Below are 115,343 nucleotides of genomic sequence, written 5' to 3'. Positions count from 1 at the left end.
GCGCAAGTCTTTCAGTCGCATTGCGCAGGCTGCCACACGGTACGCGGTACCTCAGCCGACGGTACGCAGGCGCCCAATCTCACTCATCTCGATTCGCGACGGCTGATTGCAGCGGGAGCGTTGACGAACACGCCTGAGCATCAACTCGACTGGATTCGTCACGCGCAGCAGATCAAGCCCGATTCGCTGATGCCAGACATCGTGCTGACGACGAACGAGACGGTGGCGCTAACCGCCTATCTCGCGACGCTGCATTGACTCCTCCGATCATGTGACACTCGTGCGACACACCTGCCGATGACCGACACCACGACACCTCCTTCTTCTCAGGCGCGGTTGCGATTGGACCGGCCCCTGGAGTGGGGCGAAATACCACGCGACAGCACAGCCGAAAAGCAGTTGCGCGAGCTATGGGAAACGCCGGCCGGCTGGCGCGGTTGGCTCTCGACGGTCGATCACAAACGCATCGGTCTGCGCTATCTGGTCACGGCATTTATCTTCCTGATCGCGGGCGGCGTCGAGGCGTTGATCATGCGCGTGCAACTCGCACAACCAAACGCCACGCTGCTGACGCCCGAGCAGTACAACCAGCTGTTCACGATGCATGGCGTGACGATGATCTTCCTGTATGCGTTACCTGTGTTGTCGGGTTTCTCGAACTATCTCTGGCCGCTGATACTCGGTGCGCGCGACATGGCGTTCCCGCGTCTGAACGCCTTCTCGTACTGGATCTTTCTGTTTGCCGCGATTTTTCTCTATGCCAGTTTTCCGCTCGGCGAAGCGCCGAACGCCGGCTGGTTCAACTATGTTCCGTTGTCGAGCCTTCAATACGACACCGGGCCGAATATCGACGTATACGCGCTCGGCATGGTCCTGCTGGGTATTTCGACGACCGTCGGCGCGGTCAACTTTGTCGTGACGTTGTTGCGCATGCGCGCACCCGGCATGTCGCTCGACCGCGTCCCGGTGCTCGTTTGGGGCACGATGACCGCGTCCTGCGGCAATCTCGTCGCGGTGCCGTCCGTGAGTCTCGCGTTTCTGATGCTGTGGATGGACCGTCGCCTCGGCACGCATTTCTTCGACGTGTTGAATGGTGGCCGCGCGTTGATGTGGCAACACCTGTTCTGGATTTTTGCGCATCCATGGGTTTATGTCGTCGTGTTGCCCGCAATGGGCATCGTTTCCGACGCACTTCCGGTGTTTTGCCGCAGGCCGTTGGTCGGCTATGGACCGGTTGCATTGTCGACGGTCGCGACGATGCTGATCGGCTTCGTCGTGTGGATCCATCACATGTTCGCGACAGGTTTGCCTGCGCTTGCGCTGTCGCTGTTCGGCGCCGCCAGCATGGCGATTTCCATACCGAGCGCCATCGCGACGTTCGCGTGGATCGCAACGATCTGGTGCGGGCGCCCCGTATTCCGCGTGCCGTTCTATTACTTCGCGGGCTTCGTGCTGCTGTTCGTGATCGGCGGCGTGTCGGGCGTAATGACCGCTGCTGTGCCGTTCGACTGGCAACTGACCGATACGTATTTCGTCGTCGCGCATCTGCACTACGTGTTGCTTGGCATCAACGTGTTCCCGGTCATCGGCGGCGTGTACTTCTGGTTTCCAAAGTTCACGGGACGCATGATGAGCGAGCGGATCGGCAAGCTCGCTTTCTGGGTAATGTTCACAGGTTTCAACGTGGCGTTCTTTCCCATGCACATCGCGGGACTGCTCGGCATGCCGCGCCGCATCTACACGTATGCACCCGATATGGGCTGGAGCACGGTGAACCTGATTACGTCCGCGGGCTCGTTCGTGCTTGCTATAGGTATCCTGATCTTCCTGTGCGATCTGCTGTACAGCGCGCGGCATGGCGCCTCGGCGGGCTCTAACCCTTGGGACGCCGGCACGCTCGAATGGTCGACGACGTCACCGCCTCCTCCGTACAACTTCGCTGTCGTGCCAACTATCGCGAGCCGGCATCCGTTGTGGGAAGGACGAGGCGAACAGGAGGGGCAGCATGAGGCGCGATCGTCGCTGCAGGAGGGCCTCGTACTCGATCAGGGTAGGGAGGCCCTCGGAACGACGATCATGGAGGCGGAACCAGATGTGATCCTGAAGATGCCGGAAGACACCTGTACCCCCTTTGTATTGAGCGCGTTCGCGACGCTGTTTTTCGCGGGACTCGCGTTGCTCGAATGGTGGTTCGCGGCCTCCATGCTGGTCGGCTGTGCGGTGTCGATCATTGTCTGGCTATGGCCCGAACGCAGCCTGATCCAGCGCGAACCGCAGCATGTGCAGGACGCCGGGAGCTGACATGAGCGACGCGTCGCGAGGCGAGATTTATAGCGGTCCGGCGCGCCTGCCGGTGGGCAGTGCAGGGCAGCGCTCGGGCGGCTGGTTCGGCTGCCTCGCGTTGATCGTCACGGAAGGCTCATTGTTTGGATATCTGATCTTTTCATATCTGTATCTGGCATCGCAAAGCGGCAACATGTGGCCGCCGGAAGGCCTGCCGAAACTGGGACTCGGCGGAGCCAACACGGCGATCCTGCTGTCGAGCAGTGTTTTCGTCTGGTTATGCGAACGCTGCGTAAAGCGGCGGCGCATTCACTGGGCCGTGATATCGATGAGCATCGCACTGGTGCTCGGCGTGACCTTCGTCGGCATTCAACTCAAGGAGTGGCGCAATCATCCGTATGGCCCGACCACGCATCTGTACGGATCGCTGTACTTCACGATAACGGGTTTTCACATGGCGCATGTGATCGTCGGTCTGGTGGTGCTGGCGCTGCTGCTGTTGTGGACTGCACTCGGCTACTTTGACGAGAAACGCTGCCTCGCGCTGGCGATTGGCGGACTGTACTGGCACTTCGTCGATCTCGTCTGGCTTTTCATTTTCACCACGCTCTATCTGTCGCCTTATCTGTTGAGGGGGCGAGCATGAGCGGCACTCCGACCCCGGCACGTCGCAACGGCGGCGATCACGGACATCGCACGGAAAACGCCGACCTCGACGAGGCGCCGCGCTTTCATGTGTGGCGGCTGATGATTGCCACGCTCGCGACGCCACTTGCATGGTTTGCGCAAATGCTCATCGGAGAAGTGCTGACCGCGCAGTCTTGCGCGCTTTCCGATGCGAATCATCCGATGGCGCCGCCGTGGTGGGTAATGACTGCGTTAATTGGGTGGAGTACCGTTTGTTTCGTTGTCGGCGTCGCGGGGATTGTAGTCGCATGGAGAACGGTTACCTTTACACGCGCGCAATTGCAACAGCCATTGCGGGGTCGCGCGCGCCGGGTTGCCGAACTCGAAGCGTTTCTCGCGCGGGTCGGCATACTGTGCAGTGCGATTTTCATGTTCGGACTGGTCGTCACCTCGATCGCGGTGGCGATGGTGTCGCGGTGTGGGCCATGGTGATGACAATGAACCAGCGAATGAATTTCGCCATTGGCATCGCTGCCATTGTAGGTGTGATGTTCGTTACAGCCGGTGAAATCCCGCGCCGTGCGAATGCTGCCCCTAATGCTAATGCGCAAACACCAGGTGTCCCTCCCGGTAGCGAGCAGACTGTGCTGATCGCCAAAGGCGAGTATCTCGCGAAAGCAGCCGATTGCGCGGGCTGCCATACGGCACCGCCGGGCGGACCGTCGGGCAAAGAACCATTGCACCCGTCAGCGCCACTCGCGGGTGGCCTCGCGATCAATTCGCCGTTCGGCACGATCTGGTCGTCGAACATTACTCCGGATCCCGTTGCGGGCATCGGACGCTACAGTTACGACGATTTCCAACGGGCCGTGCGAGAGGGCGTGGCACCCGGCAACCGGCGACTCTATCCGGCGATGCCTTATCCATCGTTCGCGAAAATCAGCGACGACGATATGCACGCGCTCTACGCGTATTTCATGCACGGCGTCGCGCCCGTCGCGCAGGTGCCGCCGCGTACGGCGTTGCCGTTTCCATTCAATCAACGCTGGGTGCTGGGCCTGTGGAGCCTGACGTTTGCGCCTGACCGCAGGTTCGTACCGGAGCCGGGGCGCAGCGCGCAATGGAATCGGGGTGCTTATCTCGTGCAATCACTCGGGCACTGTGGAGCGTGTCATACGCCGCGCGGGCCCGCTTATGAGGAACGCGGTTACAGCGAGCATTCGCGCCTGTACCTGACAGGCGGCGAAAACGATCACTGGTTCGCGCCGAATCTGACCGCCGATAACGCGTCGGGCCTTGGCCGCTTTTCAGAGGACGAGATCGCCGCATTCCTGAAGCGCGGACATGGCAGCGGACTGGTGACGTTCGGCAGCATGGTCCAGGTCGTCGAGGACAGCACCCAGTATCTGTCCGACGATGATTTGCAGGCGATAGCACGCTATCTGAAGAGTCTGCCTGCGCGTGAGCCGTCCGGACACTACGGCGATGGACGCACCGCGACGCAGATGGTGCGTGCTATTGCTTCGGGAGAAATCGAGCTGCCTGGCGCCGGCATTTATCGGGGATTCTGCGCCCGCTGCCACCACGCGGACGGATCCGGCGAAGCGTTGAGGTATCCGCGTCTCGCGGGCAATCCAGCGGTGTTGAGCGCGAATACCGACTCGCTCGTCAGGCTGCTGGTCGAGGGCGGCGAAGCACCGCATACGGAATCCGGCCCGCAGCCGAAGAAAATGCCGTCTTTCGCGGGCGATCTGACCGATGCCGAAATCGCGCACGTGCTGACGTTTGTACGCAACTCATGGGGCAACACGGCCGCACCTGTCACGACTCGCGATGTGGCTAGTGTCAGGCGGTCACTAGGCAAATAGAAACGGGAAGCACGGATTTCCTGTTCGGATTTTTGCGGGTCTGGCGCTTGCTTCGTGATGGATCACGGAACTGTACGGCGATGGACAGGGGAGAAACGGCGATCAAATCGCACCACTCCCTTGACCTGACTTTTCAGCGGAGGAAGAGAATGGACCTGCAAAACAGGACTGCGCTCGTCACCGGCGCGGGCTCCGGCATTGGCAAGGCGAGCGCGTTGCATCTCGCGGCTGCGGGTGCCCAGGTGATCGTGCACGCGCACAAAGACGACGAAACGAGGGCGACCGTCGACGAAATCGTCCAGCGTGGTGGTACGGCGTTCGGCTTCACCGCCGACATACGCGACGAACTCGGATTCGGGCAGGAACTCGATCGCGCGTTTTCTCAGGCCGGCGCATTGGACATCGTCATCGCGAACGCGGGCATCAATGGCGTCTGGGCGCCGATCGACGAACTGAAGCCGGCCGAGTGGGACAACACGATCAACACAAATCTGCGTGGCGCTTATCTGACGCTGCATCTAACCGTACCGCATTTGAAGCGGGCCGGCGGTGGGTCAATCGTCATCATTTCGTCGATCAACGGCACGCGAATGTTCAGCCATGGCGGTGCTTCCGCTTATTCGACGACCAAGGCGGGACTGCTGGCGCTCGGCCAGATGACTGCGCTTGAACTCGCGAAGCACCGGATTCGCGTGAACATAATCTGTCCCGGCAAGATCGACACCGAAATCAACGCGAACACGCAAGCGCGATCGAGCGATGAGGCGTCGGAGCCGGCCGATTATCCGCAAGGGAAGATCCCGCTCACCGATGGCAAGGCCGGCAGCGGCGACGATATCGCCGAGATGGTGGTGTTTCTCGCGTCCGATCGTGCGCGGTTTATTACCGGCACGCCGGTTTGGATCGATGGTGGGCAGTCGTTGCTTGTTGGCTAGCGGGGATGCGATGGCGTTTTCGGCGTGGAAACATCGGAAGTCGATGTGTGGAGCGCTGTCGAGACGGCTATCGTTGCGCCTGACTCGCAGACGGCAGGATGGTGCCCGAATGAAGTTTCTCAGTGATCTCCGATACCGCGTGGCTCGCCGTGAACAGAAACTGTTTGACGCCTTGATTTGATGGGCATGCCGCTTGCGCATATGAAGTCCTCTCAAATCATTCGGAGTAGATCATGAACACATTGGACCCCCTAGGTGGCGCGTCGGGTAGCGGTGCAGGGATTGTTGGCGGCGGCACGGGCGACGGTCCTGGCCCTGACGTAATGACCGCTGCGACGCTCGATGGCACCAAGGTGATGTCGTCGGACGGCGAGGACATCGGCAAGATTTCGGACATCATGCTCGATGTGCGCAGCGGCCGGATTGCGTATGCAGTACTTTCGGAAGGAGGTTTTCTCGGCATGGGAACCACGCTGCATGCCATACCGTGGAGCGCGTTGACGTTGGACACCGACCAGAAATGCTTTCACGTCAGCATCTCGGCCCAGCAAATCAAGAACGACCCCGGCTTTGACAAGGACCACTGGCCGTCAATGGCAGACACCACGTGGGCCACGACCGTACACCAGTACTACAACCGGGACCCCTACTGGTCGGCTTCAAGAACGCTGGACGACCCACGCTCGCTCGACATTGAGTAGCCGCTTCTCGCAAGGCCAGGCCTGCACTCCCATTCCGTCATGGTGTCGTTCAGGGAAGCAGCTATGGAAGGAGTCAGGAAGATTGCGGTCTGTTCAGCGGCACAAGTCGGGTTACCAGTAGTGCATTCGCGCAGGACGCAGTCAGTGCCGGTGGAGGAGCGGGCACGGGAGGACAAGGAGGCGGTGCCGGTCTGAGCACGCCCAAGGTTGGTGGAACGCACGCACTGCTTCAGCGGAGTGCCGGTGATGGGCGGGTAATCCGCACGGTTCGGGACACGGCTATGAACGGCTGGTCATTGAAGGCCGGTGATTTCTAAGCTCTAGAAGACCGTCGAAATCATCTTCCGAGTATCTTCATCAGGGTGCGTGCGTTTCGCTGACCCTGATCTTCGCGGCAGTTATTGAATATGACGTGCGTCTTAGCCGTCCGTCTGGAGACATCGCGGATTGGCCCGGATATCTGTGCGAGCTCGTTATCGCTGTAATCGTAGTCAAAGCGTCCCGCGGCAGTCGGCGCACCGGTTGCGTTCCACTTTTCCGCGTCGCGTCCGTGCAGCCGTACAAATGCGAGTTCAGGATTGGTCACTTGCCACAAGGTGTGTGCACGGTTCGTCACCGTCTCCGGAGCATCGATAATGACGTGGACCAGCTTACGCCGCCGCAGCAACTCCAGTGTGTCGAAGGCGTGCCTGTCATTGAGCCACGATTCGTTGCGAAACTCCACCGCGACAGTGTATTCCTGCATCCGGTCCGCACACTCTTCGACATGAGCGTTTCCTTTGGGACCGCACATCAACCACGGAGCAAACTGGAAAAGGACGGCGCCGAGTTTGCCGGCGTTCCGTAGCGGTTCAAGCGCTTCGCGGTAACTCCGCCAGAGTTCATCGAGAACTTCGGCCGGAACGTCGCGGTAGTAGAGGTTCTTTTTGCCCGTCTCCGGAATGGCCATCGCGATGTCCTTCGGCAGAGACTCGCGCACGGTCTGATGGCCTGTCAGCAGCCGAAACGCCTTGATGTCGAACGTGAAGTCGGCAGGAGTGCGGTCTACCCACAACGCCGAGTTCGCTGCTGAAGGCATTCCGTAGTAGCTTGAATCAACCTCGACCAGTGGGAACTGCGACGCATAGAACCGTAGCCGTGCTTCGGCGGTTCTACAATCAGCCGGATAGAATCGCTTGCACGCGATGAGCGTTTTGTCGGTCCAGCCAGCGGACCCGCAGAGTATCTTCACAGCGCCTCTTCCGCCAGCTTCGCGTCCGTAATGACGCGATTGGTCGATGAGTCCCACTCCCATGTGCCGATGCTTCCCGCCGCATCAAACGCCAGGTGGAGGCGGTCTTTACTGTCCAGAGGGCGATTTTCGCTTGCGCGGATATCAGTCACGTCGCGAAAAATTCCGGTGTCTGGGACACCTTTCTCGACGTCCTCACGAGTATAAATCAGCTTGAGAATCTGACAGGTCGCTTCGGCTTTGTCATAACCCGGCAATGACTGCCGGCCCAACGTCTGTCGTTGCAAATGGTTCAGCTCACGAGCGGGCTTTAGCAAAGTCTGCCGTCCTGGCTGACGTCGGGTACAACCATCAGAGCTGGCTCTGGCAGGATCCTCGTCGGACAGTAAAGTTTGCCGATCGAGTAGGAGCACCGCTTCACATCGGTCAGTCCTGGTTCAAGCCTGGTGCGCTTGCGATTTGTCGTCGATGTCCCGCGATACGCGTCCAGACTAATCTTCTTCCCACGGTATGGTTGTTGCGCCGGATGAGTAACCGCTCGGGACGCTCCTCATGCCAACCATTCTCCTGGTGGACAACGAACCAGACATTCTGGCCGCTTTAAGCGCAGCTTTAGAGTGGCGGGGATACTGCGTGTTTTTGTCGGAAGACGGCAAGTCGGCGCTGGAAAAGGCCGGCAGAATGATGCCGGACCTCATAGTCACTGATTGCACCATGCCGGGGATGGACGGCATTGAGTTGTGCCGTCGTCTTAAGTTATACCCGGCTCTTACCACGATACCGGTAATTATGGTTTCGGCTCATACGCAACTTCAACGGACACCGGCCCTCTGGAACGCATTCTTTCTCAAGCCTATCGACCTTGACGCGTTCGAATCCACGGTAGCGTTGTTGCTCCTGTCGCGGCCTTTGCGTGAAATGCTTCGTCCCGTGTGTTCCGACCGGGCGATGTCGCGGTGGCAGCCGGTCTCTTCCGGACTGATATCTTGAAGTGAGCTCGAGGTAGCCTCGCGGCGGCCGGCTTGCGTTGCCGTTAAACCAGGCCGCCCAACTGTCCACCTCTTCGATTCGCGAGCAGATATTGCAGCTTCTCCAAAGACAGCGGCTTGGTCAGGTGATAGTCGAAGCCAGCTGCTAACGCTCTTGATTTATCAGATTCGGCGGCATATCCAGTCAACGCCACCAACATAATGCCATTCAGGCTGTGGTCGGAGCGAACAGCGCGCGCAACATCGAAGCCATCAACGTCTGGCATACCCACATCAATGATTGCGACCTCCGGCCGGGCCTCCGCGACAAGCCGAATTGCGTCGCCTCCATTGCTTGCAGTGGTCACATCGTGCCCTTCGAGTTCCAGCAACATGCCTAACGCCATCAGAGCGTCCGGATTGTCATCGACCAGAAGAAGTCGTACGGAGCCGCAAACCGAACTCTCGGCCGACTGCTCGTGCCGGACCTGTGCCGACGGCCTGCGAAGGATTGGCAACCATAGAGTGACGAGCGTGCCTGTGCCGGCACCTTCACTTTGAAGAGCTATGGTCCCCTCGTGAAGTTCGACCATCCGTTTCGCAACGGCGAGGCCAATTCCGAGTCCGCCTTCAGCCCGGGCGTGCCCTCGGGCCGATTGCGCAAAAAGTTCGAAGACGTGCGGCTGCACCCCCTTGTCAATTCCAATTCCGTTATCTTTGACGGTGATGATGACCGCGCCGTCCAGGGCAGGTCCAGCGTTGGCATCTAGATCAACGGTCATTTCGATTACCCCGCCCACCGGCGTATACTTCGCGGCGTTCGACAGGATGTTGCCGAGAACCTGACTCAGTCGAATGTGGTCCGCGCGAACCGGGACGGGCGCATCGAGGCCATTTATTTTCAGGGTGTGCCGCCGGGACTCAAAGTGGTGCTTGACCGTTGTGATGGCGTCGAAAGCAATCTCGTTGAGGGATGTGTCGCTATGCCTGATTGCAAGTTTCCCGTGCTTCAATCGTGCCGCGTCGAGCAGGTCGTCGACGAGCGTGCGCAAATGCCTTACCTGTCGTTGGGCCACCGTCAATACCTCGACAGCCTTCGCATTATCAGCGCATAGGCGTACGGCGGCACCAATAGCGCTGTCAATCGGTGCCATCGGATTGCGCAGTTCATGCCCGAGCATGGCGATGAACTCATTGTGCCGTTGGTCGCTTGCAATTCCGCTGTCGCGCGCGTCCACGACGGCGGCTTCCCACAACACGGTCAGTGCCTGGCTACCGCTTCGTCGTATAACCCGTTTCGCTCGCGCGTGCTCTTTGTCGCACCGGGCTGCTCCCGCAGCAGCCGGATGGCGTGGTTGCGGTCATATCCGGTCAGCGCCACGAACTCGTCGAGAATTCTGATCCGGTCACCGAGTGCCGCGCTTCCATACCGCAATTGCAGTGCTGCGACCAACTCCTTGCGTGTCGTCATGCTGATTTGCCTTGTCACCCCGTGTCGCTCCCGCCGGACAATCCGGCGGGTAGCAAACTACGTGAGGCAAAAGGTCAGCAGCGAGCTGCAATTCTGATGAGTCAATGCGCGACGAGGGCAAAAAAAGGCGTTCTAATCATATATGAGTATATGATCATGTATGATGTGATCAGCAGATAATCGATCGATGCGGTGCCTCGTCGTGCGTTGGCGCATTTCCCAACAAGGAATTGCGCACGTCCGCGCGTCTGCTTGCGCACCTATACTTTCCGGCGGCCCCATTCCCCATCAGATGTCTGACAGTCCTTACAAAGAGGAGTACGTATGGAAAAACGGTCCCCCGCCGCAGCTGACCCAGCTAAAACGGCAGACCTGCACCGGATCGTGCAGCGAGCTATTCGCAGCGCCGCTACCGCGCCGACGCCTGACGGCGCTATCGATCTGCTCGGCGAAGCGCTGCTTGAACTGGAACGCCTCGTCGCGCAAACGAACGCACCCATGCATTGAGTGTATCGGCTCGGGTCTTGCCCGAGACCGCACGTGATCACGCAACAAAAGACGCAACCATGACTGCCTATCATCGCCAATCGTTGTTCTGGGGCGCTGTCGCCTTGTCGGCCGGCGTGCTGCTGTGGGGCCTTCGCTCCGTACTGACACCTTTTCTGCTCGGTGCGATGATCGCGTACGTTTTGCAGCCGGGTGTGGAGTGGCTGGTACGTCGGCGAGCGCCGCGGGGTCTTGCCACGCTGATCATGATCTCGCTTTTCGTGGCGCAGATCGCGTTGCTGATTCTGCTGGTATTCGTGGTCATTCAGATGGAAGGCCCCGAGCTGGCCGGACAGATCCCTTCGCTCGCCTCAAAACTCGAAACCGCCGTCAGGCCGTGGCTTGCTTCCGTGGGGATTGACTACTGGCCGGATTCGGCGAGTCTGCGCGCCGCAGTGGCCACTCGCCTGATGGCAAGCGAACACGACGCTGTCCTTGCCGTCTGGCAATATCTGCGCACAGGCAGCAGTGCGATGATTGGCGTCGCGGGAAATCTCGTGATGGTGCCACTCGTGCTGTTTTATTTGCTGTATGACAGGCCCGAAGCCCTGGCGCGGATCGAGAGCTTTGTGCCACGGCGCTGGCTCGCACGAACGCGGGATTTCGTCGCCGGAGTCGACCACATGATGTCGCAGTATTTGCGAGGGCAACTCGCCGTTATTGCGGTGCTGGCCGTTTTCTATCCCGCCGCGCTGACGATCGCCGGATTGCGTATCGCGCTGCCTGTTGGTGTCCTTACCGCGCTGGCTGTCGTGATTCCGTACATCGGATTTGCGACCGCGCTGGCGTCCGCGCTTTTCGCCGCGCTTCTGCAATTCGGAGACTGGTACGGCGTGGGAGCAGTGGCGCTCGTGTACGGAATCGGGCAGATCCTCGAAAGCGTCGTTCTCACACCCAGACTCGTCGGCGAGCGTATCGGTCTGCATCCGCTTGCGGTGATCTTTTCTTTGCTGGCTTTCGGGAAGGTGTTCGGATTTTTCGGCGTTCTGCTTGCATTGCCGGCCAGCGCGGCCTGCGCGTCGGCGCTGCGGGAGCTGCGTCGTCACTATCTGACCACCGCGCTCTACCGGGACTGACCAGGCCGGCGTGGCCCGGTGGACGGCATGTCGCGGTTGCTCTTCACACAGTTCCGGGGCCGGCAGGCATTGGACGGCGGGCGATCTTCTCCGCCTCGATGCGCTTGAGGCCAAACGCCTGCAATACGACCGCCGCGATATTCCCGGCGAACCGTTCCTCCCGGGATCGGAGGTTTTTCCGCGACTGCACGATCCGCTTCGAAGACGACGAGAAATGAAGCTGGGCCGCGAGTCCGGCGAGGACGGTGCCGATCACCGAGACGACACATATCAGTTCGTCCGCGACCATGAAGCGTCTTTGCGCAATGCCGCTGCGCGTGTCGCGTAACAGGCGCTGTCCCAGTCCACCGCTGAGCGCACGCGCGGATAGCCCCTCGCGGATCAATAGCTGTCCCCACACCGGCTCCCGACAGGCGAGTAACAGCGTATGACGTACGGACACGGCGATCACTTCGGCCGGGTCGGACAGGCCGTCGATAAGGCCATCGAGCGTATCCGCGAATTGCTCGAACAGCCATTCGACGAGTGCCGTGAAGAGCCCTTCCTTCGAGTCGAAGTGATTGTAGAACGACCCGAATCCCACGTCGGCGAGGTCGGTGATTTCGTTGATCGTGACGCCGTCCATTCCCTTTTTCGCGATCAGTCCGAACGCGGCATCAAGCAAACGCACGCGCGTTTCGTGCTTGCGCCGGACGAGCCGAGGCGACCGCGCTGTGATGGACTCGGGGGGCGAATTCGGTCCCTTGACTGTCTGCCGACGACCCGTGCGCGGACTGCGGACATCTGCCATGTTGTCTCTCTGGTTACTGTTTGTTGTGATTTTAGGTATCTTTGTCATGGTTGACAAGAATATCAAATATGGGTTTAATGTCACCCGAGCGCCTGAGATGACGGAAATCGCGTAGCCATCAGGGCTCAAGCAGCGGGTCGATACAACGATCAGAGCTTTGAGGCGCTGGGTTCAATCGGCGCCTTGCTCCGGCGATCAGCGCTGAAGGGTGCGCACGCATCAGCCTGCGCGCCGCTCGCGTGCCGCTGATCGCAACACCGCCCGCGTGGCTGGCCTCGGTCAGCGTGAAATCAATTTCCATCTGAACTCATCGGCTTCCTTGTGAACATCGTGAAACACTCCGGTCCTGACGCACCGATACGGGCGTGCTCCCTGTTGCTTTCCTGCGCCCGGTCGATACACCGGGCTCCCGCCGTCATCGCGGCGTGCACCGCAATCCTTCTTTGCGGATGTCACCACGACAAAGCCGCCGTGCCGGAGGCCAGGCCCGTAGTCGCGCGTGCCGTTCACGCGGATGGGCGTATCGCGGGTGACTCGTTGCCGGCGCAGGTCCAGGCGCGTTACTCCACGCCTCTTTCGTTCCGCGTGGGAGGCAAACTCATCGAGCGGCGGGTGCGGATCGGCGACATGGTGAAAGCAGGGCAGACGGTCGCGCTGCTCGATCCGACCGATCTGCAAAACAACCTCGTCAACGCGCGCGCCCAGCTCGATGCCGCCGAACATCGCCTCGTCTTCGCGAAGCAGCAGCTCGATCGGGACGAGGCGCAGGCACACGCCAACCTGATATCGACCGCACAGCTGGAGCAAACCCAGGACGCCTACGCTTCCGCGCTCGCGCAGCGCACTTCCGCTCTCGCGCAGATGGCACTTGCGACGGATCACCTGCGCTATGCGACGCTGGTGGCCGACCATGACGGCGTGATTACCTCGGAAGATGCCAATACCGGGCAGAACGTTCAGGCAACTCAAGCGGTGTATCACCTCGACTGGACGGGCGACGTCGATATCGCTTGCGACGCGCCCGAAGCAACGGTGAATGCGCTGGCAGCCGGCAACAAGGCGCACGTCACGCTGCCCGCGCTGCCTGGCAAGACCTTTGATGCATCGGTGCGTGAGGTGTCCGCCGCCGCCGATCCGGAAAGCCGCACCTGGCGCGTCAAGCTGACGCTAACTTCGCCAGGCCCGGAGGTGCGTCTCGGCATGAGCGCGAACGTGACGTTCGATGCCGCTGGCAACGCCGGCACTGCACAGCCCTATACGCTGCCCGTGACGGCGCTCTTTCACCGCGGCGAGCAACCTGCGGTATGGGTGGCGCGCACCGGTAGCGACACCCTCGAACTGCGTCCGGTCACCATCGGGCGATACGACGAACGCACCGTGTCGGTCAGCTCGGGCCTGCACGATGGCGACCGGGTCGTGCTGCAAGGCGTGCATGCAGTCAGCGCCGGCGAGCACGTCCAGGTCGTGCCTCCGCTGCATCCGGAGGACTTTCCGTCATGAACGCGCGCGACAATCAAAACGTGCGCGACGACGTGCGCGCGAAAGCGGGCGACGGCTCAAGCGCTGAAGGAACCGGTTTCAATCTGTCCGCGTGGGCGTTGCGACACCAGCAATTAGTGATCTTCCTGATCGGGCTCGCCACGCTGTTCGGCGTGTTCGGCTACACCCACCTTGCGCAATCGGAAGATCCGCCTTTCACGTTCCGCACAATGGTCATCAAGACCTACTGGCCGGGCGCAACGGCCCGCGAAGTGCAGGAGCAGATCACCGACCGGATCGGCCGCCAGTTGCAGGCAGCGCCGTATGTCGACAATATCAAGAGTTACTCGCGCCCCGGCGAGTCGATGATCTTCTTCGCCATGAAGGACTCGGCGCCGGTCAAGGAGGTGCCCGAGACCTGGTATCAGGTGCGCAAGAAGGTCGGCGACATCCAGGCGACGCTTCCCAGGGGAACGGTCGGGCCGTTCTTCAACGACGAGTTCGGCGACGTCTATACGAACATCTACGCGCTCGAAGGCGACGGCTTTTCGCCCGCGCAGCTGCACGATTACGCGGACAAACTGCGCACCGTCCTGTTGCGGGTGCCCGGTGTCGCGAAGGTCGACTACTTCGGCGATCCCGATCAGCACATCTTCGTCGAGATTTCGAACGCGCAACTGACGCGGCTGGCGATCACGCCGCAGCAACTCGCTCAGGCGATCGACGCGCAGAACGCCGTTGCGCCTGTCGGTACCATCACGACGGCGGACGACCGCGTGTTCGTGCGGCCAAGCGGCGCATTCAAGGACGAACAGACGCTCGCCGACGTGCTGATCACCGTGAACAAGCGCTCGTTTCGCCTCGGCGACATTGCGACGATCAAGCGCGGCTATGACGATCCGCCAGTCACGCAGATGCGCGTGGACAACGGCGCGGTGCTCGGCATCGGCGTGACCATGCAAAAGGGCGGCGACGTGATCGACCTCGGCAGGGCGCTCGACGCAAAGACGGCAGAACTTCAGGCGTCGCTGCCGGCTGGTCTGAAGCTCGCGGGTGTGTCGAGCATGCCGCACGCGGTGAAGCATTCGGTCGATGACTTCGTGGAGGCGGTCGGCGAAGCGGTGGCCATCGTGCTGGTCGTGAGTCTCATCTCGCTCGGCCTGCGCACCGGGATGGTGGTGGTGATCACCATTCCGATCGTGCTCGCGGTGACGGCGCTGTGCATGCATGTGTTCGGTATCGGTCTGGACAAGGTATCGCTCGGCACGCTGGTGCTCGCGCTGGGGCTGCTGGTCGACGACGCGATCATCGCCGTCGAGATGATGGCGGTGAAGCTCGAACAGGGCTGGAGCCGCATGCGCGCGGCGGCCTTCGCCTATTCGAGCACGGCTTTTCCGATGCTGACCGGTACGCTGGTGACGGTTTCGGGCTTTCTGCCGATCGCTCTTGCCAAATCGAGCACCGGTGAGTACACACGTTCGATCTTTGAAGTGTCGGCCATCGCGCTGATCGTTTCGTGGTTCGCCGCGGTCGTACTGGTGCCGTTGCTGGGCTTTCACCTGCTGCCCGAGCACAAACGCCACGCGAGCGGTGAACACGGCCACGAGCACGATGTGTACAACACCGGCTTCTACCGGCGTCTGTCGGGCTGGGTCAGCGGGTGTATCGACCGCCGCTGGGCCGTGCTCGGTATCACGGTCGTGCTGTTCGCGATCGCGATGGCGGCGTTCACGCGCGTGCCACAGCAGTTCTTCCCGAACTCCGAACGGCCGGAACTGCTGGTCGATCTGAGGTTGCCGGAGGGCGCATCGTTTGAAGCGACGTTGCGTGAAGCGAAGCGCCTCGAAAAGGTGCTGAATGGCAAGCCGGAAATCGCGCATTTCGTCGACTTCGTGGGCACCGGCGCGCCGCGCTTCTACCTGCCGCTCGACCAGCAGCTCCAGCAGCCGAACTTCGCGCAGTTCGTGATTACCGCGAAAGACGTCGAGACACGCGAAGAGTTGATGCAGTGGCTCGACACGAAACTGGAGAAGGATTTTTCCGGGGTTCGCACGCGCGTCGCACGTCTCGAGAACGGACCGCCGGTCGGCTTCCCGATCAAGTTTCGCGTCAGCGGCGACGATATCGCGACCGTGCGCTCGATTGCGGACAAGGTCGCCGAAAAGACCCGCGCCGACGCGCGCACGCGCAACGTCCAGTTCGACTGGGACGAGCCCGCTGAACGTTCGATCTCGTTCGAAATCGACCAAAACCGCGCGCGGCAGCTTGGCGTCACGTCGGAGGACGTCTCCAGTTTCCTCGCGATGACGCTGTCCGGCTTCACCGTCACGCAGTATCGCGAGCGCGACAAGCTGATCAACGTCGACCTGCGCGCGCCGAAGAGCGAGCGCGTCGATCCCGCGAAGCTCACGAGCCTTGCGATGCCGACGCCGAACGGCCCGGTGCCGCTTGGTGCGCTTGGACACGTGCGCGATACCCTGGAGTATGGCGTGATCTGGGAACGTGACCGGCAGCCCACCATCACGGTGCAGGCCGACGTGCGCGGCGACGCGCAGGGCATCGACGTCACGCGCGACATCGACCGTGCGCTCACCGCGGAACGCGCCCAGCTGCCGGTCGGCTTTCGGATCGACGTGGGCGGCGCAGTGGAAGAGAGCGTGAAAGGCCAGACGTCGATCAACGCGGAAATGCCGTTGATGGTCATCGCGGTGCTGCTGCTGCTGATGATCCAGCTGAAGAACTTCGCGCGCACCTTCATCGTCGTGCTGACCGCGCCTCTGGGCCTGATCGGCGTGGTGAGCGCGCTGCTGCTGTTCGGCAAGCCGTTCGGCTTCGTCGCGTTGCTGGGCGTGATCGCGATGTTCGGCATCATCATGCGCAACTCCGTGATTCTCGTCGACCAGATCGATCAGGACATCGCGGCGGGGCACCCTCGCTTCGACGCGATTATAGGCGCGACGGTGCGACGTTTCAGGCCGATCATGCTGACGGCCGCCGCCGCCGTTCTCGCACTGATACCGCTGCTTCGCTCGGGCTTTTTCGGCCCGATGGCGACCGCGCTGATGGGCGGCATCACCGTCGCCACGCTGTTGACGGTGTTCTTTCTGCCGGCGCTCTACGCGACCTGCTTCAGGGTCCGGCGTGACGAGTCCGGGACGACGCAACCGCTCGTCGCCGAGCATACGGAGGTGTGATCATGAACGTTCCATTCAAGACTTCCGTGCTGGCGTTGGCCGCCGTGCTGACCGTCACGGCGTGCTCGTTCGGCCCGGGCGGTGAACCGCCGGCGATGCCGTCGCCGCAACATTACGGCGCACAGGCGCAGCCGTCCAAAACCGTGACGGCCGACGGCGTTGCACAGACATTCGATGTCGGCGCAACGGGGGCGCCGCAATGGTGGCGCCTGTACCGATCCGACGCGCTCGATGCACTGGTCGACGAGGGCCTGCGCAACAGCCCGACCCTCGCGGCAACCCAGCGCACGCTCGCGGCCGCGCAGGAGCAACTGCGCGCGCAGGTCGGCGCTTCGACGCTGCCGTCAATCGATGGCAGCGTGCAGGTCGAGCGCGCCCGCACTGCCGTCGTGCCGGGGCTCGGACCGCAGCAGGTGCAATACAACTTCTTCGCCGGCCAGATATTCACGCATTACACGTTCGACCTGTTCGGCGAGACGCGTTACATGAACTCGGCAAGCGCCGCGCGCGTGCACGTGCAGGCATTCGAACTAGAGGCGTCGCGTCGCGCGCTTACCGCCAACATCGTTGCGAGCGTGATCAATGTCGCGGCTCTCGACCGGCAGATCGCCCTTACCGAGCGGCTCGTCGAAGTGTCCAACGCTGTTGCGAGCGAGGATGAGCAGCGGTTCGCGCTCGGGTCGGTGTCGCGCGCCCAGATGCTTGAATCGAAACAGGACGCGGCGTCGATCGCGGCGACGCTGCCCGCACTGCGGCAGCAACGCACGTGCGCGGTCCATGCGCTGGCCGTGCTGATCGGCCGCACGCCTGATAACGCGCCGGGCGTGCCGGATCTCGATAGTCTCGCGCTGCCCGCGCACGTGCCTGTTGCGGTGCCGTCGGACCTGTTGCGTTCGCGCCCGGACATTCAGGCAGCCGACGCCGCCGTCAAGGCCGCCGCTGCCGACGTGGGCGCCGCGACGGCGCAGCTTTTCCCGAGCCTGTCGCTCACCGCCTCGATGGGCCGCGGCGGCTTCAGCTGGCCGACGGTATTCTCCGGCGCGGGCGCCCTGTGGGCGCTTGGCGCCGGGCTGTCGCAGCCGATCTTTCATGGCGGTGCGCTGTTCGCGCAGCGTCGCGCGTCGATCGATGCGTACGACGCCGCCGTGCTGCACTACAAGTCGACCGTGCTCTCCGCGTTCCAGGATGTCGCGAACTCGCTGGCCGCGCTGGATAACGATGCGCAAACGCTCGCGTCGGCGGCCGTGGCCGCGGACGCTGCGCACGCCGGGTTCGACGATGCCGCATCGCGCCATCGCATGGGTTCGCTGCCGTCGACGGCAACCCACGCCAGCGAGTCGCGCTATCTCAACGCGCAGCTCGGCGCCGTGCGCGCGGCGGGGCAGCGCATGAGCGACACCGCGGCGTTGTTCCAGGCGATGGGGGAGCTACCCACGGCCCAGCAGACGGCAGCGTCGACGCAATGATCGCGCGCGTATGACGAGCATGGACTATCGCAGACTGATTGCCTGCCACGAATGCGATCTGCTGTTTCGCAAGCCTGCGGACGTCGGAGCGCGCGTCGCGAGCTGCACGCGATGCGCAGCGAAGCTGACCGCATTGGCGGGTGCTGGCGGTTCCCTCGACCACATCTGCGCTGTAACGCTCGCGGCGTTGATCACGTTCTGCATCGCGCAGGCGTTCCCGGTGATCGAGCTGCATGCCAACGGCATGAACTCCGAAGCGACGCTCATCGGCGCCGTGCGCTCGCTCTGGTCAGGCAATATGCGCGCGGTCGCGGCGATGGTGTTCTGTGCATCGATACTCTTTCCGCTGATCGAGCTGAGTGCCTTCCTGTATCTGCTGGTGCCGCTTCGCATCGGCAGGCTGCCGCCCCGTTTCAACCGGGCGTTGCGCGTCGTGCAACTGGTGCGTCCGTGGTGCATGGTCGAGGTATTCATGCTCGGCGTGCTGGTGACGATCGTGAAGATGGTCAGCATCGCCGACGTGATCGCAGGGCCAGGCCTTTTTGCAATGGCGGGGTTGACCGGGATGATGGCCGTCGTTGCTTCATTCGATCCCGGCCGGCTGTGGGCGGTCCATGAGCGGCTCACGTCTGACCGGACGACGGGCATTCGCTGGTCCAGGGTCGGAGACCGACGTGAGCGCTTAATGCGGCCGCAGCCAGCGCGCGAATGGACGAGTTCGTCGGCGTCGACCGCACGGCATGCTGGACTGGTCTGCTGCCATGCTTGCGGTCTGGTTCAGGCGCACGCGGAAGGCCGGACGCGCCAGCGCTGCTGGCGATGCGGGCACCCCCGACATCAACGCCGTCCGGACAGCCTGACGCGAACCACCAGTCTGCTGCTCGCCGCCGTGTTCACGTATATCCCGGCCAATCTGCTGCCGATCATGCATGCGTCGTCGCTCGGCCGCTCCGAGGACGACACGATCCTGGGCGGCGTCGCGTACTTCTGGACCTCGGGCGACTGGCCGCTCGCCGTCGTGGTGTTTGTCGCGAGCGTTCTCGTACCGATGCTCAAGCTGGCAGTTCTCACGCTTCTCACGCTGTCGGCCCGTCGCGAGTCGGCCTGGCGGCCTCGCGAATGCACCGCGCTCTATCGTCTGGTCGAGCGTATCGGCCCCTGGTCGATGCTCGATGTGTTCGTCGTCACACTGACGGTCACGCTGGTGCATTTCGGCTCTTTTGCGGTCATCACGGCGGGACCGGCCGCGCTCGCTTTTGCGGCGGTGGTGATTCTCACGATGCTCGCGTCGCATCAGTTCGATCCACGGCTCATCTGGGACAACGTCGATGCGGGCAAACGGCGCGCGCCAACCAATCGACGAAACGCACGTTGACCGCAGCGCTGCCTCTCAACAAACCGGACTCTCTGAAACAGCTCCCGAACGATGCATCTTCCCAATCTGACCAGCCCCGAACTTCGGCCGCACAAACGCCGGCTGCCCTCCCTGATATGGTTAGTACCGCTGATCTGCGCATTGATCGGCATTGCGCTCGTGGCGAAATCGGTCGCCGAAAAAGGGCCCGTCATCACCGTCACCTTCGATAACGCGGAAGGCATGGAGGCGGGCAAGACCAAGGTCAAGTACAAGGACGTGGACATCGGCTCGGTGCAAGCCATCACGCTGTCGAAGGATCTGCGACGAGTGATCGTGAGCATCCAGCTCGGCAAGAACGCCGCGAAGTTCGCGACGCAAGGCACACGGTTCTGGGTCGTGCGTCCGCGTGTCGGAGCAAACGGGATTTCGGGCCTCGGAACCTTGCTATCAGGCGCCTACATCGGCGCGGATATCGGGCGCTCGACCGGCACGCAAAGCGACTTTGTCGGACTGGAAAACCCGCCCATTGTCACGACGGGGCAACGGGGACATCAGTACACGCTGCGCGGCGAATCGCTCGGCTCGATCGATATCGGCGCCCCGGTTTTCTACCATCGTATCCAGGCAGGGCAGGTGGTCGGCTTTTCGCTCGACCCTCACGGCGACGGCGTGATCGTCAATGTGTTCGTCAATGCTCCGTTCGATCAGTATGTCGGGACCCATACGCGATGGTGGCATGCAAGCGGCGTCGATCTGCGTCTCGATTCGAACGGTCTGAAGCTCAATACGCAGTCTCTCGCGACCGTCGTGGTCGGCGGGCTGGCGTTTCAGACACCTGTCGGTCAGGACGGCGGACCGCCGGCGGCCGACAAGGCCGAGTTCCGGCTCGCGGCCGACGAGCAGGACGCGATGCGCGAGCCTGACGGCCAGCCTCTCAATGTGGTGATGCGATTCGACCAGTCGCTCAGGGGACTGTCCGTCGGCGCGCCGGTGGACCTTCGCGGGATCGTGCTGGGGCAGGTGACCGGCATCGGTATCGAATACAGCGAAACGCAGAAGAGCTTCAGCATGAAAGTGTCGATGGCGCTTTATCCCGACCGCCTGAGCCGACGCTCCAGCGACGCGCTGCCCGACCCCAACACGCCGGGCGGTCACGAGTTGCTTCAGCACCTCGTCACGGAGGGGCTGCGCGGACAGTTGCGCACTGGCAGCCTGCTGACCGGCCAGCTTTATGTGGCGCTGGATATGTTCCCGAAAGCGCCTCGCGCGAGCGTCGATGTGAGCCGCAATCCGATCGAACTGCCGACCGTGCCGAATACGCTCGACGAGCTGCAGGTGCAGGTCGCGGACATCGCCCGAAAGCTGAACCAGGTTCCGTTCGACAAGATCGGCGCCAACCTGAACGGCGCGCTCGAAAACGCCAACAAGCTGTTCGGTCATATGGACACGGAGGTCGTGCCGCAAGCGCGCGACACGCTGGCGGCCGCACAAAAGACCTTCAGCACCGCCGAAACGACGCTGCACCAGGCCGCTCCAATGCAGTCCGACATTCAGGATGCGATGCAGGAATTGACACGTACCTTGCAGTCGCTCAATGCACTCGCTGATTACCTCGAGCGCCATCCGCAAGCGCTGCTGTTCGGCAAGAAAGGAGACCAGCCATGATCCGGATCTCACGCTTGCCGCTACGTGCGCTGCCGCGCACAGTGGCCGTCGCGGGCCTTGTGCTTCTGACGGCGTGCGCTTCGCCGTCAGCGCGCTTCTATACGCTCGCAACCGATGCACCGGCGACGTTCGCGAGCAGTAGCGCAACCGCTGCCTGGCGCATCGACGTGCGGCCTGTGAAAGTGCCTGCCGCCGTCGCGAGAAGTCAGCTTGTCGTGCAGGTCGACGCGGAGCAGGTAAAAGTGCTGGAGGACGACCGATGGGCTTCGTCGCTTGCGGACGAGATACGCTCCGCGCTCATTGCCGGCGTCAGCCGGCAGGCCGACACCGGCGGGCGCGGCGCGTCGGCGAAGGGCACGGACATTCCCGTCTATCAGATCGCCGCGGAGGTCGAGCGTTTCGAATCGTGGCCTCGCTCCCATGTGCTGATCGACGTTGTGTGGAGCGTGCGCAAGTCAGATGGCGGCGGTGCACTGACCTGCCACAGCGTGTTAAGCGAACCTGTGTCGGACGGATATCAGGCGATCGTCGACGGGCACCGGCGCGCGATCGCCATCATCGCCGCCCAAATCGCCCAGGCGGTCCGGACTCTCGCCGCGAACCCGGCGGACGCCCCGTTCAGCGCTGCGCGCGTGTCGCGCAGCAGCGCACCGGGCGCGTTGTCCTGTCCCGATGTCACCCGATCAACGGACGCCGGGTTCGTTGCCCGGCAGGCGCCGAGAGAAGCTTTGCCGGACGTCGTCGAGTGACGGTCGATGCGGGTCGCCGTTCGGCGCCCCTGTGCGCCGGACGCGGCGCGCACGCGCTTGTCGTCACTATTCGTCCACTGTTTCCTCGACGCTGGGCAGCGGACGCGCCGCGACCTTTTCCGCTTCCGCGCGCTTGAGCCCAAGTGTCTGCAGCAACATGGCCGCCGTACGCTCAGGAAGGTGCCCGCCGTCGAAGCCGAGTTCTTCGAGGAGGCCCGCTGCGGCTGCGCCCGGCACGACGTAGTTCAGTTCGGCCGCGATCGCCGACAGTACCGTGCCGCCCACCGCCAGAAATCCAATCAAAGGGTCGGCGACGACGAATCGCTTTGCGTCGATACCGTTACCGATGTCGCGCAGCAGCCGCTGACCTAGCCCGCGACTCAACGTGCCCGCGGAGAAACCTTCGCGAATCAGGAATCGTCCCCAGACCGGGTCATGTCGCGCACGCAGGATGGTGTGACGAACCGACACCGCCACGACCTCCGCGGGGTCCGAAATGCCGCCCGCGAGGCGATCGAGCATGTCCGCGAATTCCTCGAACACATTGTCGACGAGCGTCGAATAGATCGCCTCCTTCGACTCGAAGTGATTGTAGAAGGAGCCGAAGCCGACATCTGCGGCCTCGGTGATTTCGTTGATCGCGACGCCTTCCATGCCCCTCTCGGCCATCAGCCTCAGCGCGGCATCGAGCAGACGGACGCGGGTTTCACGTTTGCGGCGCGCACCGCGCGGCTCCCGTTCGTCGGCGACGGGGGCCGGCGAGGGCGCCGCGGGCGGCGAGTTTTTTAAGGTCCGGCGATTGGTCGTGGTCGTCATCATCGAGTCACATGTGGTGTTTTACACAGTATAGATTCAAACCTCTGCATTGACAAAACGATCAGCGATGAGTTTAATGTCATTAACGGCGCCGAACGCCAGTCTAACGAAACAGATGGAGAGACTATGGAGACGACCACCGAAAACGGTGCCGCACCGGAACTGTCGACTGAACAGCCGGCGCGTCATCCCAATCCGACGGCGAAGGCGACGGCATTGGCCTATCTGATGTTCGATCGGTTCGACCTCGGAAAAGCCGAGCGTTTCCTCAACGACTTCGGGCTGCAGACGGTCTCGCGTGACGAAGCGTTGTTACTCCTGCGCGGCACGGGCGCTTCGCACTTTTGCTATGTCGTTCGCCGGGCGCCGAAATCGCGGTTCGTGGGGTTCGGCTTGCAGGTCGGCAGTTGGCTCGAGCTGGTCGCGCTGCAAAAACTGCCGGGCGCGGCGGAGGTCGAGCGTTCGTCGTTGCCGGGCGGCGGCTTCGTGGTGAGGCTGACCGATCCTTCAGGTTTTCGTGTCGATGCGCTCTGGGGCCAGACACCGGCATCGAGCTTGCCTCACCGGCTGCCGTTGCCCTTCAACTCCGTCGATGCCACGGTCCGCGTCAACGGGACCCAGCGACCGCCCGGCCACGCGCCGGAGATCGTCCGCCTCGGGCATGTGGTGCTCGAACTCGCCGACTATCAGAAAACCTGCGCGTGGTACACGCAGCACTTCGGCTTCATTCCGAGCGACGTACAGGTGCTTCCCGACGGCTCTCCCGCTGTCGCCTTCATGCGCCTCGACCTGGGTGGCGAGCCCGCCGACCATCACACGCTTGCGCTCGCTCAGGGATTTGTCGCGAAATACAGCCACAGCGCTTATGAGCTCATCGACGCAGACGCGGTCGGCATGGGGCAGCGCATTCTCCGCGATAGCGGCTGGACCCACGCCTGGGGAATCGGCCGGCATATTCTCGGCAGTCAGATCTTCGACTACTGGCTGGACCCGTGGGGCGACAAGCACGAACACTACTGCGACGGCGACCTGTTCACTGCGGACGCGCCGACCGGAATCCATGCGGTGAGCCGCGACGCGATGGCGCAGTGGGGACCGACGATGCCGCGCAGCTTCACGAAGCCAAAATTGACCCCTGTGAGCATCGCCGGACTGGTCCGCAACCTGCGCCGCAGCCCCGACCTCACGCTGGCCAAGCTGAGGACACTCGCCAGAATTTTCGCCTGAAGCAACACATGTTCATCGAATCCGGAGATTAGAAATGCCAGTTCACGTTCTGCATTACCTGCATGATGGTCACGCCCAGTGGGGCGTTGTTGCGAATGGCGCAATCACGCCGGTACCTGGCGAGTTCAGATCGACCGCCGCATTCATCGAGGCGAACCCGGTCGAACGGCTGCTGTTGCTTGACGGGCCGACGATTCCCGAGTCGCAGGTGCAATGGCTGTCGCCCGTGACCGCGAATCAGCAGTTCATCTGCCAGGGAGCGAACTATCGCCAGCATATGATCGAATCCGGCATGGACCCGGATGCGAAGAAGTTCAACATGATCTTCACGAAGGCGACGAGTTGCATCGTTGCGGCCGACTCGCCGCTCGTGAAGCCGGAAGAGGTGCGGTTCCTCGATTACGAAATTGAACTCGGTCTTGTCCTCAAACGGGACATCACCTCCCGCGTTACTGTGACGGACGAGAACCTGCACGAGTTTGTCGCGGGCGCGGTGATCGTGAATGATTACTCGGCGCGCGACATACAGATTCCGCAGATGCAGTTCTACAAGGGCAAGAGTTATCGGACATTCGGCCCTGTAGGCCCGTATCTGTGTCTGCTGCAGAAGGAAGAAATTGCGAAGCTGGGTGAGCTCGTACTGACGCTGACGGTCAATGGAACCGTCCGGCAGAACGACACTACTGCGGGCCTCGTCTTTGGTCCCGCGGAGACGCTGACCGAGCTCTCAGGCGTACAGGATCTTCACACAGGCGACCTGCTCGCGACCGGCACGCCGGCCGGTTGTGCGTTAATCATTCCGTCGCCCGACAAGCAGCGGGCCGCCGCTCAGTTGCCTGAAGCGGAAAAGTGGCGTCTGTTCCTGAATCTGCAGGCCGAGCGGACCAAGTATCTGCAGGTCGGGGACCTCGTGGAGGCGAGCATCATCAGCTACGACCGCTCGATCAATCTGGGCGTGCAGCAGAACCGCGTGGTCGCAGAGGCACCATGAAAGGCGTCGCGAACATCCAGGACGTCCGTGCTATGGAAGCGCACGGACAACCCGCGGATCTGCCCACGAACACGTACGAGATGATCTGCCGCGGCGCGGCCATCGATCCATCGGCACCCGCTCTATCGTTCTTCGCGACAGTCGACGACTACTACGCGAATCCCGAGTGCTGGACATATGCCGAGCTGCTGCGCGACATCACTCGCACCGCGAACATGTTTTCGCGGCTCGGTGTACAGCGTGGCTCTGTCGTCGCGTACGTGCTGCCCAATCTGCCAGAAACACATTTTGTGATCTGGGGTGCAGAGGCCGTCGGAATTGTCTGCGCAATCAACCCGCTGCTCGAAGCCGCGGCGATCGGCGAGCTGCTCAACGCGTCAGGTGCAACCGTGCTTGTTACGCTCGCGCCATTTCCGGGCACCGACCTCTGGCAAAAAGTCAATTCGATCCTCGACGACATTCCGTCGCTCAAACACGTCGTGCTCGTCGATCTCGCCGAACATGTGACGGGGGAACGGCGAGCGACGGCTTTTAACCGTCAACGCGTCGAATGCCCGAGGCCGCTCGATGGCGGTGACGTGCCACGCGACATTCCAGCGCGCCTCGTCGTCCACGACTTCAACGCGGCAATCGCATACGAATCCAGCACCTCGCTCACCGCCAGGTACCAGATGAAAGCCGACGACGTGTCCTCCTTCTTTTGCACAGGCGGCACGACCGGTCTGCCGAAGATCGCAATGCGCCGGCACGGCAACGAGGTGGCAAATGCATGGAGCGCGGGCCAGTTTTTCGGCGACAGCGTGGGACCCGGGAAGACGATGTTTTGCGGATTGCCGCTTTTTCACGTCAATGCAGCGATGGTGACGGGATTGCTGCCGTTTTCGCGCGGCGCTCATGTCGTGCTCGGTACGCCGCAGGGATATCGCGCAGAGCGCGTTGTCGCGCGCTTCTGGCAGATCGTGGAACGCTATCGTGTCAATTTCTTCAGCGGCGTGCCGACGCTTTACGGGTCGCTACTGGACGTGCCGATCGGTGGCTGCGACGTCAGCTCGCTCGAATATGCGCTCTGCGGCGCCGCGCCGATGCCCGCGGAGTTGCTGCGTAGTTTTCAGGCTCGCACCGGAATCCGGATTCTCGAGGGCTACGGCCTCACGGAAGGCACCTGCATCAGCAGCGCCAACCCGCCGCTTGGCGAACGGCGGCCCGGTTCCATCGGCCTGCCTCTGCCCGGTCAGGCGATGAAGGCCGTGGTCGTCGACGAAAACGGACGGTACCTGCGTGACTGCGCTGTGAACGAACCGGGCCAACTGGTGATTTCCGGTCCCAACGTGTTCAGCGGCTATGCGAGGCCGGAACAGAATTGCGGGATCTGGATGGAACTGGGTGACGGCGGCCGCTGGCTCAATACCGGAGACATCGGCCGTTGCGACGCCGACGGTTATTTCTGGCTCACCGGCCGGAAGAAGGAGCTGATTATCCGTGGCGGACACAACATCGACCCTGCGGCAATCGAGGAACCACTTCACCGCCATCCCGCAGTCCAGATTGCCGCAGCCGTGGGTCGACCCGATATGCACGCGGGTGAATTGCCGGTCGCCTATGTCCAGCTAAAACCAGGCACCACCGCAACCGAAGCGGAACTCGTGGAGTTCCTGCGTCACGAGATCAACGAGCGTGCCGCGTGTCCAAAGGGAATACGGATCGTGGATGCGATGCCACTCACGGGCGTCGGCAAGATATTCAAGCCGGCGCTGAGACGGCGCGAAACGGAAGACGCGCTTAAGACGGCACTCGTCGCGGCCGGCGTCGAGGATGCAACCGTTAGCATCATTGAAGACAGCTCGCGCGGGATTTCACTGCACGTCGACCTTCCGGACCCTGCGCTGGAAGCATTGGTGACTTCCGCGCTCGGACGCTTTCCGTTCGCATTTTCGGTCTCGGCTGCCGCGAAGCCACCGAACAATCTTGATAGTCAGGAGGCGACCGAGGTGCCTGGGAGGCCAAGGTAACAGGAGCAAAGACATTCGCGGAAACGTGGGTCACGTGCAAGTGGCCGGTACCGTACCCGAGACGCCGGTGGCATGAGTCAAGAGCTCAAAACGATTTTGATGGGAAAGAGAATGTGTACTACCTCGGAAAGATCCTTGCGTTCGCTTGTTGAAAAATGGCTCGGTCCAACTTCTGCGGCGCCGGTTCGGGTTACGCGATTCGCTCATGCGGGCTCGAATCGGAAACACCATGTGCGTATCGAACTGATGCTACCGACAGGCCCGGTTGGACTGTTTTTCTTCCGGCACCGCGACGGTGCGTGGTGTGTGTTCCCGCCCGAGGCTGAACGCCTTGCGATGCGCGCTTACTAGCGGGCATGGCGATTGAGGGCAAGCTGCATCAGTAGCTATACGGGACGGAGAGACGACGGGTAGCTGGACGGACCAGCGGGTACGGTGCAGAGGGAACCCCAAAGATCACTCGAAAGCGTTTTTTACAAAACGAGTTTGCAACGAGGTAATGGTGGTCGAAATATCGGTACAGTCATTTACTTACTTAGTATGACTACGTAATAGGCCGTACCGTTGATCTTCATAGCCGGACGAAGACTATGGAGAACGACACAACCCCCCGGGGCAGAGTGCGGATTGGTTTCACGGCATGCACCCGGTTCATAAAAACGTCCAGACACCGAGACAGGAGACGACACGTGAAGAATTACAGGCGAATAATCAGCACCGCCGGTATGGCGGCTTGCATCTGCCCGGCTGCGCATATCGACAATGCCCATGCGCAGTCTGCCGGAAGCATAACGCTGTCGACAGGATGGCTTCACGTTGCGCCACAGGGCGACGCAACACCGCTAACCGTGGAAAGCATTGGCGGCGTAGCGGTGAATCAGCAGCTATCTGGTAGCGGAGCGCATGCGAGCTCAACGGATACGGTGGGAATTACCACCGAGTACTACGTCACGGACAACATTGGTGTCGCCATGCTTTTTGGACTACCGATAAAGGTGAATCTGGTTGGCGACGGGACGCTACAGAAGTATGGCAACCTCGGCACGACAAGGCCGATGCCGCCTGCCATCGAACTTCGATACCACCTGTTTTCAGCCGAATCGAAATTCCGTCCGTTCATAGGGCTCGGCGTGAACTATACGTGGTTCACCCAGGTTCGGACGACCAATAGCCAGTTTGTCACTGATAGCCTCGGTCCAGGCGGCTCGGCACACGCGTCACTCAGTTCATCGTGGAATCCAGTATTCGAGGCCGGAGCAAATTACGCGATTACAAAACACTGGTCGGTCGGAGCCTCTCTCGGCTACGTTCCGGTGAAGACCCACCTGACGTTATACGGGCAGACCGCAACCGGAACGCAGATCGTTTCCAAGTCGACGCTCCGGCTCAATCCGCTTAACGTCTTCCTGAACGTCGCCTATACGTTCTAGGGCGTACGGGTCGTCGATGTGCCAATCGAGGGGTTTGAACGCTCATCAAAGACACTGAAGTTATTTTTTTACCACCCGGACCTGATCGTGGGCCGCGACCTCACGGTCGATTACACATATTGCGACACACGCTGCTGCAAAGGGGCCCGGCGATTCCGGGTCTCTGACACACAGCCGACATGACCACGCTCGTCCGGGCTGCTCGCACGCTCGGGGAAGCCTTCAGTCATGCCGTCATGTCACCGCTTGAGCAGCAAAGCTTCCCTTTGGATCGGATAATGAAACGACAGGTCCTCAAGACTATTCTTTTTGCCTTGCCCAAGGTGATTGACCTGACGGCACGCCGCTTTCCCGCCTATCGTGATCGCCTGAAGGAGCGCGACCTCGTGGCCTGGATCGGACTCATGGATGAAAGCATCGGTCGCGTCATCACGTTCAGGAACGGGCGCGTCCGGTCGCGCGCCGGCAGGCATCGGCGGCCCGACGTGCGCATGGCCTTCAAGGACGTGGGCACCGCCCTGAAGTTCCTGTCGCCCAGGCCGGATCAGGGCGAAATCATCCACGCCGCGAAGAACTTCAAGGTGGTCACCGAGGGCGAGGACGAACTGCTGGTCTGGCTATTGCAAACCCTGAGCATGATGCAGACCGTCGGCCTGCCGATGGGCACGCCCATGCGCGACGGCACCCGCCGCTACACCACCTGCACCAACGGCGGGCCTCTGTTCGTCTATGTCAAGGACGACCGTGTGGTGCGGGTGACCCCCATCGATCTGGACAGCACGGATGCGCCTAGCTGGGTGATCGAGGCACGCGGACGCCGCTTCAGCCCGCCACGGCGTGGCCTGGTCGCGCCCCACGCCTTGACGCTCAAGTCACTGGTCTACTCCGACAAGCGCATCCTTCATCCCATGAAGCGGGTCGATTTCGACCCTGACGGCGAACGCAATCCCCAGAACCGCGGCAAATCAGGCTACGTGCGTATCAGCTGGGACGAGGCGCTGGACATTGTCGCGAAGGAAATCAACCGGCAGAAGCGCGTTCACGGTCCCGGTTCCATCACCTTCCCCATGTCGTCCCATCACCAGTGGGGCAATGTGGGCTACTACCTCAGCGCGCTGACGCGCTTTGCCAACCTGATCGGCTTCACCCGGGTCGCCGCCAATCCGGACAGCTGGGAAGGCTGGTACTGGGGCGCCATGCATCATTTCGGCAACTCGATGCGCATCGGCGTGCCATCCGGCTATGGCGGCGTCGAGGATTGCCTCAAGGAAGCGGAGATGATCGTCTTCTGGTCCTGCGATCCCGAGAGCACCAACGGGGCCTATGCGGGCTTCGAGGGAACGCCGCGGCGCCTGTGGGCCAAGGAACTCGGCATCGAGTTCGTTCATATCGACCCGCACTGCAATCCCACTGCCCAGTTGCTGGGCGGGCGCTGGATTCCCGTCCGACCGCAAACTGACGCTGCGCTTGCGACCGCCATCATGTACGTGTGGGCCGTGGAGGACTTGTACGACAAGGATTACGTTGCCACCCGCACGACCGGGTTCGACGACTGGAAGGCCTATCTTCTGGGCGAAACCGACGGGGTTCCCAGGACGCCCGAGTGGCAGGAGAGCGAGACCGGGGTGCCTGCCAGGGACGTCCGTGCGCTTGCGCGCCTGTGGGGAAACAGGAAGGTGCATCTGGCCGTCGGGATGACCGGTGCGGGATTCGGTGGTGCGGGCCGTGGCGCGACGGGAGCCCAATGGGCGCGATGCATGATCATGATGATGGCGATGCAGGGCTGGGGTAAGCCGGGGGTCAATTTCGGCTGCCTTGAAGTCGGTGTTCCCCACGACCTCCATTTCTATTTCCCCGGCTACGCGGACGGCGGCATTTCCGGCGACCTGGCGTGGACCGCCAATGCGGTCAACAATTACCAGCGTATGCCGCACATCCTGACCATGAATCCCGTCAGGCAGATGGTCCCGCGGCAGCAACTTCCCGACGCCATCATCAACGGCCATGCCACGGGCTACCTCTGGGACGGCATGTCGCAGGAAGCCCAGTTCGCGCCGTACAGCTACCCGATGCCCGGGTATTCGCCGATCCACATGATCTATCGCTACGGCGGGTCCGCATTCAGCACGGTGACAAATTCCGGGCGCTGGGCCGACGCCTACCGGCACCCCAGCATCGAGTGCGTGGTCAACCAGTCGATCTGGATGGAGGGCGAGGCCCAGTTTGCCGACCTCATCCTGCCTGCGTGCACTGCGCTGGAGCGCTGGGACATCGGCGAATGGTCGAACTCCGGTGGCTATGCGCACCATGGATTCAGCACGGTCAATCATCGTATGATGACGCTCCAGCACAAGTGCATCGAGCCTTTGGGCGAGTCCCGCTCGGACTACGACATCTTCACCGCCATCCTGACCCGGCTGGGCCTGGGCGGGGTGTTCACCGAGGGATGCAGCGAACTGGACTGGGTCAAGCGGGTCTTTGACTCTTCGGATCTGCCCGATCACATTTCGTGGCGCGAGTTCTGTCGCAAGGGCTATTTCGTCGTGCCGCCAGAGAAGCCCGAGTTGCGCCACCCTGTGGACATGCGCTGGTTCGCGGAAGGCCGGCGGAAAGACCTTCACGAACCGCATCCACTGCCGTCCCAGTTCGCAGAAAAATTCGGCATGGGCCTGCAGACGCCGAGCGGCAAGTTGGAGTTCGTGCCCGAGTTGCTGAAGCGGCATACCGCGGACAATCCCGATCGGCCGGCGCTCAACCGATATATCCCCTCGTGGGAGGGGCTGCGCTCGGACCTCGCTCAGCGTTATCCGCTGCAATTGATTGCCACTCACAGCCGTTACAGCTTCCACACCCATAGCGACGGCAAGAATTCCGCGGTTAACAGCATCGAGGACCATCGCGCGCTGATCGGCGGGCACCGCTTCTGGCTACTGAGGCTGAGTAGGGCAGACGCAACCATTCGAGGCATTGCCCATCGCGACCTCGTCAAGGTTTACAACGACCGGGGCGCAGTGATCTGCGCGGCCGACGTCTCGCCGCTTGTCAACGCGGGAGTCGTCAAGTCGTACGAGGCGAGCGCCGAATTCAAACTGATCGAGATCGACGGCGAGCGCGTCGAAATCGGCGGCTGCATGAATATGCTGACTCCCGACCGTTCTCAAACCGCCGGCACGAGCAGCATGAGCCCCAACTCCTGCCTTGTGCAGGTCGAAAAGTGGCGAGGTGCCGAGGCGTTCATGCTCGGCCGCGCAGCGTGAGGAACATGGAATGAGCAAGTGGAATCTGGTTATCAAGGTCGGACGTTGCGAGAACTGTCAGAACTGCGTCATTGCCGCGCGGGACGAGCACGTCGGCAACGACTTCCCCGGTTATGCCGCACCCGCCGCGGCCAATGCCGGCAGTCCCGTGCGCATCCTGCGCCGTGTTCAGGGCGACGCCCATATGGTCGAGACCACCTATCTGCCGGTGATGTGCAACCACTGCGATGAAGCGCCGTGCATGCGGGTGGGCGGTGATGCCATTCGCAAGCGCGCCGACGGCATCGTCATCATCGATCCGGACAAGGCGCGGGGCCGGAAGGATATCGTGAAGTCCTGCCCGTACAAGGCGATCGTCTGGAACGAAGAATTGCAACTGCCGCAGACCTGGATCTTCGATGCCCACCTGCTCGACCAGGGGTGGCCCCAGCCGCGTTGCCAGCAATCGTGCCCCACTGAAGTGTTCGAGACGCTCAGGCTCGATGACGCAGCGATGGCCGAGAAGGCCCGGCGGGAGGGACTCAAGGTATTGCGGCCCAACCTGGGTACAAAGCCGCGCGTGTGGTACAGCGGCCTCGAGCGCTGGGAAACCTGCTTCATTGGCGGAAGCGTCAGCACCCGGATGGGAGACGTGGTCGAGTGCGTCACCGATGCGGTCGTCGTGCTGTACGTCGGCAATCAGAAGATGGCCGAAACTGTTTCAGACGGCTTTGGCGATTTCCGGTTCGCCGGTCTCGCGAAGGGAAGCGGGCTCTACCGGGTCCAAATCCGTCATGCCCACGGCAACGCCTGGCGCAAATGCGAACTGGGCGAAAGCGTTTATCTGGGCGAAGTCAGGCTTGTCCACTCGACGAACGACGTCGAGGTCGCGCCATCATGAGCACTGCAACGAAGCTGCTTTGCCTGAGACCAGCGGACCCCATCCGACTGGAGACCCGAAGGACCGCGATGCCACGACCCGGAAAAGGCGAGGTTCTGGTCCGGGTCGACGCCACTTCAGTCAATCCCATCGACGTCAAGCGCGCCAGGGGGTACGGCCAGCGTCTGCTGAGCCACAAGGGGGCAGGAAAGTTTCCTCTGGTCCTCGGCAACGACTTTGCCGGAGAGATCGTTTCCGTCGGCGCCCGTGTCGGCCAGTGTGGACCGGGCGACAGGGTCATGGGGTTGGTGCCTACTGGCAGGAAAGGCAGTGCGCATGCCACGCACCTGACGGTGGACGCTCGCCTGGCGCGGCCGGCGGTCGATGGTCTTGCCTCCACGGCACTGGCGGCTTTTCCCTATACTTTTACCACGCTCTGGCTGGCGCTGCGCGGCGCTGGGATCAATGAAGGCAATGCAAAAGGCCAGAAGGTGCTGGTACACGGTGCATCGGGGGGGCTCGGCCAGTTGGCGCTTCAGATCCTTGCGGCCTTGGGGGCTTCAGTCACCGCCATCTGCAGCACGGCAAATATCGAACTCTGCCGGAATCTCGGCGCGACAGCAGTATGGGACAGAACCCGCTGCCACCTGGAGGAACTGCCCGATCATTTCGATGCCGGCCTGAATTTCGGCGCCTGGGAAGATGAGGCAACCCTTCTTGGCCGCCTCCGGCAGGGAGCCCTGGGATACGCTACGACCGTTCATCCCCTGCTGGGACACATCGACCGTTGCGGTCTTCTGTCGGGAGCCTGGCGTTCACGCCAGGACTGGCGGTTTATGCAATCGCTGGCCAGCGCAACGGGCGCCCGCTACCGCTGGATCGTGTTCCAACCGGACGAAGGCGCTCTCGACATGCTGTACCAGTTCCTCGCGAGGGGCGCGCTGAGACTGTCCGTCGGCGTCTCGGTGCCTTTTGCCAGTGCAGACCTGGCGTTCGAGCACGCCGCCCGGCACAGGAAAGGGCGCGCGATCCTGCTTCCTACCGGGGCTCTATCAAGTTGACGGGCGCAGACTACCTGTGGCTAAAGCGTAGTTATCCTTTTCAAATAGCCATCTCGACTCCGGAAGGGACAGTCCAGCTATGCCATATGGCAAGCTTTCTTTAGCCAGAGCGTGATGACATGCCACATTCATCCGCGTCTGGAGCCGCCACCCGATCCGAAGGCACGGCCGCCAGATGTGCGGCTGTCGCGACCCATCGCACGCAGGCGTTACTCTCATACTTCGGCCCCATCCGGTTGTTCTCGGCGCGGTTGGTCACGCGTGCGGCCGCTTTGACAACACGTGCTTTACCTGAGCCGAGCTCGGGGATAGCCTTTGCCGCCGGATCACTGCACAGCTGGTCGGTAACGATCCGGCGCGGCGCCGGGTTTGAACCCCCGCACCCGCCGGAACAAGCGCGTTGCCGCAGCGTTGCCGCGCCGCTCTTGCACCGGCACGTCGAGTTCGGCGTCATGCTCGTTGGTCCCACGCTCCATGAGATAGTCCCGGTGATGCCCGCCTTGCGTCACGCCGATGACGGCAGTCTCCACCAGCTTGAGCTTTTATCCCGATGTCGACCACGCCGACGACCGGCGCATTGAATGGCGTGCGTACGCACGGCGTGACGAAGCTGCACAGTGGTACGAATCCGCTCCACACGCATCTGAACCTCGGCTACACACATTCTCAAGATGGCTGCGGGCTACGTTCCGCGGGAGTTTGGCTGGACCGCAGATGGGAAGGGCGCCCCCCACATGGACGGGACAGGACAGAGCGAGGCTCGCGCCGCGCCCGACCGGGCCGGGCCGGCAGGAACTTGGTCGGCTGGATGCGCGTCGGTCTGATATTCCATGGCGATACGCAACGCGAAGCACCAGCGACTGGCTTCTTTTGCGGCACTCGGCTGCGGACGTCCGCTTCGACTCGCGCCCGTTTTGATGTCTGTGATGGGTGCGTCGGGGATAAGACGCTTCCAAGTCAGGTCATTCCGCTGTTCGGTATGACGGTTCCGCCGTCTGCGTTCACGTCAATGGAGATTTTATTGAGAATATTGACATAACGATCAATATTGAGTTTAATGTCACTATGAAGGCGTAACCGATCTCACAGTGGAGGGCGGTGTGATGGACGCAGCCACGCGGCTGGCGCGTAGTCGGGAAATTGCGGGGAACATCATGCAGGTACAGCAACAGCGAGCACGTGTGCGCGCTGGAGTCACGCGAGAACCGATCGGGCAGAGCCCTCGATATAGGGTCATTCGCAGCCATGGCATCAGGCCGTTCGTCGCTTTACTCACTCCCCGGTGCACCTGGCGCGAGGCCGTTGAACTCACTCAGCGGTTCGTCCGCTTAGGGGACACTCGCCTTGCGCCCGCGGTGCGGGCTTCACTCGACTCATTGAGGAGCGCTGGTAGACGTCACCTCGAGCCGGTGCGCCAGGTGAGTTCGTGGACATCGTCGAACGACGGCATTCTTTCGTCTTCGAATGTCCGGGACCGCCTCAAGTTCGGTGGGCTGGTGGAGTTCGTCGAGGCAACCTGGTGAACGCAACGCTTCTATCAGCAATGGCGGCACTGTTCGGCGCATCGATCGCTGGCCTGACATCCGTTGTCACGCAACGAACGCAGGCCAAGGCAGAGTGGCTTGCGCACGATCGCGTCCGCCGGCAGGACCTTTATAACGAGTTCATTGAGGAGGCGTCGCATTGCTATGTCCACGCACTTCAGCACGATGAGCCGGACCTTGCTGCTCTCGTCAGTCTGTTCGCGAAGATAAGCCGTATACGTGTCCAATCCTCGACAGAGGTTGCGCGAGAAGCCGATCAGGTTGGCCGGAAGATTGCGGATACGTACCACGCCCCGAAAAGGACGTTCCTTCAACTGCGCGAGATGCTCGCCGACGGTTCGATCGACATCCTCGGCCGGTTCAGCGACATTTGCCGCGCCGAATTTGATTTGCTGCGGGCGCAGCAGTTCCAGTGAAGAATCGACCCCCAGGCCTGCGGGAACTGCCGGGTTGGGGCGTGTCATTGTCAAATCCTTTGTGCAATGAATATGGTGCAAGCCGCCGTCTGACACGTGCGTGCGTGTGATGCCGGCGCAGATAGCGATCTGATCGGTACGGTATGCCATGAAACGGGAACGCCTGACACACGCACAGCGCAGGGAGCAAACGCGAGAGCGCCTGCTCGGCGCTGCGCGGAAGATTTTCCTCAAAAAGGGATTGGCCGCAAGCGTCGAGGACATCGCCGAGGCCGCCGGCTACACGCGGGGCGCGTTCTACTCGAACTTCCACGGTAAGCCGGACCTGCTGCTTGAGTTGCTTCGCCGGGACCACGATAGCGTCCTGGCGAAGCTGCAGGCGATCATGGTAAAGGGCGGCACGCCCGCGGAAACGAAGGCGCGCGCGATCGCGTACTACAGCCGGGATTCTGGTGATCAAGACCTTTTTCTGCTTTGGGTCGAAGCAAAACTACTCGCCTGTCGAGACGCCTGGTTTCAGGAGCGCTTTAACGCATTCCGGCATGAAAAGCTCGAGCAGATCAGCGCGTACGTCAGCAGGTTGTCGGAGCGCGACGGCAGGCCATTGGCCCTGCAACCGGACGCGCTCGCGCTCGGCCTGGTGAGCCTGTGCGATGGCGTGCAGCTTTCCAGAATGTGCGATCCGGAGACGGCGAGTGACGACGTGACGCGAACCGTGCTTGCAGGATTTTTTTCGTACGTATTGTGGCCACAACCGGAACAAATGCAGCAAGCCGATCATCACGCGGGCGTCGACGATATCCGTGACAAGCGTCCTGCGCGATGAAACTGAAAGCAACTGCCCAGGATAACGCGCTGTTCCGTGCTCAGCCTGTCGATCGTCAGAACGCGGCGCCCCGACATAGCCCCTCGGTTTCGTGCGGTCGGCGCCAGAAGTTGTGTATGTCAAGCTGTCAAAGGAGATAACCATGTTTTACGACCACACGAATTTCCGGATTATCGATCACCGAAGCGGTACGAGTGATCGGAGCGACGCGGGTTTGGCGTCGAACCATGTCGTCGGGGCGAACATTCCCACTCCGGCAAGGACCTGGGCATGGGCGCACCACAGCGACTCATACGACTGGATGGACTGGCATAGTCCGTTTCCTGCGACAGGCGCGTCGGAGTGAAACGCGGTATGGCGACGCTACAGCTATCGTGGAATGAAGCAACCGCCGACTCCTTTCGCAAGCTATCCACGCGTCAGTCGGAGCCGTTGCTCCAACGCCTGAAGTGTATGCGTTGATCATTAATGATTGGATCATCAATGACATTGATCTGCGTCAATACAGGTCCATGCCTCGCGAGTATCTTGCAAGAGTTGCATGCGTATCGGTGCGCGCGCACGGTCGAGCCCGCGAGCAGACATCGGGGCGGCCGCTGGCGCGGCCTCAATCAATGTCGGAAGGAGGATGGTGTCATGGATGCAGCCACGCAATTGGCCCGCAGTCAGGAAATTTCCGGGAAGATCACGCACGTGCTGGAAAAGCGCACGCAGAACGCTCTGGAGCAATACGGGAAACGGTTGCGCGCAGCCGTCGACGGCGACGCCAGCCGCGATCACAACCTGTTCGCAGCGCAACTCAATCCCCTGAGCGCATGGCATTACGCCGTCGACGTCGCGCAGCGCTCGCTCCTGTTCTGGGACACGATGCGCGAGCGCGGCACGCAATACGTCGAACGCACTGCGCAGGAACTCAAGCCCGCGCTCCATTTCGATTATGACGTCGTGCTCGACGCCAGGCATTTCGTGCGCCCTGTCAATTATGCGCTGCTGTACATCAAGCCGCCCGAAGGCGTGATCGTCGACGAAAAAAAACGGCCCTATCTGATCATCGATCCGCGCGCGGGTCACGGCCCGGGCATTGGCGGCTTCAAGGACGATTCACAGGTCGGCGTCGCATTGCGTGCGGGCCATCCCGTGTACTTTGTCGTGTTCTTCCAGAACCCCGAACCTGGCCAGACACTGCTCGACGTATGTGCCGCCGAACAGGAGTTCGTCAGGAAAGTGCGCTCGCTGCATCCCGATAGTCCGAAGCCGGCGATCATCGGCAACTGCCAGGGCGGCTGGGCCGCGATGATGCTGGCGAGTTCGTCGGCGGAAGACACTGGCCCCATCGTCATCAACGGCGCGCCCATGTCGTACTGGAGCGGCGCCTGGAGCGAAGGCGCAGGCGACAATCCGATGCGCTATGCAGGCGGGATACTGGGCGGCACGTGGCTCGCGTCGTTTTCTTCCGATCTCGGCAACGGCAAGTTCGACGGCGCATTTCTCGTGCAGAACTTCGAGTACCTGAACCCGGCCAACACATTGTGGGACAAGTACTACCGCGTGTACGACAACATCGACACGGAGCCGCCACGCTTCCTCGAGTTCGAGCGCTGGTGGGGCGGCTACTACCTGATGAACCGCGAAGAGATCGAATGGATCACGCGCAATCTGTTCATCGGTAACAGGCTCTGGTCGGGCGAAGTGCGCGGCGTGTCAGGTAAGGCGTTCGATCTGCGGGATATCCGCTCGCCGATCATCCTGTTCGCCTCGATGGGTGACAACATCACGCCGCCGCAGCAGGCGTTCAACTGGGTGGCCGACCTCTATGGCAGCACCGAGGAAATCAAGGCGCGCGGCCAGGTCATCATAGGACTGATGGACGAGGATGCAGGACATCTTGGCGTTTTTGTGTCTGGCAAGGTGGCGAAGAAGGAGCATGCGCAGATCGTCAACGTGCTCGAGGCAATCGAGACGCTCGCGCCGGGACTCTACGCGATGCTGATCGACGAGGTGAACGGCGCCGACGGGAAGGTCGTATACGAAGTGACATTTGTTGAACATCGTCTTGAGGAGATCGCGCAGCGTTTCAACCGGTTCAGGCGCGAGGACGAAAAGCCCTTCGAGGCCGTCGCCGAGCTTTCCGAATTCAACCAGCGCGCTTATGAACTGCTCGTGCAGCCCTACGTGCAGCGGACGTCGAACGAGACCACTGCGCGGTTCTTGCGCGATTTTCATCCGCTACGTTTCCAGCGCTGGGCATTCTCGGACTTGAATCCGTGGCTTGCCTGGCTGCGCCCGGCGGCCAACGCAGCCAAAGCCAACCGGCAGCATGCCGACGATATCGGGCCTTGGCGCGAGCTCGAACATCGCGGCTCGGAGATCATCAGCGCCTCGCTCGACTACTACAGGGCGATGCGCGATGCCAGCGCCGAGTCGTTGTTCTTCAGCGTCTACACCAACCCCTTCCTGCTCCATTTCGCGGACCGGCATCGCGATCGCGAGGCCACCGCATCCATGGTTACTAACCCGCGCGAACTGCCTTTCGTGAAGGAGGCGCTCGCATCGATCGGACAGGGCGGCTACGACGAAGCGGTCGCGCGCGCAGCTTTCCTGCTTGGGCGCAGTGGGGAGCCATTGCCGCTTGCGCGGCTTGCGACACAACATGAACTGGTGGAAGCCTACGCCGGGTATCTGCCCAGCATGCCACCCGATCAGTGGCGGCGCATTCGCGGCGAACAGGAGCTCATCGCGACTTATGAGCCGCAGCAGGCCATCGCGACGCTTCCGGCGCTGCTCGTCAAACCCAAAGACCGCAAGCGTCTGCTGACGTTGCTTGACAGCCTGCTAGCCGATCCGCGCGTGCAAAGCGTGACGCCGACCGCACAGCAATGGGAGGCGTTGCAACGCATTCGCGCAGTGCTCGGCGCGCCGCCCGCAACGCGGCCTGTTGCGGTGCTTGAGCATACGCCGTCATGAGCGCGACCATCTTCTTTGTAATGGAACCATCGATGGAACCCAAACACGCGAAGTATCACCGGCTCATTGCCCATTGCCAAACGCTGGCGCCGATGCCCACGGCCGTCGCCCATCCATGCGACAGGAGCTCGCTGGAAAGCGCAGTGGAAGCGGCGCGGAAAGGTCTGATCGTGCCGATCCTCGTCGGGCCGCGCGCGCGCATCGAATCGATTGCCGCGGAGTGCGAGCTTCCAATTATTGGTTATCAGATCGTCGACGCGCCGTTCAGTGAGGCTTCGGCAGCCGCGGCCGCGCAACTGGTGCGCGAGGGCAAGGCCGAAGCGCTGATGAAAGGCAGCCTTCACACCGACGAGCTGATGGCCGCGGTAGTCCGGCGCGATGCGGGGTTGCGCACTGGTCGGCGCGTCAGCCACTGCTTCGTCATGGACGTGCCCGCGCACGCGGACCCGCTGATCGTAACCGACGCCGCCGTGAACATCGCACCGACGCTGGAGGACAAGGCAGACATCCTGCAGAACGCGGTCGACCTGGCGCACGCGCTCCAGTTTCCGGAGGTACGCGTGGCGATCCTTTCGGCAATGGAGACGGTTAACCCGAAAGTGCCCTCGACCATCGAAGCCGCCGCGCTTTGCAAGATGGTGGACCGGCGCCAGATCAGGGGTGCACTCGTCGACGGCCCGCTCGCGCTCGATAACGCCATCAACCCCGATGCCGCGCGCATCAAGCAGATCAATTCGCCTGTGGCCGGGCGGGCCAATGTTCTCATGGTGCCGGACCTCGAAGCGGGCAACATGCTTGCCAAGAGCCTGTCGTTTCTCGCGGGCGCCGACGCGGCAGGCATCGTGCTTGGCGCGCGCGTGCCGATCATCCTGACGAGCCGTGCGGATTCGCTCATTACGCGGCTCGCGTCGTGCGCGGTGGCGGCGCTCGTCGCCACCGCGCGGCGCGAAGCCGCAAAGATTGTCGGGTGACCCCATGGCAGATGTGATTCTGGTTCTGAATGCAGGCTCGTCGAGCATCAAGTTCTCCGCATTCGAAGAGCAGGGCGACGCGCTCGAAGTGGTCGCGCATGGCCAGGTCGACGGCCTGTACACGGCCACCGCGCGGTTCGAAGCCGTCGACCGCCACGGCGAGCACCACGCGAGAGAATGGAGCGACGGCGACGAGCGGGATCATCGCGAAGGACTTGAGCAAATTGGCGCGTTCCTGAGCGAGCACCGCGAAGGGCATAAGCTTGTCGCGGTCGGCCATCGCGTCGTGCACGGCGGGCGGCGCTTCAGCGGACCGGTGCGAGTCACGCTGGCGGTCGCGGACGAGCTTGAGAAGCTTACGCCGCTCGCGCCGCTGCATCAGCCGCACAACCTGAAGCCCATACGCATCCTCGAAGAACTGCAGCCGGATGTGCCCCAGGTGGCGTGCTTCGACACGGCTTTTCATCGCACGCAACCCGAGGTGGCCCAGGCGTTCGCGCTCCCCGCGTCGATCACCGGCCAGGGCGTGCGCCGCTACGGCTTTCATGGGCTGTCCTACGAGTACATCGCGAGTGTGTTGCCCGATGTCGCGCCGAAGGCGGCAAGCGGACGCACCGTCGTCGCGCACCTTGGCAACGGCGCGAGCATGTGTGCCCTTGTAGCGGGCAGGAGCGTAGCGAGCACGATGGGCTTCACCGCCGTGGACGGACTGCCTATGGGCACGCGCTGCGGCAACCTGGACCCGGGCGTGGTGCTTTACCTGATGGAAGAGCTCGGGATGGACGCGCGTGCAGTTGAGGATCTGCTCTATCGCCAATCGGGGCTGCTTGGCGTATCCGGCGTATCGAGCGATATGAGGGCGCTGCTCGCGAGCGATGATCCTCGCGCCCGTTTCGCAATCGAGCTCTACGTGTACCGCATATCGCGCGAGCTCGGCTCGCTTGCCGCGGCCATGGGCGGCGTCGATGCCCTGGTTTTCACTGCTGGAATCGGCGAGCATGCGGCGGCGATTCGCGAGGGCGTGGTGCGCCGCGCGGCGTGGCTTGGCGCAGAGCTCGACGCCGAAGCGAACGGCAAGGGCGGGCCCCTCATCTCCGCAGCGGCGAGTCGGGTACCGGTGTGGGTCATACCGACCAACGAAGAACTGATGATAGCGCGCCATACGCGCGAAGCCGTCGAATGAAGGAGAAACATCATGTCGCCTGAACGCGCCGAGGCAGCACGTCCGGTACTTGCCAATATGAAAGCGCTGATCACCGGCGTCGCCAACGAACACTCGATTGCATATGGTTGTGCGAAGGCGTTTCGCGAACTCGGCGCGGACCTGGCCATTACCTACGCCACGGAAAAAACAAAGCCGCATGTCGAGCCGTTGGCGAGTGAGCTGGAAGCACAGCTGTTCCTGCCGCTCGACGTCGGCAACGCGGCGCAGCTTGAGGCTGTATTCGAGGAGATCCGGCAGCGCTGGGGACGGCTCGACATCCTGCTTCACTCCATCGCGTGGGCACCGAAAGACGACCTGCAAGGCGGGCTGCTGCAGTGCTCGGGCGAGGGCTTTGCACGCGCGATGGACATTTCGTGTCATTCGTTCGTGCGCATGGCGGCGCTTGCCGCGCCGCTCATGGACCAGGGCGGCACGCTGCTCACGATGAGCTATTACGGTGCCAACAAGGTCGTGCCGAACTATAGCGTGATGGGGCCAGTGAAGGCCGCGCTCGAAGCCTGCGCGCGCTACCTCGCCTATGAGCTCGGACCAAAGGGCATTCGCGTACATGCGGTTTCGCCGGGTCCGCTCAAGACGCGGGCGGCCTCCGGCCTCAAGGACTTCGACCTGCTCCTCAACGAGGCGGCCGCGCGCGCCGCTCGGCGAGCTGGTTGACATCATGGACGTCGGCTACACCTGCGCGTTTCTCGCCACGCCCTACGCGCGGCGGGTTTCCGGCGAAACGCTGTATGTCGACGGCGGCGTCAACATCATGGCCTGATTTGGCTTCTGAGAGGAAACACCATGGCTGAGCTTTTACTGGGTAATGTCGATGAAAGCGTCGCGGACGAGGAAATCAGTGAGTTCCTGCAGAGGTACGGATTCCCGTCGTTCGATTCGATCGAGCGCGTGCCCGAGGGAATCGGACGACCCCTCGCGCTGCTCAGGTTCAACAATCTCTCTTCAGAGGCACTAAACCTGCTCCAGTCGAGGATCCACAACATGTTCTGGAAGGACCACACGATCAGTGCGCAGATCCTGCGGGATAGGGAGCATTGAGTCGGGAAGAGGCGCCCATGAGCATTCTGGCCAGGCTATTTCATCGCGAGGGTACATCGGAAGCGTGCCCGGGATTCCGCACAGTTGAGTGAGGCCATCGAGCGCATTGCAAAACTGACTCCGCCGTTGCGGCTCGCCCAGCGCTGTCATGAGCGCCTCGCGGCGGCGGTCAGGACTTCGCTCGACTATGTCGGGGCATTGGTAGACGACATGCCGCCGGCGCGCGAGGCGAGCGCATCCGCCTGGACGACGGACCCGTATATTCAGGCCTTTTTCGCAACGCCGGAAGACGTGCCGCGTGTCTTGAGTCATTCGACTGAACTGCGTACTCATTTCGATGTCAACCCCGTGGCAAACGAGGCCTTCGCCGTGCTCGGTGTGGCGATGACCGAACGGCGGACATTCGGCGTCGCGCAACATGGATCGACCGTGGTGCGCCGACGTACAGCGAACCACCGCGAGCTTCAGCAATCACCGGGCACGGGTGTGCGCCAACACGGAGCACACGCTTCGAGAGGAGATCGTGTGCCGTGTCGTGGATCAGCTCGTGCTCGTGGCCCTCGAACGAATAGGTGCGGACCTGTCGCGACGCGGTGAGCTCGAGCAGGAGCGCGCGCTGCTCAAGACGCGCCTGGCACTTCTGCAGCGTCAGGGCAGCGGGATGAGCGCCGTATTGGGTGCGGAGCCATTGTCCGGTCTCGTGGATGTGGCGCGCCTGCATGCGCAGATGATAAAAAACGACGCGGAGATGGCGCGTCTGGGACTCGCGACCGAGGCGATCGACCGCCGGCTGAACATCATCGCTGATGTGCTCAATTCGCCCGCGGATCACCTGCATGTACTCAAGAGGGAACTGCGGCTCGATCGCATGAATGTGATCGCGGAAAACGGGTACGCCCGCGAGGGCACAACGATCGAATTGAGGCTCGCGAGCGTCCCAGAAACAGCGGGTGCCATGCGGGCGTTTGCGCTGGTGAAATTTGCCCGCTCCAATCTACTGCCGGCGCCGTGCACGGTCGATGAGGAGAGAAAGTTCTTGATCTGACGACGCCACGAACACTTGCGGCGCCCACGTTCGGCATAGAACGGCTGTCGGCGCGTTGCTGGTGCATCCGGATGTTTTGGCGTCCGATGGTTTGCCCCCCAACTGGTTAGCGTATCAGCATTCGGCAACGCAACTGGCTGGGCGAATCAGGGAACTCGAATCGCATCAGTCGTCTATTGGCTACTGACTGGAAAAATCACCGCAGACTCACGACAGACTTCCCGAGACTATCCATGCATAACGAATACTTTCACATCAGCAGCGAATCCGGCATCGCACATCTCCAGCTTAACCGCTCCGACCGGCTCAATACGATGGGCCCGGCCTTCTTCACCGGGTTGCGTGACACCGTGCTTGCGCTCGATGACGTGGGCGGCACCCGTGCCCTCGTCATCAGTTCCACCGGAAAGCATTTTTCGGCCGGCATGGCGCTCGACGTGTTCACCGGCACGACGGATGGGTTTGACAACAGCAGTCCAAGGGCCCGATCGGGCTTCCAGCACGCGTTGACGAATCTGATGGATTGCCTGGATACGCTCGATCAGCTCCGGTTTCCCGTCATCTGCGCAATTCAGGGCGGCTGCATCGGCGCGGGCCTCGATCTCGCCGTCGCCTGCGACATTCGCACTTGCACGACCGATGCATTCTTCGCCCTACAGGAAACCCAGATCGGCATGACGGCTGACCTCGGTGTGCTCCAGCGCCTGCCGAAGATCATTCCCGCCGGCGTGGCTCGCCAGATGGCCTACACCAGTGAGCGGTTGAGCGCCGAGCGTGCATTGGCAGTCGGCCTGGTGAATGCGGTGTTGCCCGATGCCGAGGCGCTGCTCCGACACGCGATGGAACTGGCCCGAACCATCGCGTCAAAGTCACCGTTGGCTGTTGCCGGGTGCAAGGCTGCGATCAACTTCGCGCGCGATCATAGTACGTCCGAATCTTTGCGACATATGGCGTTGCTGCAGAGCGCCATCTTCGATACCCAGGATATTGCCGAGGCAATTTCGGCCTGGCATGGAAAACGACAGGGACGCTTCGACGCGCTACCGCCGCTGACAACCCGCAAGACGGACGCCGCATGAGCGGGAGCCGCCGTAGGCCAGTCGCGCGTGCGCTGATGCGCCGCCGTCCCGCTCCGGAGATCACGACCTGACGAGGCAATCGATGCCCTGTTCCATTGAATCGACCATCCGCGACTTGCCCGGCATCGAGCGCGGCTATGGCAGAACTGCCGCGCATTTATGCCCGGAGAGGTGATTTCCTCAGGGTCGCAGCACGGTGTTCTGCGGCGCTGCAATGTGCGCACCGACCGTCTGCAGCATGTCTGGACCTCCCGCGCAGGACGGCTTTCGAGGTCGCCGCGGAACTGCGAGCGCAGCTCGGCCAGACCATTTAGCGAGGCGAGCAGAGTCTCCACCTGGCGCACCGTGCGAACAACGTCCGTAAGCGCGACTGAGCGCACCGACCATTGCCTTCGAGCTGACGATGGGCATCGACGATCAGCGCGTCCAGGTCGCGCCGTGTAGTGGACGCTTCGTCCTGCACCCGACGTACCGCCTCGTCCGTCACGCACGCCACTGCCAATGGTAAAGAAGAGCCGAGGTACATCTACCCGATCTCGTCGGCAAACCTGAGCACCGTGGTTGCAGGCCTCTTGTAGCAGCCTTTACTTGCTCCGGAGAATTCGGGAGGCACGGTTCAGTCGACCAGGCTCGCGATGTATAGGTCTGGGCGTCGTGAAGCGTTTGATTTATATCAATCAATTCAATTCGGTCATGTGACAACCTGCAAACCAAACCAGCGGAATGTGAGAGAGAAAGCAGCGCTCGCTGGGTACATGCCGGCGTTTGGCAGGCTCGTGGCGCCCGTCTCATACGATGTAATCGGGTTGATCTGGTTCTACGTCGCTGTCGCCGGTCGCTTGGGGACGACGCGATTGCGATAGGGTGCGCAGATGCGCGGGATAGGCGCATTTTCAGGAGAGAAGCAATGTACGACACTCCGAAAGAAGCGAAGAACGGCGATTCGAAGCCCAGGGGCAAGCTCGGCAACAACACGTACCTGAAGGAGCTGCGCCGGCTCCACGGCGAATTGGTCAAGATGCAGGAATGGGTCGTGCATAGCGGCGCGAAGATCTGCATCGTGTTCGAGGGGCGCGACGGCGCGGGCAAGGGCGGCACAATCAAGGCGATCACCGAGCGGGTTAGCCCGCGCATTTTCCGGGTGATCGCGCTGCCCGCGCCCACCGACCGCGAAAAGAGCCAGATGTACATACAACGCTATGTTCCGCACCTGCCGGCGGCCGGCGAGGTGGTGATTTTCGACCGCAGCTGGTACAACCGCGCGGGCGTTGAGCGCGTGATGGGGTTCTGCACAGAGCGCGAAGTGCAGGAGTTCCTGTTTGCGACGCCGCTCGTCGAGCGGGCCGTCATTGATTCGGGTGTTATCCTGGTCAAGTACTGGCTGGAGGTGAGCCCCGAGGAGCAGACCCGGCGCCTCGAAGCCCGCATTCACGATGAGCGCAAGGTCTGGAAGCTCTCGCCGATGGACCTCGAATCATTTCGGCGCTGGTACGACTATTCGAAGGCGCGTGACGAAATGTTCGCGAAGACTGACACCGAATTTTCACCATGGTACGTCGTACGCTCGGACGACAAAAAGCGTGCCCGGCTGGACATCATCAGCCACCTGCTTAGCAAGGTGCCTTACGAGAGCGTGCCGCGAGAACACGTGAAATTGCCGCAGCGGCAGAACCCGGGAGACTACCGCGAACCGGACTATCCGTACAGGTTCGTGCCCGTCGCCGCGCATGCCAGCGAGGAACACACCCGAAAATCGCCTGCGAAGCCAAAGGCCAAATCTGACCGCTAGACCTCTCCTCACCGGTCGGCTCGCCCCATGGGTTCGCAAGCGGACCCATGGGCCTGGCAAGGAAATGCGGGAGCATTTGTTCCGCCGTGTCGCACTCCGGCGTGCCTAAGACAATCTGAGCAATGCCGCATGGCATACGGCGCGGAACGGGGATAGCCAAACACCGGTTGAAAATGCCGATGACGCGCGCTCGGATGCGCTCCATGACGCGTCTACGCGCGGGACCAGGGTCCAGTTGCGCTTGTGCGGGAATGACATGATGTAATCGAGAACGTAGGACGGGGTGGAGAGTGTGCTTCCACCGAGCAATTCGAACTGCGATTCGAAGAACGGATTCGAGGAACGATCGGGATGTACCGGATCGAAGAACCCCGGCTTGGCGGGCTGCGTATCAAGGAATGGCGGCGCCGCGCGCACCTGGCGGTTGCCCTGCTGTTTATGGTGCTGCTGGGATCGACGCTGGGGATTGGGTTGCTCGACCATTCTGATGCGCCGTTGACCACAAAAATGTTTACGGCCTTCTGGGATGCGGTCAATCTTGTCACGACCTTGGGCGATTTTTCGGACTTCAATCCGGACCAGAAGGTATTCATGCTCGTCGCCATACTTGCAACGGTGGTAGTTGCCGGTTATGCGTTGCGCCAGTTGACCGGGATGCTGTCGGGCGACGACGTGATGGTTTTCTGGGAGAACAGGGCAATGGAGCACAAGCTGGAAACGCTGACCAACCATGTCGCGGTCTGCCCGTTTGGTTCGGTCGGCCACCTGGTCGCCGCCCGTCTGCGAGATACGGGAGCGACCGTGCTCGTGCTGGAAACCGACGTAAAGCAGGCCGAAAAAGCGTCCGGACTGGGATACATGGTCATCCTGGGAGATCAGAATTCGTTCGACGACGTACTCGAGCGTGCCAAGCTGAGTACCGCGAGTGCACTGTTCGTGACCGGCCCCGATCCGAACAGCAATCTGGAGATCACGCTGGTGGCGCACATGCTCAACCCGGGGCTCCAGATCGTGGTGTCAGGTGAAAGTGATCTGCGCAGAATGTTGCTCCAAAGGGCTGGCGCGTCGACCGTCATCGACCGGAACGACATCGTTGCGCAGGCCATGGTCGGGCAGACCAATGCGCAGCGGCCGAAACGGACATGAAGCAGGTGCTCGACAAGCGCGATCTGAGGGTGGTCCGCCGCCTGTCCTGGCGCGGTCACGCTCCACCGGCTGGCCTCATGGCGGGTAACGTACGGCATGGGCGCCCGACTGGTCGCGGTGACGTTTTGGACCTGCTCACTGCCCGTCAGGAAGGAAGTTTCACACAGGAGGCGACCTTACGAGTGGACACGCTGTGCAGCCGGTTGGCGGAGGCGAGCAGGCCGGATGTGGGCCCCTTCCGGGCGTCACAGACTATCTTTCGGGTGCGGAGCCTCGCAACGCGTGCAAGAATCTTCGTAAGAAGTGTCCGCGCAACCTGCGCGGTAGCTGTCAGCCACCTCGCAACGGTCTGGACCCGGTCCATCTTGCTGGGAGTTGACGAGTGGCGACTGCCGAACCTGATTTCCGTTGCGTCAAAGGCACATGGTCCAGTATCCCCTCACGCGCTCCGGGGGACCCTCCGGGATCGGCGGATATCCCGGCAAGAGCGCCGTCTTCGACGAGGCCATCGCTACCTTTACGTTCGCATGCTCCGACCAGACCGAAGCGGAACATGCGGCGCGCAAGCGCGCGAGCCCCAACGCAAGACGGAGGTCCGTTATCGGCGAGTCGGGATGAAGTGTAGTGTAAGAGGCTGCGCAGGCTACATGCCCGCTTGAAGAGGGCAACGCTCCCTCTGTCGACGATGCCACCGTCTCCTCCGGCGCCAGATTCGCAGACGCATCCGGTATCAGTGGAACGACCTGCGCACACCGTCTGGGGATTTGATGACAATAGGGAGTCCGCGTGATTATGGGACACGATTCATCAACGCATTCCGCTGGCGGCTTTCGCATCCCGGTGCTTGAGTGGGTCCGCGACTATCAGAAGGAGTGGCTCAAGCCCGATATCATTGCCGGGGTGACCGCTGCGGCGGTCGTTCTTCCGAAGGCCCTGGCATACGCGACTGTCGCGGGGCTGCCCGTGCAGGTCGGGCTGTATACGGCCTTCCTTCCGATGGTGATCTACGCGTTCCTGGGATCGTCGCGGCCGCTCAGCGTGAGCACCAGCGCAACGATCGCCATCCTCGCCGCAGCGACCCTCGCCCGGGTGGTCCCGCATGGAGGGACGGCAGACCTGCTTAGAGCCTCTGCAACGCTGACGTTACTGGTCGGAGCCATCCTCGCGCTAGCCGCGCTCCTGCGGTTCGGATTCGTTGCCGACTTTATTTCCGATCCTGTGCTGACCGGATTCAAGGCCGGTGTCGCGGTCGTCATCGTGCTGGACCAGTTGCCGAAGCTGCTCGGCATTCACTTTCCCAAGGGGTCGTTTTTCCACAACGTGCTGGCCACGGTCATGGGTATTCCGCACGCGTCAGTGGCGACAGTCGTTGTGGGCGCGATTACGGTTGGCATTCTGGTGGCAATCGAGCATTTCTTTCCACGGGCCCCCGCGCCGCTAATCGCGGTAGCGTGCGGGATCGCCAGCGTGAGCCTGCTCGGCCTGCAGTTTCACGGGGTTGACATTGTCGGCCATGTGCCGACGGGCTTCCCTTCCGTCACCATGCCCGACCTGTCGCTTGTGGCGTCGCTTGGGCCAGCTGCCGCGGGGATTGCGCTAATGAGCTTTACCGAAACGATCGCGGCCGGGCGAGCGTTCGTTGAGAGCGGAGAACCTGCGCCACAGGCGAATCGGGAGTTGCTGGCGATCGGTTTTGCCAATGTGGGAGGCGCGCTGCTGGGCTCCATGCCGGCGGGCGGAGGAACGACCCAGACCGCCGTGAACCGTCTTGTGGGCGCCCGCAGCCAGCTTGCCGAACTGGTCACGGCTGCCGTCACACTGGGCACGATGCTGCTGCTTGCGCCCTTCATCGGACTGATGCCGCACGCCACGCTGGCAGCGGTTGTTATCGTTTATTCGATCGGCCTGATCAAGCCCTCGGAATTTCGCGCGATTGTCGCTGTGCGGCGCACGGAGTTCGTGTGGGCGCTGGTTGCGGTCTGCGGCGTCGTGCTTTTCGGAACCCTGCCGGGCATCCTCGTCGCCATTGTCGTGTCGCTCCTGGCGCTCGCTCACCAGACGTCCGATCCACCGGTATATGTGCTGCGCCGCAAGCCTGGCACGAACGTGTTCCGCCCTGTATCCGCGGAGCACCCCGACGATGAGGCTTTTCCCGACCTCCTGTTGTTGAGGCCGGAAGGGCGCATTTTTTTTGCCAACGCCACGCACATCGGCGAGAAGATCCGTACGCTGATCGAGCAAACTCATCCCCGCATCGTCGTGCTCCATCTGCGCGCCGTATTTGACCTCGAGTACACGGCGCTCAAGATGCTGACGGAAGCGGAAAAGGAGCTGCGCCAGCAAGGCATAACGCTCTGGCTCGTGGGTCTCAACCCGGGCGTACTGGCAATGGTGCAGCGTTCACCGCTCGGCGAGACACTCGGGCGCGACCGGATGTTCTTCAATCTGGATCGGGCGGTCGCGGCATGGCAGGCACAGCAAGCACCCGGGGCCGTGCGGGGATCGACGCCCTAAGTTCGCCATCTTGTGCTTCTCCGCACCGCGTAGGCGTTGTTCGGTCAAGCGTCAGCGAGCTCACCTGTTGTGACGCGCCGTCGATCAGCACGGTGCTGAACTCGATATCCTGCTATGGCGGCGCCGCGAAAGGCTGCGGCGAAGCGGTTTTTCAAGCGCGTGCTTGCCTCGTGTGCTGAGCGCTGCGCAAGATCCTGACCGACCAGCTACGCTAGCTGTCTGGTGTCAATGCCGGCCGTAATTTCCCATCTGGGGATTATTCATCCGACGGCGATAGTCTGGCCGCGATAACCGAGATTCCCGCACTGGCTAACGTCAAGCACGTCTTCGTCAAAGCCAGCGCGCGGACTTATAACCGTGCTGAAAACGGTCCTCTGCCCACCCGCGAACGCAAGCGACGCATGCACGGCTTCCGCGATCCTGAATGCACACGGGTTTTCTTATCGAGCTTCGGTCCTATATAGATAGTCCGTCCCGCTTTCCATGATCCGCAGCACTTCGCGCTCAAGTGACACTTTCAGCGCGCCTCCCTCTATCGCAAACGGCTCGCCGAACGCTTCCCCGCCTGGCACCGTTTCACTAAGGGCACCCAAGATCCGTCCGTTTTTTGAACAAACGTATGTCCTCTTCGCTATTGCGTCGCGAACAATTCAACGTGAAAGCACCCCCGGCATACCATTTTGGAGCGCCGACGGATCATTCGCCGCGGTGATGGTGGTCGCGGTGCGGCTCGACCGCTGCAGAGCTTGAGGGGACACCTGATCTCGCGGCCCGATGGTCTTCGCATCGAACGGCTGGCGCATGACCATGACGCCGCACGGTCGATGAGCGATACATGCGTATCCCGACGGACCTCTTTCACGGTCTGCCCCGAAAGGATCCTTCTACGCGTCATATGTGGAAAGGACTCGATCCGCTCTGGCGTTCGCGTCCATTCTATTTGTTGTCGATTGCGCCGTTCAATCGAGCTTCAGCACGATGCGGCCATCGACGCGACCATTCTTCAATTCGGCGAAAACATGATTGATATTGTCCAGCAGATCGAGATGAATCCGAGCGCGAACGCGGCCTTGCGCGGCGAATTCGAGGGATTCCTGCAAGTCCTTGCGAGTACCAACGATAGAACCTCGCACGGTAATACCATTGAGTACGGTCGAGAAGATTGGTAGAGGGAAGTCACCCGGCGGCAGCCCATTGAGGGCGACAGTTCCGCCCCGGCGCACCATGCCAAGTGCCTGAGCGAAAGCGCTGCGCGATACAGCTGTGACGAGTACGCCATGCGTCCCGCCGATTTCCTTCTGAATCGCCGCAGCAGCGTCGCATTGCGAAGCGTCGAACGTGAGCGTTGCGCCGAGTTCGCGGGCGAGAGCAAGCTTGTCGGCGGATATGTCGACCGCTGCCACGCGCAGGCCCATTGCAATCGCGTATTGAACCGCGACGTGACCTAGGCCCCCGATTCCTGAGATAGTGATCCATTGACCAGGCCGCGTGTCCGTCATGCGAATGCCTTTGTACACGGTCACGCCTGCGCAGAGGATCGGTGCGATATCTTCGAACGAAACGGACGAAGGCAGGTGGCCAACGTAGTTAGGATCGGCCAGAACGTACTCGGCGTAAGCGCCGTTGACCGAGTAGCCGGTATTCTGCTGCTCATGGCACAGCGTTTCCCATCCTCCGAGGCAATGCTCGCAATGACCGCACGCGGTATACAGCCACGGCACGCCGACGCGATCGCCTTCCTTGACATGAGTGACGTCTTCGCCGACGGCGGCGACATAACCGACACCTTCGTGACCGGGAATGAAGGGGAGTGTCGGCCTAATCGGCCAGTCGCCTTCAGCCGCGTGCAGATCCGTGTGACACACCCCGGACGCCTTGATGTTGACGAGAATCTGTCCCCGCCCGGGTGTCGGGACGGGGACCTCTTCGATAGAGAGGGGAACGCCGAATTCGTGAACGACGGCAGCTTTCATAAGTTGGACCATGATCATTCTCCGAACGGTGAGCCCGTGGCGATCAGTATCTTCTTCACGGATACGGCACAATTGACGTAGATCAACCAGCGCCGATTTTTTCAGATCAGGCCGCACAGGTTGTGATGGCTTTGTCGGACCTCGGTCGAGCCATTGCTCGAAGTGGGGTGCGCGACCGTCGTAGACCGAAGCAATTCTGTCACTGGTCTGGCATCTCGGATGGGTCTCGGCGATTTCCGGTTCGAAGGTCCTGCCATGGGAAGTGGCCTGTACCCACTCGAAATCCGTCATGCCCTCGGCAACGCTTGGCGCTAATGCAATTGGGCGAAAACATTTATCTGGGGGAAGTCAGCCTCGCCCGGTCGCACTCGCGTCGAACGATCGATCGAACGATCGAACGATCGAACGGGCGGGTCGTCGTGCGAGCGACGGGCCACGCGAGTGGGTTTCGGGCCTTTCAAGATCTGCTGCTGCCATTTTTGAGCGCAAGCAGTTGTGCTCAAAATGGCGGGAGAGCGGCACAGCTTAGTCAACCGATGCCTAGTTAACGACGATGCAGCCACGAACGACCGCGCCTAACTCCCGAGACCAAAACAGTCCTCGCTGCGACGACTCCCGGCACCCGCGCAGCATCGAACTCGCCCGATGCGCTCGCGCTGCTCACAGGCGACCACCACGCCGTCGAAAAGAGTTTGACGCCTTCAGAAAAGCCCGCGGGGACGAACGCATCCTGGTCGCCCATCGACCGCTCAATTTCTCGCCCCTCTTTATTGTTTCATCCTGCCGGTCGCGTCGGTCCCCGACGCGCCCTGCGGTGACATTCCCTTTTCGCGTTGGTGCATCAAGGTTCCGCTGGCCGCCTTGCTGCTGCCGGCAGCAGCGGCTCGATCCATGCCGTGGCTACCGGTGCCGGGCTGTGCTTCCTGCTGGTCCTGCTCGGTGGGCTTGGCACTGTTGCTATTTGCCTGCGCGAACGCGCAGGTGCTGGCAATCAGCGAAAACACGCTCAACACCGTCGCTACCCGCTTCATGGTCGTCTCCGGTCCGGTGGCGCAATGAGCGCCGACGCCGCGTCTACGGCGCAGCACGCGTCATACCCGACCCCTGCATATAACCCGATTTTGCTGCTCGCGCGCTGCGCGACAAGGCAGATTGCCCGCACGAAGCAGAGATACATCGTCGTCCACCAGCCAGAGTAGCGTTATAGTCGCCTCCTGTTTTTCTTTTTTCTGTCACTTCGCAACAGGTGTTTCCGTCGTTTGGAGGTTCCACGCTGCCGGCCCCGACCCACGGTATGCGAATTGCGGTCACGAGCATACGGATTGGCGCCGCCGGCGTTGACCGGTTCGTACTTGAGGGGACTGCCATGCGAGTTACGACGAAAGGGTTTTTAATTTCGGTACTGTTAATTGGAATATCGGGTAGCGTGTACGCCCAAGGCGCAGGCGGCGGTGCCGCTGGAGGACAAGGCGGTACAGGAATGAGCAAGCCAAACTCTAGTGGGTCGACCGATACGGTCTCAGGCGCGTCAGGGGCTAATACCATGGCACCCGCAACAACGAGTTCGCACAAAAAGATGCACAAGAAGGCGGGGAGTGCCACGCCTTCGTCGGCTACCGACCCTGCCTCGGGTGGAAGCTGAGCGATAGGATTCCGGACGCCGGGGGGATCGTCAGTCCGGGGGGCCTCAGGGGCGGAGGACCGCGCCTGAGGACAACTCGCCTGACGCCCGGTCAAGCCGAATATCGAGACTCATCTCTGCTACGCGAGTCGGTTTTTGTGATACTCCGACGATTGAGACGCGGCGTGTCCTCCAGAGATCAGCCGCCTTCAGATGCATCAAGGTCTACTGAGCCATTGCCTCTTCAACGATGGTTCCTTGCGCCAACACAGTCAGCTTCTCATCGGCAGCCTTCTCTTCCTTGAGTGTGTCGAGCAGCAGTTTCCGGGCAGCAGCTTCGCCCAGTTTTTCGGCCAGCGCAGCGAGCGTTCCATAGGTCGCGATTTCATAATGCTCGACCTTTTGAGCTGCTCCGATGAGAGCGAGGTCGAGAATGGGTCCTTTCTCCATTTCCTCAATCACTTCGCCGCCTTCCTCGACAAGCCCTTCCATCGCGGCGCACTTGATTCGCTTCAGTTTGATACCGCAGGATTCGACAACCTGGTCAATTCGCGCCACTTGGCCGTGCGTTTCTTCCAGATGCGTTTCGAACAGCGACTTCAATTCCGGATTCGTCGAGGCCCGTGCCAGTTTCGGGAGCGCTTTGGTCAGTTGCTTCTCCGCGCTGTAGACGTCGGACAGCGAGTGAATAAACAGGTCTTTCACAGTCTTTGCGGTCATGATTTGCTCTCTCACAAGGGGGTGGAAAAAGGAGAAGAGAAGAGGGCGCTAGGCGACCCACGGATATCTCGACGACATCACCGCGCAACGGCTATTCCCGAAGTCCTGACCATCCAGAAAATATATTCGAGACGTACGCATGGTGTCGGGAACGCGTCATGCGGAACAAGGACGCAGTCTCCCTGCCCATGTGCGGTGCGTTTGCCGCGCCTCCGCCAGAACTCATCCTTCTGAGACCTCCGTTGTGAAAGCGGTGCGCGACATCGTCACCGCTCTCACAACTTCCGAATCCTGTTGCCTGGCGTTATGAACGGTGCTCCGTCCTTGCCGGGCTCTGAAAGGAGAACACCATGTTTGTCCATAACAAGCGCCTCCAATACACGGTGCGTGTTTCCGCGCCTAATCCCGGCCTCGCAAATCTGCTGCTTGAGCAATTTGGCGGACCACAAGGTGAGCTCGGCGCCGCATGCCGGTATTTCACTCAGGCTGTGGGCGAAGATGACCCTGGTCGCAAGGACCTCCTGTTCGACATTGCAACGGAAGAACTCAGCCATCTGGAAATCGTCGGGTCCATCGTCGCGATGCTGAACAAGGGGGCAAAGGGTCAGCTAGCGGAAGCGGTTGAAAGTGAAGCTGAGCTCTATCGCGGCATGACCGGTGGTGGTAACGACTCCCATATCACAGCGCTACTGTATGGGGGCGGCCCGGCACTCACCAATTCCGCTGGGGTTCCGTGGTCAGCAGCCTATGTCGATACCATCGGTGAGCCTACCGCAGACCTTCGTTCCAATATTGCGGCGGAAGCGCGGGCCAAGATTGTGTACGAACGGCTAATGAACGTGACCGACGACGCGGGCATCAAGGAAACGCTGGGCTTTCTGATGACGCGGGAAATCGCCCATCAGAAGTCGTTTGAAAAAGCGCTCCATTCCATCCAGCCGAATTTTCCTCAGGGAAAGCTTCCCGGTGTCCCGGAATTTACAAGCGTCTATTACAAAATGTCCGCAAGTGACGGAGCTCCGCGAGGTCCGTGGAATGAGGGGCCCGACTGGGAATTCGTCGAAGCGCCGAAACCGGCTGTGGACGGTGGCGACGGCACGGCCACCGTGAACGTGAGTGCCGACGACGCCGAGGTTCTTCGAGCCATGGCTTCGCGTACGGCGTCGGACACTTCCTCTGACCCGATGACTGGCGCTGACCTCGGTGTGGGAGAAGCCGTGAAGTGAGAGTCGCAGGGGCTCAAAACAGGAGCCCCATTCTCCGGATTTTCCTCTACTTCGTTCTGCTGGTAATAACTTGACCGAAAAGGTCTGGCCTGTTGTTACCGCGCATTTAAAACATTTTTTGCTGGGTTCGACCTTACGCAATGTACGGGGCAACCCCCGAAGCTCTGCTCATCCCCGCGTCTGCATCCCGAAGAAAAAGAGAATGCCGCGCACGACGTCAAAGTAATGGGGAAGGGCTGCGAGGCCGATAAACAGCATGCTGTTCATTTGCTTCGGAGTGAAGCGAATTGGCCTTCCGCAGCCCGCCGGGACAACAGCGCTATCAGCGCCTAGTCGCTACGGAGGACAACGGAGCCCGGTCAGGTTTTTCGCCCGTTGGCTGTGACGCATCCCTGATAGCCGCGGTAATCTCCGAACCGAACAGGAAAATGATGGCTGAGAAATATAGCCACATCATGAGCACGGCAAGAGAACCCGCCGCACCGAACGAGTTTGCGGTGCCAGCATGGGCGAGATAGAAGCCGAAGAGATGCCTACCCGCGGTGAAGAGCACGGATGCAGTTATACCGCCGATGAGCGCATGACGAAAATGCACCTTTACGTCCGGCAGCCACTTGATAAGTGCAGCAAACCCGATCGCGAGTATCACCAGTCCGAATGCCGATTCGCCTAGCGTCGCGAGCACAACCAGCCTGGATTCACCAAATATCGCATGGCCGGCGAACTGGATGGTGGCGTCCAGTACGAGGGACACGACCAGCAGGAAGCCCACTCCCATGACCATCCCGAAGGAAACGAGGCGTGCGCGCAGCAGGAGCGCTAACCCGGCGATACCCTTCGGCGATTCTGCGCCAAACACGACGTCCAGTGCAGTATTGAGTGATGAGAACGTCGCAGAAGCACCAACTGCCACAAGGACGATAGACAGTGCGGCGGCCACGCCGCTTCCGTTCGATCTGTGTGCGTGTTCGACGAGAGATTGCATTGCGCTTGCAGCGTCGTTACCAAGAACGCCTTTAATCTGGTCGAACAACCGCCCCTTCGCTGCATCTGGGCCGAAAAACCATCCTGCGACGGCAAGGACGATCAGAAGGGTTGGGGCAAGCGAAAACGCGGAAAAGAAGCCGATGCTCGCGCCCATCATCGAGCAGCGGTCATCCGAGAATTTGCTGATGGCGGTCCGCCCGATGGCCACTATCGATGGGTTGTGTGGTTCGACCTGATTCTTCACTTCTCGCAACATACGCAACCTCACAGATTACGCACACGATGAACTTCCATGGAATCATCTGTGCGAATTCCTCGGTTGAGGCGGATACCGTCCGGTACCCGCCGGGCACAGCTACTTGAGTGCGGGTCAGCGCGGTTTCCCGGGGTTTGGGCACACACAGGCATTCACCTGTGTGTGATTACTGCGGACTAGCTCCGTCCTCGTCGACTTCCTCGCCGTCCTCTGATCCAATCCGCGAGGTTCCTCCTGTCGCGGGCGGGTCGCTTGCCGGGAAGGTGTCTTCTACCGCCTTGTCGACATCCTCTTCGGACTTGTCACCTGCGGGGTTCTGCTGCTTCGGGTCGGTAGCCATCTGGGTCTCCGGTGGGTGGAACGACTTGATACGAGCAAGGGATATTCCGCGAGCTGGGGTCCGCGCAGTTTTCTTGTGATGGTGCTATGAACACGTACCCGCGACGCTGGCGTGCCTCGCGACGCCATTCCGGTCGTCAAGGCATTGACCGAGTCCCAGCGCCACGCAATGTCCGAGTGGGCATATTCGTTGCGCTGATGATGTTTTCCACCTGACAATCCGGAGAACGTCATGAGCACATTCGACCCACAAGGGAGCGCACCTGGCAGTGGGGCGCAAATTGTCGGCAGTGGTACCGGTGACGGACCCGGTCCCGACGTGATGGCTGCAGCGACACTGAAGGGGACGACCGTCATTTCGTCAGACGGTGCAGACGTCGGCAATATTTCCGACATCATGCTGGACGTACGCAGCGGAAGGATTGCATACGCGGTGCTCTCCGAGGGCGGATTCCTGGGAATGGGCACAAGTCTGCACGCGATTCCGTGGAACGCATTGACGCTCGATACCGACGCGGAGTGCTTTCACGTCAGCATCGCCGCACAGCGAATCAAGGACGACCCGGGTTTTGACAAGGATCATTGGCCCTCAATGGCGGACGCCTCGTGGGGTACCACCGTGCATCAGTACTACAACCGCGACCCTTACTGGTCGGCTGTGAGGAACGTGGAGGACTCAGGGTCGAGCAACCTCTGACGTGTCGCGCTTGCAGGCGCGCGTTGAAGCGAAAGCTGCACTCGCGCACCGCGCTTGTGAAGAGCTATCCATCCGCACGCTGTATCCGGCCGCGCAGGAAGCATTGCACGACAGCGACAGGGTCGACGTTGAAGAGGCGTATATCGAGCATTTCCTCGTCAAGACCCTGATTGCGAAATTTGAAACGCTGAGGGCTGGGGACAGGGGCTTCGACGCGACCGTCAAAGTGTTGAGCGCGATGGTAGACCATCATGTCGAGGAAGAGTAGGAGGAACTCTCTTTCCGGAACTGCGCAAGTCGAAGTGCAACCTTCGTGCGCTCGGTGAAAAAATAGCGAAGCGCAAAGCCGAACTGCAGATTTAGCTCGATGCGGTGGGCGGCAGATCGGTAGGCGGCAAGACCTCGACGCTCCAGGTTGGGTGGCGATTGAAAGAGTGCGCTGCCTGTGCCGTGCGGCGCACGAAATTCATGCACGGTCCGTTATGCGCAAGCGCCTAGACGGCCTGAGCGATTACCTTGCGAGCCGTGCCAGCCAGCAACGCGGTAATCCCCGAACGGCCCAATATTCTGAGTGTCTTGCGTGGCCCGAGGGCGATTACGCCGATGCATAAAGCCAGCAGCAGCGTGACGCGCGGTGCCGCCGCCAGCGAAGTGATGAGACCGGCTGCGGGCGGCGTGGTTCGTCGGCGCAACACCGGGGCCGAGGCTGGCGCAGTGTGGTTCGCCAAGAGTAACGCTACTCGCGATGCCGCCATCCGGGTCAGGATCGCGGTCTCTGCCTTGTTATCGTCAGATCGGTGGCTCATTTCAGGGCCTCCCGCAACGTGTCGAGGTCGCTCCGGAGTTCGGTTTGCAGAACATGAAGCGATTGCCCAGGTTTCTGCGCGCGAACGATGAGCAGGGAGACGATGGAAACAACGAGCCACATCGCGGCCACGCCCCAAACCACCGGAAGAAAATAGGATGTCCCCCATGCCGTTGCAATGCCGGCAATGCATACAAACGACAGTGTGAAAAGGCCAGCGGCCGCCAATGCGACGAGCGCGCTTAGTTCACGAACCAGCCTTCTCCTCGTCTCCTCGAGTTCGACGCCAACCAGTTCACCATAATCCGCGGCCCGTTCGACACAGAATCTGCCGACGTTTCGCCACTGAGTGACTCTTAAACGTATGGACATTGCGCTACTCCTCAGGAGCTGGTTGGTTTCGAAGAACGCGGCGACACGTAGCCAGGCGCTTATCGTCTGCGGTCGTCGAGTTCGTCAGCGGGCAAGACCGGATCGCCTTACCTCCGGTCTCTCCAGTCGTGCCGTACGTCGTTGGGGCGGGAGCGAGTCGCCGCGTGTAACGTGCCGAGGACGAAACCCACGCCTGCTGCAATCGCCAGCGCCGCGAACGGCCGCTCTACGGTAGATTCCCGAACGACGTCCGCAAAATCGGCATAGAGTTGTTGCGCCTTGTCACTCAGTTCCTTCGCTGCGCCGCTAACCTGCGCACCGACATCGCCCAGCAAATCCCCGGCGGCTTGCTGCGCGCTGCCGGTCATCTCCTGTAGCGTTCCTTCTTCTTTCCTCGTTTCCATGGTCTGCTCCTCAGGTGAATGCGATCAGGCTGCGCCGGAAAATTTTCCTCCATGAGAGTCGAGCCCCCGCAGTTCTCCGAAATGTTGGCTCGGCCGGCGCCGTGCCAGATGACGCGCAAAAGCCAGGCCCGCTTCCGCAAATCATTGAGGCACGTACGAGAATCGCCGGCGTGCTTCTCCATGGGCTCTTGGCGCAATTTCGGGGAACCTCATGCAAGCGGAGGACCGATCCGCTTGACGCGCCCCACATCGGCAGGTGCAAGCGAATTCACCCGATTCAACTGTTCGTCGACCGCCTGCAGCTCTTCATTTGAGTTCCTCATTGGCCGAGCGAGCATCGAGGAAGCGTGGCTCGCCACCGAGGAATACGGCGCGCATTCGTCGCGGCCGGCCTTGTCTATCCCGGGGCGTAAGCGAGCAGCACTCGCCGCGCCCAGTGATCCGGCTGCAACGGCGACGAAATTAGGCCGGTTGTCGACGAAATGCCGCCTTCGGCATATGTCGCGATAGCGGCTGGCCACATCGTCCCCACCAGACCGGCCCACCCGCACTCGCGGGCACCCCCTGTGATCGAGGAAGGCACGATTTCGCCGCAACGACTGGACAAATAGCGGCGCGCGCCGCGCGGAACACGGCTTGCTCGCCTGTCCCTCGCCTTCATTCGGGCACGGCGCGCGTGGCATCGTGCGGCGGGATCACTCACGCTTACGGAGAACACATATGGACAAGGAACTCGACGCCCGCATCCACACGCGCGCGTACCAAATCTGGCAGAACGATCCGTCGCCGGAGGGGAAGGCCGACGAGCACTGGGAAGAGGCGCGCCGGCAGATCGAGGCGGAAGGCGCTGCCGGTGGCGACACCGTGCAGCAGGAGCCGACCGATCAGTCCGCGGAGCGCGAGCGCGGCTCGAGGATCGCGCCCGAAGAGCAACTGCAGGAGAGCCCGGGCGACGTCAGCGAACCGCCGAAGCGAGCCGGATAAGGCGCGCGCCGCTCTATCACGCCGACGCCGTCGACGGCGTTGCTGCCACTGGCAAGTCGCAACGCGCCGCTCGCGCTTCATGTCGAAATCGCGTTTGACGCCAAGTTGGTCGATCACGGCGTGCTGGCAGGCGTCTCGAAGCACTGCGGCGCAGACCGTGCGCGCTGTCGATGCGGAAGAGGTCGAGTTGCCTGGCGCCGGGGCTTGTCGGGGATTTTGCGCACGCTGCCTCCACGGCGGATCGAGCGAAGCGCAAAGGTGTCGGCGTCTCGCATGCAACCCTCGCGGTGTTGAACGCGAATACCGAACCGCTGGTCCTCAGCCGAAAGAAAAAGCCGTCTTCGCGGTCGATTTGACCGATGCCGGAATGGCACACCTGCTGACCTTCGTACGCAACGCATGGCGCAACCTGACGGCATGCCAGCGCCCGAACGGTGGCCTGATATGAACTGCCTCACGCTCCCGGTCTGCAACCGCAAGCGCGCGCATCCCAAAGCATGCCCACAGTCGGGCCATGCGTGGCACGTGCGTGCGCGCTACTGACCGCGCGGCAGGCGCACAGCGAATACGGTCTCTGTCTCGTCGGACCTCGCCTCGATCTCGCCCCCATGGGCCTTGGCAATCTCGCGCGCGATATACAGTCCGAGCCCCAGACTGCCGTCGTCGTTATATGAACCTTCCTGATCCAAGCCACGCTGAAGTGGGTCAAAGATCCGATCCAGCGTGATCCGTTCGATGGCGGGCCCGTGGTTCCTGACCTCGAAACGAACCTCCCGCGCGTCGTCAGTGACCACCACCCGCACCGGCGCATCGGGCGCCCCGTACTTGATTGCATTCAAAACCAGATTGCCGAGCAACTGCTGCAGACGGCGGCCGTCCCAAATACCCCGACAGTCACCCGCCACGTCGAGATCGACCTGACGGTCTGGGTGCGCTGCCCGCAACTGGTCGAGTTCGTCGGCAAGCAGTTTCTCCAGGTCGCCATCGGTCGGCGCGATATTGACACCCAAACCCAGCCGGGTTCGATTGAAATCAAGCATATCGCCCAGAAGGGCCTGCATGCGCGCGCCGCTTCTGATCAAACAGGATGCGGCTCCGGATATCTGCTCCCCGGCGTTCAGTGCTGCAAGACATTGGGCCGTCACCAGGATCGTCTGGAGCGGGCTGCGCATATCGTGCCCGAGCATGCCAAGAAAAAGATTCCGGGCCTGGTCTACCTGCGCGCTGAACTGACCGACCGATTCCGCAAGTGCCTGGTCGATGGCCTCGTTGAACCGGATGACATCATCCGGATATGGGGCTTCGGGCTGGCAGTCGTCCATCCAGAGGCGCAGAACGCTGGCTCGCAGCGCGCGGTACTCCGCAGCCCAGGTGAGCCGAGGATATGCCATGAGCAGAATTTTGGTTGTCGACAACGAGCCAGAGGTCATTGAGGCGCTTCGGATCACCCTGGAAGGGTATGGTCACCAGATGATGACAGCTCTCGACGGCTGGGAAGCATTCGAGCTCGTTTCGGGCAAGCTACCCGATGTCATCATCACCGACTGGAGGATGCCTCGAGTCGATGGCTTGGGCTTCTGCCGTCTGTTGCGCCACAGCCAGCCTTTCGCTGGCTTACCGGTCATTCTGGTTTCTGCCGATGAACCGCCGAACGACTGTCGTCCACAACTCTATGACGCGTACCTTCGCAAACCGGTAGCCATTGAGGAGTTGGTGGCGCTGGTCTCGGCCCTGGTGTCGAGACCGTGTTGAACGAGCGGGCACAGTCTGCGCACAGGGTGCGCATGCGGTTCGCGTCCGGGGCAAAGGACGAATGCTCCGCCTGTAGCACACTGCGAAAGGTGATGCCTAGATTTTCATGGCCTAGTCTGCGGCCCACTTCCGTATGAACATGGCGTTCGCATTGGCATCTCACGACACCGCGGAGTCTGTCGCACGACGGGCTCTACGGCGCCTTCGATTCTCTCTTTTCGGAACACACGCGATCGTGCCCGCGGAGTGGTCAGCCGTTGGGACCGGAGGACGTTACGGGGCGCGAACATCGTGTCTTCGAGGAAACGTGTAAAGGGCTGGGAGATCGCGCGCGGACTTGACTTTGCCTTGTCGCGAGCACTTCTCGGATAAAAATGAAATTGCCGCGCTCTTACGGCACAGCGATTGCGCTTACACAAGAGCCACAAACTTACGAGGAGTGAATCATGACGCACACACCTGTTGAGCAACGCGCGCCGGACGAAAAGCCCGACGGCGCTACTGACCAGACTATCGAAGACACCTTCCCTGCAAGCGATGCATCGGCAACGGGCGGCGCGACGCGGATCGAAGATGAGGAAGATGGTGACCTGCCTGGCATCGATCCCGATGAAGACGTCCCCGAGGAAGACACTTCCCGTGAGCCGTCACCTGGCGATGGTCCACCCGACGAGGCTACACCTCAAGGGAAGAAGTAATGCGGTGCGCGGCCGCACGAGATGCGGTCGCACCAATCTCATCAAGCGCCGATTTTCTGGAATGCTGATCTTTCTTACCTGTAGCTTCTACACGAGACGTCATGCCCACCTCTTTCAAGAATGCCAGCCTATCGCGCGGCACGGCCGGAGCGGTCGCCGCCACGGCTGTCGCCGGTGCGGCCACCGCGCTGTGGGTTTTGTATCGAGCGCGGAAAGCCGAACGTGATAATCCGCCCCTGGGCGGTTTTGTCGAAGTGGACGGTACTCGGCTCCACTTCATCGATAAAGGGAAAGGGCCGGCTGTCGTGTTGCTGCACGGGAACACCGTCCAGTTACAGGATTTTATCGGCTGCGGTTTGATTGACCGGTTAGCCCAACATCACCGGGTGATCGCATTCGACCGCCCGGGATTCGGACACAGCGAGCGTCCGCGAGATCGCCTCTGGACCGCGCAGGCCCAAGCCGCGGTCATACGCCACGCACTCTTGCAGCTCGATGTGACGCAGCCTGTCGTGGTCGGGCATTCGTGGGGCGCGCTGGTCGCCCTCGGCCTGGCAACAGAATTTCCGAAGGATGTGAGGGGCCTCGTGCTGATTTCAGGCTATTACTATCCTTCGGCCCGCATGGACGTCGCGCTGGCGACTCCGGTGGCGCTTCCACTGTTAGGCGACGCGTTGCGCTACACGGTTTCACCGCTAACCGGCCGCGTCATGCTACGGCGCAGTGTCGAGGCGATGTTCGCACCTGCGCCAATGCCCGACAGGTTTTTCGATGTCGTGCCCCGTGAAATGTTGCTACGTCCCGTGCAGATCCGGGCAGCGGCAGAGGACGCCGCGTTCATGATCCCGTCGGCAGCGCATTGTTGCGCTCACTACGCCACTCTAAAAATGCCAGTGAGTATCTTCGCCGGCGACGGCGACAAGGTCGTCGCCCCCGAAGCGCAATCCGTCCGGCTGCATCGGGATCTGCCACACAGCGACCTGACCGTGAGGCCCGGAGCAGGGCATATGGTTCACTACGCGCTCACTGAGGAAATCACTAACGCGGTTGATCGCATGAGCGCCGGTACAGATACTAAAAAGATCGAATCCAGCAGGTCCGTGGACGACGTTCCACTGACCATGGCCGATTAAGCGGTCTGTCTCGCCCTCGGATTCCTGCTGGATTAACTCGCATCACGCTGTACTCATCCCGGGTGCAGTTTCGAAATTCAATCAAGGAACAGTCATGCCTACGAAGACCCTTAAGGATCTGTTTATCCATTCCCTATCGGATATCTATAGCGCCGAAAAACAGATGACGAAGTCTCTGCCCAAGATGGCCCGCGCGTCGAGCAGCCCGGATCTCAGGGCCGCATTCGAGAAACACCACGAAGAGACGCTGGGCCAGGTTCAACGGATCGACCAGATCGTCGAGACGAGCGAAATCAAGCTCAAGCGCGTCAAGTGCGTCGCGATGGAAGGTCTTGTCGAGGAAGGGCAGGAGCAGATCGACGAGATCGAGAAAGGCCCTGTCCTCGACACGGCGTTGATTGCCGCAGCCCAGAAGGTTGAGCACTATGAAATCGCATCTTACGGTTCGCTGATTGCACTGGCCAGGCAACTGGGAGAAACAGAGGCGGCGAGACTCCTGGCCGAAACGTTGAAGGAAGAGAAGGCGACGGACGACGCGCTTTCGTTGCTGGCCGAAGAGAAGGTGGCAGCAGAAGCAATGGGCAAGTAACGGGTTTATGCAGTTACAGCTGCATCTCAAAACTATCAAGCAACGCTTATCTCAACACGGAGTATCAAATGTTCTTTTATTCGCCACAGCAGATCGCGGATCTTCATAAAGCCGGTTACCAGTCATTCGTCAATCTGACAGGAAAATACATGAAGGGACTTCAGGAAGTTGCGGAGCTGAACGTTCAAACGATGAAGACAATCATTGAGGAGAGCAACAATTTTCCGATGGACGACGTCACCGAAAGCGCCAACAATTTGCCGGAATGGCAATCCAGCATGCTGAGCCAGCTTCCCGGAAAAGTGACTTCCTACAATCGTCATTTGCACACGATCATTCTGTCGACGGGCGCCGAAGTTGCGCGCGAGGTCCGACGCCAGTACGAAAGTCGAGGTGGCCAGGTCAACGCCATATTCCTGGAGGCGATAGAAAAGGCTAACGCTACGTCGACCAGAACGGCTGAAACCCCGGAGAACACCGTTACAAAGCCAGCGCAGGACGCAGTCGAGACCACCGTCAAAGACGCAGTAGAAAGCGCTTCATCCGACGCCATTTCGCAGACGGCGAAGGCGACTGGTGACTTCCTGGCCGGGGGCGAAGCGATGCTGCCTCAGCCTGCCAGATCCGGCAACAAGCGCTAAACGACAGATCTTTCCCGTGTAGCATCTGAATGCAGGTAAACAGGACCCGCCGAAGGCGGGTTTGTTTTGCAGGCATGCGATGCGCGACAGCTGACCGACAAGAACACCATGAATAATTCCAACCCGTTTCTATTCGTGCAGAATCTTACCCTTGCACTTTTTTTGCGCGACCCTGTGGAAGCGACCACAAGTTTCCTCTGCGGATTAATGCCAGAGGACACTTCGGCCGGTCAGGAGCCGTCTCACAACGATGATCAATGCACGGATTTGCCGACGACACCATCGCTGACGAGAGGGCTGGATGAGTCTATATGGCAGCAAAAGACGTTTCGGGGAACGGTGGGAGCGCGAAACTACAAAGTTTATGTGCCGACATCTTACGAACGCGAACAACTCCCGATGGTCGTCATGCTCCATGGTGCCAACCAGGATCCTGACGATTTCGCTGCCGGGACAAGGATGAATGTTCTGGCTGAGGAGGCGCGATACATCGTCGTCTACCCGGAGCAACCGCAAAGCGCCAATGCCGCGAGATGCTGGAACTGGTTTCGTCCGGGCGATCGGGTCCGCGATTCGGGTGAAGCCGCGCTCATTGCCGAGCTCACTCGCGAGGTGATGACCATGTATAACGCGGATTCCACCCGCATCTACGTGGCCGGCATGTCGGCTGGCGGCGCAATGGCAGTCAATCTTGCTGTCACTTATGCCGATCTTTACGCGGCCGCCGGGATCCACTCCGGTTTAGCGTACGGAATTGCAGATGACGCATTTTCCGCCATATCTGTGATGAATCACGGGTCGGCCGATTTTCAGTTTGAATTGTTGCGGAAAGAATCAGAGCAACGTGCCTATACACCTCTGATCGCCTTTCATGGGGATCAGGATACAGTCGTGCACCCCCGTAATTGTGACGATCTGATACGCATGAACTGCATCTTTGCGGTCTCGTCACAGAGCGCGTCCCGTCAGACCACGACGGTTGCGACGGAGGAGGGCGGCATCTATGGGCATACGCGCAGACTTTCATACGACGACAAGGGCAAGATCGTCGGAGAACAATGGATTATCCATGGTCTCGACCATGCGTGGTCCGGCGGCGATAGCGCGGGAAGCTACAGCGACTGTAACGGACCGGATGCATCTCGCGAAATGCTTCGCTTCTTCGCCTCTGTCAATCTCAATACAGGCGGCGACCGGGAGTTCGAAGCCTGATCGAAGGTCGGCGTCGTTTTCACTTCTCGGCGCTTTCCGGTCAAGCCTGATTGCTGGCGACGACTTCCTGCCGCCTTGACGCGGCACAACGATTGCGGTTGATACACGTATTGCAAGAATTCGCAGTCGCGCACGTATGAAACACCTGAGGCAGCGCGCAGCGGGGTCGACTGCGTTACCGCAGCGCCGCTATGCGGACCACGTCGTCCATGAGCGCGAGGCCGGGGAAAATAACATGGAAGCCGAAATCGTGGCAAACCTTCTTCTGGTCGACGACGATGCAGGAAACCTCGCGTCGTTGCAGCTGGGACTCGAAAGCGACGGTCATCACGTTAGCACTGCTGCCGACGCGGCACGGGCAATGCAAATGCTGTCGCGTGAAGCAGTTGAGATTGTCGTAACGGACTATGAGATGCCTGGCATGGACGGCGCCGAATTCTGTCGCCAGGTACGCGCTAAAGCTGCGCATCGTGAGCTCCCCATCGTAATGCTGTCCGCTGGTCCCGAACCCGTTTGCGCATCACGTTGCTGGACGCTGTTCTTTCGTAAGCCCGCATCTTTGGATCGTCTCACGGCAGCCATCTGCGCCCAGATTGCAGAGCCCAGTACCCCGTAACACGGAGCCAGACTATCTTACGCGATACGGTAGTTGTTACGAAGGGTCCCGCGCCAGTTCATTGACCGGGGACAGACCCAGAGCACTGAGGAGTCGGAATGAAGAACTGGATGCTGGCGTATCAGGTCGTGGTATGGCTAGCGCGGACTTGTTCTCAATAGCGGGTTGCTTTTTAAACGTGAGGTATGTTCCACGGCAATCATGAAATTCGCTCGTGTCCCGACGCGCTGCAAGCGCGCAATGCAAAGATTGGCGTGCGTTGGACGAGCATGGCGCCGAACTCGACATCCTGCTACAAAAGCGGCGCGACAAACCCGTAGCCAAACGCTTCTTCAAGCGTCTCGTCGACTCTCCATGAACGGCCAGCGGATTTCGCAAACCGGTCCCAACGCTTCGCGAACTCCGGCGTGAAGCGTTGACTGAGCTTGTAATTCAGGTACCAACGGACACACACGACGATGCCTTCGCGGTCAAAGCGGTGGCCGTTGAACAGCCTGTCCATGGCTACGGGCTTACTCATAGCGTGCTCGCGCTCGTCAAATCCCGACCTTAACCTACCGACAACTCCCATTTGCATCGGAGCCCGCGAGATAAGGCTTGCCCAGCATATCGAGGAATGCACGAACCTTCGCGCTCAAGAAACGCCGCGAACTGTAAAGCGCCCAGATTTCAACGGGCGATCCCGCATCGAGACCCAACGGCACCAGTTTTCCATCCGCGATATCGGGCTGCACGAGCAACCCCGGCAACAGTGCGGCGCCTATACCTTCCAGTGTCGCCTCGCGTACCATCAGGAGCGAGGACAATTTCAGTATGGGTCTCGGCACCACACGGTGGAGCTTTTTGTCCTTTGTCTGAATTTGCCACGACTGTTCCGTTGCCGTCGAAAGCACGACCGCCGGTATGCCGGAGTCTAACGAACGATTTGCATGGCCGAGGCGCTCGCGCACGATGGTTGAATCGGGAGTCGCGCACAGGACGCGCTGGTCGATCGCGATGCGCCGCCCCACCAGCAATTCGTCCGCACGGGGATTCACGCGAATGACGAGGTCATAGCCGTCCTCGACGGGATCTGTCATGCGATCCTCGGCCACGATTTCGAGTTCCACCTGCGGATACGCACGAGCAAAGCGCGCAGCGATCCGGGGCAACACGACGTGCGCGTAGACGATCGGCGCGCTGATCCGTAGGCGGCCGCGCGGCGCTGACGCGCGTGAAGCGATTGCGTCGCCCGCCTCGAAAACTTCCGCGAGCAGGCCGCGTGTTTGCTCATGCAGCAGGCGGCCCTCATCGGTCAGGCGCAGCGTGCGCGCGCCCCGCTCAATAAGTCGCACACCGAGACTCTGCTCGAGCTCGGCTACCCGACGTGACAAAGTGGCCTTCGGACGATCGAGCTTCCTGGCCGCAGCGGCGAACCCGCCATGTTGCGCGACTGCATTGAAATCGGCAAGGGCAGTGAGATCCATGGTCGTTCCACAAATGAGACAAGGCGTCTCGTTGTTTGGTCTATCGGATCAAAAACGGAACGTCTATCGTAACCGTGCGGGCCGTCAATTGCCCAATCCACTTCACTTAGCGGAGAACGAACATGGCTATTCTCGTGACAGGCAGTACCGGCACCATCGGGACGCAGGTGCTCGACCACCTCAAAGACAGCGGTGCGGAGGTTCGCGCGCTGACCCGCAAACCCGATGATGCGCAGCTACCCGCGGGCGTTGCGGCTGTGAAAGGCGACCTGTCTGACATCGACGGATTGCGTACTGCGATGAAGGATGTCAGCACGCTGTTCCTGCTCGCACCCAACGCGGCCGACGAACAGACTCAGGCGTTGCAGGCTCTGGGCGTCGCGCGCGAGGCGGGCGTGAAAGGTATCGTTTATCTGTCGGTGTTCATGGGCGAGCACTACACGGATGTGCCGCACTTTACGAGCAAGTTTTCCGCGGAGAGAATGATCGAGCAGTTCGGCTTGCCCGCCACCATTCTGCGACCCGCCTATTTCATCCAGAACGATGTCCGGCAAAAGGAGGCGCTTCTGAAGCAAAGTGTCTACGGCATGCCAATCGGCGCGAAGGGCATTTCAATGGTGGATGTGCGCGATATTGGCGACGCGGCCGCGCGCGAACTACTGCGGCGAGAGAGAGCAAGCGAACGGCAGCCGGGCGAAACCTATGAACTCGTGGGGCCAGACGTCGTGACAGCTGATTGGGTAAGTGCGACCTGGAGCGAAGCGCTGCAACGTCCCATTTCTTATGGCGGTGACAATCTTGTGGCGCTCGAAGCGCGCCTGAAGGCGGTTTCGCCAGCATGGCTCGCGTATGACATGCGACTGATGATGCAGCGGTATCAACGCGATGGGGCCGCTGCGACCGCTGGGCAGGTCAAGCGCATGACGTTGCTTCTCGGCCGGCAGCCACGGTCGTATCGGGACTTTGCAAAGGCCTGCGCAGCAGCGTGGGCGAAAGAGTGAGAAGGGTGTTGCCGGCTACACACTGGGGGCGGGGCGATGTCGCACACCGTTATGCGCGGGGGACGCATCGCGGACCAACTGACCTGGTTTTGGTGCTGAATGGTGCGGATCAATGTGGTGTGATTGATCGTCGGCTGCTAAGCGGTGCGTGGACGAATGATCGTGGCTAGACATACTATTGGCGTGCATTCGCTGCGGGCGACTGACATCTTCTCGTTGGCGACCACAGCCGTGCCCCGCGTATTTTGCTGGCAGACGTCCGGGACGATGGCCGACGACCGAACGCAGATTGTCACGCCGACGAAACACCTCCTGGCCCTCGCGTAGGCGCACGGAGTCGAGCGCAGGCTGAAGCTAGGACAAGGTCGCCTCGTACGGAGCCGTCAGGCTCAGGTCGGCCAACTGTGTCACTCCGGGGGTTGACAAAGACGGCCGTTGTAACTGGAAAGCCGACCTAGCTATCGCGCTGGTCTGACGGGCTGCAGTGGGTCGGGAGCGCGCATACGCCAATGAGTGAAAGCTCACTCAGGACAATCAGACTTCTCGGCAGAAGGGCGACCGACCTCTAGCTGCCCAACCGATGGTAGTTCCCGCGAATTTGCATCACCTTGCCACTAACCCGCCGCTACGCCATACGGCGAATGCTTCATTCATGAAGGCTCGCGACGGTGTTTCTGCGATCGCGCGCGCCTGTTCCTGTCGCATCCAATAGCGCCGGCTGGCTGCGTCGTACTCGAGGTGTCCGCGAGCAATCTGTGTCGCCAGCCACGGGTTCACGCGGCGGAGACTCAAACCGGTTTTCTTTGCAAGCCGGCTCGCGGTCAGGGGATTCTCGGCTAGCGCCTCAAACAGCCGGAGCTCGTCCGCGTCGGTTATCGCGGTATCTTCATCGGCCTCAGCCGGCCGAGGCTTACCGCCCATGCACTCGTTGAGCCTTTTCAGGGACACATCCATGATGACCTCCTGCATGTAGCGCCCATCCAGTCGGGTTTCCCAACGTTCAAGCGAGTTCGGATCCGGCTGGCGAAGCGTTGAGATATCGTAGTAATCTGCGCGTAAACGACACTCTGATGACCGCTGCCGTTTTAGTGACAGCATCAGACTGCGCCCGAAACGTTGTACTGACGGTTGGAGCCAGCGTGGGAGACGAAGGCATAGGCGATACCGCGTCCGCGAATTTGAGCATTTGCCTGCTCGGCGAAATCGAGGTCAGGCGTGATGGCGCAGGCATGAGCTTGCCGGCTTCGCGTCGCACGCGTGCGTTGCTGGCCTACCTCGTATCGTGCGGTGGCGCTGTCGCGCGATCGACGTTATGCGATCTGCTCTGGGACGGTCCCGATGATCCACGCGCCGCGCTTCGCTGGAGCCTGACCAAGTTGCGGCCGCTGGTAGACGATGCATTGCACACCCGTATCGTGGCCAGCCGCACGCATGTCGCTTTCGACGCCGCCGGTGCTTTCATCGACACGACGACGGTGACGACGCTGCTCGCATCGGTGACCGAAGCAATGCCGCTCGCGACGCTCGAGCGTGCAGCAGTGCTGCTGCGAGGCGACTTCGTGAGTGGACTCGATCTTCCATCCTGCTATCGCTTCCATAACTGGTGCGTCAGCCAGCGGGAGCACTTCGGGCGTATGCGCAAGACCGTACTGCGTGCGCTCATCGGCAGAATGGGAGGCGATCCAGTGGCTGCCGTGCAGCGTGGGCGAGAACTGGTCGAGGCGGATCCGCTCGATGAGACCACACATGCCACGCTGATCAGGCTGCTACACGGCGCCGGTCGCCACGCTGATGCAGAAAATCACTATGCCTATGCACACGAGCTCCTACGTCGTGAACTCGGGGCAGCATCGTGTACGACGCTCGATGACCAGATCCGACATATCCGCCAGGACCTGCGCACTGCAACGGTGAAGGACGAGCCGGCACATGGCGATCCTCGCGAAATCGTCGACGATCAGAGGTCCCTCCCGGCGCCGCCGCTTGTCGGACGCGGCGAGGAACGCATGAAGCTCGACGCCCTGTTGACTTCACCGCTTGCGTCCGGTGGGCTGACTTTGCTGGCCGGTGAACCAGGCATCGGCAAGACACGGCTGCTCGATTACTTCAGCGCGCGAGCGTCGAGCGCGGGTTTCATCGTGCTTCGGGGCCGCTGCTATGAGGTTGAGACGATACGTCCGTACGGTATCTGGATTGATGCGCTACACGCCGTTGCACCCGATATTCTCTCGGCATCAGACGAAGCGCTGACGCCTCTGCTTCGCCCGATGTCCGCCAGGACGCCAGAGATTCAGCAGGACGAGGGAAACCGCGAGCGCTTCTTCGAAGCGGTCGTCGCGCTGCTCGGGCGCCTGTGTGACGGGCATCGGCTGGCCATCGTGCTGGACGACCTCCACTGGCTTGACGAAGCGTCGGCGGCGCTGCTTCATTTCGTCCTGCGACGGCTCGATGGCCGGCCGATCGCTTTTCTCGCGGCGGCGCGAATTGCCGAAGCTGACGACAACCGGTGGGCGAGGACATTGCTGCAGTCGTTTTCCCGCGAGGGCAAGCTCGCTCGTGTACTGCTGTCGCCGCTTTCCGTGACTGATGTTGAAACGCTGCTTGCGACATCGGGCACCGACATGTTGCGCGAGCAGGCTGCGCGCGAAAGCGGCGGCAATCCGCTTTACCTGCTCGAGCTGACGCGCGCCAGGAATGCGAACGCCGACGACGCGGCGCGGTCCATCAATACCTTGATTGCGGACCGCCTTGCGCCGCTGGCACATGCCACGCGCGAGTTGCTTTCTTTCGCGGCTGTCATCGGCCGCGGCTTCACGCCCGAGCAACTGGCAGGACTATTGGAAAGGCCGCTTCGTGAGATTCTTCCTTGCCTGACCGAGCTCGAACGCCGTGGCTTGATCGCGCCTGCCACCGAGGCCGAGTTCGATTTCGCGCATGATCTCGTGCGTCAGGCGGTTTATCGAACGCTTTCTCAGCCGCATAAGCGTGCGATGCATCACCAGATCGCGCGGCAGTTGCTGGCTGCGAGCAAAGACGATCCGCGACTGCACGGTGAAGTGGTCCACCACGCCACGTTGGCGGACGACTCGCTCATGACCGCGCGCGCGTGCGTCGAGGCGAGCAACTACTGTCTTCATGTTTTCGCCGTCGCTGAAGCTCGCTCTGTCGCTGAACGCGGCCTCGCTCACGTCCGCGCATTGCCGCGAGGAAGCGAGCGCATCCGTCTTCAGATTCAGCTTCTGACGGCACGGGTTGTTGCAGCCGCCAGTTCGGGTGACACGTGCCCGGCCCTGCTCGAAGAAGAGTTCGAGCGCGCCATTCAGGATGCGGAGGCCCTGTCGCTTCATGCAGAAGTGGTTCAGGGCCTCCATAGCCTCTCGTGGATCACCCAGCAAGCGAACGACATCGAGCGCACGCGACAGGTGACGATCAGGGCCGAAAGCGCTGCGCGCAAGGCCGACACGACTACGCGCTGCAAACAGCTGGCGAACACCGGCCGATGTCTGCTCGAACTGGAGCGCGATCTTCCTCGCGCGCGTAGCGTTCTGCACGAAGCAGGCGCGATGGCGGAGCGCCGGGGTCTGCACGTCGTGGAGCTCATGTGGGGCGAGGCGCTACTCGCCCGTGCCGATGGAAAGCTCGACATTGCGTGCGCCAGTCTCACTGATGCCGTATCCCAAGCGCACTCAACAGGCGAGCACTGGCGCGAGTATCAGTGTCTCGTCTGGCTCGCGATGATGAACCTTGAGCGCGGAGCTTATGCCGAAGTGATCCGTCTGGCGGGCGCGATTGTTGAAGCTGCGCAAAAGATGGGCGACTCCGGTGCACCTTTCACGGACGTGCTCGGCAACATAGCATCACTCCGTCTCGCGGGTGACGAACCGCTCAGTCAAGCCTTCGATGCCCTCGACGCATTGCGTCAGGCTGACGACAAACGACATCTTTGTTATGCGCTCAACGAAGCGGCCCTGGTCTCGCGCGACTGGGGCTGCGCCGCGAAGGCGCGCGCCTATGCGACCGAGGCACTGGCGGCGGCGGAAGTTCTGCATTCAACGACGGAAATGATCGTGGCTACGGCCGTCCTGATCGATTCCGCGCTCACAGCAGGGGAAGCCGAGCAGGCCGAGCCGCATCTGAGGTCGTTGCGTAACTTGCTGAACGAACGTGCGCCGAGTCCTCGCGCCGACGTCTCGATTCGACGTCTGTGCAGTCGCTTTCCGGCGATTACAACGGCAATTCCAACGCAAACGCAGTAGCCTGTGACATACGAGTGTTGCCGCAGGGGAGAACTGAAATGGCGCACGTGGTGGTTGAGCGGAGCTTTCCGACGCCACAGTCGGACGAAGACCTGGCGGTAGTCGAAGATCGGTTAGCGCCGTGTAGCGAGCTTCATGGTGTCGTGTGGAAGCGCAGTGTCGTTTCGCTCGATCGCAGACACATGATCTGCGAGTACGAAGCACCTGATGCGGAAACGGTTCGCAAGATTCAGAGAGAAGCCGGCGCGGCGTTCGATCACATATGGCCCGGCGAGATCATTGGTGGTTGACGCGATGGCTAGCTTTCGGGTCGCGGCCTGCAAGCGTTCATCACGCGCGTTCGTCGACCCGGCCGCATCAGAATAATTGGCAGGCCGACCTGTTGCGCGCGTGTCTTCAATCGGCCGAGGGCGTGTAAAAACGTGCAGAACGGCCGGTTGGTGAAGTCCTGTCGGGAGCACGATTGCGTTGGACCGAGACGCGAGCGGATAGAGTGATCGAGCTTTGCCGGTGAACAACGTCGGCGTACGAGTTCACGCGCCTGCCAGCTTCATTGCGCGCATCGTCTTTGAGAACCCGAGAATCCTTATGACGCGCTTGAGGTTGTAGGCCAGCACATGCAAACTCATTTCGGCCGCGACATGGCCCAAACGGCGCGTCTGGAAGTGGGTCGAACCCATCCAGTGCTTGAGTGTGCCGAACACATGTTCGACCGTTCGGCGTCGTATCGTCATGGCGTCGAGTTGGCAATCCAGCCTTGACTGCATTGTCTCGAACACCGCTACGTGTTCCCATCGTCGGATACGCCGGTAATCAGCCGGTGTGCACTGGCTTTTCATCGGGCACTTTGGGCAAGCGCTGCTCCAGTAGGTACGCAGGGTCATCGGATTTTCTCGCTCGACCGAACTGAATCGGTAAATCGCCCGTTGGCCCGCCGGACACAGCTACTGGTCGTCTCTGGCGATGTAGATGAAGTCAGCCCGGTCGAATCGTCCGTCAGCCTTTGCACTAGAGGTTTGCATTTTCGGCACCAGCGCCGCGATACCGGCGTCATCGCAAGCCTTGATCTCCGGGGCACTGAAGTACCCACGATCGGCCAGTGCCTTGATCGTCTTGTTGCCCATGGCATCGCGGGCGGCCTTGGCCATCGGGCTCAACTGCGTCGCCGCTGCGAGAGAGATCTGGGCACAGGCCGTGGTGCAAAGCCAGACGATAATAAAAAGCGATGAGGTCGAGTCGTTCTTGGACGACGTTTTGCTTCGCGCGCAAGCGACGTTGGAGTCAAGCTGCAATGATATTTCCGTTCGGGAGTTTGCGGAGGATCGCGTTCGTCGGGCGGAGCGCGCACTGAAGAAGCGCAGCAGGTATGCGTCTCGGAATGAGGCCATCCACGAAGAAGATCTTCACGATGTTCGCAAGGCCGGCAAGAAGCTGAGATATCTGCTGGAGTTCTTTCAACCCGTTATCAAGACCAGCCACGTTCGCACTATCAAGGAGTTGGCGTGCGTGCAAGACAAACTCGGCCAGTTCAACGACATTGCTGCAAGCGAAACCCTTATCCGGGGCGCGTCATTCAACGACGTTCCGCCCGAAGTCGTGCAGGAGTCGCTGCAATGGCTGGGAAAGCAGAAGTGCCGACGAATGCGCGGCATCGCGGCGTGTTCGAGCCATCGCGATTTGAGCTCGGCGCGATTTCAAACGCCCACAGAGCAATTCCAATTGAACTGCTTGGTCACATTACGGCCGTGATTGGCGGAACGGCCGAGAAGGGTTGATGACGAGGCTTAATTCCACGGAACGAACCAAGGAAGAGTCGCGGAGATTGTCGCAGGACTGAAAACCGTCGAGCGTATTGAGATCCTGCGTTTTCATCAAATGGGCCGTGACAAGTGGCACAAACTGAGACCTCCCTACAAGCTGGAAAACGTCGATCCGCCAGACGCCGAGTTGTCGGAACGGGTGCGAGCGCAGTTCCGCAGCGGCGGTTTGCGGGTCGGCCATCTATAGACGTCCGACGGCGCAGGTGAGATCCGCTGAATTGAGCACGGTTAAGCACTGCTGTCTACGCTCGTGGATTATTGCGACTTTGCCGCGCTTTTGCCCTCATCGGTTGCGCGTAGTGACGCGTTTGCGGCGACAAGCAGGTTGGCGTCGTGGTGTCGGACCGCAGCGTCAACCGCATCGAACGCCTTTTGCAGATCCCTGTGCACAAGCTTTCCAACCTTGCCATTTGCGGAAATGACGTCTGCTTCTTTTTTTAGGCGCTTAACGAGTTTGGCGGCGCATCTGCTATCGAGAGTCCCGTTGGTGACGAACTCACAGATGTACATCGCCAGCGCGGTAAGCGTCGCATCGGTCGTTTCAGGCGCACCGCTGCTGTTTTCGGTCTTCTTGCTCATCCGCATCCTCCCGTTAAGATTATTTCTGCTGAACCTGCCCCACACTACCATAGAGCCGGTGAGCAAGACGGTGACAGATTTCGAGCGCGGGGGTGTTTCCGTCTTCGACCGCCGGTCGCCCGTCACCTGCGCCATCCGTATAGATTGAGCAGCCGTTATCGGAAAGTCCGAAACGTCGCTCTGGGTCGTCTACGGTCCTCCGATGTCGCCGCTAATGGTTGTCGGTGTACGGAACAACAACTTCGAGGATCGGGGACAGCGCGATGCAAGGTCGCTGATGCAGATGCTCGGCGGCAAGGCAGTCCAGCCTTGACACGAGAGCGGGCGGCAGCCGGCCACCATCCGCCGCTCGAAGAGAGGCATTCAAGGGCAGGTCTACGCCCGACATGAGACGTCCGACAGAGTGTCCGAAGTTTCCTAAGGGCTGTTAGTTCACTCCACGCAGAACAGGAGTAGGCACTCTGTCAGTCCAGCCTGGCAGTTCGGCAAAAACCTGCAAGAAAAGCGACATTTCACGCGCTATCGACTGACGCACGACTTTGGGAAACTCCTCTCATTGTTCAGCCATTCAGGAGATAACCCATGCAGTCCCGCTTTCCCCCTACCGTCTATCTGAGCGCCTGCGATGTGATTCACCTTGTGCAACGCTTCGGTCTGTCACGTTGTATCGCGGGTGTTGCCGAACGGATCGAGCGCGACTTTTTGCGCTGGCCCGAGTTCGACAAGAGCGCGCGTGTCGCCTGCCATTCAAGCGACGGTGTGATCGAACTGATGCCGATTGCGGACGCGCAGGAATTCGCCTTCAAGTACGTAAATGGACATCCGAAGAACACGCGTCGAGGGCTTCCCACAGTGATGGCCTTCGGTGTACTGGCTGACGTCGATACCGGAGCGCCGCGTCTGCTGTCCGAATTGACGTTGACGACGGCGATCCGCACCGCCGCCACGTCGGCCCTCGCAGCGCGCACGCTTGCGCGCCCCGAGTGCCGCGTCATGGCGTTGATCGGTAATGGCGCGCAAAGCGAATTTCAGGCGATCGCTTTCCGGGATCTCGTCGGCATTCACACATTGCGCGTTTATGACGTCGACCCGGACGCGACGGCCAAGCTCGTTGCCAATCTGAATAGCCAGCGTCTGCATGTGATCATCTGCAATAGTGCGGCCGAAGCAGCGCGAGGCGCAGACATCATCACGACGGTCACGGCCGACAAAACCAACGCGACCATTCTGACGCCAGACATGATCGCACCAGGCGTGCATATCAACGCGGTGGGCGGCGACTGTCCCGGCAAGACGGAATTGCACGCGGACATTCTTGCGCGTGCGGATGTGTTCGTCGAGTACGAACCGCAAACGCGTATCGAAGGTGATATCCAGCAGATGGCGCCGGACTTTCCAGTGACGGAGCTATGGCAGGTCCTATCAGGCACGGCGGCTGGCCGCAAGTGCGACACGGACGTCACCGTGTTCGATTCGGTCGGCTTCGCGCTAGAAGACCTGTCGGCATTGACCTTCATCCGCGAAATGGCGGCGCAACTTGGCATCGGAGATATCGTCGAACTGATTCCGCAGACTTCCGATCCGAAGAATCTGTTTAGCGTACTCGGCCCGCAATCCGCCGACCACAGGGTCGCTGCGCTCGTCTGACGCACAATGGCAGCGGTCGCTACAATGCGGCCGTTGCTAGCGATAGCTTTTCAGCAAGATGCTCGTTTCAGTATGCCGGATGCCTTTGATGAGACGCACCCGTTCAAGGACTCTTGACAGTTCCGCCGTCGAACTCGCGCGCAGTTCCGCCCACAGATCCCAGCGGCCATTCGTGTCGTGTAACGCGATGGCGCCGGGTTCGCCGAGCAGGCTTGCAATCACTTCGCGGGTCTGATTACCCTCTACCTGGACGCCCATCCATGCGCGGATTTCGTCGGGTACAGCCTCCGGACGCAGCTTGACCGTATAGCCGACGATCACCTGAGCGTCCTCCAGGCGGCGCAACCGGTGCGTGATCGTGCCGCGTGCAACTCCAAGCTTTACCGCGAGCGTCGCGACGTTGGTGCGCGCATCGGCGCGCAGCAGGGCGATGAGTTTCTGGTCGATATCATCCATAGCTTTACAGAGCGAGTGGACGCGAGCTTGCGCCGCGTTCGCGAACCCGCTTTTCAGTCGCTCAGTCAGTCAAATAGCGTTCGGCAAGCAGGGCCCAATAGGCCCCCCCGACGACGACGTTGTCGTCGTTGAAGTCGTAGCCGGGGTTGTGGACCATGCAACTGCTGTCGCCCGCGCCGTTACCGATCAGCAGATAACTGCCAGGGCGATGTTCGAGCATAACGGCGAAGTCCTCGCTGCCCGTCAGTGCCGGGCCTTGCGGCGTGATGTGTTGCGCGCCGAGCAGTTCGATACCGACGTTTCGCGCGAAGGCGGTTTCGTCGACCGAATTGACGAGCACTGGGTAGTCACGTTTGTACCGCACCTCAGCATGGACACCGAAGCTTTCGGCTTGTGCGTCGACCAGAGCGCATATGCGCGTCTCCAGCAAATCGCGCACGTTGCGATCGAGTGCCCGTACACTCAGTTCAAGCTGCGCGCTGTCGGGAATCACATTGTTTGCTTTGCCTGCATTCAACGCACCGATAGTGATGACTGCTGTCTGCTGCGGATCGACGTTGCGCGATATGACCGTCTGCAGCGCCATCACGATGCTTGCCGCGGCGACGATCGGATCCGATGCGCGATGCGGCATCGCACCGTGTCCGCCGCGACCGGTGAGGATGATCGTGACGTCGTCGCTCGATGCCATCGCTGGCCCCTCGCGAAAGACCAGATGCCCCTGCGGTATGCCCGGCATGTTATGCATCGCGAACACGACGTCGCATGGGAATCGTTCGAATAGACCGTCGTCGATCATGATTCTGGCGCCACCGGGATGCTCCTCGGCGGGCTGAAAAATTAAATGCACCGTGCCGGAGAAATTGCCTTCGTTCGCAAGATAGTGGGCGGCGGCCATCAGCATTGCCGTATGACCGTCGTGACCACATGCGTGCATCACGCCGTCGTGCATGCTCTGCCAAGGCACCCCGGATGCTTCGTGAATTGGCAGCGCGTCAAGATCGGCGCGTAGGCCAAGGCGCTTGTGCCCGTTACCACGTTTGAGCGTCGCGACGAGGCCCGTCTGCGCAATACCGCGTGTCACGTGATAACCGAAGTCGGTCAGCAACCCGGCGATCACATCGGACGTACGAGTCTCAGCAAGGCCCAACTCGGGATGACGATGCAGGTCGCGGCGCAGTGCGATGAAGCGTGAGGCTTGCTCGCGCATCGCCTCGATAAGCGGATGAGTCATGAGAACAGGTCGTGTCAGATTGGAGAATAAGATCGCAGCGACGTCAAGGCGTCCGGCGGACAGCGGACGCCTCGACGAATCTGGCCTGAAAAATCAGAATGCGGATGGCATCCGCGCGCGCTGCTCGATCGCCTCGCCGGCAGCGAGACACAGATCTTCGCGATACGGCCCCGCGACGAGTTGCACGCCGACGGGCACACCATCGTGCACGCCCGTTGGCACGCTCAGGCCGGGAAAGTTCAGCGCCGCGACGAGCTTGAGCGGCAGCTGTGCATCGAGTATGCGCGACATGGTGTCGTCGCCCTCCTGATCCAGGCCCCAGCGGAACGGCATGTCGAGCGAGGTCGGCATCAGAACGAGCGGATACTGCTCGAAAAACGCATTCCATTTGCGGCGCAGCCGGTCGCGGCGCGCGAGACCTTGCACATAGGCTTCGAGCGAAACGTCGCTGCCAAAGCGGGCGAGCATGCCGCGCAGCGCGTTGCGCGCGCCGTCGTCGCCGTACACGTCGACAGTCTGTGCGAGGTTCGTCGAGATTTCCGTCATCGCAATCGTCATCCAGATCTCGAAGCCTTCCCGCATTTCCGGCGGTCCGACTCGCTCGACCTCGTAGCCAGCTTCGGTCAGCCAGCGCGCGGACTGCTGCAACGCTTCGTACACGTGGGAGTCGATCGGCAGGCCGTCGATCTCGTCGACGAGCGCAACCTTGACGGGACCGTTGATGGCGGGACCGACAAGCGGTGCTGGAACCCAGTTCGGATCGCGACCGTCCGCAGCGGACATCACCGCGAGACTCACGTGTAGATCCTGCACCGACCTTGCAATCGGACCTTGTACGGCGAAGCTTTGCGCTGCGAAGGTGCGTAGTTCGCCAGAGCTTGGCGTGAACGATGGAATGCGGCCGGCGGTCGGGCGCAGGCCAGCGACGCCGCATGCGTAGGCAGGGTATCGTACCGAGCCCGCCAGATCATTGCCGTGCGCAATCGGACACATGCCCGAAGCCACGGCTGCCGATGCGCCGCCCGACGAACCGCCCGGCGTAATGTCGTCGCGCCAGGGATTAAGCGTGCGGCCGTGCAGAGCATTTTCGGTAAACCAGCGCATCGAGAACGCCGGCGTATTGGTGCGCCCGACTATCACCGCGCCGGCCTTCAGCAGATTCGCCACGACCGGACTGTCGGTTTGAGCGATCAGATCATGTTTGGCGACCACGCCGTGTGTGGTCGGTTCGCCAGCCACATCGACGTTGCACTTCACCGTCACAGGCACGCCGTGTAACACACCAAGCGGTATGCCCGCTGCGCGTTGAGCATCGGCTTCATCGGCCGCGCGCAGCGCGCAATCGCGATTGATGTGCGTCAGCGCGTTGACGCGTGGGTTTTCGGCCTCGATGCGCGTAAGGCAACTCGTCACTGCCTCGCGGCTCGAGATCGCGCCTCGCGCGATCGCCTGCGCAAGCTGCCACGCTTCCCAGCGCCATAGATCAGTCGGCAAAGTCGATTCTGCGATACCAGATTGCATGCTTCCCATCTTGAAGTTCCTCCAAAAAGCGCATGCCCGACGTCGCGTGACGTTGAGCATTGCAGCAAAAGGCGCGCCGATGGCGCGTTAAAACAGATGGCGGATACCTACCCGAGACACGAACTGCCGGTCGGTGGAAGACGGAGCGGTCAGTGCGATCGACGCGACGGTGCCCGGTCCGCTCGCTTTCTGCGCGTCGAGATCGACGTACACGTCGGTGCGCTTGGAAAGCAGATAGTCGATACTTGCCGTCGCCGTGTACCAGCGCGACGATTCGAAGTGATCGAAAGACACCTTGCCTGTCAGCACCAGATCGGGCCATATGTGCCAGTTGCCGCCCACGTGCAGTATTTGATTGGTTGCAGTGTTGCCGGCCAGTTTCAGACGGGTGTTCGTGTAGAGTGCCGCAGCGCTCCACGCGCCATACACGTAGGTCGCGCCGAAGCCAAGAATGCGCTGGTTGTCGACGACAAGCGCAGTGGTCGGCGTGACCACAACGCCAAGCACTGTCGGCGCACCGGTCAGTCCCGCAAAAACGGCGGCCTTGTCGATGTCGGTCAGCACCGCGCCGGCGGAAAAGCCGCCGTACGCGTACTGGAGGTTCGCGCTGATGGCGCGGCCGAGATTGGTCGACTGCGCGCCTAAGTTCTGGCCGAATGAGTACATCACGCCGCCCTTGAAGCCGCCGAAAGTCGCGCTGTTGAACTGGACTGTATTGTTCAGCCGTTCACCGGACACACGGTCCAGGTCCGCGTTCTGCACGCCGAAAAGTCCACAGTTCAGGCACGGCAGATAATGTTCCAGCAAGACCGTGTAGTCGTATTGGCGGCCCATCGTTACTTCGCCGATCGAGTCGTCCCCCAGGCCCAGGTAGGCCTGCTTGCCGAACAGCAGGCCGCCTTGGCCAAGCGCGCCCGTGTTCAACGAGAAGCCATTTTCGAGCTTGAAGAACGCGTGCATGCCGCCGCCCAGATCTTCCGATCCCGTAAAACCGAGAGAATTTGATTTGTTGACGCCGTCCTGCATTTCCACAAGCGAGTGGCCACCGTAGTTGTTCACGTAGGTCAGACCGTTGTCGACGCTGCCGAACAGCGTGACGGACGATTGAGCCCAGGCGGTCGAACACATAAGGGGGATTGCAAACGTGGCTGCAATAAGGCGTTTCAAGATGGTCTCCAACGTGGTTGATGTGATCGGGCAGAAATGTGGGCGCGAAGCCGCCTCGGTCGGCCGGCTATGAGCCGGCAACCTTCAAAGAGGAATAGATGAATTGGACTGCGGGTGGGTAGCTTGCCGTTCAGGCGTGTTGACTGGATTGCCGGGCGAGCGGTTCGCGCTGCGTCATCGCCAGCACGCCGATGACGCCCAGCACAACACTCGCGGCGATATACCATGCGGGAGCAAGCCGGTCGCCCGTCACTTTCGTGAGCCACGTATTGATCAATGGGGCAAGGCCGCCGAAACACATCGCGCCAAGGTTGTAGACGATCGCCATGCCTGTCGAGCGAATCTGCACCGGAAAGGCTTCGGCGAGCGCTGCTGCGGACGGTCCCCAGAAAAAGCTCATGAGAAACGCCGACACCACTTCGAAGCGGATCAGCGAGCGGGCATCTGGAGCGTTCACCAGTGACGCGAGCAACGGGTAGGCGAGCACGCCGTATAGCAGCATTGCAGGCAGCATCACACGGCGGCGGCCATAGCGGTCGGCCAGATAGCCGGTCAGCGGGCACATCACGAGCAGGACGAGCGAGCCGGCCACCATGCCGAGTTGAGCGGTGCCGGGATCAAGTCCAAGTTGGCCGCTGGCGAACAGCGGAATATAGATCAGCCCGACATACGACGATGCGGTCCCCACCGCGACGATGCCCAATGTCGCCAACAATTGACGCGGATAGTGCCGAACGATACCGGCAAGCGACAGGCGGTCGGTCGGGGCGCGGTGCTTCCGCTTGATGAAAGCTGCAAACTCCGGCGATTCGTCGACGCGCGAGCGGATGTAGTAGCCAATCGGACCAATCAGTGAGCCGAACAGGAACGGCAGTCGCCAGCCCCAACCGTGCAGCGAGGCGGGCGTCAAATTGTGCAGCAGCAGATACGCGACGGTGCCGCCGAGCGCGAACGACAGTGCTTGCGAACAGGCCTGGAAGCTGCCAATCAGATTGCGCTGCCCTTGCGGCGCGTATTCGAGCAGCATGGCGGTGGCGCTGGCGAACTCGCCACCAGCTGAGAAGCCCTGCAGCATGCGCGCGAGCACGATAAGCGCGGACGCCGCGATGCCGATCGTCGCGTAAGTCGGCGTGAGGCCAATCAGGAGCGTGCCCGCCGACATCATCAAAATGATCGCGGAGAGGGCCGCCTTGCGGCCCGCACGGTCCGCGTACATGCCGAGCAGGACGCCGCCGAACGGCCGGATCACGAACGCGATGCCGAACGAAGCGAATGCAATCATCAGCATTGCCGGGCCGCTTTGCGGCGGGAACATCAGCCGCGAGATGATGACGGAGAAGCTGCTGAAAATGCCAAAGTCAAACCATTCCAGCCCGTTACCGATGACTGACGAAACGATTGCACGGCGCCGGGCGCCGGGTTCAATGACCAGTGCTGGAGATGTCTCTTGTGTTGCCATTGGCGCCTCGTGACAGGAGAATCGAAAGTCGGTTCGCATCGGAACCAGTGTCACGATCGTAAATTGACCGGCGTGTCGGTCATAGCCAACGAAACAATTTGGTGTAATGTTTTTCTTTACACGCCGGTGGCCTGATTAGTCCGGCTCAATGAAATCGACCGACGCCATCATCCGGCGAATCGCCGGTTCGGTGCTGTCGCGGCACGCTTTGGCGGCCTCGATGAAACATTCGATCATCAATTGGGCGGTGGCACTCGGCGGTTCACCTCGTCGCATGACGAGGCTGGTGGTCATCTCAGGCATTTCGTCCTGAATTGGCAGTGCGGCCACGCGCGTGCGCATCAGTGGCGATTCGATCAGCGGCCAGGGGCAGACGGCGAGCATGTCGCTGCCTTCCATCATTGCGATCGAAACCAGTGTGGAGCGCGCGTAGTGCACCTGCTCGGGCTTCAGCGCGAGTCCGTGACGCGCCAGCATGTTGCTGTGGCGTTGTTCGTGCAGATCTTCGCGCATGGTCATTACCCAGCTTTGGTCCGCGAGATCTCGCAGCGACGTACAACTGACGAGCGGATGACCGATGCGTCCGACCACCGCCAAACCGCAAGAAAACAGCTTACGTGAAATGAAGTTGGCGCTCTGAGCTCTGGACGGGGCGAGGCCGAGCGAAAAATCGAGCGTGCCGTCACGCAGACCAGCATGCGAGGTGCCGATTGTTTCTGCGCAGTCGAGGCGCACGTCGGCGCGCAGGCGCTGAAAATCGGCGAGCGCGCGCGGCAAGATGGTCTGCGTGATCCATGGCGTGGCACCGACCGTCACCGCGCCTCCCTTCAGGCCACGAATCTGCTCGATCTCTTCTTCTGCCCGATCGATTTGCGCAAGAATCAGGCGTGCATGAGCGAGCAGTCGGCGACCAGCGTAGGTTAACGCCACACCTTGTGGCTGCCGGGTAAAGAGGGGTGCCCCGGTGTGACGCTCCAATTCGCGTAGCGCGAGGCTGACAGCTGTAGCGGACAAACTGAGTTCTTCGGCGGCCGCGCGCATGCTGCCTTTTTCCGCGATGCAAGCGAAGCACCGCAAATGCTGAATCTTCATCGGACGGCGTTGCCTGGTAGGGGTTTCGTGATCAGCATGATAGCGGGAACACACTTTAAGTGGCCCAGGCACGACTAGTGGCGGCGATAGGCGACGCTGCATCGGCAACGTATAAACGTCGCTTCTGCTTGTACAGCGGACGGTGGAGGATTTTGTTTAGGTGGCGGCAGTGGGTCGACTACGGTCGACCCCGCCGGGCTGTCCAGTGTTGGATTTTTATTGACAGATTAGTCCAGAACAAATAGTCTCGAACCATGGCTAGACCTAGAGAATTCGATCGAGAAGAGGCACTGGACCGCGCTACGCGCGTTTTCTGGGCGAAAGGCTACGCCTCAACTTCAACTGAGGACCTGCTCGCTGCGATGAAAATTGGGCGACAGAGCCTCTACAACGCGTTCGGTGACAAACGAAAACTCTACCTGGAAGCGCTGGAGCGATATCAACAGGAAAGCACCACGGGCCACCTAGAGCGTTTGAATGGCGCTGCGTCGCCGGTAGACGGTATGGAAGCGCTCTTGCTCGGTCTCATTGCCGAAGACGAGAGCATTCGCGCACTTGGGTGTATGGGCGTCGGCGCTGTCGGTGAGTTTGGGGCTGCGGACCCGCAGCTTGCGATGCTGCGGAGCAAAGTGGGCCCAAGGCTTTTCAGACGCCTGACTGAACGCGTCCGTGAGGGGCAGGAATGCGGAGAGGTCGATCCCACCATCAACGCCGGCGAAGCCGCCGCCTTTTTACAGATGACGATGCAGGGCATTCAGCTCGCCGCCCGCGCGGGCGGCGACGCGAAGAGCCTGTGCATGCTGGCCAGGTTTGCAATCAACCGCCTTAGATCGCGCTAGGCAATGAAAATCCTCGCGTGACTTATGCGCGCCCTATTATGGACTGATGTGTCAAGAACGGAGATGAGAGTGAACGAGAGTCGCAAACTTACGGGAAAGGTCGCCATTGTCTTTGGCGGTTCACGAGGCATTGGTGCGGCGGCAGCGAGACGTCTGGCAAACGAGGGGGCCGATGTAGTGGTGACCTACGTGTCGGCGCCGGAACGAGCGGCCGAAACGATCGGGGCGATAGAGGACACGGGACGAAGCGGCCTTGCAATCAGGGCAGACAGCGGCGATCCGGCAGCGATCGAAGCAGCCGTCGCACACGCCGTAGACCACTTTGGGAGACTGGATATTGCGGTTGTCAACGCAGGCATCCTGTTGCTTGGCGACGTCGCGTCGGTGAGCGTGGAAGATCTTGACCGGATGCTGAACGTCAATGTGCGTGGCGTCTTTCTCGCCATCCAGACTGCGGCTGCGCGTCTCACTGACGGTGGCCGCATCATTACGATCGGCAGCAACACCGCGGTGCGAAGCGGCTACCCGGGTTCGAGCGTTTACTCAATGACGAAGGCCGCGGTTGCAGTCATGGTGAAAGGTATTGCTATCGACCTCGCGGGCCGTGGCATCACAGTCAACAACATTCAGCCCGGGCCTACTGTAACGGATATGACAGTCGATCATATCGAGAGGATCAAGCAACTCAGCCCGCTCAAGCGTGCGGCAGATCCGGACGAGATTGCCGGCCTGGTTGCGTACGTCGCCAGCAAGGAGTCAGGCTACATGACGGGCTCCAGTATCACCATCGACGGTGGCTTGGCGCTATGACTGTCCGACCGCGGTCCGGGGTCGTCAAAGACCGGTATGCACGACAGCGCTTCTACGACCTGCTTCGCCGAAGGACGGCTTCGGCGCGATGAGCGGACGCTCGGAAATGGATTTCCGCCGTCCGCTTGGGGCTGGTGCCGTCGACCACATCGGGCAGAATTCGGCCCGTACAATCGGAAATATGCGAACCAGGCTTGAGACACTGTCACCGTGAATGTCGCGCCTTTTCCCGGTCCCTCATTGCTCCCATCGACGGAACCTCCGTGCAGTTTAATCAGATTCCCGACGAGGGCGTGGCCGATGCCCGGGTCGCCCCTCGAGCGGTAGATCGGGGATAACCGACAATCTTCTCGTTGGCATCTACCAGTGCCTGTGAAAATCAATAAGGAGCGCCTCGAGTTGCACAGCTTCAACGTCGCGGCACGTTCCGGCCTCCAATATCGATTTGGCCGCCGCGGTGCGGGGGGGCGAGGATACATCGTGACGCTCGCCCTGACATAGCTGTACAACGGACTTATGCTGCTTGCCCAGTGCCCAGATCGGCGCCCGTCATTGGATCGGACGACGTGTCCGATGCCGTGCGGGACGCCATGGCCTGCAAGGTCTTCACATCGTTCTTCGACACATTGACAGTCGCAAGTCCGTCGCCGCCATCGACCGCCGGTTCTGGGGAATCGACGTATTCCCATTCGGGTCCTTCATTCCATGGCCCGCGCGGCGCGTTGTCACCTTTCGACATGTTGTAGTAGACACTTGTGAATTCGGGCACGCCCGGAAGCTTGCCCTGCGGGAAGTTTGGCTGGATAGAATGCAGCGCCTTCTCGAACGATTTCTGATGCGCGATCTCCCGTGTCATCAGAAAGCCGAGCGTTTCCTTGATCCCGGGATCATCCGTGACATTGATCAGCCGTTCATAAACGATCTTCGCGCGTGCCTCTGCGGCGATGTTCGATCGCAGGTGAAGGTACGGTCTTTGCGCAGACCCCAATAACGCGCGTGATCGGGAACGTGATATCCAGAGGGCCGTCGAGCGCAGGCTGAACTGACCCTATGACAGGCAATGCGTGAGAAAATGTCAACGGAAATGCGACGCGCTACGTGGTGCGCGGCATGGTTAGAAGTTGAGTTTCACCCAAATTTCTGCGGATCCTGTGCCCAAACATGCTCGACGCAAAAGAACAGCTTACCGAGTGCGCACCGCCTGCTCCCGCACGAATCGTGGCAATCGGCGGATCAGCCGGTGCGCTGCACGCCCTCGGCCAGTTTTTCCGGGCGGCTTCCGCCATGCCGCACGACATCGCCTTCGTGGTCGTCGTTCATCTGTGGCCGGATTCCGAAAGTCATCTGCCGGAGCTTCTTGCAAGGGATACATCCTTCGTCGTATCCATGATTGAAGACGGTGCGCCGATTCGAGGGGGATGTGTGTACGTCATTCCGCCGAAGGTATCGGTGAGCGTCGCCCGGGGCGCATTCAAACTGATGCCGGCGGTGGGGCGTCCCGAAATTCCAATGCCCATCGACCGTTTGTTCTCATCCCTGGCAGCCGATCAGCACGAGCGCGCCATCGGAATCGTGCTCACGGGGGCAAATGCCGACGGTGCTGCCGGCCTGCGAGCCATCAAGGTCGAGGGCGGTATGGTGATGGCACAGACGCCCGAATCCGCTGAGCACAGTGCGATGCCGGAACACGCGATCGCGACAGGGCTGGTCGACTACGTGCTTCCAGTGGACAAAATGCCCGCGGCGTTGATTGACTACATCGAGCGCCCAGCCGCTCTCAGCTTACCGGCCGCAGACGACGAGGAGCATCCTGCCGATCTCGAGCCGGTGCTACGCGCGTTGGCGGCCGCCGGCGCGGACTTCAGAGGATACAAGCGGGGAACCTTGGAAAGACGTATCGCCCGCCGTATGACCGTGAACCGGGTGAACAGCCTTGATGCTTACTGCGACATACTGAAAACCCGGGCCGAGGAAGCGGATGCGCTAAGCCTGGACATGATGATTGGCGTGACGGAGTTTTTCCGCGACCCGGACGCGTGGAAAGTGCTCACCGAGCGCGTTCTGACTGGCCTCCTTGACGAGCCGGAAGGCGAACAGCCACTGCGCGTCTGGGTGCCAGGATGTGCGACAGGGGAAGAAGCCTATTCGATGGCCATGCTGCTCACCGAGGAGATCGAGAAGCGCAATGGATCGCGAAAATTCATGATTCTCGCGTCCGATGTGAACCGTGCGGCTCTCGCGCGGGCCCGAACCGGCATCTATACACCCGGTGTCGCGTTACCCCTTGGGGAGGCCCGGCTGAACCGCTTCTTTCATCCGCAGGGCGACGGATATCAAGTCCGGCAGAACCTTCGGGAAACGATCCTTTTTACGCCGCAGAACCTGATCGCCGACCCGCCATTCTCCCGCGTCGACCTCATCAGCTGCCGGAACCTGCTGATTTATCTCGAACCTGAAGCCCAGCAGCGCGTGTTCGAGCTGTTTCACTTTTCGCTGAACCCAAAGCGGTATCTGTTTCTTGGACGCTCAGAAAGCACGGATCCGGATTCCGTCCAGTTCCAGGAAATGTCCAACGCGTGGCGAATTTACCAGCGCAGTCCGGTTACAGCGCCCGGCGTTTCCGGCTACCGTTTTTCGACACGGACAGCGCGGCGCGACGAATTCCCGCCGACAAGCCGCGTGGGCATAAGAAGCAAGGGATACGCGGAGCTGGTGAACGCAACCCTGCTGACCGAACATCACGCCGCTGCGGTACTGGTTAACGCCGCGCATCAGGTCCTCTACATAAGCGGCTCAGCAGACGAATATCTGCGACAACCGGCGGGAGAACCGACCGGCAACGTTCTCGATATGGCCCGCGAAGGGCTGCGCCTGAAACTGCATATCGTGCTGCGCCGGGCTATCGAAAGCGAATCCGGCACCCCTGTCAGCGAGGTGGTGTCGGACGGCGAAGGGCCAGAAGTGAAAATCACTGTCACACGGCCTTTCGATACAGCGCATTCTGGCAAGGCCCTGCTTATCATTTTCGCGCGGCTGCCCGTCATTGACCGGCCCGCTTCGCCGATCGCTGCGGGTGTCGATTCAGATCTCTGGCATCTTGAGAGCGAACTTCGCACAACCCAGTCCGCCCTTGGCAACACCATTGAGGAACTGGAAGAGAGAAACAGCGAGCTAAGGGTATCGAACGAAGAAATTCTTTCGATGAACGAAGAGTTACGTTCGGCCAACGAAGAGCTGGAGACTTCGAAAGAAGAATTGCAGGCAGTCAACGAACAGTTGAACCAGGTCAATGCCCAGCTCGAACACAAGATCGGTCAGGCAGAGGCGCTCGCCGAAGACGTCACGAATCTTCTCGCGAGCACCGAGATTGCGACGTTGCTTCTCGACCGGCACGGCGCGATAAAGCGATTTACGCCCAGCGCGTCCCGTCTGTTCGGGCTCGCACTACCTGATACCGGGCGTGCCCTCTCCGGAGTACTGGCTGCACCTCTCGGCGGAACATTAGAGCAGGATGTAGAGCAGGTGCTTTCTGGTGCAACGGGACACGTGGAAAGAGAAGTTGGAACGGCCACTCGACAATGGTTCATGCGGCGGGTCACGCCCTATGTCGCGCTTCATGGCAAGGCGCCTGCCGGCGCCGTCGTCACCTGGACAGACATTACTCATGTCAAGCGAGCCGAAGAGCGCTCGCGGCGGCTCGCGGCAGTCGTCCAGGATTCCAACGACGCAGTAACGGTATTTGACCTTAAGGGCCGCTTCCTTGCATGGAACAGGGCAGCCACCGGAATGTACGGCTATAGCGAGGCGGAAGCGCTCAGCATGACTGTCGCCGATATGGTGCCACGAGGCGCGAGGCAGGACCACCTCGAGTTCATCCAGGAGGCGTCGCACAACGAAGCGTTGCATTCCTACGAAACGCGGCGCGTTGCCAAAGACGGTCGGACGATCGACATATGGTTGACCATGTCGCTTCTGCTAGACGATGCGGGTAACGCCATAGGGGTTGCGTCGACAGAGCGCGATCTCACCAATCGCAGCGTCAGCAATCGTCACCTGAGTGAACGTGCGGCGCAGCTAGCGCTTGCCGACCGCCGGAAAAACGAATTTCTGGCCACGCTAGGCCATGAGCTACGCAATCCGCTGGCAGCGCTGGTTTCCGCCGGCAACCTGCTGGTCTCCGACGCGGTTGGAGAAACGAAGAAAGGCTGGGCCGCTGGCGTCATACAGCGTCAGGTGCGCGCAATGATGCACCTTGTCAACGACATGCTTGATATCACGCGGATCACGAGTGGCAGCATTGAATTGAACCGTCAAACCGTTTTGCTGAAGACAGTTGTCCAGAGTGCGATCGAGGTTTGCCAGCCGATCGTCGATGAACGTCATCACACGCTCCTGGTCTCGCTTCCGGAAGAATCCGTCTATCTGTACGCTGACTCGACCCGTCTGTCGCAGGTCATTGAGAACATCTTGATCAATGCCGCAAAATTCACTCCGCCCGGAGGCACCATACAACTGCGTGCGGTACGAACGGCTGACAGGCTTTCTATGAGCATCAAGGACAATGGCAGGGGTATCCCGCCACAGATGCTTGGGAGTCTGTTCGAAATGTTCGTCCAGGGCCCGGTATCGGGCAACCAGCGCCAGAACGGGTTGGGCGTCGGACTCTCCGTGGTCAGGCGTCTGGTCGAGTTGCACGGCGGCTCGGTCAGGGCAATCAGTGACGGCAGGACAGGCAGCGAGTTCGTTGTCGATCTGCCGCTTGGTGCAACACCGGGCGCGGAGGAAAGTGTCGATGCACCGCCGACCCGCGCCGCAGTGCCAGCGAAGCGGATTCTCATCATCGACGACAACGCCGACGCGAGCGAAGCGCTGGCGATGCTTCTGGCCATCGAAGGTCATGACGTGCAGACCCGCCTGGATGGCATCTCGGGAATCGCGGCGGTCGAAGCCTTCAGGCCAGAAGTCGTTCTGCTCGACATCGGACTTCCAGATCAGGACGGCTTTGAGGTGGCAAGGCAACTGCGCAAGTCCGCGCCCGGTCGCGACGTCACACTGATCGCCGTTACGGGATATGGAATGCCAGCGGACCGCATGCGCTCGGCCGAGGCAGGTTTCGACCACCATCTGACCAAGCCCGTCGATCCGGAAGACTTGCTGCGATTGTTGTCCAAGTAGAAGGTGTGCGGCGGTCCGTGAATCACGGTGCTGCGATCGCCCCAATCTTGCTGCCGAGACAGCCGCCGCTATAAGTCACCATTGAAAGTCGCCGGGCCCGCGCGGGGCGAACTGACCGCAAAAATCACGATACGGCTAGACGACAAAAGTTGCCGATTGCATCGCGGTGTTGTGCTAAGGGAAGGGGACCATCGACTAGCAGCCGACCGTGGGCGAGCACCTCGTTCACGTGCGACGAATGCGTGTCCTCGGCAACTTCGATGAAAACCTTTCAGTGCGGCTGCTGTCATCATCCCGTTCTCTTCGAGAGTAACCACTGCGACGGTTGCGGCGCCGTTCTGGGGTTCATTGCTGAAACAGCGGAGATGAGTGCCTTCCGGGACCTCGGCGATGGGCGATGGCAGCGTCTGCCAGACGACGCTACAACCTTGTACAAGCCGTGCCTGAACTATGCGACGCAAGGTGTGTGCAACTGGATGTTGCCGGCGCAATCTTGCCATGCGCTTTGCCGTGCTTGTCGCCTGACGCACACGATTCCAGATCTCTCAGTACCTCGCCGACGATATTACTGGTTTATGCTGGAGTCCGCGAAACGACGGCTGCTCTATACGCTTGACGATCTCGGACTGACGGTCGAGTCGCGCGACGAAAATCCTTCGAAGGGCCTTCAATTTGCGTTTCTCGAGGACACGCCTTCGAAGGCGGTATTGACGGGACATGCGAGCGGGCTGATCACGGTGAATGTCGCCGAAGCCGATGACGAGCATCGAGAGCAAACCCGTCTGGCAATGAGGGAACCTCATCGCACGCTTCTTGGTCATTTCCGCCATGAAATCGGGCATTATTTCGATGATCGCCCGATAGTGGGGACACCGTTGCTCACACAGTTTCGACTGATCTTCGGGGACGAACGGGCGGACTATCGCCGGGCGCTTGCAATCCACTATCGCGAAGGCGCGGTACGCGGCGGATGGCAAGATTCGTTTATCAGCGCATACGCTGCGATGCATCCGTGGGAGGACTGGGCGGAGACGTGGGCACACTATCTGCGCATTGTCGACACCATCGATACGGCAACTGCGTATGGGCTTTCCATTGCTCAGGGTACTGCAAGCGGTCATGACGCGAGGGTGCCACAGCTGCAATCGGTGGAACGGGCCGACGATGACTTTCAATGTTCGATGACAAAATGGTTCGCCCTCACTGCGGTCGTGAATACACTCAATCGTAGTATTGGCGCTGCAGATTCGTATCCGGGCGCATGGTCCGACGCGGTCGTCGAAAAGCTGCGGTTTGTCGATTGCGTTACCCGGTCGGCGCGACGTCACTAAGGCCCGTCGGCGATGATTGGAGTCGCATCAAACATCGGGGGGCGCGCAGCAGTCCGTGCGCTCCGCCGCAGCCGGTTTCCCCGCGGTTCCTGCGGCAAAGTGGCCGTTGTAGGCGCCGCAGAGCAGCGGTCATCTTTGCCCCTGGTCTATGACCTGGTCAGGCAGGAATGCGGGTTGCGCTTTCTATATATCTCGCCTGTCGGCGATCATTTAGAAATGGAGCAGTTATGCAAAGCCAGTCCTGTGCGGCGTATCGCGGATTCACAATTGACGTCCGGGTCGTAGCGAACAATGTCGTCTCACTTAATGGCAAGGAGCTTCGGTACTCCGTCTCCTGGTCTATTCTTTCGTCAGACCTGCCCACAACGGCAGTCTCCAGCCTTCCGCAACAGCTTGATTTCTTGTCAGCTGAAGAGGCATTTTCATATGCGGAGCGGCGGGCGCACACTTTCATCGACGGTTGCCTATACGCTCCGGACATCGAATCAATCGCGTCGTAAACGTAGACCTGCACTTAGCTGGGGATACCATCGCCCGAAGATTCCAGACTGTTCATACCCGTGATCGGCAGGTAAGCACAAGCCATCGGAAAATTTCTGTCGTCGGTAGGCGCCCGATCTCATCCTGAACATTGAGCAGGGAGTAGCAGCCGCCTTCCAAGATGCGCTAGCGAAAGTACCGCTATGCCTAGCGCCCGGTGGGGGCGTAGCTTGCATCATTGATAGCCTCGACGGCCGTTCACTCTGGCTCGCATTCATCGAGGAATGCGGTGCGGGGCCAGATTAGGAAAGAATCGCAAGCGCGTCCGCGTGCGATGCGGCCCGGCGATCGTTGCCAGGTCACCCCAGCGCGCTAGCGTGGCGCCGTGCCCCGGCAATGGCAGTTTGTATCCCGATGCGGTCAACGCTGCGCTGCTCGCCCCTGCGAGTGCGTTGTTGCTCCGGCACGGAAGCTCCACCGTGCCCAGAACGCCATCAAGCGCAGAACAGTCGTCTGGATCCTATCAGACAGCACGTCAGGCTGCTTCCCAAGATCCGGGGCATTTTGGACGACGCGTCCATCAGTCCGTCTACCAGCCAGTACCAGTTGTACGTGCTCTCGATGACCACCCCTGTTAGTTCGGGCCGATACGGCTCGAGCCCTGCAGCGATCTGCCTGAGGTCGTTGGGTAGCCTATTCTGGTACACAACGCGGTCCTGCTCGTCGCTCACGATTACCACGCAGTTGTTGGAGTGCAGATCTATGCCACAATATTTCATGTCGGTCTCCTGAGGCTCAAAGTGAGTTATGCAAACTGACTTTAAACCCGCTGCGGCTGAACCGCGGCGAGGAGGCCGGCTACATGATTATCATAGAACCCAGGCCGCCCAAGAGGCAGCTTTGGCCGATGACTTGCCGACCAACTCGGCGGGGCGAGAGTCGGTTGCATCCCGGAACCTGTCATTTGCGGCGTCAGGAGTTCGCACGGTATCGATGACGGTATCCGTACCGAGGTCGTATTTTGATGCTCGATGTTCGAGATGGTTTTAGCGGGAGGGAGGGCCGTCACGCTCCTCGCTCTGTGAATACGTGAACGGCTGGGCATTTCTGTCTTCAGCATTTCCGCAAATGACAAAATGCCCCGTCTGGAATCGGGTTATAAACCGTTGATTTTATTTGGTATCGCTTGTGCATTTCAGTCGCTATCCGCACAACTCAAAATGCCGGCTTTCTTTCATATAAACAGCAGCTTGCATCACTTTATGAAATGTACAGGTCACCCATCTGCAATGGCACGAGTTTGATCGACCACTCGGGCTTGTGGGGGCAGAAGGTCTTCACCGCGTCGAGCTTCGTGATGCGAAGGAGCGTCCGATTACGGTTACGCTTAGGCTCCGCTACCAGCGAATGGCCGTACTGCGGCCAATTAGTAGGTAGAACCGCTATCCTGCGCTTCAGCTTGCGGTCCTGTACGCCCAGGAACGAGACCTGCCACCAGGACGCCCTCGCATTGAATGGAAGCTGATTACCGATCTGCCGATGCAATCGCGCGCCGAGGCAATCTGGAATCTCGACTGGGACGCCATGCACTGGAAGATCGAGACCTTCCACAAGATTCTCAAATCGGGTTGCAGGGCAGAGGGGTCCAGGCTTTGTACCGCAGACCGTCTATCGAAGCTGACATCGATATTCTGCATCGCTGGCGCATGTTCTGGCTTACGATGCTCAGTCTCTCGGCGCCACAGGCTATTACTGAGTCGCGTTCACGCAGACTGATATTGAACTGCCAGAACGCGTCGTTCACGACACGCCCCGCGACTCACAGGCACCGCCGCTCCTGCGCAACGTCATCAGGCTCGCTCAGCTCGGCTATGAGCCTGCGCTAAAAGGAAGGAGGTAATTACAAGGCGAAATGCCTCGCTTACAACGAACGGGGAACTCCCTGCCGGGGGCGTCACGAGCCGTCTAACTTGAATGGAAAATCGGCCGCAAACCGGCGCCAAAACTGCCGCACTTCTTAGTCAACAAGTTAGACAAAGCGGCGCAACTGATTGATTTTATTTCGATCTGTAGCGACGGCATTTGCAGTTGACGCACTACCGCGTCAACGAACTCGGCGACATCCAGACCGAGGCGCCCGTGCATGGCGGACTCACTGATTTCGGCGCGGACGTCGTGCGTCGTTGCAACTCGCTCGGCATCGTCGTGGACGTCGCGCATGGCACCTATGATCTGGTGAAGCGCGCGGCGTCCGTCACGACGAAGCCGCTGGTGCTATCGCATACCGCGCTCGCGACGCACCCCGGCGCGCGCAGCCGCCTGATCACGGCCGATCATGCGCGCGCGGTCGCGCAGACGGGCGGCGTGATCGGCGTGTGGCCGAGTTCGGGCACGTTCCGCGACCTCGACGGCATGGCGCACGGTTTCAAGCGGATGGTCGACGTCGTCGGCATCGAGCACGTGGGGCTGGGTACCGATATGTACGGCTTCATCTCTCCGCCGGTGTTCCGCGACTATGACCAGTTGCCGGCTCTGGGGGCGGCGCTGCTTTCGGCCGGGTTCTCGCGGAAGGAAACCGACCTATTGTTGGGCGGCAATTATCGGAGAGTGTTCGAGGCGTCGATGGCGTGACCGTTATGGCCGCATCATCGCGATGGGACGCGGCGGCGCGTAGCGATCATCGGTGCGCGCGAAGCTGACGATCTCGACGCGCCGATCCGGCTGCAGACATGCGACGAGGCTGTCGCGTGCCTGACCATCGGAGCAGTGGGTGATCGGGTCCTGGCCGCCGAGACCACGCGCATTGATACGATCGGCCGGAATACCCTGTTGCACCAGCAACGCCTTGACCGCGTCGGCGCGGCGTTGCGACAGTTGCAGGTTGTAGTCGGACGAACCGAGACGGTCCGTATAGCCGCGCACTTCGATATGTCCAAAACGCGAGGCGCTCAGCTGCGCCGCGATCTTGCGGATGTCGGAGCGGCCGCCCGGCAGGATATCGGCGAGATCGCCGCGATCGAACGGGAACAATGCGTCGGCCGAGAGCCGCATGACCTGTTGAACCTGCGCGGCGGGAGCGGGCGGCGGAGGCGGCGGAGCATACCCGGCGCGACGCTCGACCGTGTCCCAATGACCCGCCACCCACACGTAGCGCCCATACTGCCAGCCCCAATAGCCACGCTCCCATTGATAGCCGACGCGCGGCGCCGGCGCGGCTTCGTAGATCGGCGTCGGCGGTGCGAGTACCATCACCTGAGCCTCGGCCGGCGCGATGCCGGCGAAGCATGCGGCGGCGAGCGCGGTGCTGGCTGCAAGGCCGATGGCGATACGACGGCGGTTGCCGGTGGTGTCACGGAAACGAGTGGTTGTCATATTGTGTCGTGCAAAGAGTTGAATGTTGGATTCGTCTCGGGCGAATTGGCATTCGAGCCGTGATCAAAGGCTAACGGTTTGCACGATGAAAAGTATTTGCGGAGTGTAAGCAAACGTCGTGACGAACGAGGCGCTGCATTGCAGCTGAAAATAGGGTGTTTGACGGGAATGGACGCGCTTCGATAACAGTTGGCGCGAGTGAGAGGGTAATGCCGCGTAACAAACGCCTGTGAGCGCGATACACCTGTTAAACGAGTGTCAAAGATCGAGAAAGTAAAAAGCAAAAAGCAAAAGCCAAAGCCAAAGCAAACTACCCGAGAGATTCCCATGCCTACCTCGAATGCACTGCAACCCTTCGCCTTTGTCCTCGCCGTCCAGGACCTCGATCGCAGCACGGCCTATTTCCGCGATGTGCTCGGCTTCCAGGCAGAATGGACCGACGCGTCCGATTGGCGCCTGCTGTCGAGAGGTCAAGTGCGCATCATGCTCGGTTCGTGCCCGGACGCCTCGCCGGCTTCGGCGATCGGCGATCACAGTTACTTCGGCTACATGGAAGTCGACGACGTGGACGTGCTTCACGACGAATTCGTCCAGCAAGGCGCGCTGATTCTTTCGCCGCCTGCGGACCGTCCATACGGCATGCGCGAATTCGTCGTCGCGACGCCGGATGGCCACCGCTTCGTGGTCGGTCAACCTGTCGCGCGGAAATAGACGTACAGACAGAATCAGCAAGCGAAGGCAGCGGCTGCAACGGCGCGTGTCGGCATCGTCTACGGGTTTTGCCTGGTCTTGCCCACGTCGATTCCCACGGCGCCGGTCCGTCGTGACAGTATGTTCAACCCCTCCAGTGAAAAGGCGCACACATCATGGCTACCGGAACCGTCAAATTCCACCGCGTTCTGCGCACGACGCCCGAGCGCATCTATCGCGCGTTTCTCGAACCTGGCGCGATGGCGAAATGGCTGCCGCCGTACGGCTTCACGTGCGATGTACATCAGATGGACGCGCGCGTCGGCGGCACCTACAGGATGTCGTTTCATAACTTCGGCTCCGGCAAGGGACACTCGTTCGGCGGCGAGTATCTGGAACTGGTGCCGTTCGAAACGATCCGCTACTCGGACCATTTCGACGATCCGAATCTACCCGGTCAGATGCACACGACCGTTTCGCTGCGGCCGGTGTCGTGCGGAACCGAACTGAGCATCGTGCAGGAAGGCATCCCCGAGATGATTCCGGTCGAGATGTGTTACCTCGGCTGGCAGGAGTCGCTTGAGCAACTGGCGAGGCTGGTCGAGCCGCAGATTCCGGACTGACTGGCATCCGATAGCAGGCGCTTGCGCCTGCTACCGTCTTCGAGCCACGCTTGCCGTCGCAACCGGCACGTCAGAACTTGTGGCGAATCCCCACGCGCCACAACGCTTGCCGGTTATTCGAGGATGCGGCGCTCACGTAGTCCATCTGCGCATGCGTGCCGCTGCTGCCGGTCAGACACGCCGCCATTGCGTACACGTCGGTGCGTTTCGACAGGAAGTAATCGAGCATCAGGTTCGCCTGCTGATAGCGCGGCTTGTTGCCGGTCGCGTGTTCGTCGACGTCGCTGAGCGTATAGCCGCCACCCACCTGTAACGCGGGCGTGATGGAGTAGCCGAGCCATGCTTCGTAATTATTGAAGTCGACGTTTGCGCCGTCGAGTCCGGAATGAAACACGGTGCGCGTCGCGTTCAGGCCGAACTTGAACGAGCCGACGAGATAAGTCGCGCCGACGCCGTAAATCTCCTGACTGGTCGCGCTGGGCAGATAGCGCGTATAGAGCGCGTTTTTCGGCAGCGAATCGAACACGGCCGCATACGGGCTATTGATGTGCGTATAAGCGGCCGCGGCATACAACGGACCGTTGTTGCTGTAGTTCGCGCCGACGCTCACGACGCTATAGGTGGCGAACGAGCCCGGTTGCCCACCGAATGAATAAAGCGCGCCAAGATGGAATCCGCCGAGACTCGGGCTCTGGTACTTGACCGCGTTGTTCACGCGAAACGTGCCGTTCAGATTGTCGACGTCGCCCGCATGCGCGAAGTAGATGCCCCACTGGCCCTGCGCGCTGACCGGTGAGACATAGTCGGTCATGAACTCGTACTGGCGCCCGAGCGTCAGTGTGCCGAAGCGCGAATCGAGGCCGACATAAGCGCTGCGACCGAACAGGCGACCATTCTGTCCAAGCGCGCCGGTCGACGGATCGAAGCCGTTTTCGAGCACGAAGATCGCGCGCATGCCGCCACCGAGATCTTCCGCGCCGCGCAGTCCCCATCGCGATCCTTGCGACACGCCGCTTTGCATCTGCCAATTGTTGTGGCCGTTCTGATTGGTCGTATACGTCAGTCCTTCATCGACGATCCCGTACAGCGTCACGCTGCTTTGCGCGAACGCATGCGGTGTCGTCGCGGCGCCGGCACACGCCATCGCGGCCGCGGCTAGGGTCCTGGTTCTTTTCATCGGTTTTCCTGATTATGATCGGCTCGCTTGAGCGTGGATGACGGGCAACATCGAGCTTGCCTTGCAGCCTGCTTCGGCAGGCTCGGGCGAAAAGCACTGAGAATCTAGAGCGAGCCACGCGGAAAAAATAATGAAAAGACCCGCTGTGGATAGTCGAAACGGTAATATCTGCGGCGATCGGCCTGTCGTCGTCGGCAGGCGGATCACGCACACTGGAGGAGATCGAATATGAACAAGGACGTACGCCGCCCGCCTGATCGCGTTCCGGAGCTGTCGCACGTCTCGCTGTCGCGCAAGCTGAAACTGCAGCAGCTGATACTCGTCGCGAAGGTCATCGATACCGGTTCGCTGCTACGCGCGGCGAAGGAGCTGGGCATGACGCAGCCCGCGATCACCAAGGCCGTGCAGGAACTCGAAGCGTTCTTCAGCGCGCCCCTTTTCGAGCGCACGAATCGCGGCGTGGTGCCGACCGAGCTCGGCCGTCTGCTGGGCCGTCGCGCGAAATCGATGAATACCGAGCTGCGCTATCTCACCGACGAGATCAACGCGCTGCAGGGCGGCACGGCGGGGCATCTGATCGTCGGCACCTTGATCGTCGCGTCGGCGCGACTGCTGCCGATGGCGATCCGGCTCCTGAAGGAGCAGGCGCCGGGCATGCTCGTCACGGTGCGCGAAGCGGGCACCGCGCAGCTGTTTCCCGCGCTCGCGACCGGCGATCTCGACATCGTGGTCGGCCGCTTGCCCGAGCGCGAGCTGCCGCTTGCGAACGCGTTTCCGTTGCAGCACGAGGTGCTGTTTCAGGAGTCGATCTGCGTGGTGGTCGGCGCGCGTCACGCACTCGCGCTGCCGAAACGGCCGCGATTCGCCGACCTCGCGAATCTGCCGTGGATCCTGCCGCTCGCCGATTCGCCGACGCGCATCCGTGCGGAACAGCTGTTCCAGGATGCGGGTCTGCCGCTGCCGGTGGATCGCGTCGAGTCGCTGTCGATGCTGACCAACCTCGGCATGCTGCTCGAGCGCGCGTGCGTCGCGCTGATGCCGCGCGCGGCCGCCCAGCAGTTCGTCGACGCGGGGCTGCTCGCGATCGTGCCTCTGCGCGAAGCCGCGGACTTTGGCGCGGTCGGCTTTTCGACGCGCGCCGACCGGCAGGTCAGTCCCGCGTGCGAGCGCTTCATCGCGTGCCTGCGCGAGAGCGCGGCGCGCATCGCCGGGTGAGCCTGCGCGCTTCGCCAGATCCGGCCTGGCGCAGGCCTCCGTTGGTATAGAAAAATGGAATATCAGCAAACGAAATCGTTATTATTTTTTATGGGGACGGCCTTTTAGACTCATTGCATCCGTTCTACGCAGGAACTACGCAGATGAGCTATCCGTTTTCGTTTCCTTCTTCGTCCACGGCTGGCGCGCCGCCTTTGCTGCGCCACTACATCGGCGGTGAGTTCGTGGCGAGCGAGGCGCGCTTCGAGAATCGCAGTCCGGTGACGGGCGAGTTGCTCGCGTTAGTCAGCGAGGCACGCACGGCCGAGGTGGACCGCGCGGTGAGCGCGGCACGCGCCGCGCTCGAGGGCCGGTGGAGCCGCTACGACGTCCAGGAGCGGGCCGCGCTGCTGAACCGGATCGCCGACGGCATCGAGCGGCGCTTCGACGATTTCGTCGCGGCTGAAGTCGCCGATACCGGGCGACCGGTCCAGCAGGCGCGCACGCTCGACATCGCGCGCGGCGTCGCCAATTTCCGCACCTTCGCGCAACTGATCTCGACGACCCCGGGCGAGATCTTCGAAAGCCGCGCGGCCGATGGTTCCGACCAGTTCAGCTACGTGGTGCGCAAGCCGCTCGGCGTGGTGGGCATCATCTCGCCGTGGAATCTGCCGATGCTGCTGCTGACCTGGAAGGTCGCGCCCGCCCTGGCGATGGGCAATTGCGTGGTCGTGAAGCCGTCGGAAGAGACGCCTTCGTCGGCGTCGCTGCTGGCGGAAGTGATGCACGAAGCGGGCGTGCCCGCGGGCGTTTTTAACCTCGTGCACGGCTTCGGGCCGGGCTCCGCGGGCGAGGCGCTCACGCATCACAAGGACGTGTCGGCCATCACGTTCACGGGCGAGTCGCGCACCGGCAGCGCGATCATGAAGGCGGTGGCCGACGACGTGAAGGAGATCTCGTTCGAACTCGGCGGCAAGAATGCAGCCGTCGTGTTCGCCGATGCCGATTTCGACGCCGCCGTCGAAGGCGTGCGCCGTTCGAGCTTCACGAACGCGGGCCAGGTGTGCCTGTGCTCGGAGCGCGTGTACGTCGAGCGGCCGATCTTCGAGCGTTTCGTCGCGGCATTGAAGGAGAAGACCGAGGCGATGAAGCTCGGCTATCCGGACGAAGCGAACGTCGACATGGGGCCGGTCATCTCGCACGGTCATCGCGACAAGGTGCTGTCGTACTACCGCCTCGCCGTCGATGAAGGCGCGACCGTCGTGACCGGCGGCGGCGCGCCGAAGTTCGGCGACGTGCGCGATCGCGGCGCCTATGTCGAGCCGACCATTCTGACCGGCCTGCCCGACAGCGCGCGCTGCGTGCGCGAGGAAATCTTCGGGCCGGTGTGTCATATCGCGCCGTTCGACGCGGAAGACGAAGTGGTACGACGCGTCAACGACAGCGCGTACGGGCTCGCCGCCTGCGTCTGGACCACGAACCTGGCGCGCGCGCATCGCGTGTCGCGGCAGATGCACACCGGCCTCGTGTGGGTCAATACCTGGTTCAGCCGCGATCTGCGCACGCCGTTCGGCGGCACGAAGCATTCGGGGCTGGGTCGCGAAGGCGGCCGTCACTCGCTCGATTTTTATTCCGAGCTGTCGACCATCTGCGTCAAACTGTGAGGACCTCATGACCGTTTCTTCCCAACTGCTGCCCGAAAAAGCCCGCCCGCGTGGCGCCTATCCGCATCTGAAGCGTGCCGGCGACTTTCTGTTCGTGTCGGGCACGAGCTCGCGCCGCGCCGATAACACGATCGCCGGCGCGCAGGCCGACGCGATGGGCACGATGCAGCTCGACATTCGCGAGCAGACACGCGCGGTGCTCGACAACATTCGCGACATCCTCGCGAGCGAAGGCGCGACGCTAAAGGATGTGGTCGAGATCTGCACGTATCTGGTCAACATGAACGATTTCGGCGGCTATAACGCGGTGTACGGTGAGTACTTCGACGCCGAGGGCCCGGCTCGCACGACGGTCGCCGTTCACCAGCTGCCGCATCCGCATCTGGCCATCGAAATCAAGGCGGTCGCCTACAAGCCGCGCTAAGTCAGCGGCGGCCCGCCTGGCCACTCATCACATCAGCCGTTTCAGGAGACTTTCGATGCCCCGTTTCATGCCGCCGCTCAATCTGTCGCGCTGGATCGACGAGCACGCGCATCTGCTCCGGCCGCCGGTCGGCAATCAGCAGATCTGGCAGGACCGCGATTTCATCGTGACGATCGTCGGAGGTCCGAATCATCGGACCGACTATCACGACGACCCGAGCGAGGAGTTCTTCTATCAACTGCGCGGCAACGCCTATCTGAATCTGTGGATCGACGGCAAGAAAGAACGCGTCGAGCTGCGCGAGGGCGATGTGATGCTGCTGCCGCCGCACGTGCGGCATTCGCCGCAACGCCCGGAGGCGGACAGCGCATGCCTCGTGATCGAGCGGCAGCGTCCGGCGGGGCAGATCGACGGCTTCGAATGGTATTGCGACAGCGACGACGGTTGCGGCGGCCTCGTGCATCGCGCGGAAGTCCAGCTGCTGAACATCGTGACCGATCTGCCGCCGCTGTTCGACACCTTCTATAACGACGAGAAGCTGCGCACCTGTCCGCATTGCGGACGCGTGCATCGCGGCAAGGGCCATTGAATTCCATGAAGAAAATCGACATGCACTCGCATTTCTTCCCGCGCATCGGCCGGGAAGACGCGAGCCGGCTGGATGCGTCCAGCGCGCCGTGGCTCCAGATCGACGCGAGCGGCGAGACCGGCAACATCATGGTCGGCGAGCGCAGTTTCCGTCCGGTACGCGAAGCGCTGTGGAATCCGGTCGCGCGCATCGAGGAACTGGATCGCGTCGGCGTCGCGGCGCAGATCATCTGCGCGACGCCGATCATGTTCGGCTACCGCTACGAGGCGCGCGCCGCGGCCGACTGGGCCGCGCGCATGAACGACCTCGCGCTCGAACACTGCGCCTACGCGCCGAAGCGCCTGAAGGCGCTCGCACAGGTGCCGTTGCAGGACGTCGATCTGGCATGCCGCGAAGCAAGCCGCGCGAAGGCGGCCGGTCACGTCGGCGTGCAGATCGGCAATCACCTCGGCCCGCGCGATCTCGACGACGTGCACCTCGTGAGCTTCCTCACGCATTGCGCGCTCGAGAACATTCCGGTGCTCGTGCATCCGTGGGACATGATGACCGACGGTCGCATGAAGCAATGGATGCTGCCGTGGCTCGTCGCGATGCCGGCGGAAACGCAGCTCGGCATTCTGTCGCTGATCCTCTCGGGCGCGTTCGAGCGCATTCCGCGAACGCTTAAGCTCGCGTTCGCGCATGGCGGCGGCAGCTTTGCGTTCCTGCTCGGCCGCGTCGATAACGCCTGGCGTTGCCGCGACATCGTGCGCAAGGATTGCCCGCGTCCGCCGTCGGAGTACGTCGATCGCTTTTACGTCGACAGCGCGGTGTTCGATCCGCGCGCGCTGCGTCTGCTCGTCGACGTGATGGGCGCCGAGCGCGTGATGCTCGGCTCGGACCATCCGTTTCCGCTCGGCGAGCAGCAGATCGGCGCGCTCGTCGCCAGCAGCGAATGGCTCGACGAACCGCAGCGCGCCAGCATCTGCGCGGGCAATGCCGAGCGCTTCTTCGGTCTCGACATCGAGCGCGCCATTTGATGTTTGATCCGCGATTGACGCGCCCGCTCCACACCTCAATTGCTTGCCAGGACTTTGACATGACCGTTACGTCCGTTCGTCGTTCGTTGCGCCGCCGCGGTTTCCCACACCGGTTACTGGGCGCGCTGTGCGCCGCCGCGTTATTGCCGGCGCCGGTTTTCGCAGCCGATGCCGCTCCGCTGAAAATCGGCTTTATCGGCACCCTGTCGGGCCCGGGCGGCGCGCTCGGTCAGGACCAGTACGACGCGTTCATGCTCGCGATCGAGCAGAAGGGCGGCAAGCTCGGCGGCGTGCCGGTGCAGGTGCTGCGTCAGGACGATCAGCTCAAGCCCGACCTCGCGCTGCAGGAAGCGCAGCAGCTGATGAGCCGCGACGGCGTGAAGATCATCACGGGCGTCACGTTCTCGAACGTGATGATGGCGATTCACAAGCCGGTGACGAGCGCGGGCGTGGTGCTGATCGGCTCGAACGCGGGGCCGACGCAACTGGCCGGCGCGGGTTGCTCGCCGCTGTTCTTCTCGACGTCGTGGAACAACGACGAGTTGCACGAAGCAGGCGGCCAGCTCGTGACGAATCTCGGCTACAAGCGCGTATACGTGATGGCGCCGAATTACCAGGCGGGCCGCGATGCCGTGTCCGGCTTCAAGCGCGACTATCGCGGCTCGATCGTCGACGAGGTCTATACGCAGGTCAATCAGCCCGACTATTCGGCCGAGCTGTCGCAATTGCAGGCCGCGCAACCGGATGCCGTGTATGTGTTCTACCCTGGCGGCATGGGCGTGAACTTCGTCAAGCAGTATCGGCAGGCCGGCTTGCTCGGCAAGATTCCGCTGATCTCGGTGTCGACGATCGACGGCACCACGCTGCCCGCGCTGAAGGAACTCGCGGTGGGCGCCATTACGAGCGCGCCCTATTCGCCGGATCTGCAGAATCCGCAGAACGCGCAATTCGTCGCGGCCTTCACGAAGAAATACGGCCGCCCGCCGTCGATGTACGCGGCCCAATCCTACGATGCGGCCACGCTGCTCGACACGGCGCTCACGTCGGTCACGTCGCTCAAGGGCAACGTTGCGGATAGTCAGGCATTGCGCCGCGCGCTCGCTGCCGCGAAGTTCCAGTCGGTGCGCGGTCCGTTCAGCTTCGACGCGAACCAGTTCCCGCGCGCGGGGTTCTATCGCGTCGACGTGGTGCGCACGGCCAACGGTGCGTCGTTCGAAACGAAAGGTCCGATCGTGCCGAAGGTCAACAACCCCGTTGCACAGCAGTGCAAGATGAACTGAGCGGATGCCGGCGATGAATCTCACGTTGCTCGTCATGCAATGCCTGAACGGCTTGCAGCTCGGCGTGCTGCTGTTTCTGATGGCGGCCGGGCTCACGCTCGTCTTCGGCATTCTGAACTTCGTCAATCTCGCGCACGGTTCGTTGTACATGATGGGCGCGTTCGTCGGCGCGGTGGTCTATAACGGCAGCGGCTCGTTTGCGCTCGCCGCGCTCGCGGTCGTGGCCGCGTTGATCGCGCTCGGCATGCTGCTCGAATCGGTGGTGTTCCGGCGGCTGTATCAGCGGCATCACCTCGATCAGGTGCTCGCGACGTTCGGGCTGATCCTGTTCTTCAACGAGCTGGCGCGCACGATCTGGGGGCCGTCGCCTTACTACATGGAAGTGCCCGACGCGCTGGCAGGCACGGTCGATCTGTTCGGGCTGCACTATCCGGCGTACCGGCTGCTGATCGTCGTCGTCGGCCTGGCGGTCGCCGCGGGCTGCTATGTCGTGATTCATCGCACGCGCATCGGCATGCTGATCCGCGCGGGCGCCACACATCGCGACATGGTCGCCGCGCTCGGCGTGAACGTCGTGCTGCTCAACGCCGTGCTGTTCGGCGTCGCGGCGGCACTGGCCGGCATCGCGGGTCTGCTCGCGGGGCCGATCCTCTCGGTGCAGCCGGGCATGGGCGAGCCGGTGCTGATTCTGACGATGGTCGTCATCGTGATCGGCGGCATCGGCTCGGTCCGTGGCGCGTTTCTCGGCGCACTGCTGGTTGGCGTCATCGATACGCTCGGCCGCACGTTGCTGCCCGCGCTGCTGCGCATGGTGCTCGAGCGCAGCAGTGCCGATACGGCCGGCCCCGCGCTCGCGTCGATGCTGATTTATATCCTGATGGCGCTCGTGCTCGCCTGGCGTCCGCAGGGGCTCTTCCCCGTCAAACATTCCTGAGCCAGACATGATGCCTTCTTCTGTTTCCGCGAGCCGCGCGACGCGCGCGCAAGACGCAGCGGGCGCCGCCACCGGTTGTCGCGCGAGTTACGTCGACCGGTTCGGCTGGTTGCTCGCCGTGCTGCTGCTGGCGTTACCCGCGTATGCGGCGTTGACCGCCCAGCCGTTTCTCGTCGTGCTGTTCGCGCGCATCGCGGTGCTGGCGATCGCGGCGCTGTCGCTCGATCTGATGCTTGGCGTCGGCGGCCTCGTCAGCTTTGGACATGCGCTGTTTTTCGGGCTTGGCGCGTACGCGACCGGCGTGCTCGCGCAGCATGGCGTCGCGAGCGGCTGGGTGCAGCTGGCTACCGCGCTCGCCGCGTGCGCGCTCATCGCGGTGGTGACCGGCGCGATCGCGCTGCGCACGAGCGGCATCGCCTTCATCATGATCACGCTCGCGTTTGCGCAGATGTTCTATTTCTTCGCGGTGAGCCTGCGCGAGTACGGCGGCGACGACGGTTTCGCGCTCGCGAGCGCAAGCCGCTTGGGCGCTGTCTCGCTCGGCGACCCGGTGACGCTCTACTACGTGGCGGTGGGGCTGCTGATCGCGCTGCTGCTGTTCGGCCGGCGTTTCCTGAAGAGCGCTGCGGGCATGACGCTCGGCGGCATCCGCATCAACGAACGCCGCATGCGCGCGCTCGGCGTACCGACCGTGCGCGTGAAGCTCGCGGTGTACGTGGTCGCGGCGATGCTGTGCGGGGTCGCGGGCATGCTGTTTGCGAACCTCACGCAGTTCGTCGCGCCTTCCTATATGTCGTGGACGATGTCGGGCGATCTGATCGTGATGGTCGTGATCGGCGGCGCGGGCAGCTTCGTCGGGCCGCTGATCGGCACGCTCGTGATGGTGCTGCTCGAAGAAGGCTTGAAGAGCGTCACCGAACACTGGATGCTGGTGATGGGGCCGCTGATCGTCATCGCGGTGCTGCTGAGCCGGCGCGGTTTGATCGGGCTCGCGTATGCGCTCGATGCACGTCGCGAGCGCCGTGAGCGCAATCGTGCGGCGCAAGGAGGTGCGCGATGAGCCTGTTGCAGGTGCAAGGACTGGTGAAGCGCTACGGCGGCTTCACGGCGACCGACCACTTCAGCGTGACGGTCGAGCGCGGCGAAATCCACGCGGTGATCGGACCGAACGGCGCGGGCAAAACCACACTGATCGGTCAACTGGCCGGCGAGTTGATGCCCGACGCCGGCACGATCCGTTTCGCGGGCGAGGACGTCACGCATTTGAGCGTCGAGCGACGCGCGCGGCTCGGACTCGCGCGCTCCTATCAGATCACGTCCGTGCTGCCCGAATACACGGCGCTCGAGAACGTACTGCTCGCGGTCAATGCTCAGCGCGCGTCGCGCTTCAACTGCTGGGGGCGCCTGGCCGCGCGGCGCGAGCTACGCGACGACGCACTCGCGCTGCTCGAACAGACCGGGCTCGCCGCACAGGCGGACGTCTGCGTGGCCGAGATGGCGCATGGCGAGCACCGTCAGCTCGAACTCGCGATGGCGCTCGCGAGCCGACCGCAACTGCTGTTGCTCGACGAACCGATGGCCGGCATGAGCCAGGCCGAAACCATGCAGATGACCGCGCAATTGCAGGCCCTGAAGGGCACGCACGCGATGCTGCTGGTCGAGCACGACATGGACGCGGTGTTCGCGCTGGCCGATCGCATCACGGTGCTGGTTTATGGCAAGGCGCTCGCGACCGGCACGCCCGGCGAAATCCGCGCGAACGCCGCCGTGCGTGCGGCCTACCTCGGCGACGAGCAGTCGCAGTCGAATCTGTCAGGGAGCATTGCATGAGCCGCCTGCTCGAAGTCGCTTCGCTCGAAGCGTTTTATGGCCGCAGCCAGGCACTGTTCGGCGTCGAGCTGACGATCGACGATGGCCAGTTCGTCACGATGCTCGGGCGTAACGGCATGGGCAAGTCGACCACGGTCAAATCGATCGCCGGTCTGCTGAAGTCGCGGCGCGGCTCGATACGCATGGCGGGCCAGCCGATCGACAGCGCGCCCGCGTACCGCATCGCGCGCGCGGGCATCGGCCTCGTGCCCGAAGGGCGACACATCTTCCCGACTTTGACCGTGCGCGAGAATCTCGTGGCGACCGCGCGTCACGTCGAGCGGCCCGGCGGCGCGTGGACGCTCGAACGTGTCTATCGGCTGTTTCCGCGTCTCGAGGAACGCGCGCGCAATCTGGGCTCGGCATTGTCGGGCGGCGAACAGCAGATGCTCGCGATCGGCCGCGCGCTGATGACGAACCCACGCCTGCTGATTCTCGACGAAGCGACCGAGGGACTCGCGCCGCTGATTCGCGAGGAGATCTGGAAGTGCCTTGCCGAGTTGAAGAAAACCGGGCTCGCAATTTTGTGCATCGATAAAAACCTGGCCTCTCAGCTTGCGATCGCGGATTATCACTACGTGATGTCGAAGGGCAAGGTGGTGTGGCAGGGTACGTCCGCGCAATTGAGCGCAGAGGCGGACGCGTTGCATGCGCATTTGAGTATCTAGACTGACGGGCCGCCTGGTCCTCAGCGCTTTCGTTGCCGCACCTGGAGCATTCGCTGCATGTGCGGCTTTTTTCATAGGGACGTTTCATGCCGTTCGATCTGACTTTCGCCGATCTCGCCGAACGCACGGTGCAGTACAACGCGCGTGCGTCGGTGAGCGATTTCGATGCCGAGATGCGGACGTATGCATCGCTTGCGCTGGCTTCGCGGCAGCGCTGTGTGGGCATACTCGATCTTCAGTACGGCATGGGGCAGGCTGAGCGCATCGATATTTTCCCGGCAGCCGCGGCCGTGCAGCCGGCGCCTGTGTTCGTCTACATTCACGGCGGCTACTGGCGCTCGCAACGCAAGGAGGACGCCTGTTCGATGGCGGCTGCGCTCACGCAGGCGGGTATCGCCGTCGCGGTGGTCGAATACACGCTGCTGCCCGAGGCGACGCTCGCGGAAGTGGTGCGAGAGGTGCGTAGCGCGATTGCGTGGTTGTATCGGCACGGCGGCGCATATGGGATCGATCCGCTGCGTATCCACGTGTGCGGCAGTTCGGCGGGCGGGCATCTGGTCGGGATGCTGTACGCGGACGACTGGCAGGCGCGCTTCAATCTGCCTCGGGATGTGATCAAGGGCGTTGTCGCGCTGAGCGGGTTGTTCGATATTCGGCCGCTGTGCGATATCAACGTCAACGAATGGCTGCGGCTGTATCCGGATCAGGCCGCGTCATTGAGCCCGGCGTTGTGTCTGCCGGAAACGGCGCCCCCGTTGGTGTTATCGGTGGGGGGACTCGAAACGACGGGGTTCAGGAACCAGACACTGCAGTTTCACGAGGACGTCAGTCGGCGGGGATTGCCGGTATCGCTCGTGGCCAATACGCATTCGAATCACTTCAATCTCGTGAACGAGTTGGCGCAGCGGGGGAGTGGGTTGTATGAGGCGGTGGTGGAGTTGATCAACAACGCTGTTTGATGCGACGCGGCTTTCACGAGGAAAGCCGCCTTTGCTCCTGTTATATCAACCCGCCTCGGTCATCGTCGGCTCGACCCGCACCGCTTCATGCGCGTTGCGCTTCAATAAATCGAGCGCAACGTCGACGATCATATCCTCCTGCCCGCCCACCATCTTGCGGCGTCCCAACTCGACCAGAATATCGACGGTCTTGAGCCCATACTTGCTCGCCGCAATCTCCGCGTGCCGCAGGAAGCTCGAATACACTCCGGCATAACCGAGCGCAAGCGTCTCACGATCGACGCGCACCGGCCGATCCTGCAGCGGCCGCACGAGATCGTCGGCAGCATCCATCAGGCGATACAGATCGCAGCCATGATTCCACCCTTGCCGCTCGGCCGCCGCGATGAACACCTCGAGCGGCGCGTTGCCCGCACCGGCGCCCATACCCGCCAGCGACGCATCGATGCGGTCGCACCCTTCCTCCACCGCGATCAGCGAATTCGCCACGCCGAGACTGAGATTGTGATGCGCATGCATGCCGGTTTGCGTCTCGGGCTTCAACACGTCCTTGAACGCGCGGAAGCGGTCGCGAATCTCGTTCATGCCGAGCGCGCCGCCTGAGTCGACCACATACACGCAGCTCGCGCCATAGCTCTCCATCAGCTTCGCCTGCGCGGCGAGCTGTTGCGGCGTCGTCATATGGCTCATCATCAGGAAGCCGACCGGGTCCATGCCGAGTTCGCGCGCGAACTCGAGATGCTGACGCGACACGTCCGCTTCGGTGCAATGCGTGGCGACCCGTACGACACGCGCGCCGGCATCGTATGCGTTGCGCAGATCGTGCATCGTACCGATGCCGGGAATCAGCAACGTCGCGATCTTCGCCGTCTTCACGCTTTCGGCCGCGGCGGCGATCCACTCGACGTCGCTATGCGCGCCGAAGCCGTAGTTGAAACTCGACCCTTCGACGCCATCGCCGTGCGCGACCTCGATGCTGTCGACGCCCGCCTGATCGAGCGCCGCTGCAATCGCCTTCACATGCGCGATGCGGTACTGATGGCGAATCGCGTGGCTGCCGTCACGCAGCGTGACGTCGGAGATATAGAGCTTCTTGTCGATCGTAGTCATTACGCTGCCTCCTTGTGTCCACGCGCGATACCGGCTGCGATGCGGCGGCGCGCCATCATGTCGGCGCACGCGAGCGCGGCCGACGTCATGATGTCGAGATTGCCCGCGTACGCGGGCAGATAGTGAGCCGCGCCTTCCACTTCGAGAAACACCGAGGTCTTCAGGCCATGTTTCGGACCGATGCCCGGCACGTTCAACGGCTGCTCGGGCGAGATCACGTCGAATTGCACCTTCTGCTTCAGCCGGTAGCCAGGCACATAGGCCTGCACGCTCGCGACCATGCGCGCGATGCTGTCTTCGATCGCTTGCTGATCGACGAGGTCGGACAGCACGAACACGGTGTCGCGCATGATCAGCGGTGGCTCGGCGGGGTTCAGCACGATGATCGCCTTGCCGCGCGTGGCGCCGCCGAGCGTTTCGATCGCGCTGCGCGTGGTCTCGGTGAATTCGTCGATGTTCGCGCGCGTGCCGGGCCCCGCCGATTTGCTCGCGATCGAGGCGACGATCTCGGCGTAGTGCACCTTCGTGACGCGCGACACCGCCGCGACGATCGGAATGGTCGCCTGGCCGCCGCAGGTGACCATGTTCATGTTGGTCGCGTTCTCGGCTTCGAGGTTGATCGCCGGGATCACGTATGGCCCGATCGCCGCGGGCGTCAGGTCGATCACCTGCACGCCGTGCTGCTGCAGCACGTCGTTATGGCGCCGATGCGCGCCGGCCGACGTCGCATCGAAAACTATGTCGATGTCGTTGAACAGATCGAGCTTCAGCAGCCCGTCGAGACCCTCGGCGGTCGTCGTCACGCCGAGCCGGCTCGCGCGCGCGAGTCCGTCCGATTGCGGATCGACGCCGACCATCGCGCTCATTTCGAGGTGCCGGCTATTGCGCATCACCTTGATCATCAGGTCGGTGCCGATGTTGCCGGACCCGATGATCGCCACTTTTACCTTACCAGTCATATTCACTCCGGAGTCGTCCTAGATGCTTCGGGTTGCGTGCTCGAGGTCGCGGCGGCGGGTTAGCCTTTGACGTGAAAGCCGGCACTGCCGAGCCGCTCCATGTCGACCGACACATACTGCCCAGGCTTGATCCATTCGGCGGGCGTCGCGCCCCCGGCCATCACGATCCAGCCCGCCTGCAACGGCTCGCCCGCCTGCGCCGACAGACGCGCGGCGGCCACCAGCGAGCGCAGCGGATGACCGAGCAGCGCGGCGGTCGAGCCGACCTGCGCGGCACGTCCGTCGAGGTTCAGCGTGAGGCCCAGGTTGCCGAAGTCGGTACGGGGATCGCGCCACGCACCGATCACGAAGCCGCTCGACGAGGCGTTGTCGGCAATCACTTCAGGCAGCGTGAACTTGAAGTCCTTGTAGCGCGAGTCGATGATTTCGAGCGCGGGCGCAATCGCTTCGACCGCCGCCAGCGCTTCTGGCCCGGTCACGTCGCCTTCGAGCGAATGCTTGAGCACGAAGGCGATTTCCGGCTCCACGCGCGGATGCACGAAGCGCGAGAAATCGACCGACGTGCCTTCCTCGATCTGCATGCCCGCGGTGAGGCGACCCCAGATCACGTCCGACAGACCCATCTGCACCATCTTCGCGCGGCTCGTGAAGCCCATCTTCACGCCGACGCGACGTTCGCCGCGCGCGACGCGCCGCTGGATCGACGCGGATTGAATCTCGTAAGCCTGATCCAGAGAAAGACGGCCTTCGGAATCGAACTGCGAGACTGCGGTGGCGGTGCGCGCGGCGTCGTCGAGTCGCGTCGCGTATTCGTTGATCTGGCTCATTGACGTGCCTCGTTCGCGATAGGGGTGGGGGCGTCGAACACGGCTCGCACCGAGCCCAGTCCGTTGATGCGCGCCTCGAAGACGTCGCCGGGCGTGACCGCGACCATCGGGCCGAGCGCACCGGAGAGCACGAGGTCGCCGGCTTTGAGCGGCGTGCCGAGCGCGGCCATCGTGCGTGCGAGCCAGACCACCGCGTTGACCGGATGACCGAGGCAGGCGGCGCCCGCGCCGACGGACACCGGCTCGCCGCGCCGCTCCATCACCATGCCGCACAGGCGCAGGTCGAAGTCCGCGAGCTTGCGCGGGCTGTTGCCAAGCACATAGGCCGACGACGACGCGTTGTCCGCGATCGTGTCGGTAATGCGAATGTTCCAGTTGGCGATGCGGCTGCCGACGATTTCGAGCGCGGGCAGTGCGTAGTCGATCGCGTTCAGCACGTCGAGCTGGCCGGGGTTCGGCATGCTCAGGTCGCGGCCGATCACGAAGGCGATCTCCGCTTCGATTTTCGGTTGCGTGAGAATCGACGCGGGAATCGGTTCGCCGTCGCCATAGCCCATGTCGTCGAACAGCATGCCGAAATCGGGCTGGTCGACGCCGAGTTGCTTCTGCACCGCGACCGACGTCAGACCGATCTTGCAGCCGACGAGGCGTCGTCCGCTGGCGAGGCGTCGCTCGGTGTTCACGCGCTGGATCGCGTAGGCGTCGTCGATGCTCATCTGTTCGTAGCGCTCGCGCAGCGGCGCGATGAATTCGCCGCTACGTTCGGCGTTCACTAGCGCGTGGGCCGCGGCTTCGATCTGTTGCGGCGTCATTGGGCCTTCTCCTGGGCGGCGATCTCGTCCTTGGTCTGATCGCCGACGGCCCAATGCGTGGCCGGTGTGACCGTCGCGTAGACGCGGATCGAGCTGAGCGGCGCCCCGAGCGTTTCGTGCACCGTGCGCGCGACCGCTTTGACGCATGCCTTGATCGCGGCGTCGTCGCGTCCTTCGACGAGGGATATATGGATGATCGGCATGATGGGTCCTTTTGCGAAAGCAGGGAGGAAGCGGCGGCACGACACGCGGGTAACGAGCCAACGTGACGCCGCCGTATGGATCGTCCGTGATGATGGACGGTTGCGGGACATACCGTCCAATACCGATTTTTGAAATTCTGATACCGTTTCGGTATGGCGTGAATCCGACTCGCGCTCACTGGAATGAACCGATGGAACTCAAGCAGATGCGTTATTTCCTCGCGTTGGCCGAGGAGCTGAATTTCGGGCGCGCGGCCGAGCGCCTGCATATTGCGCAGCCGCCGCTCACGCGCAGCATCCGCGCATTGGAAGAGGAACTCGGCACGCAGCTGTTCATTCGCACGACCAAAGGCGCGGAGTTGACGGAAGCGGGGCGCGCGCTGCTGGAGGAAGTGCCCAACATTCTGGCGCTGTCGCGCCGCGCGGAAGAACAGACGCAACTGGCTGGGAACGGCTTCACGGGGCGGCTCGATGTCGGCATTTTCAGCTCCGGAATTCTGAACGTGATTCCGCGTCTGCTGGCCGACTTTCACACCGAGCGGCCGGCGGTGAAGATCGGCTTGCACAACATGTCGAAGGCCGAGCAGATCGCCGCGTTGCGCGAGCGGCGCATCACGATCGGCTTCAACCGGCTGGTGCCGGATGAAACCGATATCGCCGTCGATTGGGTGCAGCGCGAATCGTTTCTGATCGCGCTGTATGAAGGGCATCCGCTATGCAGGAAAAAAGCCATCACGCTGCGCGATCTGGATGACGAACCGATGATCCTGTACCCGAACGCGCCGGTGCATGGGCTTGCCCAGGAGGTCGCCGCGGCGTTTCGCGCCGAGGGTGTGCGCTTGCGCGTCGAGCAGGAGGTGGAGGATGTGGTCACCTGCATTGCGCTGGTGGCGAGCCGTTTCGGCGTGTGCGTGACGACGCAGTCGGCGGTCAATCTGCGATTGCCCGGCGTCGTGTATCGGCCGCTCAGGTCGACACAATTGCGCGAGATCGAATTGA

102 protein-coding genes and 10 pseudogenes (2 of these 112 only partly in view) are annotated in these 115,343 nt (G+C 61.5%); 71 read left to right on the top strand and 41 right to left on the bottom strand.

Annotation, left to right across the window (positions count from 1 at the left end; all coding sequences use genetic code 11):
• The 7 genes from coxB to CI15_RS25555 all read left to right on the top strand — a co-directional run.
• Positions 1–258, top strand: partial view of a cytochrome c oxidase subunit II gene (coxB, locus tag CI15_RS25585; protein WP_082814299.1) — the 3' end only. 828 nt of this gene lie to the left of the window's left edge; 258 of the gene's 1,086 nt are visible here — the last part of the coding sequence; its start codon lies beyond the left edge, outside the window; the stop codon is at positions 256–258.
• 39 nt (positions 259–297) lie between these two features.
• Positions 298–2,301 carry a cytochrome c oxidase subunit I gene (gene ctaD / locus CI15_RS25580; RefSeq protein ID WP_082814298.1) on the top strand — a complete coding sequence of 668 codons (2,004 nt, stop codon included), beginning with the start codon at positions 298–300 and terminating at the stop codon, positions 2,299–2,301.
• Between the two features lies 1 nt (position 2,302).
• On the top strand, positions 2,303–2,929 hold the full coding sequence (locus tag CI15_RS25575) for a cytochrome c oxidase subunit 3 (protein WP_062133018.1): 627 nt from the start codon (positions 2,303–2,305) through the stop codon (positions 2,927–2,929).
• A 101-nt stretch (positions 2,930–3,030) separates the two neighbouring features.
• Entirely contained in the window at positions 3,031–3,402 is a 372-nt protein-coding gene (locus CI15_RS25570) for a hypothetical protein (RefSeq protein ID WP_063910583.1), read from the top strand.
• A gap of 56 nt (positions 3,403–3,458) precedes the next feature.
• On the top strand, positions 3,459–4,778 hold the full coding sequence (locus CI15_RS25565) for a c-type cytochrome (protein WP_153041209.1): 1,320 nt from the start codon (positions 3,459–3,461) through the stop codon (positions 4,776–4,778).
• 149 nt (positions 4,779–4,927) lie between these two features.
• Positions 4,928–5,713 (top strand): SDR family oxidoreductase, encoded by a 786-nt coding sequence (locus CI15_RS25560; RefSeq protein ID WP_062133008.1) that lies wholly within the window; start codon positions 4,928–4,930, stop codon positions 5,711–5,713.
• 233 nt (positions 5,714–5,946) lie between these two features.
• Positions 5,947–6,414 carry a PRC-barrel domain-containing protein gene (locus CI15_RS25555; RefSeq protein WP_062133007.1) on the top strand — a complete coding sequence of 156 codons (468 nt, stop codon included), beginning with the start codon at positions 5,947–5,949 and terminating at the stop codon, positions 6,412–6,414.
• Between the two features lie 337 nt (positions 6,415–6,751).
• Here CI15_RS25555 and CI15_RS25550 read toward each other — a convergent pair whose 3' ends face one another.
• Positions 6,752–7,645: a DUF72 domain-containing protein gene (locus CI15_RS25550; RefSeq protein WP_062133004.1), complete on the bottom strand. Its 894-nt coding sequence runs from the start codon at positions 7,643–7,645 to the stop codon at positions 6,752–6,754.
• Complete coding sequence (locus CI15_RS25545) at positions 7,642–7,962, bottom strand: hypothetical protein (RefSeq protein ID WP_062133003.1); 321 nt, start codon at positions 7,960–7,962, stop codon at positions 7,642–7,644. The genes CI15_RS25550 and CI15_RS25545 overlap by 4 nt, the downstream gene beginning before the upstream one ends.
• 235 nt (positions 7,963–8,197) lie before the next feature.
• On the opposite strand from CI15_RS25545, the gene CI15_RS25540 reads away from it, so the two are divergent.
• On the top strand, positions 8,198–8,635 hold the full coding sequence (locus CI15_RS25540) for a response regulator (protein ID WP_062133000.1): 438 nt from the start codon (positions 8,198–8,200) through the stop codon (positions 8,633–8,635).
• 43 nt (positions 8,636–8,678) lie between these two features.
• Here the strand turns inward: CI15_RS25540 and CI15_RS25535 are convergent, their stop codons facing one another.
• Both CI15_RS25535 and CI15_RS25530 read right to left on the bottom strand, forming a co-directional pair.
• Positions 8,679–9,872 carry a hybrid sensor histidine kinase/response regulator gene (locus CI15_RS25535; protein WP_241495926.1) on the bottom strand — a complete coding sequence of 398 codons (1,194 nt, stop codon included), beginning with the start codon at positions 9,870–9,872 and terminating at the stop codon, positions 8,679–8,681.
• A gap of 2 nt (positions 9,873–9,874) precedes the next feature.
• Positions 9,875–10,084 (bottom strand): hypothetical protein, encoded by a 210-nt coding sequence (locus CI15_RS25530; protein WP_062132998.1) that lies wholly within the window; start codon positions 10,082–10,084, stop codon positions 9,875–9,877.
• 324 nt (positions 10,085–10,408) lie between these two features.
• Here CI15_RS25530 and CI15_RS35720 point away from each other — a divergent pair, with 324 nt between their 5' ends.
• On the top strand, positions 10,409–10,591 hold the full coding sequence (locus tag CI15_RS35720; RefSeq protein WP_075643777.1) for a hypothetical protein: 183 nt from the start codon (positions 10,409–10,411) through the stop codon (positions 10,589–10,591).
• 59 nt (positions 10,592–10,650) lie between these two features.
• Positions 10,651–11,706 (top strand): AI-2E family transporter, encoded by a 1,056-nt coding sequence (locus tag CI15_RS25520; RefSeq protein WP_062132993.1) that lies wholly within the window; start codon positions 10,651–10,653, stop codon positions 11,704–11,706.
• A gap of 43 nt (positions 11,707–11,749) precedes the next feature.
• Here CI15_RS25520 and CI15_RS25515 read toward each other — a convergent pair whose 3' ends face one another.
• Both CI15_RS25515 and CI15_RS36725 read right to left on the bottom strand, forming a co-directional pair.
• Complete coding sequence (locus CI15_RS25515; protein ID WP_082814296.1) at positions 11,750–12,496, bottom strand: TetR/AcrR family transcriptional regulator; 747 nt, start codon at positions 12,494–12,496, stop codon at positions 11,750–11,752.
• Positions 12,497–12,614: 118 nt separating this feature from the next.
• Complete coding sequence (locus CI15_RS36725; RefSeq protein ID WP_153041194.1) at positions 12,615–12,797, bottom strand: hypothetical protein; 183 nt, start codon at positions 12,795–12,797, stop codon at positions 12,615–12,617.
• Positions 12,798–12,817: 20 nt separating this feature from the next.
• Here CI15_RS36725 and CI15_RS25510 point away from each other — a divergent pair, with 20 nt between their 5' ends.
• From CI15_RS25510 to CI15_RS25485, 6 genes are read left to right on the top strand one after another with little or no spacing between them, the layout of a single operon-like run.
• Positions 12,818–13,996 (top strand): efflux RND transporter periplasmic adaptor subunit, encoded by a 1,179-nt coding sequence (locus tag CI15_RS25510; RefSeq protein WP_082814295.1) that lies wholly within the window; start codon positions 12,818–12,820, stop codon positions 13,994–13,996.
• Positions 13,993–17,169, top strand: coding sequence for an efflux RND transporter permease subunit (locus CI15_RS25505; protein ID WP_062132987.1), 3,177 nt, complete (start codon positions 13,993–13,995; stop codon positions 17,167–17,169). The genes CI15_RS25510 and CI15_RS25505 overlap by 4 nt, the downstream gene beginning before the upstream one ends.
• Positions 17,170–17,171: 2 nt before the next feature.
• Complete coding sequence (locus CI15_RS25500) at positions 17,172–18,635, top strand: efflux transporter outer membrane subunit (RefSeq protein WP_062132985.1); 1,464 nt, start codon at positions 17,172–17,174, stop codon at positions 18,633–18,635.
• Positions 18,636–18,654: 19 nt separating this feature from the next.
• Complete coding sequence (locus tag CI15_RS25495) at positions 18,655–20,010, top strand: paraquat-inducible protein A (RefSeq protein WP_062134161.1); 1,356 nt, start codon at positions 18,655–18,657, stop codon at positions 20,008–20,010.
• A 51-nt stretch (positions 20,011–20,061) separates the two neighbouring features.
• Positions 20,062–21,657, top strand: a complete 1,596-nt coding sequence (locus CI15_RS25490) for a PqiB family protein (RefSeq protein WP_062132982.1) — start codon at positions 20,062–20,064, stop codon at positions 21,655–21,657.
• On the top strand, positions 21,654–22,406 hold the full coding sequence (locus tag CI15_RS25485; protein WP_062132979.1) for a PqiC family protein: 753 nt from the start codon (positions 21,654–21,656) through the stop codon (positions 22,404–22,406). Before CI15_RS25490 ends, CI15_RS25485 begins: the two co-directional genes overlap by 4 nt.
• A 66-nt stretch (positions 22,407–22,472) precedes the next feature.
• On the opposite strand, the gene CI15_RS25480 is transcribed toward CI15_RS25485, so the two are convergent.
• Positions 22,473–23,222, bottom strand: a complete 750-nt coding sequence (locus CI15_RS25480) for a TetR/AcrR family transcriptional regulator (protein ID WP_062134157.1) — start codon at positions 23,220–23,222, stop codon at positions 22,473–22,475.
• Positions 23,223–23,348: 126 nt separating this feature from the next.
• Here CI15_RS25480 and CI15_RS25475 point away from each other — a divergent pair, with 126 nt between their 5' ends.
• The 7 genes from CI15_RS25475 to CI15_RS25445 all read left to right on the top strand — a co-directional run bounded on the left by CI15_RS25475 (position 23,349) and on the right by CI15_RS25445 (position 34,056).
• Positions 23,349–24,449, top strand: a complete 1,101-nt coding sequence (locus CI15_RS25475) for a VOC family protein (protein ID WP_062132976.1) — start codon at positions 23,349–23,351, stop codon at positions 24,447–24,449.
• A gap of 34 nt (positions 24,450–24,483) precedes the next feature.
• A complete protein-coding gene (locus CI15_RS25470) occupies positions 24,484–25,440 on the top strand; it encodes a fumarylacetoacetate hydrolase family protein (RefSeq protein WP_062132975.1) in 957 nt (318 codons plus the stop codon).
• Positions 25,437–27,449, top strand: coding sequence for an acyl-CoA synthetase (locus CI15_RS25465; RefSeq protein WP_062132972.1), 2,013 nt, complete (start codon positions 25,437–25,439; stop codon positions 27,447–27,449). The genes CI15_RS25470 and CI15_RS25465 overlap by 4 nt, the downstream gene beginning before the upstream one ends.
• 725 nt (positions 27,450–28,174) lie before the next feature.
• Positions 28,175–28,879 (top strand): OmpW/AlkL family protein, encoded by a 705-nt coding sequence (locus tag CI15_RS25460; RefSeq protein WP_062134154.1) that lies wholly within the window; start codon positions 28,175–28,177, stop codon positions 28,877–28,879.
• Between the two features lie 278 nt (positions 28,880–29,157).
• Entirely contained in the window at positions 29,158–32,136 is a 2,979-nt protein-coding gene (locus tag CI15_RS25455) for a molybdopterin-dependent oxidoreductase (RefSeq protein ID WP_062132969.1), read from the top strand.
• Positions 32,137–32,146: 10 nt separating this feature from the next.
• Positions 32,147–33,016 carry a 4Fe-4S dicluster domain-containing protein gene (locus tag CI15_RS25450; RefSeq protein WP_062132966.1) on the top strand — a complete coding sequence of 290 codons (870 nt, stop codon included), beginning with the start codon at positions 32,147–32,149 and terminating at the stop codon, positions 33,014–33,016.
• 68 nt (positions 33,017–33,084) lie between these two features.
• Complete coding sequence (locus tag CI15_RS25445) at positions 33,085–34,056, top strand: alcohol dehydrogenase catalytic domain-containing protein (RefSeq protein WP_161950064.1); 972 nt, start codon at positions 33,085–33,087, stop codon at positions 34,054–34,056.
• 235 nt (positions 34,057–34,291) lie between these two features.
• Here the strand turns inward: CI15_RS25445 and CI15_RS38290 are convergent.
• Together CI15_RS38290 and CI15_RS37045 are read right to left on the bottom strand one after the other, a co-directional pair.
• Positions 34,292–34,520: pseudogene (locus CI15_RS38290) on the bottom strand (DDE-type integrase/transposase/recombinase); the annotation flags it as partial.
• 1,073 nt (positions 34,521–35,593) lie between these two features.
• Positions 35,594–36,166, bottom strand: coding sequence for a hypothetical protein (locus tag CI15_RS37045; protein WP_161950063.1), 573 nt, complete (start codon positions 36,164–36,166; stop codon positions 35,594–35,596).
• Here CI15_RS37045 and CI15_RS25430 point away from each other — a divergent pair.
• From CI15_RS25430 to CI15_RS37790, 12 genes and pseudogenes are all read left to right on the top strand, one after another.
• Positions 36,165–36,842, top strand: coding sequence for a TetR/AcrR family transcriptional regulator (locus CI15_RS25430; protein ID WP_062132954.1), 678 nt, complete (start codon positions 36,165–36,167; stop codon positions 36,840–36,842). The genes CI15_RS37045 and CI15_RS25430 overlap by 2 nt on opposite strands.
• A 636-nt stretch (positions 36,843–37,478) precedes the next feature.
• Positions 37,479–39,806, top strand: coding sequence for a DUF3141 domain-containing protein (locus CI15_RS25420; RefSeq protein ID WP_062132948.1), 2,328 nt, complete (start codon positions 37,479–37,481; stop codon positions 39,804–39,806).
• A 32-nt stretch (positions 39,807–39,838) separates the two neighbouring features.
• The gene (locus tag CI15_RS25415) at positions 39,839–40,777 is read left to right on the top strand and encodes a phosphate acetyltransferase (protein ID WP_062132946.1); all 939 of its coding nucleotides are present in this window, start codon (positions 39,839–39,841) and stop codon (positions 40,775–40,777) included.
• 4 nt (positions 40,778–40,781) lie between these two features.
• The gene (locus CI15_RS25410) at positions 40,782–41,960 is read left to right on the top strand and encodes an acetate/propionate family kinase (protein ID WP_062132943.1); all 1,179 of its coding nucleotides are present in this window, start codon (positions 40,782–40,784) and stop codon (positions 41,958–41,960) included.
• A 12-nt stretch (positions 41,961–41,972) separates the two neighbouring features.
• Positions 41,973–42,762 (top strand): annotated as a pseudogene (fabI, locus tag CI15_RS25405) (enoyl-ACP reductase FabI).
• A gap of 23 nt (positions 42,763–42,785) precedes the next feature.
• Positions 42,786–43,040 carry an RNA-binding protein gene (locus tag CI15_RS25400; protein WP_062132940.1) on the top strand — a complete coding sequence of 85 codons (255 nt, stop codon included), beginning with the start codon at positions 42,786–42,788 and terminating at the stop codon, positions 43,038–43,040.
• Between the two features lie 535 nt (positions 43,041–43,575).
• The gene (locus CI15_RS36185; RefSeq protein ID WP_062132937.1) at positions 43,576–44,085 is read left to right on the top strand and encodes a hypothetical protein; all 510 of its coding nucleotides are present in this window, start codon (positions 43,576–43,578) and stop codon (positions 44,083–44,085) included.
• A gap of 233 nt (positions 44,086–44,318) precedes the next feature.
• Positions 44,319–45,164, top strand: a complete 846-nt coding sequence (locus tag CI15_RS25390; RefSeq protein ID WP_062132934.1) for an enoyl-CoA hydratase-related protein — start codon at positions 44,319–44,321, stop codon at positions 45,162–45,164.
• 907 nt (positions 45,165–46,071) lie between these two features.
• A complete protein-coding gene (gene ppk2 / locus CI15_RS25385) occupies positions 46,072–46,953 on the top strand; it encodes a polyphosphate kinase 2 (protein ID WP_082814293.1) in 882 nt (293 codons plus the stop codon).
• A gap of 351 nt (positions 46,954–47,304) precedes the next feature.
• Positions 47,305–48,099, top strand: a complete 795-nt coding sequence (locus CI15_RS25380) for an NAD-binding protein (RefSeq protein WP_062132931.1) — start codon at positions 47,305–47,307, stop codon at positions 48,097–48,099.
• 792 nt (positions 48,100–48,891) lie between these two features.
• Positions 48,892–50,613: a SulP family inorganic anion transporter gene (locus tag CI15_RS25370; RefSeq protein ID WP_062132925.1), complete on the top strand. Its 1,722-nt coding sequence runs from the start codon at positions 48,892–48,894 to the stop codon at positions 50,611–50,613.
• A gap of 73 nt (positions 50,614–50,686) precedes the next feature.
• Positions 50,687–51,224 (top strand): annotated as a pseudogene (locus CI15_RS37790) (DDE-type integrase/transposase/recombinase); the annotation flags it as partial.
• A gap of 348 nt (positions 51,225–51,572) precedes the next feature.
• Here the strand turns inward: CI15_RS37790 and adhP are convergent.
• From adhP to CI15_RS25355, 3 genes are all read right to left on the bottom strand, one after another.
• A complete protein-coding gene (adhP, locus tag CI15_RS25365; protein ID WP_062134151.1) occupies positions 51,573–52,598 on the bottom strand; it encodes an alcohol dehydrogenase AdhP in 1,026 nt (341 codons plus the stop codon).
• Between the two features lie 755 nt (positions 52,599–53,353).
• A complete protein-coding gene (locus CI15_RS25360; RefSeq protein ID WP_062132920.1) occupies positions 53,354–53,617 on the bottom strand; it encodes a hypothetical protein in 264 nt (87 codons plus the stop codon).
• 815 nt (positions 53,618–54,432) lie between these two features.
• The gene (locus tag CI15_RS25355) at positions 54,433–54,927 is read right to left on the bottom strand and encodes a YciE/YciF ferroxidase family protein (protein ID WP_062132917.1); all 495 of its coding nucleotides are present in this window, start codon (positions 54,925–54,927) and stop codon (positions 54,433–54,435) included.
• A 350-nt stretch (positions 54,928–55,277) separates the two neighbouring features.
• Between CI15_RS25355 and CI15_RS25350 the strand changes: the two genes are divergently transcribed.
• On the top strand, positions 55,278–56,153 hold the full coding sequence (locus CI15_RS25350) for a manganese catalase family protein (protein ID WP_062132915.1): 876 nt from the start codon (positions 55,278–55,280) through the stop codon (positions 56,151–56,153).
• A 322-nt stretch (positions 56,154–56,475) separates the two neighbouring features.
• On the opposite strand, the gene CI15_RS25345 is transcribed toward CI15_RS25350, so the two are convergent.
• Positions 56,476–57,396 (bottom strand): YihY/virulence factor BrkB family protein, encoded by a 921-nt coding sequence (locus CI15_RS25345; RefSeq protein ID WP_062132912.1) that lies wholly within the window; start codon positions 57,394–57,396, stop codon positions 56,476–56,478.
• Positions 57,397–57,562: 166 nt separating this feature from the next.
• Entirely contained in the window at positions 57,563–57,736 is a 174-nt protein-coding gene (locus CI15_RS37370) for a hypothetical protein (RefSeq protein ID WP_162842061.1), read from the bottom strand.
• 231 nt (positions 57,737–57,967) lie between these two features.
• On the opposite strand from CI15_RS37370, the gene CI15_RS25340 reads away from it, so the two are divergent.
• The gene (locus CI15_RS25340; protein ID WP_062132910.1) at positions 57,968–58,432 is read left to right on the top strand and encodes a PRC-barrel domain-containing protein; all 465 of its coding nucleotides are present in this window, start codon (positions 57,968–57,970) and stop codon (positions 58,430–58,432) included.
• 22 nt (positions 58,433–58,454) lie between these two features.
• Positions 58,455–58,795 (top strand): annotated as a pseudogene (locus tag CI15_RS25335) (hemerythrin domain-containing protein); the annotation flags it as partial.
• 131 nt (positions 58,796–58,926) lie between these two features.
• Here the strand turns inward: CI15_RS25335 and CI15_RS25330 are convergent.
• From CI15_RS25330 to CI15_RS36710, 4 genes are all read right to left on the bottom strand, one after another.
• The gene (locus tag CI15_RS25330) at positions 58,927–59,238 is read right to left on the bottom strand and encodes a hypothetical protein (protein WP_241495925.1); all 312 of its coding nucleotides are present in this window, start codon (positions 59,236–59,238) and stop codon (positions 58,927–58,929) included.
• Complete coding sequence (locus tag CI15_RS25325) at positions 59,235–59,609, bottom strand: phage holin family protein (RefSeq protein ID WP_062132907.1); 375 nt, start codon at positions 59,607–59,609, stop codon at positions 59,235–59,237. Before CI15_RS25325 ends, CI15_RS25330 begins: the two co-directional genes overlap by 4 nt.
• A gap of 107 nt (positions 59,610–59,716) precedes the next feature.
• Positions 59,717–60,013 carry a CsbD family protein gene (locus tag CI15_RS25320; RefSeq protein WP_062132901.1) on the bottom strand — a complete coding sequence of 99 codons (297 nt, stop codon included), beginning with the start codon at positions 60,011–60,013 and terminating at the stop codon, positions 59,717–59,719.
• Between the two features lie 209 nt (positions 60,014–60,222).
• On the bottom strand, positions 60,223–60,534 hold the full coding sequence (locus CI15_RS36710; RefSeq protein ID WP_153041193.1) for a hypothetical protein: 312 nt from the start codon (positions 60,532–60,534) through the stop codon (positions 60,223–60,225).
• A gap of 199 nt (positions 60,535–60,733) precedes the next feature.
• Here CI15_RS36710 and CI15_RS25315 point away from each other — a divergent pair, with 199 nt between their 5' ends.
• A complete protein-coding gene (locus CI15_RS25315; RefSeq protein ID WP_062132899.1) occupies positions 60,734–60,997 on the top strand; it encodes a DUF2934 domain-containing protein in 264 nt (87 codons plus the stop codon).
• Positions 60,998–61,533: 536 nt separating this feature from the next.
• On the opposite strand, the pseudogene CI15_RS25310 reads toward CI15_RS25315, so the two are convergent.
• Positions 61,534–62,364 (bottom strand): annotated as a pseudogene (locus CI15_RS25310) (sensor histidine kinase); the annotation flags it as partial.
• Between the two features lie 22 nt (positions 62,365–62,386).
• Between CI15_RS25310 and CI15_RS25305 the strand changes: the two are divergent.
• The 8 genes and pseudogenes from CI15_RS25305 to CI15_RS37365 all read left to right on the top strand — a co-directional run.
• The gene (locus CI15_RS25305) at positions 62,387–62,749 is read left to right on the top strand and encodes a response regulator (RefSeq protein WP_062132894.1); all 363 of its coding nucleotides are present in this window, start codon (positions 62,387–62,389) and stop codon (positions 62,747–62,749) included.
• Between the two features lie 446 nt (positions 62,750–63,195).
• On the top strand, positions 63,196–63,447 hold the full coding sequence (locus CI15_RS25300; protein ID WP_062132891.1) for a hypothetical protein: 252 nt from the start codon (positions 63,196–63,198) through the stop codon (positions 63,445–63,447).
• Positions 63,448–63,548: 101 nt separating this feature from the next.
• Complete coding sequence (locus CI15_RS25295) at positions 63,549–64,580, top strand: alpha/beta fold hydrolase (protein WP_062132888.1); 1,032 nt, start codon at positions 63,549–63,551, stop codon at positions 64,578–64,580.
• Between the two features lie 94 nt (positions 64,581–64,674).
• Entirely contained in the window at positions 64,675–65,169 is a 495-nt protein-coding gene (locus tag CI15_RS25290) for a YciE/YciF ferroxidase family protein (RefSeq protein ID WP_062132886.1), read from the top strand.
• Positions 65,170–65,237: 68 nt separating this feature from the next.
• Complete coding sequence (locus tag CI15_RS25285; RefSeq protein WP_062132882.1) at positions 65,238–65,810, top strand: phasin family protein; 573 nt, start codon at positions 65,238–65,240, stop codon at positions 65,808–65,810.
• A 108-nt stretch (positions 65,811–65,918) separates the two neighbouring features.
• Positions 65,919–67,022: an extracellular catalytic domain type 1 short-chain-length polyhydroxyalkanoate depolymerase gene (locus tag CI15_RS25280; RefSeq protein WP_241495924.1), complete on the top strand. Its 1,104-nt coding sequence runs from the start codon at positions 65,919–65,921 to the stop codon at positions 67,020–67,022.
• A gap of 136 nt (positions 67,023–67,158) precedes the next feature.
• On the top strand, positions 67,159–67,638 hold the full coding sequence (locus CI15_RS38285; RefSeq protein WP_075643776.1) for a response regulator: 480 nt from the start codon (positions 67,159–67,161) through the stop codon (positions 67,636–67,638).
• 250 nt (positions 67,639–67,888) lie between these two features.
• A pseudogene (locus tag CI15_RS37365) lies at positions 67,889–67,990 on the top strand (DDE-type integrase/transposase/recombinase); the annotation flags it as partial.
• Here CI15_RS37365 and CI15_RS36180 read toward each other — a convergent pair.
• Together CI15_RS36180 and CI15_RS25265 are read right to left on the bottom strand one after the other, a co-directional pair.
• Positions 67,976–68,158: pseudogene (locus CI15_RS36180) on the bottom strand (IS6 family transposase); the annotation flags it as partial. The pseudogenes CI15_RS37365 and CI15_RS36180 overlap by 15 nt on opposite strands.
• 34 nt (positions 68,159–68,192) lie before the next feature.
• The gene (locus CI15_RS25265) at positions 68,193–69,104 is read right to left on the bottom strand and encodes a LysR family transcriptional regulator (RefSeq protein WP_062132873.1); all 912 of its coding nucleotides are present in this window, start codon (positions 69,102–69,104) and stop codon (positions 68,193–68,195) included.
• Positions 69,105–69,226: 122 nt separating this feature from the next.
• Between CI15_RS25265 and CI15_RS25260 the strand changes: the two genes are divergently transcribed.
• Entirely contained in the window at positions 69,227–70,105 is an 879-nt protein-coding gene (locus tag CI15_RS25260) for an NmrA family NAD(P)-binding protein (RefSeq protein ID WP_062132869.1), read from the top strand.
• 603 nt (positions 70,106–70,708) lie between these two features.
• On the opposite strand, the gene CI15_RS25255 is transcribed toward CI15_RS25260, so the two are convergent.
• A complete protein-coding gene (locus tag CI15_RS25255) occupies positions 70,709–71,059 on the bottom strand; it encodes a DprA-like winged helix domain-containing protein (protein WP_153041192.1) in 351 nt (116 codons plus the stop codon).
• A 185-nt stretch (positions 71,060–71,244) separates the two neighbouring features.
• On the opposite strand from CI15_RS25255, the gene CI15_RS25250 reads away from it, so the two are divergent.
• Together CI15_RS25250 and CI15_RS25245 are read left to right on the top strand one after the other, a co-directional pair.
• Positions 71,245–74,361, top strand: a complete 3,117-nt coding sequence (locus CI15_RS25250; RefSeq protein WP_062132864.1) for an ATP-binding protein — start codon at positions 71,245–71,247, stop codon at positions 74,359–74,361.
• A 38-nt stretch (positions 74,362–74,399) separates the two neighbouring features.
• A complete protein-coding gene (locus CI15_RS25245; protein WP_062132861.1) occupies positions 74,400–74,651 on the top strand; it encodes a nickel-binding protein in 252 nt (83 codons plus the stop codon).
• A 243-nt stretch (positions 74,652–74,894) separates the two neighbouring features.
• Here the strand turns inward: CI15_RS25245 and CI15_RS25240 are convergent.
• A pseudogene (locus CI15_RS25240) lies at positions 74,895–75,521 on the bottom strand (transposase); the annotation flags it as partial.
• On the opposite strand from CI15_RS25240, the gene CI15_RS25235 reads away from it, so the two are divergent.
• Positions 75,484–76,110, top strand: coding sequence for a CHAD domain-containing protein (locus CI15_RS25235; protein WP_153041190.1), 627 nt, complete (start codon positions 75,484–75,486; stop codon positions 76,108–76,110). The pseudogene CI15_RS25240 and the gene CI15_RS25235 overlap by 38 nt on opposite strands.
• Here CI15_RS25235 and CI15_RS37040 read toward each other — a convergent pair.
• Together CI15_RS37040 and CI15_RS25230 are read right to left on the bottom strand one after the other, a co-directional pair.
• Positions 76,099–76,362, bottom strand: coding sequence for a hypothetical protein (locus CI15_RS37040; protein ID WP_161950061.1), 264 nt, complete (start codon positions 76,360–76,362; stop codon positions 76,099–76,101). The genes CI15_RS25235 and CI15_RS37040 overlap by 12 nt on opposite strands.
• A gap of 74 nt (positions 76,363–76,436) precedes the next feature.
• Positions 76,437–76,760 carry a hypothetical protein gene (locus tag CI15_RS25230; protein ID WP_062134141.1) on the bottom strand — a complete coding sequence of 108 codons (324 nt, stop codon included), beginning with the start codon at positions 76,758–76,760 and terminating at the stop codon, positions 76,437–76,439.
• Between the two features lie 582 nt (positions 76,761–77,342).
• Here CI15_RS25230 and CI15_RS25225 point away from each other — a divergent pair.
• Positions 77,343–78,407, top strand: coding sequence for an ornithine cyclodeaminase (locus tag CI15_RS25225; protein ID WP_062132857.1), 1,065 nt, complete (start codon positions 77,343–77,345; stop codon positions 78,405–78,407).
• A 36-nt stretch (positions 78,408–78,443) separates the two neighbouring features.
• Here CI15_RS25225 and CI15_RS25220 read toward each other — a convergent pair whose 3' ends face one another.
• The 6 genes from CI15_RS25220 to CI15_RS25195 all read right to left on the bottom strand — a co-directional run bounded on the left by CI15_RS25220 (position 78,444) and on the right by CI15_RS25195 (position 85,336).
• Positions 78,444–78,863 carry an Lrp/AsnC family transcriptional regulator gene (locus CI15_RS25220; protein WP_062132854.1) on the bottom strand — a complete coding sequence of 140 codons (420 nt, stop codon included), beginning with the start codon at positions 78,861–78,863 and terminating at the stop codon, positions 78,444–78,446.
• A gap of 61 nt (positions 78,864–78,924) precedes the next feature.
• Positions 78,925–80,073 carry a M20 aminoacylase family protein gene (locus CI15_RS25215; protein ID WP_241495923.1) on the bottom strand — a complete coding sequence of 383 codons (1,149 nt, stop codon included), beginning with the start codon at positions 80,071–80,073 and terminating at the stop codon, positions 78,925–78,927.
• A gap of 117 nt (positions 80,074–80,190) precedes the next feature.
• Positions 80,191–81,618, bottom strand: coding sequence for an amidase family protein (locus CI15_RS25210; protein ID WP_062134139.1), 1,428 nt, complete (start codon positions 81,616–81,618; stop codon positions 80,191–80,193).
• Between the two features lie 87 nt (positions 81,619–81,705).
• Positions 81,706–82,866 (bottom strand): porin, encoded by a 1,161-nt coding sequence (locus tag CI15_RS25205; protein WP_153041189.1) that lies wholly within the window; start codon positions 82,864–82,866, stop codon positions 81,706–81,708.
• Between the two features lie 49 nt (positions 82,867–82,915).
• Complete coding sequence (locus CI15_RS25200; protein ID WP_062132842.1) at positions 82,916–84,244, bottom strand: MFS transporter; 1,329 nt, start codon at positions 84,242–84,244, stop codon at positions 82,916–82,918.
• Positions 84,245–84,379: 135 nt separating this feature from the next.
• Positions 84,380–85,336, bottom strand: coding sequence for a LysR family transcriptional regulator (locus CI15_RS25195; RefSeq protein ID WP_062132839.1), 957 nt, complete (start codon positions 85,334–85,336; stop codon positions 84,380–84,382).
• Between the two features lie 254 nt (positions 85,337–85,590).
• Here CI15_RS25195 and CI15_RS25190 point away from each other — a divergent pair, with 254 nt between their 5' ends.
• Together CI15_RS25190 and CI15_RS25185 are read left to right on the top strand one after the other, a co-directional pair.
• Entirely contained in the window at positions 85,591–86,175 is a 585-nt protein-coding gene (locus CI15_RS25190; RefSeq protein WP_062132836.1) for a TetR/AcrR family transcriptional regulator, read from the top strand.
• 69 nt (positions 86,176–86,244) lie between these two features.
• Positions 86,245–86,985, top strand: coding sequence for an SDR family NAD(P)-dependent oxidoreductase (locus CI15_RS25185; RefSeq protein ID WP_241495922.1), 741 nt, complete (start codon positions 86,245–86,247; stop codon positions 86,983–86,985).
• A gap of 514 nt (positions 86,986–87,499) precedes the next feature.
• Here CI15_RS25185 and CI15_RS25180 read toward each other — a convergent pair.
• A pseudogene (locus CI15_RS25180) lies at positions 87,500–87,949 on the bottom strand (manganese catalase family protein); the annotation flags it as partial.
• 197 nt (positions 87,950–88,146) lie between these two features.
• On the opposite strand from CI15_RS25180, the gene CI15_RS25175 reads away from it, so the two are divergent.
• Both CI15_RS25175 and CI15_RS25170 read left to right on the top strand, forming a co-directional pair.
• Complete coding sequence (locus CI15_RS25175; RefSeq protein WP_062132833.1) at positions 88,147–92,160, top strand: CheR family methyltransferase; 4,014 nt, start codon at positions 88,147–88,149, stop codon at positions 92,158–92,160.
• A 260-nt stretch (positions 92,161–92,420) separates the two neighbouring features.
• Positions 92,421–93,491, top strand: a complete 1,071-nt coding sequence (locus CI15_RS25170) for a zinc-binding metallopeptidase family protein (protein ID WP_062132830.1) — start codon at positions 92,421–92,423, stop codon at positions 93,489–93,491.
• A 1,055-nt stretch (positions 93,492–94,546) separates the two neighbouring features.
• Here the strand turns inward: CI15_RS25170 and CI15_RS38370 are convergent.
• Both CI15_RS38370 and CI15_RS25155 read right to left on the bottom strand, forming a co-directional pair.
• Positions 94,547–94,750 (bottom strand): annotated as a pseudogene (locus CI15_RS38370) (IS110 family RNA-guided transposase); the annotation flags it as partial.
• 481 nt (positions 94,751–95,231) lie between these two features.
• The gene (locus CI15_RS25155) at positions 95,232–95,582 is read right to left on the bottom strand and encodes a hypothetical protein (protein WP_153041188.1); all 351 of its coding nucleotides are present in this window, start codon (positions 95,580–95,582) and stop codon (positions 95,232–95,234) included.
• 477 nt (positions 95,583–96,059) lie between these two features.
• On the opposite strand from CI15_RS25155, the gene CI15_RS25150 reads away from it, so the two are divergent.
• Positions 96,060–96,602, top strand: a complete 543-nt coding sequence (locus CI15_RS25150) for a dipeptidase (protein WP_062132821.1) — start codon at positions 96,060–96,062, stop codon at positions 96,600–96,602.
• 3 nt (positions 96,603–96,605) lie between these two features.
• Here the strand turns inward: CI15_RS25150 and CI15_RS25145 are convergent, their stop codons facing one another.
• Positions 96,606–97,343: an OmpA family protein gene (locus tag CI15_RS25145; protein WP_062132818.1), complete on the bottom strand. Its 738-nt coding sequence runs from the start codon at positions 97,341–97,343 to the stop codon at positions 96,606–96,608.
• A gap of 327 nt (positions 97,344–97,670) precedes the next feature.
• On the opposite strand from CI15_RS25145, the gene CI15_RS25140 reads away from it, so the two are divergent.
• On the top strand, positions 97,671–98,054 hold the full coding sequence (locus CI15_RS25140) for a VOC family protein (RefSeq protein WP_062132815.1): 384 nt from the start codon (positions 97,671–97,673) through the stop codon (positions 98,052–98,054).
• Between the two features lie 155 nt (positions 98,055–98,209).
• The gene (locus tag CI15_RS25135; protein ID WP_062132812.1) at positions 98,210–98,656 is read left to right on the top strand and encodes an SRPBCC family protein; all 447 of its coding nucleotides are present in this window, start codon (positions 98,210–98,212) and stop codon (positions 98,654–98,656) included.
• Positions 98,657–98,726: 70 nt separating this feature from the next.
• Here CI15_RS25135 and CI15_RS25130 read toward each other — a convergent pair whose 3' ends face one another.
• Complete coding sequence (locus CI15_RS25130; RefSeq protein ID WP_241495921.1) at positions 98,727–99,833, bottom strand: porin; 1,107 nt, start codon at positions 99,831–99,833, stop codon at positions 98,727–98,729.
• Positions 99,834–100,061: 228 nt separating this feature from the next.
• On the opposite strand from CI15_RS25130, the gene CI15_RS25125 reads away from it, so the two are divergent.
• The 11 genes from CI15_RS25125 to CI15_RS25075 all read left to right on the top strand — a co-directional run bounded on the left by CI15_RS25125 (position 100,062) and on the right by CI15_RS25075 (position 110,433).
• A complete protein-coding gene (locus CI15_RS25125; protein ID WP_062132805.1) occupies positions 100,062–101,048 on the top strand; it encodes a LysR substrate-binding domain-containing protein in 987 nt (328 codons plus the stop codon).
• Positions 101,049–101,191: 143 nt separating this feature from the next.
• The gene (locus CI15_RS25120) at positions 101,192–102,691 is read left to right on the top strand and encodes a 2-hydroxymuconic semialdehyde dehydrogenase (RefSeq protein WP_062132791.1); all 1,500 of its coding nucleotides are present in this window, start codon (positions 101,192–101,194) and stop codon (positions 102,689–102,691) included.
• A gap of 7 nt (positions 102,692–102,698) precedes the next feature.
• Entirely contained in the window at positions 102,699–103,115 is a 417-nt protein-coding gene (locus tag CI15_RS25115) for a RidA family protein (protein WP_062132788.1), read from the top strand.
• Positions 103,116–103,170: 55 nt separating this feature from the next.
• Positions 103,171–103,704, top strand: coding sequence for a 3-hydroxyanthranilate 3,4-dioxygenase (locus CI15_RS25110; RefSeq protein ID WP_062132785.1), 534 nt, complete (start codon positions 103,171–103,173; stop codon positions 103,702–103,704).
• A 5-nt stretch (positions 103,705–103,709) separates the two neighbouring features.
• Positions 103,710–104,723, top strand: coding sequence for an amidohydrolase family protein (locus CI15_RS25105; RefSeq protein ID WP_062132782.1), 1,014 nt, complete (start codon positions 103,710–103,712; stop codon positions 104,721–104,723).
• 59 nt (positions 104,724–104,782) lie between these two features.
• Complete coding sequence (locus CI15_RS25100; RefSeq protein ID WP_082814291.1) at positions 104,783–106,003, top strand: ABC transporter substrate-binding protein; 1,221 nt, start codon at positions 104,783–104,785, stop codon at positions 106,001–106,003.
• Between the two features lie 13 nt (positions 106,004–106,016).
• On the top strand, positions 106,017–106,937 hold the full coding sequence (locus CI15_RS25095) for a branched-chain amino acid ABC transporter permease (RefSeq protein WP_062134128.1): 921 nt from the start codon (positions 106,017–106,019) through the stop codon (positions 106,935–106,937).
• Between the two features lie 7 nt (positions 106,938–106,944).
• Positions 106,945–107,997 (top strand): branched-chain amino acid ABC transporter permease, encoded by a 1,053-nt coding sequence (locus tag CI15_RS25090; RefSeq protein WP_241495920.1) that lies wholly within the window; start codon positions 106,945–106,947, stop codon positions 107,995–107,997.
• Positions 107,994–108,767 (top strand): ABC transporter ATP-binding protein, encoded by a 774-nt coding sequence (locus tag CI15_RS25085; protein ID WP_062132778.1) that lies wholly within the window; start codon positions 107,994–107,996, stop codon positions 108,765–108,767. The genes CI15_RS25090 and CI15_RS25085 overlap by 4 nt, the downstream gene beginning before the upstream one ends.
• Positions 108,764–109,474 carry an ABC transporter ATP-binding protein gene (locus tag CI15_RS25080; protein ID WP_062132775.1) on the top strand — a complete coding sequence of 237 codons (711 nt, stop codon included), beginning with the start codon at positions 108,764–108,766 and terminating at the stop codon, positions 109,472–109,474. Before CI15_RS25085 ends, CI15_RS25080 begins: the two co-directional genes overlap by 4 nt.
• Before the next feature lie 86 nt (positions 109,475–109,560).
• Entirely contained in the window at positions 109,561–110,433 is an 873-nt protein-coding gene (locus CI15_RS25075) for an alpha/beta hydrolase (protein ID WP_062132772.1), read from the top strand.
• A 45-nt stretch (positions 110,434–110,478) separates the two neighbouring features.
• On the opposite strand, the gene dmpG is transcribed toward CI15_RS25075, so the two are convergent.
• From dmpG to CI15_RS25050, 5 genes are read right to left on the bottom strand one after another with little or no spacing between them, the layout of a single operon-like run.
• The gene (gene dmpG, locus CI15_RS25070; protein WP_062132769.1) at positions 110,479–111,543 is read right to left on the bottom strand and encodes a 4-hydroxy-2-oxovalerate aldolase; all 1,065 of its coding nucleotides are present in this window, start codon (positions 111,541–111,543) and stop codon (positions 110,479–110,481) included.
• Positions 111,543–112,502 carry an acetaldehyde dehydrogenase (acetylating) gene (locus CI15_RS25065; RefSeq protein ID WP_062132765.1) on the bottom strand — a complete coding sequence of 320 codons (960 nt, stop codon included), beginning with the start codon at positions 112,500–112,502 and terminating at the stop codon, positions 111,543–111,545. The genes dmpG and CI15_RS25065 overlap by 1 nt, the downstream gene beginning before the upstream one ends.
• Positions 112,503–112,561: 59 nt before the next feature.
• Complete coding sequence (locus CI15_RS25060) at positions 112,562–113,329, bottom strand: 2-keto-4-pentenoate hydratase (RefSeq protein ID WP_062132762.1); 768 nt, start codon at positions 113,327–113,329, stop codon at positions 112,562–112,564.
• Positions 113,326–114,141: a 2-keto-4-pentenoate hydratase gene (gene mhpD, locus CI15_RS25055; RefSeq protein WP_062132759.1), complete on the bottom strand. Its 816-nt coding sequence runs from the start codon at positions 114,139–114,141 to the stop codon at positions 113,326–113,328. The genes CI15_RS25060 and mhpD overlap by 4 nt, the downstream gene beginning before the upstream one ends.
• Complete coding sequence (locus CI15_RS25050) at positions 114,138–114,344, bottom strand: tautomerase family protein (protein ID WP_062132756.1); 207 nt, start codon at positions 114,342–114,344, stop codon at positions 114,138–114,140. The genes mhpD and CI15_RS25050 overlap by 4 nt, the downstream gene beginning before the upstream one ends.
• 191 nt (positions 114,345–114,535) lie before the next feature.
• On the opposite strand from CI15_RS25050, the gene CI15_RS25045 reads away from it, so the two are divergent.
• Positions 114,536–115,343 carry the 5' portion of a LysR family transcriptional regulator gene (locus tag CI15_RS25045; RefSeq protein WP_062132753.1) on the top strand. 107 nt of this gene lie beyond the right edge of the window, so 808 of the gene's 915 nt are visible here — the first part of the coding sequence; the start codon lies at positions 114,536–114,538; its stop codon lies beyond the right edge, outside the window.

The organism is Paraburkholderia monticola (assembly GCF_001580545.1).
GTDB classification, from domain to species: domain Bacteria; phylum Pseudomonadota; class Gammaproteobacteria; order Burkholderiales; family Burkholderiaceae; genus Paraburkholderia; species Paraburkholderia monticola.
Note: the sequence above shows the minus strand (reverse complement) of the source record. Positions and strands in the feature narration are given on the sequence as shown.

Excerpts from the sequence above, each read along its gene's own strand:
- ctaD (WP_082814298.1), top strand. The coding sequence starts at position 298 with ATGACCGACACCACGACACCTCCTTCTTCTCAGGCGCGGTTGCGATTG.
- CI15_RS25575 (WP_062133018.1), top strand. The coding sequence starts at position 2,303 with ATGAGCGACGCGTCGCGAGGCGAGATTTATAGCGGTCCGGCGCGCCTG.
- CI15_RS25570 (WP_063910583.1), top strand. The coding sequence starts at position 3,031 with ATGATTGCCACGCTCGCGACGCCACTTGCATGGTTTGCGCAAATGCTC.
- CI15_RS25565 (WP_153041209.1), top strand. The coding sequence starts at position 3,459 with ATGTTCGTTACAGCCGGTGAAATCCCGCGCCGTGCGAATGCTGCCCCT.
- CI15_RS25560 (WP_062133008.1), top strand. The coding sequence starts at position 4,928 with ATGGACCTGCAAAACAGGACTGCGCTCGTCACCGGCGCGGGCTCCGGC.
- CI15_RS25555 (WP_062133007.1), top strand. The coding sequence starts at position 5,947 with ATGAACACATTGGACCCCCTAGGTGGCGCGTCGGGTAGCGGTGCAGGG.
- CI15_RS25540 (WP_062133000.1), top strand. The coding sequence starts at position 8,198 with ATGCCAACCATTCTCCTGGTGGACAACGAACCAGACATTCTGGCCGCT.
- CI15_RS25530 (WP_062132998.1), bottom strand. The coding sequence starts at position 10,084 with ATGACGACACGCAAGGAGTTGGTCGCAGCACTGCAATTGCGGTATGGA.
- CI15_RS35720 (WP_075643777.1), top strand. The coding sequence starts at position 10,409 with ATGGAAAAACGGTCCCCCGCCGCAGCTGACCCAGCTAAAACGGCAGAC.
- CI15_RS25520 (WP_062132993.1), top strand. The coding sequence starts at position 10,651 with ATGACTGCCTATCATCGCCAATCGTTGTTCTGGGGCGCTGTCGCCTTG.
- CI15_RS25515 (WP_082814296.1), bottom strand. The coding sequence starts at position 12,496 with ATGGCAGATGTCCGCAGTCCGCGCACGGGTCGTCGGCAGACAGTCAAG.
- CI15_RS36725 (WP_153041194.1), bottom strand. The coding sequence starts at position 12,797 with ATGGAAATTGATTTCACGCTGACCGAGGCCAGCCACGCGGGCGGTGTT.
- CI15_RS25505 (WP_062132987.1), top strand. The coding sequence starts at position 13,993 with ATGAACGCGCGCGACAATCAAAACGTGCGCGACGACGTGCGCGCGAAA.
- CI15_RS25500 (WP_062132985.1), top strand. The coding sequence starts at position 17,172 with ATGAACGTTCCATTCAAGACTTCCGTGCTGGCGTTGGCCGCCGTGCTG.
- CI15_RS25495 (WP_062134161.1), top strand. The coding sequence starts at position 18,655 with ATGGACTATCGCAGACTGATTGCCTGCCACGAATGCGATCTGCTGTTT.
- CI15_RS25490 (WP_062132982.1), top strand. The coding sequence starts at position 20,062 with ATGCATCTTCCCAATCTGACCAGCCCCGAACTTCGGCCGCACAAACGC.
- CI15_RS25485 (WP_062132979.1), top strand. The coding sequence starts at position 21,654 with ATGATCCGGATCTCACGCTTGCCGCTACGTGCGCTGCCGCGCACAGTG.
- CI15_RS25480 (WP_062134157.1), bottom strand. The coding sequence starts at position 23,222 with ATGACGACCACGACCAATCGCCGGACCTTAAAAAACTCGCCGCCCGCG.
- CI15_RS25475 (WP_062132976.1), top strand. The coding sequence starts at position 23,349 with ATGGAGACGACCACCGAAAACGGTGCCGCACCGGAACTGTCGACTGAA.
- CI15_RS25470 (WP_062132975.1), top strand. The coding sequence starts at position 24,484 with ATGCCAGTTCACGTTCTGCATTACCTGCATGATGGTCACGCCCAGTGG.
- CI15_RS25465 (WP_062132972.1), top strand. The coding sequence starts at position 25,437 with ATGAAAGGCGTCGCGAACATCCAGGACGTCCGTGCTATGGAAGCGCAC.
- CI15_RS25460 (WP_062134154.1), top strand. The coding sequence starts at position 28,175 with ATGGCGGCTTGCATCTGCCCGGCTGCGCATATCGACAATGCCCATGCG.
- CI15_RS25455 (WP_062132969.1), top strand. The coding sequence starts at position 29,158 with ATGAAACGACAGGTCCTCAAGACTATTCTTTTTGCCTTGCCCAAGGTG.
- CI15_RS25450 (WP_062132966.1), top strand. The coding sequence starts at position 32,147 with ATGAGCAAGTGGAATCTGGTTATCAAGGTCGGACGTTGCGAGAACTGT.
- CI15_RS25445 (WP_161950064.1), top strand. The coding sequence starts at position 33,085 with ATGCCACGACCCGGAAAAGGCGAGGTTCTGGTCCGGGTCGACGCCACT.
- CI15_RS25430 (WP_062132954.1), top strand. The coding sequence starts at position 36,165 with ATGAAACGGGAACGCCTGACACACGCACAGCGCAGGGAGCAAACGCGA.
- CI15_RS37045 (WP_161950063.1), bottom strand. The coding sequence starts at position 36,166 with ATGGCATACCGTACCGATCAGATCGCTATCTGCGCCGGCATCACACGC.
- CI15_RS25420 (WP_062132948.1), top strand. The coding sequence starts at position 37,479 with ATGGATGCAGCCACGCAATTGGCCCGCAGTCAGGAAATTTCCGGGAAG.
- CI15_RS25415 (WP_062132946.1), top strand. The coding sequence starts at position 39,839 with ATGGAACCCAAACACGCGAAGTATCACCGGCTCATTGCCCATTGCCAA.
- CI15_RS25410 (WP_062132943.1), top strand. The coding sequence starts at position 40,782 with ATGGCAGATGTGATTCTGGTTCTGAATGCAGGCTCGTCGAGCATCAAG.
- CI15_RS25400 (WP_062132940.1), top strand. The coding sequence starts at position 42,786 with ATGGCTGAGCTTTTACTGGGTAATGTCGATGAAAGCGTCGCGGACGAG.
- CI15_RS25390 (WP_062132934.1), top strand. The coding sequence starts at position 44,319 with ATGCATAACGAATACTTTCACATCAGCAGCGAATCCGGCATCGCACAT.
- ppk2 (WP_082814293.1), top strand. The coding sequence starts at position 46,072 with ATGTACGACACTCCGAAAGAAGCGAAGAACGGCGATTCGAAGCCCAGG.
- CI15_RS25380 (WP_062132931.1), top strand. The coding sequence starts at position 47,305 with ATGTACCGGATCGAAGAACCCCGGCTTGGCGGGCTGCGTATCAAGGAA.
- CI15_RS25370 (WP_062132925.1), top strand. The coding sequence starts at position 48,892 with ATGGGACACGATTCATCAACGCATTCCGCTGGCGGCTTTCGCATCCCG.
- adhP (WP_062134151.1), bottom strand. The coding sequence starts at position 52,598 with ATGGTCCAACTTATGAAAGCTGCCGTCGTTCACGAATTCGGCGTTCCC.
- CI15_RS25360 (WP_062132920.1), bottom strand. The coding sequence starts at position 53,617 with ATGAAGCGGGTAGCGACGGTGTTGAGCGTGTTTTCGCTGATTGCCAGC.
- CI15_RS25355 (WP_062132917.1), bottom strand. The coding sequence starts at position 54,927 with ATGACCGCAAAGACTGTGAAAGACCTGTTTATTCACTCGCTGTCCGAC.
- CI15_RS25350 (WP_062132915.1), top strand. The coding sequence starts at position 55,278 with ATGTTTGTCCATAACAAGCGCCTCCAATACACGGTGCGTGTTTCCGCG.
- CI15_RS25345 (WP_062132912.1), bottom strand. The coding sequence starts at position 57,396 with ATGTTGCGAGAAGTGAAGAATCAGGTCGAACCACACAACCCATCGATA.
- CI15_RS37370 (WP_162842061.1), bottom strand. The coding sequence starts at position 57,736 with ATGGCTACCGACCCGAAGCAGCAGAACCCCGCAGGTGACAAGTCCGAA.
- CI15_RS25340 (WP_062132910.1), top strand. The coding sequence starts at position 57,968 with ATGAGCACATTCGACCCACAAGGGAGCGCACCTGGCAGTGGGGCGCAA.
- CI15_RS25330 (WP_241495925.1), bottom strand. The coding sequence starts at position 59,238 with ATGAGCCACCGATCTGACGATAACAAGGCAGAGACCGCGATCCTGACC.
- CI15_RS25325 (WP_062132907.1), bottom strand. The coding sequence starts at position 59,609 with ATGTCCATACGTTTAAGAGTCACTCAGTGGCGAAACGTCGGCAGATTC.
- CI15_RS25320 (WP_062132901.1), bottom strand. The coding sequence starts at position 60,013 with ATGGAAACGAGGAAAGAAGAAGGAACGCTACAGGAGATGACCGGCAGC.
- CI15_RS25315 (WP_062132899.1), top strand. The coding sequence starts at position 60,734 with ATGGACAAGGAACTCGACGCCCGCATCCACACGCGCGCGTACCAAATC.
- CI15_RS25305 (WP_062132894.1), top strand. The coding sequence starts at position 62,387 with ATGAGCAGAATTTTGGTTGTCGACAACGAGCCAGAGGTCATTGAGGCG.
- CI15_RS25300 (WP_062132891.1), top strand. The coding sequence starts at position 63,196 with ATGACGCACACACCTGTTGAGCAACGCGCGCCGGACGAAAAGCCCGAC.
- CI15_RS25295 (WP_062132888.1), top strand. The coding sequence starts at position 63,549 with ATGCCCACCTCTTTCAAGAATGCCAGCCTATCGCGCGGCACGGCCGGA.
- CI15_RS25290 (WP_062132886.1), top strand. The coding sequence starts at position 64,675 with ATGCCTACGAAGACCCTTAAGGATCTGTTTATCCATTCCCTATCGGAT.
- CI15_RS25285 (WP_062132882.1), top strand. The coding sequence starts at position 65,238 with ATGTTCTTTTATTCGCCACAGCAGATCGCGGATCTTCATAAAGCCGGT.
- CI15_RS25280 (WP_241495924.1), top strand. The coding sequence starts at position 65,919 with ATGAATAATTCCAACCCGTTTCTATTCGTGCAGAATCTTACCCTTGCA.
- CI15_RS38285 (WP_075643776.1), top strand. The coding sequence starts at position 67,159 with ATGAAACACCTGAGGCAGCGCGCAGCGGGGTCGACTGCGTTACCGCAG.
- CI15_RS25265 (WP_062132873.1), bottom strand. The coding sequence starts at position 69,104 with ATGGATCTCACTGCCCTTGCCGATTTCAATGCAGTCGCGCAACATGGC.
- CI15_RS25260 (WP_062132869.1), top strand. The coding sequence starts at position 69,227 with ATGGCTATTCTCGTGACAGGCAGTACCGGCACCATCGGGACGCAGGTG.
- CI15_RS25255 (WP_153041192.1), bottom strand. The coding sequence starts at position 71,059 with ATGGATGTGTCCCTGAAAAGGCTCAACGAGTGCATGGGCGGTAAGCCT.
- CI15_RS25245 (WP_062132861.1), top strand. The coding sequence starts at position 74,400 with ATGGCGCACGTGGTGGTTGAGCGGAGCTTTCCGACGCCACAGTCGGAC.
- CI15_RS25235 (WP_153041190.1), top strand. The coding sequence starts at position 75,484 with ATGGCATCGCGGGCGGCCTTGGCCATCGGGCTCAACTGCGTCGCCGCT.
- CI15_RS37040 (WP_161950061.1), bottom strand. The coding sequence starts at position 76,362 with ATGGCCGACCCGCAAACCGCCGCTGCGGAACTGCGCTCGCACCCGTTC.
- CI15_RS25230 (WP_062134141.1), bottom strand. The coding sequence starts at position 76,760 with ATGAGCAAGAAGACCGAAAACAGCAGCGGTGCGCCTGAAACGACCGAT.
- CI15_RS25225 (WP_062132857.1), top strand. The coding sequence starts at position 77,343 with ATGCAGTCCCGCTTTCCCCCTACCGTCTATCTGAGCGCCTGCGATGTG.
- CI15_RS25220 (WP_062132854.1), bottom strand. The coding sequence starts at position 78,863 with ATGGATGATATCGACCAGAAACTCATCGCCCTGCTGCGCGCCGATGCG.
- CI15_RS25215 (WP_241495923.1), bottom strand. The coding sequence starts at position 80,073 with ATGCGCGAGCAAGCCTCACGCTTCATCGCACTGCGCCGCGACCTGCAT.
- CI15_RS25210 (WP_062134139.1), bottom strand. The coding sequence starts at position 81,618 with ATGCAATCTGGTATCGCAGAATCGACTTTGCCGACTGATCTATGGCGC.
- CI15_RS25200 (WP_062132842.1), bottom strand. The coding sequence starts at position 84,244 with ATGGCAACACAAGAGACATCTCCAGCACTGGTCATTGAACCCGGCGCC.
- CI15_RS25195 (WP_062132839.1), bottom strand. The coding sequence starts at position 85,336 with ATGAAGATTCAGCATTTGCGGTGCTTCGCTTGCATCGCGGAAAAAGGC.
- CI15_RS25190 (WP_062132836.1), top strand. The coding sequence starts at position 85,591 with ATGGCTAGACCTAGAGAATTCGATCGAGAAGAGGCACTGGACCGCGCT.
- CI15_RS25175 (WP_062132833.1), top strand. The coding sequence starts at position 88,147 with ATGCTCGACGCAAAAGAACAGCTTACCGAGTGCGCACCGCCTGCTCCC.
- CI15_RS25170 (WP_062132830.1), top strand. The coding sequence starts at position 92,421 with ATGAAAACCTTTCAGTGCGGCTGCTGTCATCATCCCGTTCTCTTCGAG.
- CI15_RS25145 (WP_062132818.1), bottom strand. The coding sequence starts at position 97,343 with ATGACAACCACTCGTTTCCGTGACACCACCGGCAACCGCCGTCGTATC.
- CI15_RS25140 (WP_062132815.1), top strand. The coding sequence starts at position 97,671 with ATGCCTACCTCGAATGCACTGCAACCCTTCGCCTTTGTCCTCGCCGTC.
- CI15_RS25135 (WP_062132812.1), top strand. The coding sequence starts at position 98,210 with ATGGCTACCGGAACCGTCAAATTCCACCGCGTTCTGCGCACGACGCCC.
- CI15_RS25130 (WP_241495921.1), bottom strand. The coding sequence starts at position 99,833 with ATGAAAAGAACCAGGACCCTAGCCGCGGCCGCGATGGCGTGTGCCGGC.
- CI15_RS25125 (WP_062132805.1), top strand. The coding sequence starts at position 100,062 with ATGAACAAGGACGTACGCCGCCCGCCTGATCGCGTTCCGGAGCTGTCG.
- CI15_RS25120 (WP_062132791.1), top strand. The coding sequence starts at position 101,192 with ATGAGCTATCCGTTTTCGTTTCCTTCTTCGTCCACGGCTGGCGCGCCG.
- CI15_RS25115 (WP_062132788.1), top strand. The coding sequence starts at position 102,699 with ATGACCGTTTCTTCCCAACTGCTGCCCGAAAAAGCCCGCCCGCGTGGC.
- CI15_RS25110 (WP_062132785.1), top strand. The coding sequence starts at position 103,171 with ATGCCCCGTTTCATGCCGCCGCTCAATCTGTCGCGCTGGATCGACGAG.
- CI15_RS25105 (WP_062132782.1), top strand. The coding sequence starts at position 103,710 with ATGAAGAAAATCGACATGCACTCGCATTTCTTCCCGCGCATCGGCCGG.
- CI15_RS25100 (WP_082814291.1), top strand. The coding sequence starts at position 104,783 with ATGACCGTTACGTCCGTTCGTCGTTCGTTGCGCCGCCGCGGTTTCCCA.
- CI15_RS25095 (WP_062134128.1), top strand. The coding sequence starts at position 106,017 with ATGAATCTCACGTTGCTCGTCATGCAATGCCTGAACGGCTTGCAGCTC.
- CI15_RS25090 (WP_241495920.1), top strand. The coding sequence starts at position 106,945 with ATGATGCCTTCTTCTGTTTCCGCGAGCCGCGCGACGCGCGCGCAAGAC.
- CI15_RS25085 (WP_062132778.1), top strand. The coding sequence starts at position 107,994 with ATGAGCCTGTTGCAGGTGCAAGGACTGGTGAAGCGCTACGGCGGCTTC.
- CI15_RS25080 (WP_062132775.1), top strand. The coding sequence starts at position 108,764 with ATGAGCCGCCTGCTCGAAGTCGCTTCGCTCGAAGCGTTTTATGGCCGC.
- CI15_RS25075 (WP_062132772.1), top strand. The coding sequence starts at position 109,561 with ATGCCGTTCGATCTGACTTTCGCCGATCTCGCCGAACGCACGGTGCAG.
- dmpG (WP_062132769.1), bottom strand. The coding sequence starts at position 111,543 with ATGACTACGATCGACAAGAAGCTCTATATCTCCGACGTCACGCTGCGT.
- CI15_RS25065 (WP_062132765.1), bottom strand. The coding sequence starts at position 112,502 with ATGACTGGTAAGGTAAAAGTGGCGATCATCGGGTCCGGCAACATCGGC.
- CI15_RS25060 (WP_062132762.1), bottom strand. The coding sequence starts at position 113,329 with ATGAGCCAGATCAACGAATACGCGACGCGACTCGACGACGCCGCGCGC.
- mhpD (WP_062132759.1), bottom strand. The coding sequence starts at position 114,141 with ATGACGCCGCAACAGATCGAAGCCGCGGCCCACGCGCTAGTGAACGCC.
- CI15_RS25050 (WP_062132756.1), bottom strand. The coding sequence starts at position 114,344 with ATGCCGATCATCCATATATCCCTCGTCGAAGGACGCGACGACGCCGCG.